Annotated in this window: 95 protein-coding genes, 1 tRNA gene, 1 pseudogene and 2 riboswitches (2 of these 99 cut by a window edge); of the genes and pseudogenes, 53 read left to right on the top strand and 44 right to left on the bottom strand. The window is 66.3% G+C overall.

Annotation, left to right across the window (positions count from 1 at the left end; translation table 11 throughout):
• The 10 genes from AC6CIE_RS20015 to AC6CIE_RS19970 all read right to left on the bottom strand — a co-directional run.
• Positions 1 to 1407: the 5' portion of a TonB-dependent siderophore receptor gene (locus tag AC6CIE_RS20015; RefSeq protein WP_498093546.1), read on the bottom strand. The gene continues 1047 nt to the left of window position 1, outside the view; 1407 of the gene's 2454 nt are visible here — the first part of the coding sequence; the start codon lies at positions 1405 to 1407; the stop codon falls past the left edge of the window.
• A gap of 92 nt (positions 1408 to 1499) precedes the next feature.
• Entirely contained in the window at positions 1500 to 2465 is a 966-nt protein-coding gene (locus AC6CIE_RS20010; protein ID WP_498093544.1) for a DUF4880 domain-containing protein, read from the bottom strand.
• Positions 2462 to 2974 (bottom strand): sigma-70 family RNA polymerase sigma factor, encoded by a 513-nt coding sequence (locus tag AC6CIE_RS20005; protein ID WP_498093542.1) that lies wholly within the window; start codon positions 2972 to 2974, stop codon positions 2462 to 2464. Before AC6CIE_RS20005 ends, AC6CIE_RS20010 begins: the two co-directional genes overlap by 4 nt.
• A gap of 76 nt (positions 2975 to 3050) precedes the next feature.
• Positions 3051 to 4463, bottom strand: a complete 1413-nt coding sequence (locus tag AC6CIE_RS20000; RefSeq protein WP_498093540.1) for an aminotransferase-like domain-containing protein — start codon at positions 4461 to 4463, stop codon at positions 3051 to 3053.
• A 27-nt stretch (positions 4464 to 4490) separates the two neighbouring features.
• The gene (locus tag AC6CIE_RS19995) at positions 4491 to 4628 is read right to left on the bottom strand and encodes a DUF2474 family protein (RefSeq protein WP_498093538.1); all 138 of its coding nucleotides are present in this window, start codon (positions 4626 to 4628) and stop codon (positions 4491 to 4493) included.
• The gene (gene cydB, locus AC6CIE_RS19990; RefSeq protein ID WP_498093536.1) at positions 4628 to 5635 is read right to left on the bottom strand and encodes a cytochrome d ubiquinol oxidase subunit II; all 1008 of its coding nucleotides are present in this window, start codon (positions 5633 to 5635) and stop codon (positions 4628 to 4630) included. Before cydB ends, AC6CIE_RS19995 begins: the two co-directional genes overlap by 1 nt.
• A 4-nt stretch (positions 5636 to 5639) precedes the next feature.
• Positions 5640 to 7076 (bottom strand): cytochrome ubiquinol oxidase subunit I, encoded by a 1437-nt coding sequence (locus AC6CIE_RS19985; RefSeq protein WP_498093534.1) that lies wholly within the window; start codon positions 7074 to 7076, stop codon positions 5640 to 5642.
• 140 nt (positions 7077 to 7216) lie between these two features.
• A complete protein-coding gene (locus AC6CIE_RS19980; RefSeq protein ID WP_498093532.1) occupies positions 7217 to 8104 on the bottom strand; it encodes an EamA family transporter in 888 nt (295 codons plus the stop codon).
• Positions 8105 to 8153: 49 nt separating this feature from the next.
• Positions 8154 to 8900, bottom strand: a complete 747-nt coding sequence (gene phbB, locus AC6CIE_RS19975) for an acetoacetyl-CoA reductase (RefSeq protein WP_175122470.1) — start codon at positions 8898 to 8900, stop codon at positions 8154 to 8156.
• Positions 8890 to 9351 (bottom strand): hypothetical protein, encoded by a 462-nt coding sequence (locus tag AC6CIE_RS19970; RefSeq protein ID WP_370632988.1) that lies wholly within the window; start codon positions 9349 to 9351, stop codon positions 8890 to 8892. Before AC6CIE_RS19970 ends, phbB begins: the two co-directional genes overlap by 11 nt.
• 253 nt (positions 9352 to 9604) lie before the next feature.
• Between AC6CIE_RS19970 and AC6CIE_RS19965 the strand changes: the two genes are divergently transcribed.
• Positions 9605 to 11209: an EAL domain-containing protein gene (locus tag AC6CIE_RS19965; RefSeq protein ID WP_498093529.1), complete on the top strand. Its 1605-nt coding sequence runs from the start codon at positions 9605 to 9607 to the stop codon at positions 11207 to 11209.
• Here the strand turns inward: AC6CIE_RS19965 and kch are convergent.
• Together kch and AC6CIE_RS19955 are read right to left on the bottom strand one after the other, a co-directional pair.
• A complete protein-coding gene (kch, locus tag AC6CIE_RS19960) occupies positions 11186 to 12397 on the bottom strand; it encodes a voltage-gated potassium channel protein (protein WP_175137823.1) in 1212 nt (403 codons plus the stop codon). The genes AC6CIE_RS19965 and kch overlap by 24 nt on opposite strands.
• Before the next feature lie 391 nt (positions 12398 to 12788).
• A complete protein-coding gene (locus AC6CIE_RS19955) occupies positions 12789 to 13604 on the bottom strand; it encodes a response regulator transcription factor (RefSeq protein ID WP_498093527.1) in 816 nt (271 codons plus the stop codon).
• Here AC6CIE_RS19955 and AC6CIE_RS19950 point away from each other — a divergent pair.
• On the top strand, positions 13594 to 13995 hold the full coding sequence (locus tag AC6CIE_RS19950; protein WP_498093525.1) for a hypothetical protein: 402 nt from the start codon (positions 13594 to 13596) through the stop codon (positions 13993 to 13995). The genes AC6CIE_RS19955 and AC6CIE_RS19950 overlap by 11 nt on opposite strands.
• 175 nt (positions 13996 to 14170) lie before the next feature.
• Positions 14171 to 14569, top strand: coding sequence for a helix-turn-helix domain-containing protein (locus AC6CIE_RS19945; RefSeq protein ID WP_175137991.1), 399 nt, complete (start codon positions 14171 to 14173; stop codon positions 14567 to 14569).
• On the opposite strand, the gene AC6CIE_RS19940 is transcribed toward AC6CIE_RS19945, so the two are convergent.
• Positions 14550 to 15701, bottom strand: coding sequence for an acyltransferase family protein (locus tag AC6CIE_RS19940; RefSeq protein ID WP_481145255.1), 1152 nt, complete (start codon positions 15699 to 15701; stop codon positions 14550 to 14552). The two genes, AC6CIE_RS19945 and AC6CIE_RS19940, sit on opposite strands and share 20 nt — an antisense overlap.
• Positions 15702 to 16007: 306 nt before the next feature.
• On the opposite strand from AC6CIE_RS19940, the gene AC6CIE_RS19935 reads away from it, so the two are divergent.
• The 3 genes from AC6CIE_RS19935 to AC6CIE_RS19925 all read left to right on the top strand — a co-directional run bounded on the left by AC6CIE_RS19935 (position 16008) and on the right by AC6CIE_RS19925 (position 18233).
• Positions 16008 to 16538 carry an META domain-containing protein gene (locus tag AC6CIE_RS19935; RefSeq protein WP_175122478.1) on the top strand — a complete coding sequence of 177 codons (531 nt, stop codon included), beginning with the start codon at positions 16008 to 16010 and terminating at the stop codon, positions 16536 to 16538.
• 33 nt (positions 16539 to 16571) lie between these two features.
• Positions 16572 to 17369, top strand: coding sequence for a DUF4377 domain-containing protein (locus AC6CIE_RS19930; RefSeq protein ID WP_424919008.1), 798 nt, complete (start codon positions 16572 to 16574; stop codon positions 17367 to 17369).
• Positions 17370 to 17495: 126 nt separating this feature from the next.
• Positions 17496 to 18233 (top strand): sulfurtransferase, encoded by a 738-nt coding sequence (locus AC6CIE_RS19925; protein ID WP_367353176.1) that lies wholly within the window; start codon positions 17496 to 17498, stop codon positions 18231 to 18233.
• A gap of 67 nt (positions 18234 to 18300) precedes the next feature.
• Here AC6CIE_RS19925 and metG read toward each other — a convergent pair.
• Positions 18301 to 20400 (bottom strand): annotated as a pseudogene (metG, locus tag AC6CIE_RS19920) (methionine--tRNA ligase); the annotation flags it as partial.
• Positions 20401 to 20628: 228 nt separating this feature from the next.
• Positions 20629 to 20904, bottom strand: a complete 276-nt coding sequence (locus AC6CIE_RS19915; RefSeq protein ID WP_056325207.1) for a hypothetical protein — start codon at positions 20902 to 20904, stop codon at positions 20629 to 20631.
• A gap of 102 nt (positions 20905 to 21006) precedes the next feature.
• On the opposite strand from AC6CIE_RS19915, the gene apbC reads away from it, so the two are divergent.
• The 4 genes from apbC (at position 21007) to dcd (ending at position 28528) form a co-directional block, all read left to right on the top strand.
• Positions 21007 to 22095, top strand: a complete 1089-nt coding sequence (gene apbC / locus AC6CIE_RS19910) for an iron-sulfur cluster carrier protein ApbC (RefSeq protein ID WP_175122482.1) — start codon at positions 21007 to 21009, stop codon at positions 22093 to 22095.
• 3 nt (positions 22096 to 22098) lie between these two features.
• Positions 22099 to 23994: an autotransporter assembly complex protein TamA gene (locus AC6CIE_RS19905; RefSeq protein ID WP_370647767.1), complete on the top strand. Its 1896-nt coding sequence runs from the start codon at positions 22099 to 22101 to the stop codon at positions 23992 to 23994.
• Positions 23991 to 27854, top strand: coding sequence for a translocation/assembly module TamB domain-containing protein (locus AC6CIE_RS19900; protein WP_498093522.1), 3864 nt, complete (start codon positions 23991 to 23993; stop codon positions 27852 to 27854). Before AC6CIE_RS19905 ends, AC6CIE_RS19900 begins: the two co-directional genes overlap by 4 nt.
• A 110-nt stretch (positions 27855 to 27964) precedes the next feature.
• The gene (dcd, locus tag AC6CIE_RS19895; protein WP_008166733.1) at positions 27965 to 28528 is read left to right on the top strand and encodes a dCTP deaminase; all 564 of its coding nucleotides are present in this window, start codon (positions 27965 to 27967) and stop codon (positions 28526 to 28528) included.
• Positions 28529 to 28532: 4 nt separating this feature from the next.
• Here dcd and AC6CIE_RS19890 read toward each other — a convergent pair whose 3' ends face one another.
• Entirely contained in the window at positions 28533 to 29417 is an 885-nt protein-coding gene (locus tag AC6CIE_RS19890; protein WP_498093521.1) for a GNAT family N-acetyltransferase, read from the bottom strand.
• A 105-nt stretch (positions 29418 to 29522) separates the two neighbouring features.
• Here AC6CIE_RS19890 and AC6CIE_RS19885 point away from each other — a divergent pair, with 105 nt between their 5' ends.
• A complete protein-coding gene (locus AC6CIE_RS19885) occupies positions 29523 to 30764 on the top strand; it encodes a GGDEF domain-containing protein (RefSeq protein ID WP_175184670.1) in 1242 nt (413 codons plus the stop codon).
• Between the two features lie 9 nt (positions 30765 to 30773).
• Here the strand turns inward: AC6CIE_RS19885 and AC6CIE_RS19880 are convergent, their stop codons facing one another.
• Complete coding sequence (locus AC6CIE_RS19880) at positions 30774 to 31292, bottom strand: GNAT family N-acetyltransferase (protein WP_175122487.1); 519 nt, start codon at positions 31290 to 31292, stop codon at positions 30774 to 30776.
• 107 nt (positions 31293 to 31399) lie between these two features.
• On the opposite strand from AC6CIE_RS19880, the gene AC6CIE_RS19875 reads away from it, so the two are divergent.
• From AC6CIE_RS19875 to gcvP, 8 genes are all read left to right on the top strand, one after another.
• Positions 31400 to 31852, top strand: coding sequence for a hypothetical protein (locus tag AC6CIE_RS19875; RefSeq protein WP_175122488.1), 453 nt, complete (start codon positions 31400 to 31402; stop codon positions 31850 to 31852).
• Positions 31853 to 32028: 176 nt separating this feature from the next.
• Positions 32029 to 34290, top strand: coding sequence for an arginine/lysine/ornithine decarboxylase (locus AC6CIE_RS19870; protein WP_062839975.1), 2262 nt, complete (start codon positions 32029 to 32031; stop codon positions 34288 to 34290).
• 23 nt (positions 34291 to 34313) lie between these two features.
• A complete protein-coding gene (locus AC6CIE_RS19865) occupies positions 34314 to 35516 on the top strand; it encodes a BaiN/RdsA family NAD(P)/FAD-dependent oxidoreductase (protein WP_498093520.1) in 1203 nt (400 codons plus the stop codon).
• 193 nt (positions 35517 to 35709) lie between these two features.
• Positions 35710 to 36324, top strand: a complete 615-nt coding sequence (locus tag AC6CIE_RS19860) for a superoxide dismutase (protein WP_175122490.1) — start codon at positions 35710 to 35712, stop codon at positions 36322 to 36324.
• A gap of 30 nt (positions 36325 to 36354) precedes the next feature.
• Positions 36355 to 37248, top strand: coding sequence for a ZIP family metal transporter (locus AC6CIE_RS19855; protein ID WP_498093518.1), 894 nt, complete (start codon positions 36355 to 36357; stop codon positions 37246 to 37248).
• 65 nt (positions 37249 to 37313) lie between these two features.
• Positions 37314 to 37415, top strand: a riboswitch (glycine riboswitch).
• A 45-nt stretch (positions 37416 to 37460) separates the two neighbouring features.
• Positions 37461 to 37583: riboswitch (glycine riboswitch) on the top strand.
• Positions 37584 to 37669: 86 nt separating this feature from the next.
• Positions 37670 to 38770, top strand: coding sequence for a glycine cleavage system aminomethyltransferase GcvT (gene gcvT / locus AC6CIE_RS19850; protein WP_498093516.1), 1101 nt, complete (start codon positions 37670 to 37672; stop codon positions 38768 to 38770).
• 98 nt (positions 38771 to 38868) lie between these two features.
• Entirely contained in the window at positions 38869 to 39246 is a 378-nt protein-coding gene (gene gcvH / locus AC6CIE_RS19845; protein ID WP_056559057.1) for a glycine cleavage system protein GcvH, read from the top strand.
• A gap of 93 nt (positions 39247 to 39339) precedes the next feature.
• Positions 39340 to 42213 (top strand): aminomethyl-transferring glycine dehydrogenase, encoded by a 2874-nt coding sequence (gene gcvP, locus AC6CIE_RS19840; protein ID WP_498093515.1) that lies wholly within the window; start codon positions 39340 to 39342, stop codon positions 42211 to 42213.
• Between the two features lie 136 nt (positions 42214 to 42349).
• On the opposite strand, the gene AC6CIE_RS19835 is transcribed toward gcvP, so the two are convergent.
• The 10 genes from AC6CIE_RS19835 to aptA form a co-directional block, all read right to left on the bottom strand.
• Complete coding sequence (locus AC6CIE_RS19835; protein ID WP_175122493.1) at positions 42350 to 44305, bottom strand: DUF945 family protein; 1956 nt, start codon at positions 44303 to 44305, stop codon at positions 42350 to 42352.
• Between the two features lie 229 nt (positions 44306 to 44534).
• Entirely contained in the window at positions 44535 to 46010 is a 1476-nt protein-coding gene (locus tag AC6CIE_RS19830) for a M81 family metallopeptidase (RefSeq protein ID WP_498093513.1), read from the bottom strand.
• Positions 46011 to 46039: 29 nt separating this feature from the next.
• The gene (locus AC6CIE_RS19825) at positions 46040 to 47449 is read right to left on the bottom strand and encodes an amidase (RefSeq protein WP_498093511.1); all 1410 of its coding nucleotides are present in this window, start codon (positions 47447 to 47449) and stop codon (positions 46040 to 46042) included.
• 27 nt (positions 47450 to 47476) lie between these two features.
• On the bottom strand, positions 47477 to 49174 hold the full coding sequence (locus tag AC6CIE_RS19820) for an ABC transporter ATP-binding protein (RefSeq protein ID WP_175122496.1): 1698 nt from the start codon (positions 49172 to 49174) through the stop codon (positions 47477 to 47479).
• 5 nt (positions 49175 to 49179) lie between these two features.
• Positions 49180 to 50085 carry an ABC transporter permease gene (locus AC6CIE_RS19815; RefSeq protein ID WP_175137806.1) on the bottom strand — a complete coding sequence of 302 codons (906 nt, stop codon included), beginning with the start codon at positions 50083 to 50085 and terminating at the stop codon, positions 49180 to 49182.
• A gap of 10 nt (positions 50086 to 50095) precedes the next feature.
• Entirely contained in the window at positions 50096 to 51037 is a 942-nt protein-coding gene (locus AC6CIE_RS19810; RefSeq protein ID WP_343738402.1) for an ABC transporter permease, read from the bottom strand.
• A 66-nt stretch (positions 51038 to 51103) separates the two neighbouring features.
• Positions 51104 to 52669, bottom strand: coding sequence for an ABC transporter substrate-binding protein (locus AC6CIE_RS19805; RefSeq protein ID WP_175122499.1), 1566 nt, complete (start codon positions 52667 to 52669; stop codon positions 51104 to 51106).
• A gap of 79 nt (positions 52670 to 52748) precedes the next feature.
• Positions 52749 to 54260 (bottom strand): M81 family metallopeptidase, encoded by a 1512-nt coding sequence (locus AC6CIE_RS19800; RefSeq protein WP_498093507.1) that lies wholly within the window; start codon positions 54258 to 54260, stop codon positions 52749 to 52751.
• Positions 54261 to 54470: 210 nt separating this feature from the next.
• Positions 54471 to 55964: a CoA-acylating methylmalonate-semialdehyde dehydrogenase gene (locus AC6CIE_RS19795; protein ID WP_367353168.1), complete on the bottom strand. Its 1494-nt coding sequence runs from the start codon at positions 55962 to 55964 to the stop codon at positions 54471 to 54473.
• A 105-nt stretch (positions 55965 to 56069) separates the two neighbouring features.
• Positions 56070 to 57395, bottom strand: coding sequence for an omega-aminotransferase AptA (gene aptA, locus AC6CIE_RS19790; protein WP_056325267.1), 1326 nt, complete (start codon positions 57393 to 57395; stop codon positions 56070 to 56072).
• A gap of 158 nt (positions 57396 to 57553) precedes the next feature.
• On the opposite strand from aptA, the gene AC6CIE_RS19785 reads away from it, so the two are divergent.
• Complete coding sequence (locus tag AC6CIE_RS19785) at positions 57554 to 58972, top strand: aminotransferase-like domain-containing protein (RefSeq protein WP_498093504.1); 1419 nt, start codon at positions 57554 to 57556, stop codon at positions 58970 to 58972.
• Positions 58973 to 59070: 98 nt separating this feature from the next.
• On the opposite strand, the gene AC6CIE_RS19780 is transcribed toward AC6CIE_RS19785, so the two are convergent.
• From AC6CIE_RS19780 to AC6CIE_RS19765, 4 genes are all read right to left on the bottom strand, one after another.
• Entirely contained in the window at positions 59071 to 59556 is a 486-nt protein-coding gene (locus AC6CIE_RS19780) for a dihydrofolate reductase (RefSeq protein WP_175122504.1), read from the bottom strand.
• Between the two features lie 73 nt (positions 59557 to 59629).
• Positions 59630 to 61693 carry a putative bifunctional diguanylate cyclase/phosphodiesterase gene (locus AC6CIE_RS19775; RefSeq protein WP_175122505.1) on the bottom strand — a complete coding sequence of 688 codons (2064 nt, stop codon included), beginning with the start codon at positions 61691 to 61693 and terminating at the stop codon, positions 59630 to 59632.
• 407 nt (positions 61694 to 62100) lie between these two features.
• Positions 62101 to 63072 carry a thymidylate synthase gene (locus tag AC6CIE_RS19770; RefSeq protein ID WP_175122506.1) on the bottom strand — a complete coding sequence of 324 codons (972 nt, stop codon included), beginning with the start codon at positions 63070 to 63072 and terminating at the stop codon, positions 62101 to 62103.
• Positions 63073 to 63186: 114 nt separating this feature from the next.
• Positions 63187 to 63630, bottom strand: a complete 444-nt coding sequence (locus AC6CIE_RS19765; protein ID WP_175122507.1) for an OsmC family protein — start codon at positions 63628 to 63630, stop codon at positions 63187 to 63189.
• Positions 63631 to 63753: 123 nt separating this feature from the next.
• Here AC6CIE_RS19765 and coq7 point away from each other — a divergent pair, with 123 nt between their 5' ends.
• The 10 genes from coq7 to AC6CIE_RS19715 all read left to right on the top strand — a co-directional run bounded on the left by coq7 (position 63754) and on the right by AC6CIE_RS19715 (position 76594).
• Positions 63754 to 64431 carry a 2-polyprenyl-3-methyl-6-methoxy-1,4-benzoquinone monooxygenase gene (coq7, locus tag AC6CIE_RS19760; RefSeq protein WP_498093500.1) on the top strand — a complete coding sequence of 226 codons (678 nt, stop codon included), beginning with the start codon at positions 63754 to 63756 and terminating at the stop codon, positions 64429 to 64431.
• Between the two features lie 779 nt (positions 64432 to 65210).
• Positions 65211 to 66317 carry an MraY family glycosyltransferase gene (locus tag AC6CIE_RS19755; protein ID WP_175122509.1) on the top strand — a complete coding sequence of 369 codons (1107 nt, stop codon included), beginning with the start codon at positions 65211 to 65213 and terminating at the stop codon, positions 66315 to 66317.
• 93 nt (positions 66318 to 66410) lie between these two features.
• Positions 66411 to 67688: a Vi polysaccharide biosynthesis UDP-N-acetylglucosamine C-6 dehydrogenase TviB gene (gene tviB, locus AC6CIE_RS19750; protein ID WP_175122510.1), complete on the top strand. Its 1278-nt coding sequence runs from the start codon at positions 66411 to 66413 to the stop codon at positions 67686 to 67688.
• 12 nt (positions 67689 to 67700) lie between these two features.
• The gene (locus AC6CIE_RS19745) at positions 67701 to 68726 is read left to right on the top strand and encodes an SDR family oxidoreductase (RefSeq protein WP_175122511.1); all 1026 of its coding nucleotides are present in this window, start codon (positions 67701 to 67703) and stop codon (positions 68724 to 68726) included.
• Positions 68723 to 70072, top strand: a complete 1350-nt coding sequence (gene murJ, locus AC6CIE_RS19740; protein ID WP_498093497.1) for a murein biosynthesis integral membrane protein MurJ — start codon at positions 68723 to 68725, stop codon at positions 70070 to 70072. Before AC6CIE_RS19745 ends, murJ begins: the two co-directional genes overlap by 4 nt.
• Positions 70073 to 71215, top strand: a complete 1143-nt coding sequence (locus AC6CIE_RS19735; RefSeq protein WP_498093495.1) for a glycosyltransferase family 4 protein — start codon at positions 70073 to 70075, stop codon at positions 71213 to 71215. It begins immediately after the preceding gene.
• 44 nt (positions 71216 to 71259) lie between these two features.
• Entirely contained in the window at positions 71260 to 73191 is a 1932-nt protein-coding gene (asnB, locus tag AC6CIE_RS19730) for an asparagine synthase (glutamine-hydrolyzing) (RefSeq protein WP_498093493.1), read from the top strand.
• 3 nt (positions 73192 to 73194) lie between these two features.
• Positions 73195 to 74310 (top strand): glycosyltransferase family 4 protein, encoded by a 1116-nt coding sequence (locus AC6CIE_RS19725; protein WP_175137796.1) that lies wholly within the window; start codon positions 73195 to 73197, stop codon positions 74308 to 74310.
• A complete protein-coding gene (locus AC6CIE_RS19720) occupies positions 74307 to 75464 on the top strand; it encodes a glycosyltransferase family 4 protein (protein WP_498093491.1) in 1158 nt (385 codons plus the stop codon). Before AC6CIE_RS19725 ends, AC6CIE_RS19720 begins: the two co-directional genes overlap by 4 nt.
• Positions 75461 to 76594 carry a glycosyltransferase family 4 protein gene (locus tag AC6CIE_RS19715; RefSeq protein ID WP_452002137.1) on the top strand — a complete coding sequence of 378 codons (1134 nt, stop codon included), beginning with the start codon at positions 75461 to 75463 and terminating at the stop codon, positions 76592 to 76594. Before AC6CIE_RS19720 ends, AC6CIE_RS19715 begins: the two co-directional genes overlap by 4 nt.
• Here the strand turns inward: AC6CIE_RS19715 and pgi are convergent.
• The gene (gene pgi / locus AC6CIE_RS19710; protein ID WP_498093488.1) at positions 76584 to 78131 is read right to left on the bottom strand and encodes a glucose-6-phosphate isomerase; all 1548 of its coding nucleotides are present in this window, start codon (positions 78129 to 78131) and stop codon (positions 76584 to 76586) included. The genes AC6CIE_RS19715 and pgi overlap by 11 nt on opposite strands.
• 7 nt (positions 78132 to 78138) lie before the next feature.
• Positions 78139 to 79530, bottom strand: coding sequence for a phosphomannomutase/phosphoglucomutase (locus tag AC6CIE_RS19705; RefSeq protein ID WP_313369848.1), 1392 nt, complete (start codon positions 79528 to 79530; stop codon positions 78139 to 78141).
• 316 nt (positions 79531 to 79846) lie between these two features.
• Between AC6CIE_RS19705 and AC6CIE_RS19700 the strand changes: the two genes are divergently transcribed.
• The 5 genes from AC6CIE_RS19700 (at position 79847) to AC6CIE_RS19680 (ending at position 84914) form a co-directional block, all read left to right on the top strand.
• Positions 79847 to 80479 (top strand): BPTD_3102 family carboxylase-like protein, encoded by a 633-nt coding sequence (locus AC6CIE_RS19700; RefSeq protein WP_175122520.1) that lies wholly within the window; start codon positions 79847 to 79849, stop codon positions 80477 to 80479.
• Between the two features lie 121 nt (positions 80480 to 80600).
• Positions 80601 to 82016 carry an FAD-binding oxidoreductase gene (locus AC6CIE_RS19695; RefSeq protein ID WP_498093485.1) on the top strand — a complete coding sequence of 472 codons (1416 nt, stop codon included), beginning with the start codon at positions 80601 to 80603 and terminating at the stop codon, positions 82014 to 82016.
• Between the two features lie 20 nt (positions 82017 to 82036).
• Complete coding sequence (locus AC6CIE_RS19690) at positions 82037 to 82750, top strand: response regulator transcription factor (protein ID WP_498093483.1); 714 nt, start codon at positions 82037 to 82039, stop codon at positions 82748 to 82750.
• Positions 82747 to 84090, top strand: a complete 1344-nt coding sequence (locus tag AC6CIE_RS19685) for a sensor histidine kinase (protein ID WP_218342893.1) — start codon at positions 82747 to 82749, stop codon at positions 84088 to 84090. Before AC6CIE_RS19690 ends, AC6CIE_RS19685 begins: the two co-directional genes overlap by 4 nt.
• A 62-nt stretch (positions 84091 to 84152) precedes the next feature.
• Positions 84153 to 84914 (top strand): phosphatase PAP2 family protein, encoded by a 762-nt coding sequence (locus AC6CIE_RS19680; RefSeq protein WP_498093481.1) that lies wholly within the window; start codon positions 84153 to 84155, stop codon positions 84912 to 84914.
• On the opposite strand, the gene AC6CIE_RS19675 is transcribed toward AC6CIE_RS19680, so the two are convergent.
• The 5 genes from AC6CIE_RS19675 to AC6CIE_RS19655 form a co-directional block, all read right to left on the bottom strand.
• On the bottom strand, positions 84907 to 86190 hold the full coding sequence (locus AC6CIE_RS19675) for a TRAP transporter large permease (protein ID WP_175122524.1): 1284 nt from the start codon (positions 86188 to 86190) through the stop codon (positions 84907 to 84909). The two genes, AC6CIE_RS19680 and AC6CIE_RS19675, sit on opposite strands and share 8 nt — an antisense overlap.
• Positions 86181 to 86744, bottom strand: a complete 564-nt coding sequence (locus AC6CIE_RS19670; RefSeq protein WP_175122525.1) for a TRAP transporter small permease — start codon at positions 86742 to 86744, stop codon at positions 86181 to 86183. Before AC6CIE_RS19670 ends, AC6CIE_RS19675 begins: the two co-directional genes overlap by 10 nt.
• A 7-nt stretch (positions 86745 to 86751) precedes the next feature.
• Complete coding sequence (locus AC6CIE_RS19665; protein WP_175122526.1) at positions 86752 to 87729, bottom strand: TRAP transporter substrate-binding protein; 978 nt, start codon at positions 87727 to 87729, stop codon at positions 86752 to 86754.
• 111 nt (positions 87730 to 87840) lie between these two features.
• The gene (locus tag AC6CIE_RS19660) at positions 87841 to 88719 is read right to left on the bottom strand and encodes an SMP-30/gluconolactonase/LRE family protein (RefSeq protein WP_498093478.1); all 879 of its coding nucleotides are present in this window, start codon (positions 88717 to 88719) and stop codon (positions 87841 to 87843) included.
• Between the two features lie 8 nt (positions 88720 to 88727).
• Positions 88728 to 89546 (bottom strand): NAD-dependent epimerase/dehydratase family protein, encoded by an 819-nt coding sequence (locus AC6CIE_RS19655; protein WP_498093476.1) that lies wholly within the window; start codon positions 89544 to 89546, stop codon positions 88728 to 88730.
• Positions 89547 to 89696: 150 nt separating this feature from the next.
• Between AC6CIE_RS19655 and AC6CIE_RS19650 the strand changes: the two genes are divergently transcribed.
• The 3 genes from AC6CIE_RS19650 to yihG all read left to right on the top strand — a co-directional run bounded on the left by AC6CIE_RS19650 (position 89697) and on the right by yihG (position 93723).
• Positions 89697 to 90425 carry a FadR/GntR family transcriptional regulator gene (locus AC6CIE_RS19650; RefSeq protein ID WP_175122529.1) on the top strand — a complete coding sequence of 243 codons (729 nt, stop codon included), beginning with the start codon at positions 89697 to 89699 and terminating at the stop codon, positions 90423 to 90425.
• 204 nt (positions 90426 to 90629) lie between these two features.
• Positions 90630 to 92525, top strand: a complete 1896-nt coding sequence (locus AC6CIE_RS19645; RefSeq protein WP_218342896.1) for an LTA synthase family protein — start codon at positions 90630 to 90632, stop codon at positions 92523 to 92525.
• A 181-nt stretch (positions 92526 to 92706) separates the two neighbouring features.
• Complete coding sequence (yihG, locus tag AC6CIE_RS19640) at positions 92707 to 93723, top strand: 1-acylglycerol-3-phosphate O-acyltransferase, YihG family (RefSeq protein WP_498093474.1); 1017 nt, start codon at positions 92707 to 92709, stop codon at positions 93721 to 93723.
• Positions 93724 to 93781: 58 nt separating this feature from the next.
• Here yihG and fahA read toward each other — a convergent pair whose 3' ends face one another.
• Positions 93782 to 95101, bottom strand: a complete 1320-nt coding sequence (gene fahA, locus AC6CIE_RS19635) for a fumarylacetoacetase (protein ID WP_175184653.1) — start codon at positions 95099 to 95101, stop codon at positions 93782 to 93784.
• A gap of 137 nt (positions 95102 to 95238) precedes the next feature.
• Positions 95239 to 96537, bottom strand: coding sequence for a homogentisate 1,2-dioxygenase (hmgA, locus tag AC6CIE_RS19630; protein WP_239211614.1), 1299 nt, complete (start codon positions 96535 to 96537; stop codon positions 95239 to 95241).
• Between the two features lie 164 nt (positions 96538 to 96701).
• Here hmgA and AC6CIE_RS19625 point away from each other — a divergent pair, with 164 nt between their 5' ends.
• Positions 96702 to 97610, top strand: coding sequence for a LysR family transcriptional regulator (locus tag AC6CIE_RS19625; RefSeq protein WP_498093472.1), 909 nt, complete (start codon positions 96702 to 96704; stop codon positions 97608 to 97610).
• Positions 97611 to 97684: 74 nt separating this feature from the next.
• Here the strand turns inward: AC6CIE_RS19625 and AC6CIE_RS19620 are convergent, their stop codons facing one another.
• From AC6CIE_RS19620 to mutM, 4 genes are all read right to left on the bottom strand, one after another.
• Entirely contained in the window at positions 97685 to 97885 is a 201-nt protein-coding gene (locus AC6CIE_RS19620) for a DUF2783 domain-containing protein (protein WP_175122535.1), read from the bottom strand.
• 17 nt (positions 97886 to 97902) lie between these two features.
• A complete protein-coding gene (locus AC6CIE_RS19615) occupies positions 97903 to 99582 on the bottom strand; it encodes an FAD-dependent oxidoreductase (RefSeq protein ID WP_498093470.1) in 1680 nt (559 codons plus the stop codon).
• Between the two features lie 97 nt (positions 99583 to 99679).
• Positions 99680 to 100633: an MBL fold metallo-hydrolase gene (locus tag AC6CIE_RS19610; protein WP_056558918.1), complete on the bottom strand. Its 954-nt coding sequence runs from the start codon at positions 100631 to 100633 to the stop codon at positions 99680 to 99682.
• Positions 100634 to 100773: 140 nt separating this feature from the next.
• On the bottom strand, positions 100774 to 101601 hold the full coding sequence (mutM, locus tag AC6CIE_RS19605; protein WP_498093468.1) for a bifunctional DNA-formamidopyrimidine glycosylase/DNA-(apurinic or apyrimidinic site) lyase: 828 nt from the start codon (positions 101599 to 101601) through the stop codon (positions 100774 to 100776).
• On the opposite strand from mutM, the gene AC6CIE_RS19600 reads away from it, so the two are divergent.
• The 14 genes from AC6CIE_RS19600 to AC6CIE_RS19535 form a co-directional block, all read left to right on the top strand.
• Positions 101600 to 103486 (top strand): tetratricopeptide repeat protein, encoded by a 1887-nt coding sequence (locus AC6CIE_RS19600; RefSeq protein WP_175137523.1) that lies wholly within the window; start codon positions 101600 to 101602, stop codon positions 103484 to 103486. The two genes, mutM and AC6CIE_RS19600, sit on opposite strands and share 2 nt — an antisense overlap.
• Before the next feature lie 47 nt (positions 103487 to 103533).
• On the top strand, positions 103534 to 104085 hold the full coding sequence (gene lolB / locus AC6CIE_RS19595; protein ID WP_217467838.1) for a lipoprotein insertase outer membrane protein LolB: 552 nt from the start codon (positions 103534 to 103536) through the stop codon (positions 104083 to 104085).
• A gap of 219 nt (positions 104086 to 104304) precedes the next feature.
• Positions 104305 to 105903 carry a methyl-accepting chemotaxis protein gene (locus AC6CIE_RS19590; protein ID WP_175184647.1) on the top strand — a complete coding sequence of 533 codons (1599 nt, stop codon included), beginning with the start codon at positions 104305 to 104307 and terminating at the stop codon, positions 105901 to 105903.
• Positions 105904 to 105967: 64 nt separating this feature from the next.
• Positions 105968 to 106924, top strand: a complete 957-nt coding sequence (ispE, locus tag AC6CIE_RS19585; RefSeq protein WP_481146822.1) for a 4-(cytidine 5'-diphospho)-2-C-methyl-D-erythritol kinase — start codon at positions 105968 to 105970, stop codon at positions 106922 to 106924.
• 1 nt (position 106925) lies between these two features.
• Positions 106926 to 107002 (top strand) — tRNA-Gln (locus AC6CIE_RS19580).
• 180 nt (positions 107003 to 107182) lie between these two features.
• On the top strand, positions 107183 to 108133 hold the full coding sequence (locus tag AC6CIE_RS19575; protein ID WP_006227587.1) for a ribose-phosphate pyrophosphokinase: 951 nt from the start codon (positions 107183 to 107185) through the stop codon (positions 108131 to 108133).
• A 149-nt stretch (positions 108134 to 108282) separates the two neighbouring features.
• Positions 108283 to 108894, top strand: a complete 612-nt coding sequence (locus AC6CIE_RS19570; protein ID WP_175122543.1) for a 50S ribosomal protein L25/general stress protein Ctc — start codon at positions 108283 to 108285, stop codon at positions 108892 to 108894.
• 99 nt (positions 108895 to 108993) lie between these two features.
• Complete coding sequence (gene pth / locus AC6CIE_RS19565; RefSeq protein WP_175122544.1) at positions 108994 to 109590, top strand: aminoacyl-tRNA hydrolase; 597 nt, start codon at positions 108994 to 108996, stop codon at positions 109588 to 109590.
• The gene (locus AC6CIE_RS19560) at positions 109590 to 110360 is read left to right on the top strand and encodes a CPBP family glutamic-type intramembrane protease (RefSeq protein ID WP_498093465.1); all 771 of its coding nucleotides are present in this window, start codon (positions 109590 to 109592) and stop codon (positions 110358 to 110360) included. The genes pth and AC6CIE_RS19560 overlap by 1 nt, the downstream gene beginning before the upstream one ends.
• Positions 110361 to 110612: 252 nt before the next feature.
• Positions 110613 to 111704, top strand: coding sequence for a redox-regulated ATPase YchF (gene ychF / locus AC6CIE_RS19555; protein WP_498093463.1), 1092 nt, complete (start codon positions 110613 to 110615; stop codon positions 111702 to 111704).
• Between the two features lie 192 nt (positions 111705 to 111896).
• Complete coding sequence (locus tag AC6CIE_RS19550; RefSeq protein WP_498093461.1) at positions 111897 to 112628, top strand: tyrosine-type recombinase/integrase; 732 nt, start codon at positions 111897 to 111899, stop codon at positions 112626 to 112628.
• A gap of 146 nt (positions 112629 to 112774) precedes the next feature.
• The gene (locus AC6CIE_RS19545) at positions 112775 to 113110 is read left to right on the top strand and encodes a tyrosine-type recombinase/integrase (RefSeq protein WP_498093459.1); all 336 of its coding nucleotides are present in this window, start codon (positions 112775 to 112777) and stop codon (positions 113108 to 113110) included.
• Positions 113111 to 113448: 338 nt separating this feature from the next.
• The gene (locus AC6CIE_RS19540) at positions 113449 to 114510 is read left to right on the top strand and encodes a Fic family protein (RefSeq protein ID WP_498093457.1); all 1062 of its coding nucleotides are present in this window, start codon (positions 113449 to 113451) and stop codon (positions 114508 to 114510) included.
• A gap of 126 nt (positions 114511 to 114636) precedes the next feature.
• Positions 114637 to 115343 carry the 5' portion of a type I restriction endonuclease subunit R gene (locus AC6CIE_RS19535; RefSeq protein ID WP_498093455.1) on the top strand. The gene runs 2092 nt beyond the window's last position, so 707 of the gene's 2799 nt are visible here — the first part of the coding sequence; its start codon is at positions 114637 to 114639; its stop codon lies beyond the right edge, outside the window.

Raw genomic sequence — 115343 nt, 5'->3', positions numbered from 1 at the left:
GCCGAACAGGGTGTAGGGGCCGGACGCCTGGAAGTCGATGGTGTTCTCGCGTGAGTCGGTGTTGAAGCGCGCCGCGCCGCCCGTGTAGAAGCCGTGATCGATGCTGTGCGTGTCCACGTCGATCAGTGCGCTGCTCATGCCGGAGATTAGTTCGCGCGATCGGTAGTTGCGATGCGCCGCGGCCAGCTTGACGCGCCATCCGCCGTCGAACTGGTGATCGATGTCCGCGAAGACGCGGGTCGTGTCCTGGTCGCGCCACGCCCATTTGTCTGCGGGGTTGGTCGATCGCGAGAACCGGACCTGCGATCCGTCCGAGAAGAATGCCGGCAGATGGGTGTTGCTAGTGCCGTCGTTCTTGTTCTGCTGATAGTCCACGCCGATGGACGCCTTGGTGCGCGGCGTCAGGTCGGCTTCCAGGATGCCGTAACCGACATACTCCTTGCCGCTGGCGTAATCCATGTAGCTGCCGCGGGTCTCGGCGGCGCCGACCACGCGGCCGCGAAGCTTGCCGTTCTCTGTCAGCGGGCCGCCCAGGTCGACTTCGCTGCGGTAGCGGTCCCATGAACCGGCGCCCGCGCTCAGGCTGCCTTGAAATTCCTGCGTGGGCCGTTTGCGGATGAAATTGACGACGCCGGACGGGTAGCCTGCGCCGTTCACCAGGCCGGTCGCGCCTTTCAGGATTTCAATGCGGTCATAGATGACCGTATTGGTGATGCTGTAGTTGTCGCGGACGTTGCCGCCGTCGCTGGACAAGCTGGGCAGGCCGTCGAACTGGAAGTTCTGCAACTGAAAGCCGCGCGAGTAGAAGCTGTAGCCCTCCGAGTTGTCCTGGACCACGGTGATGCCGGGCGTCTGTTCCAGCGCGCCCGCGACGCTCACGATGCCCTGGTCATCCATCTGCTGGCGCGTGATGACGCTGACCGATTGCGGCGTTTCGCGCATCGTCAGGCGCATGCGCGTGGCCGACGAAGACTCCGGCATCGTGTACGAACCGGTGCCTTCGCTGGGCGGAATCACGCCGTTGGCGGTGACCACCACGGGTTCCAGCGCGGTCACCGCGCTGGCCGCCGGCAGCGGCCGCACGGACAGCACGCCGCTGCGGGTGACGACGAGTTCCAGCCCGGTGCCGGCCAGCGCCTGTCTTGCGGCCGCTTCGGCGTTCAGGACGCCGCGCACGGGCGCGGCCTGCTTGCCGGCCACCAATTCGGCGCCGGCGGAAATGGGTTTGCCGCTCTGCAGCGAGATGCGGCTAAGGGTATCGGCCAACGGCGCGGCGGGCAGGTCGTAGGTCTGGGTGGCCAGTTGCGCCGCAGCTGTCGTGTTCTGGGCGTGGACCGGCCGGGTCAGCACGCAGGCGGCGAGCGCGCAGGCGACGAGCGCGGCGCCGGGGGGCAGGGGAAATTTCATGTTGGCAGGGGAAGCAGTGAGTGGATTTCGGTTTCGTCACAAGTCATGACGGATGCCGATCTAAAAACCCCTCACTGCCAGCCGATTTTTTTTCAGGCGGCGTCCACCAGCGTCAGCCAGGGTCCGTAGCGATGCACGCGGATGGGCAGCGTGTCGCCCAACGCTTCCAGCGCCCGGCGCGGATCGTCCAGCGGAAACACGCCAAAGACGCGCAGCGCCGCCACCTCGGGAGAGACCCGGATCAGCCCGGCCTGATAGGCGCGCAACTGTTCCACCACTTCTTCCAGCCCCGTATCCCGCACGCTCAAGATCCCGCTGCGCCAACCGGCCTGCGCGGCGTCTTCGCGAGCCCACGCGCGGTCGCCGTCGAACGCCGCCGAGGCGCCTTGCGGCAGGTCCATCGCGTCGCCGCGCCGCGGCCGCAGCGTCAGGGTGTCTTGCAGGGCCCCCGCGACGGAGTAGCCGTCGAACTGGCTGATGCTCAGGCGGGCTGCGCCCGCCGAGGCCTCGCCATGCCGCGTGCGCACCACGAACGGCCGCGCATCGGCATGCGCGTCCGCATACAGCCCGCCCTGGCGCAGCACCACGGTGCGCTGCGCGTCGTCGTAATGCACATCGGCGGCCGACCGCGCGTTCAGCGTCAGCACGGACCCGTCGGTCAGCGCGTACGTGCGACGTTCGCCGGTGCGCGTGGAATAGGTGGCGGACAGGCCGGCCAGCGGCACGTAGCGGTCGGTGACCAGCGCGCCCACGCCGACACCCGCCATCAGCATGGCCAGCTTCAATACGCGCCGGCGGTTCAGGCCGCTGGCCTGCAACAGCGCGGTGCGGGCCGCGCGTGCCGGCCCCGGGGCGTCGCGCGTCGCGTCACGCAGCCGGGACAGGGGTTGCTGCATCAGGCCGTCGACTTCGGCCCAGGCGCGCGCGTTGTCGGGGTGGCTGGCAAGCCAGTGTTCAAAGCGCTGGCGGTCGCGGTCGGAGGCCTGGCCGGAGGTCAGCAGCACGATCCAGTCGACCGCGCGATCGGTCAGCGCGTCACCGGCGGACAGCGGCTTCATGACGCGTCCGCGGCGCGGCGCGCGGCCAGGCAGTGCAGGAAGGCGCGCCTCACGTGACGCTCGACCGTCGCCAGCGACAGCCCCAGCGTTTGCGCAATGGCGGGATGCGTCATGCCGTCCAGCCGGTTCAGCAGGAACGCGTGCTTGACCGGCACGGGCAGTCCGTCGAGGAGCGCATCGATCTCCTGCACGGCCTGTTTCAGCACCATCAGGGTTTCGGGCGAGGCGGCGACGGGTTCCTGCTCGTGCGCCAGCGCGTCCAGATAGCGCGCCTCGACGTCGCGCGCGCGCCACAGGTCGATGGTCAGGCGGCGGGCCAGCGTCAGCAGGTAGGCGCGGGGTTCGGCGATGGGCGTGGCCGACGGCGAGGTCAGCACGCGGCAGAACGTGTCCTGCGTCAGGTCGGCGGCGTCGGCGCGATTGTTGACGCGGCGGTTCAGCCAGCCCAGCAGCCAGTCGTGGTGTTCCGCGTAAAGCCGTTGAATGTTCTGGTACGCGGGGGAATCCATGGACGGGCGGCGGGGCGAATTTGTTAATAGGAATAACTCTTATTTATAACTTGGATCGCCGCGCAAGACAAACACGCTACCCGCCCGCCAGCAGCTTGCCCAAGGTCGCCATGCCTTGCTCCATGGCGTCATTCCAGGGATGGCCGTGGTTCAGGCGCAGAAAATTGCCGAATGCGCCCGTCGCCGAAAAGAGCGGGCCCGGTGCGATGCTGATGCCGTGATCCAACGCGGCGCGGTGCACCTTCAGCGTGTCGATGTGCGCGGGCAGCTCCACCCAGACGAAGTAGCCGCCGGCCGGCCGCGTGGCGCGCGTGCCTTTCGGAAAGTAGCGCGCCACGGCTTGCAGCAATTCGCCCTGCTGCAGCGCGAGCGCCTGCCGGAACTGACGCAGGTGGCGGTCGAACCCGCCTTTTTCCAGATAGGCCGCGATGGCAGCCTGCGTGGGGGCGGCCGTGGCAAGGCTGGTGGTCAGCTTGTTGCGCATGATCTGCCGGATGTAGCGCCCGCCCGCCACCCAGCCGACGCGATACCCCGGCGCCAGCGTCTTTGAAAACGACGCGCAGTGCATGACGATGCCATCGGTATCGAACGCCTTCGCCGGCCGCGGGCGGGTCTCGCCGAAATACAGTTCGCCGTACACGTCGTCTTCGATCAGCGCCACGTCGTGGCGTGTCAGCAGCTTGACCAGCGCCTCCTTCTTTTCGTCGGGCATCAGGCTGCCGAGCGGATTCTGGAACGTGGTCATCAGCCAGCACGCGCGCGGCCGGTGCCGCAGGATGGCGTCTTCAAGCGCCTCCAGATCGATGCCCACGCGTGGATGTGTCGCCACCTCGATCGCATGCAGGCCGTTGCGTTCCAGCGATTGCAGCGCGGCGTAGAACGTTGGGGATTCCACGATGACGGCGTCACCAGGCTGGGTCACCGCCGCCAGGCTCAGGTTCAATGCATCCAGCGCGCCGTTCGTGACGACGATCTCATCCACGGGCACGCTCAGGCCATCGGCCAGGTAGCGCAGCGCGATGGCGCGGCGCAGGGCCGCGTCGCCCGGACTCAAGTCATCGATGGAGCCCCACGGATCCAGTTTCTGCACTGTCGAGGCCATGTACCGCGCCAACCGTCCGTATGGCAGCAGCGACGGACTGGGAAAGGCCGAGCCGAAGGGCAGCATGTCGCGGCGCAGGGTGGCGTTCAGCACCCGCAGCACGTTATCGCTGACATCCACCGGATGGCGGTCCGCGCGGGCGCTGGACACGCTGTCCAGTTCGGGCAGTGCGGCGCGCGGCGCTCGCTGCACGTAATAGCCGGACCGGTCACGGGCACGGATGAGACCGCGCGCTTCCAGCAGGTAATAGGCCTTGAATACGGTAGACGGGCTGACGCCGCGGCTGGCGCTGGTCTGCCGCACCGACGGCAGACGGTCGCCAACCTGCAACAGGCCGGACAGGATCGAGGCGGTGATTTCTTCGGTCAGGCGTTCGTAGCGCTTCATGGGGGCGTCCGGATGCGTGGTGCGGTGTCAGGCCGACATGCCGATGGACCGCATGACCAGGCGCAGCACGCCGGCCGCCGCGCCCAGCGCCGCGACGCTGCAGGTCCAGATCATCGCCAGCCACATCAGGCGCGCGCGCCACGAGGAAGATTGCGCAGTGTTCATCAGTGGAACTCCTCGCCCGTGCGTACCTTGCCCCGGAAGACGTAGTACGACCAGGCGGTGTACATGAGGATAATCGGAATGATCGACAGGGCGCCGACCAGTGCGAAACCCTGGCTTTGCGGCGGGGCGGACGCCGCCCAGATGGACACGCCGGGCGGAATGATGGCGGGCCAGATGCTGATGCCCAGGCCGCTGTAGCCCAGAAAGACCAGCGCCAGCGACAGCACGAAGGGGCCCGCGGCCGGCGTGCCCTTGACGCGGCGGATCAGTTCGAAGCCCGCCGCGGCGACCAGCACCGGGACCGGAAAGAACCAGAACATGTTGGGCAGGCTGAACCAGCGCTGCGCGATGATCGGCTGCGCCAGCGGCGTCCACGCGCTCAGCACGGCGATCACGGCCAGCAGCGCCAGCGTCAGCGGCTGCGCCAGGCGGCACATGTGGCGGTGCAGCCGGCCTTCGGTCTTCATGATGAGCCACGTGCAGCCCAGCAGCGCGTAGGCCGCCACGAGCCCGACGCCAGCGAACATCGAGAACGGGCTGATCCAATCCCAGGGGCCACCGCTGTAGGCGCGCCCCACCATTGGAATGCCCTCGATGTAGGCGCCCAGCGTGACGCCCTGGAAGAACGTGGCGCATACCGAGCCCAGGACGAAGGCCTTGTCCCACAGCGGCCGGTGATGCGCATCCGCCTTGAAGCGGAATTCGAACGCCACGCCCCGAAAGATCAGTCCCAGCAGCATGAACACCAGCGGCAGATGCAGCGCGCTCAGGATGACCGAGTACGCCAGCGGAAACGCTGCCATGAGACCCGCGCCGCCCAGGACCAGCCAGGTTTCGTTGCCGTCCCAGACCGGGGCGACGGTATTGACCATCACGTCGCGCTCCGGGCCGTCCGTCACCAGCGGAAAGAGAATGCCGATGCCCAGGTCGAAGCCGTCCATGATGACGTACATCATTACGCCGAACAGAATGACGACGGCCCATATCAATGCAAGATCCACACCCATGGCGTCAGGCTCCGGAATGCTTCGGTTGCGCGGGCTCGGCGCCCGCCAGGGTTGAGGCGGCGGATAGCGGCCGCGAGGGTTGGCGCGGTTCGCCCGGCCCGCCTGACAGCGGCGCGTGGCCGGGCGCGGGGCTGGGACCCATGCGGATGAGGCGCAGCATGTACGAGACGCCTGCGCCGAACACCAGCAGGTACACCGCCACGAAAAGCGCCAGCGTCAGCGTCAGTTCGCCCAGGCCGTGCGGCGTGGCGGCGTCCGCCGTGCGCATGACGCCGTACACGATCCAGGGTTGCCGCCCGATCTCGGTGACGTACCAGCCGGCCAGCATGGCGACCAGTCCCGACGGCCCCATCCACAACGCGGCGCGGTGCAGCCAGCGCGACTCATACAGGCGGCTGCGCCAGCGCGCCCACTGCGCCCACACGGCCAGGGCGATCATCAGCAGGCCCAATCCGGCCATGATGCGGAAGGACCAGAAGACGACCGTGGCATTGGGGCGGTCCTCAGGGGGATAGGACTTCAGGCCAGGGAACTGGCCGTCCCAGCTATGCGTGAGGATCAGGCTGCCCAGCCGCGGGATGTTGACGGCGTAGCGCGTTTCCTCGCGCGCCATGTCCGGTATGCCGAACAGCGTCAGCGGCACGCCCGCGCCGGGCTCGTTCTCCCAATGGCCTTCGATGGCGGCGATCTTGGCGGGCTGATGCTTGAGCGTGTTCAGGCCATGAAAGTCGCCCACCACGGCCTGCAGCGGCGCAACGAGCAGCAGCATGCCCATCGCCATCGCGAACATCTTCTTCACGGCAGGGCTGCGGTCGCCGCGCAGCAGATGCCAGGCGCCGGAAGCCCCGACCATCAGCGCGGTGGCCAGGAACGCGGCGATGCCCATGTGCGCCAGGCGGTACGGGAAGGACGGATTGAAGATCACGGCGAACCAGTCGGTGGGCACGACACGTCCGTCCAGGATCTCGTATCCCGCGGGCGTCTGCATCCAGCTGTTGGACGCAAGGATCCAGGTCGCGGACACCAGCGTGCCCAGCGCCACCATCACCGTCGAAAAGAAGTGCAGCCCCGGCCCCACGCGCGACCAGCCGAACAGCATCACGCCCAGGAAGCCGGCTTCCAGGAAGAAGGCGGTCAGCACTTCGTAGGCCAGCAACGGGCCCGTGACGCTGCCCGCGAAGTCGGAGAAAAAGCTCCAGTTGGTGCCGAACTGGTAGGCCATGACCAGCCCCGACACGACGCCCATGCCAAAGTTGACGGCGAAGATCTTGGTCCAGAAGTGATAGAGGTCGCGGTAGACCGTCTTGCCCGTGCGCAGCCAGAATCCCTCGAGCACGGCCAGATAGCTGGCCAGTCCGATGGTGATGGCGGGAAAGACGATGTGAAACGAGATGGTGAAGCCGAACTGAATTCGTGCGAGCAATAGCGCGTCGCTGTCCATGGCGGTATTCCTGACATTCTCTGTCAGCGCGGACGGATCGCCACGAGGCGGAGGGCGCTGACGGGGTGTTTGAACTGCCTCGCCAAGTTAGGCTTTTGGCGGCGATCAGTACAGATTCAGAGAAAGCAAAAAAAAGCGGATCAGTTGCGTGGCGCTGCCCGCGGTGCAAGCGCCGGCGCGGCCAGACGCTGCGCACGCTGGCTCAACCAGACACTGCCCACCACAATCGCCATGCCCGCCAGTTGCAGCGCCGACAGCCGTTGGTCCAGGATTGCCCAGCCCAGGATCGTCGCGGAGAGCGGGCTGAGAAAGCCCAGCGACGACACGGCCGCGGGTTCCAGTCGCGCCACGCCGCGGAACCAGAGCACGTAGGTCAGCGCCGCGCCGATCAACCCCAGCCAGGCGATGCCCATGACATTGACCAGCGTGAAATGCGGCAGCGGCGCTTCGAGCAGCAGCGCGGCTGGCACGAGAAGAATGCCGCCCGCCGTCAACTGCCAGGATGTGAAAGTCAGCGCGGAGACAGGCGGTTGCCACCGGCGGCTCAGCACGGTGCCCAGCGCCATGGACGCCGCACTGCCCAATCCGGCCGCGATGCCGACCGGGTCCAACGCCGCTTTCGGCGTCAGCACCAGCAGCGCCACGCCAGCCAGGCCCGTCAATGCCGCCACCACGGACAGCCCGCGCACCGGAGCGCCCAGCAGCAACCGGGCCAGTGCGATCACGACCAATGGCTGGATCGCACCGAGCGTGGCCGCCACCCCGCCCGGCAGGCGGTAGGCGGCGACGAACAGCAACGCCCAGAACACCGAAAAATTCAGTGCCCCAAGGACGAACACGCGCAGCCACCAGATGCCGTGCGGCAGCGCACGGACCCACAACATCAGCAGGATGCCGGCGGGCAGGGCACGCAGCATGGCGACCGTCAGCGGATAGCCCGGTGGCAGCATCAGCGTGGTGACGACGTAGGTGCTGCCCCAGATCGTGGGGGCGAGCGCGGTCAGGAGGAGGTCGGTGTTGCGGGACATGAATCAAAGGGAAGCGGCCGGCCAGCGCGCGCAGCGCTGGCCGCCGCCTTCAATACATATGCTGCCCGCCGTTCATGGCCACGTTGCTGCCTGTCATGAACCCGGCCGCGTCGCTGCAGATGAACGCGATCAACGCGCCGATCTCATCGGGCTCGCCCAGCCGTCCCACGGGGATCTGCGGCAGGATCTTTTCCTGCATGACCTCCGGCGGCACGGCCTGCACCATGCGCGTGGCCAGATAACCGGGCGACACGGTGTTCACCGTCACGCCCTTGCGGGCGACTTCCAGCGCCAGCGATTTGGTGAAGCCGTGGATGCCCGCCTTGGAGGCCGCGTAGTTGGTCTGCCCGAATGCACCCTTGCTGCCGTTCACCGAAGAAATGTTCACGATGCGGCCCCAGCCCCGATCCGCCATCGGCCCGCAAAGCGGCTGCGTCATGTTGAACATCGAGTCCAGGTTGCTGTGCATGACCTCGGCCCAATTCTGCGCGCTCATTTTGCGCAGGCTGGCGTCGCGCGTGATGCCGGCGTTGTTGATCAGGATGTCGATCTGGCGCCCGTCTTCTTCCAGTTTGCGCGCCAGCGCCTGGCAGGCGTCGAAGTCCGCCACGTTCACCTTGTACATGGCGAAGGTGCGGCCTTTGGCGGCCTCTTCCTTGATCCATTCGCGCGTGGCGGTTTCGCTGGAATGGTAGGTGACGATGACGTCGTGGCCCGCATCGTGCAGCGCGACGGCGATGGCACGGCCCAGGCAGCCCGTCCCGCCCGTGATGAGGGCGGTTCGTTTAGCGGTCATGGCGGCCTCCCTGCTGGTGGGCGTCCTGCATGGCCGCGCAGGCGGCCGCCATCTGGTTGGTCATCGTGGACCACATCTGCGCAAAGGGCGAGTTGTCGGCGGCCGCGCTGTTGGCCTGCTTGAACCATTCGCACATCGCTTCGCCCACGCCGGCGGCCATGGTGGCCTGTTCCTGCAGCGCGGCGTGCGTGAGGGCCTGGCTGGCTTCCAGTTGCGCCTGCCAGCGCTTGCGCGCGAGTTCGCCCATGGCGGGCATGACATCCTGCCAGTTGGCGGTGGGGTTCAAGGGGGAGAGGGCGGAGAGGACCTGGCCGGAGCTGTCGCCGGCCAGACGCTGGCCCATTTCGAGCCAGCGCTGCTGGCTTTCCTGCGCAAGCTGGGCCAGACGCTGGCAGAAGGCGACGTTGGCGCCGGTCAGGCCGGCGGGCAGGGAGGCATTTGCTTTCTTCATCATCCGTCCTTGTAAATGGCGTGCTAAGGGGAAACGAATACACACGAGCCTCATGCCGTCGGCAGAGGGGCTTGCCCGTCAACGATAGCCCAGCGAGCGGCGGTACGGCCAGCGTTGCGGACGCAAACCTTGCGCAAGGCGCAAGCGCACACGCAGTTCTTGACGCAGCGCCGCACATGGTGTCCCATCGCAACGATGCAGCTGTACTAATGGCCCCCACTGCCGCGGAGACCCCTTGCCGACACCAGGCCTGATGGATCGTGTTCCCTCGTGGCGTTATCTGCCCGTGGCCTTGGCGCTGGTGCTGCCGGTGATCGCCTGCGTCGCCTGGACGTGGTGGCACGCGCAGAAGGAACAGCGCCTTGAAGCCGAGTCGGCCGCGCGCATCGTGCGGGTGCAGACGCAGCACGTCCTGACGCAGACGTGGACGCTGGCGGACCGGGTGGCGGCGCTGACGGCGCTGTCCTGCGACGAAGCGCTGCCCGACCTGCAACGCTGGGGCGCACTGAACCCGTATCTGCGGTCCCTGTTCCTGGTACGCGGCGATCGCATCTATTGTTCGTCGGCTGTTGGCAAGATCGACTACCCGGTCTCTGAGTTTCGCAAGTGGGTATCCGACCTGCCGCCCGACCGCTGGCGCTTTACCGTGACCGGCACGCCGCTGGCGCCCGAACGGCCGGCGATCCTGCTGGGCCGGCCCGGCGCCGAGGGCCGCAGCGGCGTCGTGGTGGTCGACGGACGGTACGTACAGGATCTGCTGGACGCCGTGGCAAGCCTGCGCGATTACCGCATCGAACTGCAGGTAGGCGAGGGCGGGGCGTTCATTCACAACGATTTCAAGGGTGCGGCGGGGGCGTCGCGCGAGCTGGTCCACCACGAGACCACGGGCCACGATGGGCCCACACCGCTGACCATTCGCGTCAATGCGCCGGCTGAAGCCGTCGTGCAGGCGTGGCAGCAATTGATGATGACCTACCTGCCTGCCGCCGCACTGCTCGGTTTCGGCCTGGCCGTGGTCGCATACCGCCAGCAGGCGAACCGCCGTTCCTTCAAAGAGCAGTTGCGCCGCGCGATCCGGGCGGATGAATTCAGGGTGCATTACCAACCCGTGTACGGTCATGCAACGGGCCAGTGCAGCGGCGTCGAGGCGCTGCTGCGCTGGGAGCGGCCCGGCGTGGGATCCGTGCGGCCGGACGTCTTCATTGCCGCGGCCGAGGCCGATGGCATGATCGCCCCGCTGACGCGCCATCTGTTTACGCTGATCGAACGCGACATGCGCAGCTGGGCCACGCCGCGGGGGTTTCACGTCGGAGTCAACATTGCCGCCGAGCATTTGTCATGCGCCGAGTTCACCACCGACGTCGAGCGCTTCGCCGCCAACATCGCCCATCGTGACCCGACCCTGGTATTGGAGATCACCGAACGCAGCCTGATCACCGATGACGGCCAGGCGCGGCGCAACATCGATGCGCTGCGTGAGCAGGGAGTGCGTGTTGCCATCGACGACTTCGGCACCGGCCACTGCTCGCTGTCGTATCTGCAGCGATTTCCGGTGGATTACCTGAAGATCGACAAGGGCTTCGTGCACGCCATCGAGCCCACCGGCGAAGACGCGCCGGTGCTGGACGTGATCATCACGCTTGCGCATCGTTTGGGCCTGGCGGTGTTGGCCGAAGGCGTTGAGACGGATCTGCAGTTCCGCTATCTCACCGGGCGCGGCGTCGCGTTCATCCAGGGCTACCTGTTTGCACGGCCCATGCCGTCGGATCAGTTCGTGGCGTGGTACGCCGGGCACGTGCCACCGAACGCACCGGTGGGCGAGCCGCAATCGCGTTCAAGTGGTCTTGGCGTTGGATGACGGCTTGGCAAAGAACAGGTCCGTGATGGCCTGGCTGTCCATGGGTTCGCCGTTGATCGCGCGCGTCAGCATTTCCGCGCCCAGGAGTTGCACCGAAAACACCAGATCGGGCTGCACCCGGCGGATCTTCTCCAGATGCTTGCTGGTGTTGACCAGCGCCACCGTCTTGGCGCCGTCCGCGCCGGTCGCTTCCTTTGCGGCCAGCACGATGAATGCGTTTTCCGCGTCGTCGTCGCGCAGCGCCAGCACATAACGCGCCCGCGCCACGCCGGCTACGTGCAGCACGTCCACGCTGGAGGGATCGCCTTCGATCAGGTCGGCGGCGGCGGGATAGTCGTGCGCCATGCCCGTTGGCACGATGACGGTGACTTCTTCGTTGCGGCTGCGCAGGCCCTGGTAGACGCTCAGCGCGAGGGGCGTCGCGCCGGCGATGATGATGTGGTTTTTTCTCATGGCCGAAGAAAACCTGCCTTTGACGAGCCGTTTCAGATTGCCGCCGATCACCGGTCCGGCGATCGCGCTGACGGAGGTGGCGAACACGGTAATGCCGAGGATGATAATCGACGCCGTGAACAGGCGCGCCGTGCCGCTATGCGGCACGATGTCGCCGTAGCCCACCGTGGACATCGAGACGATCGAGAAGTACAGCGCGGTGCCCGCGTCCAGAATCGGCGGGTTGAATTCGTTGCCCAGGTATAGCGTGCCGAACACCGCGTAGATCATCAGCGACAGCACGCTGACCAGCGCAAACAGCGACCCGGCCGTCACGCTGGCGCGGTCGAAGCGCCGCCAGTACGCCACCAGCGCAATCACCAGGACCAGCGTGTAGATGCCCAGCCCCGCGCGGCCCCCGTCGCCCAGGATGGCGAACGTGCCGATGCCGATCAGCAGCACCAGCGAGAACGCCCACGCGATGCGCGCCTTCAGGATCAAGCCCAGCGCAATCACCTGCAAACCGACGCCGAGCACCAGGCGTGGAATCTCCAGCAGACCGACCACGCGCATGATCTCGTGCCAGTTGTCCAGCGCGAGCCAGAACGAATACTCGCGGGCACGGACTTCGCGCAGCACCGGGTGCATGAACGCGTAGCCGTCCAGCGCCACCAGGATGGCAAGGCACCAGTTTGGCGGGAAAAACGCCAGTATCTTGCGGAGGCGATGGCGCAGGGATGGCTGGGGCAGGGGCATGGAGGGGAGGGGCTTGCTATATCAATCTGGTATGGAAGACTATCAACAAAGAATTACTGGAAACGCGTCCGAGGTCCTAAACTTTCCTCATCAGGCGGCTATCCGGAAGGAACACCGCCGATATGGCAGTAACGCCCCCCAGCAGCACGGGTGGACGCATTGCCAGGCATTGATCACGTTGCAGCCCGTGCAGGGACTAGAGACCCGGCGCAGGCCACGGTCGGACCGTGCGTGAGTAGTATGAGGCACGAATGTTGGAATCGCGTGATCCAGGTAGAAGGCATCGGTGCCGGCCGATGACTCCGGGTTCACGTGTTGTTTTAGCGCGGCGTCTTACCCTTCGGGGGCAGCGCCGCGTTTTTTTCGCCTGGCGGTCTTGCGCCGGGCGATTTCAGGCAGACGCGTTCGCGTCCGCTTCTTCGCTGCGCCAGGCTTGTTGCCCGTCCGTGCGCGCGGTTGGCGTTGACACCCGATAGTCCAGATCCAGCGTGATGTCGGCTGCAAACATGTAGCCCCATCCGTGGACCGCACGGATCGGCAGCGTCATCTGATTGGCCGCCGCCTTGCGGCGCAGGCGGCTGATCATCACATCCACGAAGCGGCGGCGCGTGATGCCGCTGTCGGCTTCGTCCGCGCCATCGGCCAGAAAGGCGTCGCGGCTGATCTTGCGGTCGGGCGACTTCACCAGCCGCGACAGAAAATCGCGTTCACCGGTCGTCAGGCCCAGCGTCCGGCCCTTGGGGCTGATGAGCGTCCATCCCTTGTTTGCCAGCCGCCAGCCTTCCTGGGCCGGTTCTTCTACGGCTTCCGTGCCCGCGCCCGGCTCCATGCCGTCCAGCCCGACCGCGCGTCGCACCAGCGCCTGCAGCACCGCCGCAAGCTCCAGGCCGGTCACGTCCGGCGGCAGGCAGGCGTCCGCGCCGCAGAGCAAGGTGCGGATACGGCTTTCGGAATCGGTGAATGGGGCGATGGCCACGATGCCCAGGCTGCGATCGATGGCGCGCAGCCGCACGGCGGCGTTGTGCACATCGGTAAGCGGGGCTTCCAGGACGACCAGCGGGCTGGGCCGGCGGGAAAATCGGTCGTAGACATCCACGAGATCGTGGCAGCGGCGGACGTTGAATCCCAGGTGGGAAAGGGACTCGACGAGTCTGGCATGCCTGGCGTCGTCATTGCCAAGAAAAATGACATCCAGCGTGTTGTTCATTGATGCTTCCAATGAGGCGCCGCGACGGGGCGCTGGCGCCTTGAAAAAGCCGGACGTCTGGCAGAGCCATGCCGTTTCCGGCCGTTGCGGCGCTTGTCGTTCCAGAGTCACGCCTGTGTTGCATTTAAACACGGGCGTGTTTTTTTGTGAAGATACGTTTCTATGGTTTCGGACGGTAACAGTCGTCCAGGGGGAAATAGCCCGGCATCCATTGAAACAGCGTTTGATCCCCGATTTGCATCAGAAAAATATTATGTATTACCGATACATTATTTTCTCTTTCGGCCGATTTCTGCCCATAAACTCATGCGGCTTTTTTTGCTCCGATTTTGCTGCAACGTCGCGCGACGGCAGCGGTGGGATGGGCGGGCAAGGCGCTGCAAGCCGATGAAAGATATGACTTTTAACGGGGCGGACTGCGGCGTGAAGCGATGGCGCGCGGCAGCATGCGCGCAAGGCCAGGGGGGCCAAGCGGCGATTTATGAATTAGCCCGGAAATTGGGGTCTAATCCCTTTATTTGGCCGCGGATTTGAAATGCTTTAATCCAAAAAAACCATACAAATTAATGTCTCAGGTTGATCGATTGGACACGTTTAGCCATCGTCTGCGCAACGCAAGAATGCTTCAGGGGTGGACTCAAAAAGACTTGGCGGTCGCAAGCAACCTGTCGCAAAGCGCTATTGGCAACTACGAAAGCGGACAGCGCCAGCAGCCGTCCAGCGAGGCGCTCATCAAGCTGACGCGCGCCCTGCGCGTCAACCCCCTGTGGCTGAGTACCGGCGAAGGGCCCATGCTCGACACGCCGTCCGGCCATGTTGCTGCGGGCAGATTGGGCGAAATCCCCGACCCGCCCGCCTGGCCCTTCGAAACCATCTCCTACGCGGCCTACGCGCGGCTTTCGCACCAGGAAAAACGGCAGATCGAGCTGGTGCTGGGCGCCTACATCAAGGCACGCGGCGAATAGTCCCCATCGGTTGCGCAGGAACCTGCGGGCGCGGCCGGACATCGGCGGGCGCGATGGCGCCGGTGCCGCGGGGATCGGTGCGCAGCCGGCTGCGCAGACGTTCCACGGGATCCGCAATCAGGTAGTTCAGCACCGCCGAGACCCCGATGCATCCCGTGATGGCCATGGCGGCGAACAGCATGGGTTGATGCTCCTGCACATCGTGCATCAGCCAGCTGAACGCCATGATGACCAGCATGTGGCAGATGTACAGGGGATAGCTGAGTTCACCGATGGCCTTGTCCAGCTTGTGGCGCGATTGGAACAGGAATGCCAGCGGTAGCAGCGCGGCAAACAGCAGGACCGCCAGGCCATCGCGCACGGTGGGATTGATGCCGATCGAGAAGTGCGCAACCGTATACAGGAACAGGACGCCGGTGCCGAGTTCGGGCAGTCGCTTCACGCGCTGCGTCCAGGCCTTCATGCGCGGCAGCAGCACCTGATGCGACAGCGAACCGATCAGGAACAGCGCCAGCTCCGTGGGGAAAAAGCGATAGGTCCAAGGATCCGAGCGGCCGACCCCCGTCCAGATCAGGATCGCGCGCAGAGCCAGCGAGGCGGCCAGCAGCGCCAGCAACCGGCGCGGCGAGCGCAGGATGAAGGGCGCAACCAGGTAGAAGCTCATTTCCACACCAAGCGTCCACGCTTGCGGCACCAGCAGACCCTTGTAGAGCGGCACGTCGCTGTTCGCAAAGCTGCCCGTGAAGGCCAGCGCCGAATCGCGGATGCCGAAGAACATCAGCCAGTCCTGGCCGAAGATGAAGAGGTTCGAGAGGAACAGGAAGACTTCGGCGCTGAAGGGCAGGGCTTCGTAGATGCGGAAGAACGAGCCGCCGCTGACGATGTGGGCCGTCAGGGTCAGGGCCGCCACCGCCAGATAGATCGGGAAAAGCCGCAGGAAACGATTGGCGTAGAACTTGCCGGTGGCGCCCTGATAATGGTCCGTCGCCGTCAGCACGTAGGAAATGAGGAAGCCGGAAATCACATAGAAGAGCTGCACGGCAAGCCTGCCGCCGACAAGCTGATCGGCGTAGCCGCCGCCCAGGTGGTCCAGCACCACTGACAATGCCAGTAAGGTTCTCAAGAAGCCCATCGCGCATCTCCCCGGTCGATATTGTTCTCAGCCCCGATGGGCCGGACACTGCGCATGCGGTTGTCGCGGGCTCCGCTCCTCTTTCCCTGTATTACTTTTTAGGCCGGAGTCATCAACTGTCATTGATTCTGCTCGCGGCCACCCACCCCCGCCATGCGGCATTCGATGCAGAACCGGCGATCATCGGAGCTAGAACCTCCGGCTCAAGCGTGCATCTTTTGGATACGGCTGACGGACGGAGAAAATCGCGTGATGACGCACGGGCCGGTTACATTACGACGATACGCATCAATTGGAGGCTTGCTCATGCCCAATTTCATGTCCACGCCCAGCAGAATGCTCTGCCTGGGACTGTTGACCGCGGCCCTGGCCGGATGCGCCGGCATGACCGGCGGCGCGCGTCCCGAAGGCGCCGCTGCGGCCAGCGCGGCCACCAGCAAGGATTCGCTGGCGCAGACAAGCTGGGAACTGGTCCGCTGGGCACAACCCGGTGGCCAGCTGCGCGACATCCCGCACGGGGACAACGGCGAGCCCATCCGCCTGACCTTTCTTGCGCAGGGCAAGCAATACCAGGTCAACGGATTCTCCGGCTGCAACCGTTACACGGGCACGTACAAGCTCGAGCGCAACAAGCTCGTCATCGACGCGCCCGCCACCACGCGCATGGCCTGCGTGCCGCCCGAGCGCGCAAAGCTGGAAGCCGACTACCTGCGCGCGCTGCGCGCCATCGACACGTTCACGCTGGACAGCGGCGGCGCGCCGCGCCACCTGACGTTCAATCTGCGCGGTGGCGACGTGCTGGAGTTCGAGCGCCGCCAGGATCCGCCGACCCCCTGATTCCCGCTTCGCTGAACGATCCGAGAGACCTGCATGCGCTCATTCCTTTTCCAGCGCCGCCTGGCGCCCGTCCTGCTGTGCGCGGGTCTCGTTGCCTGCTCGTCGCCGCCGATGCGCGCGGCCGATGGCCAGGATCCGCGTTTCCAGCCGGCCTCGGCTTCCGACATCCTGGTGCAGACGAACTGGGACCTGGCGCGCTGGACGCTGCCCGGCGGCGCACTGCGCCCCGTGCCGCATCCGTCGTCATCCACGCGCCCGATCACCGCTGCGTTCATCCACGACCAGGGCTCGCCCCGGATGATGGGATTCAGCGGATGCAATACCTACAACGCGCCGTACACCATCGCCAATGGCCAGTTGATTGTGCGCGCCGACCCGGTGTCGACCCGCATGGCCTGCGCGCCGCAGACGATGGCGCTCGAGCACGATTTCCTGGCGTCGCTCACCCGGATCACGGCCAGTTCCTTCGATAACGCCAACAATCCGCAACGGATGACGTGGAAGCTCAGCACCGGCGACACGCTGGACTTCGGGCGCCGCGCGGATCCCGTGGCGGGCGGCCAGCGCGGCCCCACCAAGCTGGTCTACGTCAACGCCGAGCGGGTGCCCTGCGACACGGCCGGTGGCCGCGGCATGTGCTATCAGGTGCGGGACAGCGCCTCGCAGCCCTGGCAGGCCTGGCCGGGCGAGATCACGGGGTTCAATTTCCAGCCCGGCGTGCACTACCGCCTGCGCGTGGTCGAGATCAATGACCCGAATGCCACCTTGGGAGCTGCCCCGCTGCGCTGGGTGCTGGACGCGGTGGTCGAGCAGCAGGTCGTCACCCGCTAGGCACGGCAGGCGGTCTGGGCGGTGCGCGGTCTGGGCACCGGCCGCCCAGCGGTACTCCCTTCTGCGGCGCAAACGGCCCAGCGATTATGATTACGGGCTTCGCCGCCTGTTTTCTATCGCTTTGCCATGACTTCCGTCGTCAATATCGCCGCTTACAAATTCGTTCCGCTGGATGACCTGCCTGCGTTGCGCGAGCGCCTGCTCGCCGAGGCCGGCGCCGCCGGGCTCAAGGGCACGATCCTGCTGGCCGGGGAAGGCATCAACCTGTTCCTCGCGGGGGCGGCCGGCGGCATCGACACCTTCTTGCTGGGCCTGCGCGCCGATGCGCGGTTCGCGGACCTGGAGGTCAAGTTCAGCCACAGCAACGACGTGCCGTTCCGCAAGCTGCTGGTCAAGATCAAGCGCGAGATCATCCGCATGAACCACCCTGCCATCCGGCCGGCAGCGGGCCGCGCGCCCGGCGTCGATGCGCACACGCTGGCGCGGTGGCTGGCGGCGGGCGTGGACGACAATGGCCGGCCCGTGGTCATGCTGGACACGCGCAACGCCTTCGAGGTGGACGAAGGCACGTTCAAGAACGCCATCGACTGGCGCATCGACCGCTTCACGCAGTTTCCCGCCGCGGTCGAGGCAAACCGGGCGCAACTCGAGGGCAAGACCGTCGTCAGCTTCTGCACGGGCGGCATCCGCTGCGAAAAGGCCGCCATCTTCATGAACGAGGCCGGCATCGAAAACGTCTACCAGCTCGACGGCGGCATTCTGAAATACTTCGAGGAAACGGGCGGCCCCGGCTACGAAGGCAAGTGCTTCGTGTTCGACGAGCGCATCTCGCTCGACCCGGCGCTGGCGCCCAGCAACGCCTGATCGGATTTCCCGCAGAAACAAAAAAGCGCCCGCATTTGCGGGCGCTTTGCATTGGCAGTGACGCGGATCAGCGCACGCGCATGCCGGGCTTGGCGCCGGGGAACGGCTCCAGCACGTAGATGCCGGCGTCGACGGCTTCATCCGCATGGCTGGCGGCCAGCACCATCCCTTCGGACACGCCGAACTTCATTTTGCGCGGCGCCAGGTTGGCGACCATGACGGTCAGCTTGCCGACCAGGTCTTCCGGCTTGTAGGCCGACTTGATGCCGGAAAACACGTTGCGGTGGCGGCCTTCGCCCACGTCCAGCGTCAGGCGCAGCAGCTTGGTCGAGCCTTCGACGTGCTCGCAATTGACGATCTGCGCGATACGCAGGTCGACGCGCGCGAAGTCGTCGATGGAGATGGTCTCGGCCAGCGGCTCGCCGCCGGGCACCACGACGGGCGCGGCGGGCGGCTCGAACAGGTCTTCCAGCATCTGCGGTTCGACGCGCTGCATCAGGTGCTTGAACGGCGCCACGCGCTGCGGCAGGACCGAGGCATCGGCCCAGATGAAGGGCGCCTGCGCGCCGAACAGTTCCAGGGCAACGCGTTCGGCCAGCTGGGGCAGCACCGGCGCCAGCATCACCGACAGCGCCTTGAAGCCGGCCAGCGAGCGCGAGCAGATGTCCTGCAGCGCGGCCTTCTGCGCGTCGTCGGCGCTGGCGATGCCCTTGGCCAGCACCCACGGCTGCGCGGTGTCGAACGCCTGGTTGATGCGGTCGGCGTAAGCCATGATCTCGCGGATGGCACGGTTGTACTCGCGGGCCTCGAACGCGGCGCGGATGGACTCGGCCTGTTCGGCGTATTCAGCGGACAACGCGCTGGTGTCGCCGGAATAACCCAGGACGCCGTCGAAATGCTTGGTGATGAAGCTGGCGGCGCGGCTGGCGATGTTGACGTACTTGCCGACCAGATCGCTGTTCACCCGGGCAATGAAGTCCTCGGGATTGAAGTCCACGTCTTCGACGCGCGCGTTCAGCTTGGCGGCGATGTAGTAGCGCATCCATTCGGCGTTCATGCCGAGTTCCAGGTAGCGCAACGGCGAAATGCCGGTGCCGCGGCTCTTGGACATCTTTTCGCCGCTGACGGTGATGAAGCCGTGCACGTTGACCGCGTCCGGCGTCTTGCGGCCGGCGAACTTCAGCATGGCGGGCCAGAACAGGGCGTGGAAGTACACGATGTCCTTGCCGATGAAGTGGACCTGTTCGGTGTCGCCGTTGGGATCGAGCAAGGCGTCGAAATCCATGCCCTTGACCGCGCAATAGGACTTGAGCGACGCCAGATACCCGACCGGCGCGTCCAGCCAGACGTAGAAATACTTGCCCGGCGCGTCCGGGATCTCGATGCCGAAATAGGGCGCATCGCGGGAAATGTCCCAGTCGCCCAGCTTGGCCTCGCCGTCTTCGCCGCCCAGCCATTCGCGCGTCTTGGCCAGCATTTCAGGTTGCAGGTGCTTGGCGCCTGCCTTGTTGGAACCCGTGGTCCACTGCTGCAGGAATTCCACGCAGCGCGGATCGGACAGCTTGAAGAAGAAGTGATCGGACGACTTCAGGACGGGCGTGGCGCCCGTCAGCGCGGAGTACGGATTGATGAGTTCGGTGGGCGCATACACCGCGCCGCAGACCTCGCAGGAATCGCCATACTGGTCCTTGGCGTGGCACTTGGGGCACTCGCCCTTGATGTAGCGGTCGGCCAGGAACATGCCCTTGACCGGATCGTAGAACTGCTCGATGGAGCGCGTTTCGATCAGGTCCTGCGCCTTGAGCGCGCGGTAGATGTCCTGCGACAGCGCGACGTTTTCCGCCGAATCGGTGGAATGCCAGTGGTCGAAACGGATGTGGAACCCGTTCAGGTATTGCGGACGCTCGGCCGCGTAGCGCGCAACCAGCGCCTGCGGCGTGATGCCTTCCTTTTCGGCCTTCAGCATGATCGGCGCGCCGTGCGCGTCGTCGGCGCCCACAAAGTGCACCGTGTGGCCCGCCATTCGCATCGAACGAACCCAGATATCGGCCTGGATGTACTCCATGATGTGGCCGATGTGGAAAGATCCGTTGGCGTAGGGCAGCGCAGTGGTGACAAAGAGGGTGCGAGACATGGTTGTCGACTGAGGTTGAGGGGAAAAGGGATTTGGCCGGCCATTTTAGGGCAAGCGCACGCGCCTGCCGCTGATGCGGCCCCGGATGTGGTTCCGGACAGGGTTCCGGAGATGGTCCCGGAAAGTACACAACCCGCCCATCGCAGTGATGCGAATCAGGCGGGTTGAGGGAAGCGGGGCCAGGCGATGAGCGCGATTTCAGCGCAGCACGCATTGGCCGGCTTGCGCGGAATCACGCGCAAGCCAGGTTGAAAACCGCCGTCAGCGGATTTCGCGGGCCTCGACGTCAATCACATCGCCACGCGGTTGCGTGGCGAACGGGGCAGTGGCGGACTGGAAGGGTCCAGGGCGGGCGCCTTGGCGCTGGCTCCAATAGGCGCGAACGCCGAAGGGCTTGCCGCGCACCTTGGCGACCACATAAAGGATCGCCACGGCGAATGCCGTGGAAAGCATGAACACCAGCGCCATCGCCATGCCGATCAAGGCCAGGGCGGCGAATAAGACGGCACGAAAGAAGCGGATAAGTGTGTTGGTCATGAATGGTCGGATGCAAAACGCAGCGAAAGGTTCCCGTGTATCCGCTATCCTTTAGGGGATGGCGGCCCGCAGACGCCGCGCTGCCTACGGAACCATAGTGACATGAGTATAACGATAGAAAACATCCGCGCCGCACTGCGCGCCGCGCAAGACCCGAATACCGGATTGGATTTGGGCGTTTCTGTAAAAGATCGTGACATTCAACTGGCCGGCGGCCGCGTCGCGTTGACGCTGGAGCTGGGCTATCCCGCCGACGCCGTCCGCGACCAGATCCGCGACATCGCCGTGCGTGCGTTGGCGCAAGCCGGCGCGCCCGATGCGCAAGTCACCGTCACCTGGAAGGTCGCCGCGCACGCGGTGCAGAAGGGCCTGAAGCCGCTGCCCAACGTGCGCAACATTATTGCGGTCGCTTCCGGTAAGGGCGGCGTGGGCAAGAGCACCACCGCCGTGAACCTGGCCCTGGCGCTGGCCGCCGAGGGCGCAACGGTCGGCGTGCTGGACGCCGACATCTACGGCCCCAGCGTGCCGACGATGCTGGGCATCTCCGGCCGTCCCGAAAGCCGGGACAACAAGAGCATGGAGCCGCTGACCGGCCACGGCCTGCAGGCCAACTCCATCGGTTTTCTGATCGACGCGGACTCGCCCGCCATCTGGCGCGGCCCGATGGTGACGCAGGCGCTGGAACAGTTGCTGCGCCAGACCAATTGGCGCGACCTGGATTACCTGATCGTCGACATGCCGCCCGGCACGGGCGACGTGGCCCTGACGCTGGCGCAGAAGGTGCCGGTCGTTGGCGCGGTCATTGTCACCACGCCGCAGGACGTGGCGCTGCTGGACGCGCGCAAAGGCCTGAAGATGTTCCAGAAGGTGGAGGTGCCGATTCTGGGCGTGGTCGAGAACATGGCCATCCACATCTGCTCGCAGTGCGGTCACGCCGAGCACATCTTCGGTGAAGGCGGCGGCCAGCGCATGGCCGAGCAATACCAGACGCCCTGGCTGGGCAGCCTCCCGCTGACGCTTGCCATTCGCGAACAGACCGACGCCGGCACGCCGACCGTCGTGTCGGACGCGGGCAGCGAAGCCGCGTCGCTGTACCGTGCGATCGCTCGAAAGCTGGCCGCGGGCGTTGCGGCGCTTCCGCGCGACATGGCCGGAAAGTTTCCCTCCATCGTCGTTCAACAACCGACCTGACGCATGCGGTGGGCTGCCCGCGCCTTATTGGCAGGACTTTGCATGATGGCGGGCGAGGCGTTGGCCAAGCGCCCGGAAGTCATTGTCGACCCCGGGGGCGTGCCCCCGGCCGCGCTGCAGGCGATCACCCAGGCGGTCGATGCGATCGCGCGTCTGGCCGAAGACCAGGACGGCGGTGAAATCAACCGCCTGCGCCGGCGCGCGCGCGACGCGACGCTGGCGGCGCTGGCCACGCAGGGGTATTTCTCGCCCAAGGTCACGCTCGAAGCCGGTACGGATATCGGCGGCGAAACCTGGGACATCGCGATCGTGCCGGGCAAGCGCACGACCGTCGAGTCCGTGAATCTGGAGTTCTCGGGCCGCATCACTCGCCCCGAGTACGCGCAGCGTGTGCAGAAGCTGCGCGACGACTGGAGCCTGAGGAAGGGGCAGCCGTTCATCAACAGCGACTGGAACCGCGCCAAGGCCACGCTGCTGGACGACGTGTCCACGCGCGACTTCCTACTGGCGCGCATGACGTCCTCGCGCGCCGACATTGACGCGGACAACGCGGCGGCGCATCTGCACGTCACCATCGACAGCGGGCCGCAGGTGCGCATGGGCGAGCTCAACACCCAGGGTCTGAAGCGCGTGCCGGAGACGCTGATCGACCGCTACGTGCGGTACAACGTGGGCGCCGCATTCGACCAGAACCGGCTGGACCAGTGGCAGCAGGACCTGCAATCGACCGCGTTTTTCCGCGGCGCGTTCGTCTCGCTGCAGGAGCCGCCCAGCCAGAACGATCAGCCCACCGATCCCATTTCCGACCGCGCCCGCGGGCCCGGATCCGAAGACGCCGCTGCCGCCGCGCCGGCGGGCGATCCCACGGTGTCGGGCGGCATGCCCCCGCCGCCGGCGCAGTTCGATTCCGACGGCGAGATCACGCTCCCGGTGCAGGTGCGCGTGGTCGAGGCGCCGCCCAAGCGGTTTTCCGCGTCGATCGGCGTGGACGACGAGGCCGGCGTACGGGTGGAATCGGTGTATCGCCAGAACGTCGTGTTCGGCCAACCGGTCACCATGGAAACGGGCTTTGGCGTGGACCGGCTGCGCCAGCGCGCTTTCATGGACATCCTCCTGCCGCCTTCCGAGCGCGGCTACCGCGATTCCGTCGGGATCCTGGCGGACCGTTCCGACATCCAGGGGCTGGAAGTGACCCGCTACGCGCTGGGCGCGACGCGCACGCAAGAGCGCAAGGGCGCAGGCGACAGCCGCGTCGAATATGAAACGCGCTACGGCGTGCTGCTGGCGCAAGACCACGTCAAGATCGACGGCGGCGACAGCTACACGCTGCCCACCATCACCACCACGGCCGAATGGCTGCGGCGCGATGTCGACAACAAATACGATCCGCGCGAGGGCAACCTGATTTCCGTGGGCGGCGGTGTCGGCGTGACGCTGGATACCGGCGAGCCCTACACGCGCCTGCGGCTGCGAGGCCAGAAATGGTGGCCGTTCGGCAAGTGGGACGTGCTGACGATCCGTGGCGAGGTCGGCCGCGTGTGGTCCAACGGCGACGTGCAGGTGCCGGACGACTTCGGTTTCCGGACGGGCGGTGCGCGGTCGATCCGCGGCTATCGCTATCAAAGCATCGGCGTGCACCGCGACAACGCTGTCGTCGGCGCGCCCACGCTGCTCGTGGGCAGCATCGAGTACGACCATTATTTTGACGAGCGCTGGGGCATGGGCGTGTTCGTGGACGCGGGCGATGCCGCCGAATCGTTCGGCGACATGAAGATGTCCGTAGGCTACGGCGTCGGCGCGCGCGTGCGCACGCCCGCCGGGCCGCTGTTCCTGGACGTGGCCTACGGCCAGCGCGAACGGGACCTGCGTCTGCATTTCTCGCTGGGGATCGCGTTTTGAAGTTCGTGCGTAAATTTCTGCGCCATGTGCTGGTGTGGTGGCTGCCCGGGCTTGCCATGCTGGTTGCGCTGACGGCTGGGTTCATCTTCTGGCTGGTGGCCTCGCAGAACGGCACGCGCCTGTTGCTGACGACCGCCGCGCAGCAACTCGAAGGCCAGGCGCTGGACGTGAACGGCTCGCTGCTGCACGGAGTGACCGTGGGGCGTCTGGAGCTGACGGCCGGCGGCACGCACGTCGACATCCACGACCTGGATTTGTCCGTGCGCTGGAGCGCGCTGGGCGACCGGCTCTTGCATGTGCGCAATCTGTCCGCCGGCTCGGTCCGCGTGGATATGGAATCCTCGCCCGAGACGCCGCCCGCCGAGGAAAGCAGCGAACCCTTCACGTTGCCCAAGCTGCCGGTGACCATCGCCGTGGACCGGCTGGCGCTGGGCGACTTCCAGTTCACCCAGGACGGCGAGCCGCTGCCCGTCACCTTGAATGACCTGAACGCGACCTTTGCCGCCAGCCAACAGGGCGCGCAATTGCGCATCGCCAGCCTGCGCGTTGGCCACGAGGTGGGCGAGGCCGATGTGACCGGCCAGGCCGATCTGCAGGCTCTTGCCGACCCCTGGCCCTTCGCGGCGCGCCTGGACGTGTCGGCGCGCGGCGCGGGTCCCGACTCTCCCCTGTGCCAGGCCGATCGGCTGAGCGGCGTGTTTGGTCCGGTGGCGGGGCAGGCGCCGGCCAAGGACAAGGCCGAAGAATCGGCCAAGGAGCCCGCTGCGGCCAAGAAATCGGCTGCGGCCAAGGCCCAGGCTCCGGCCAACCGCGCAGGCGCTCGCAAGGCCGAGGCCGCCGTCAAGGACACAAATGCCGCCAAGCCGGCGGAGACGGCCAAGGGCCGCACCGACGCCGCAGCAGCTACCAAGGGCAAGGCAGAGCCTGCCGCCACCGCGGCCGCGCCGATGGGGCCGCCCGTGCCCGCGTGCCTTGTCGTGCTGCACGCCGACGCCGCGGGATCGCTGGACGGCCTCCAGGCCAAGATCGACGGAACGGGATCCAATTTCGTGCTCGACGTGGTGGCCGATCTGGCGCCACGCACGGCGCTGGTGCTGCGCAGTGCCAGGGCGCGAGCGCAGTTGCCCGACAAGTCCACGCTGGCCGCGCAATTCGACCTGCAGGCGGGCGACGCGCCCGGCCGCGACCGCATCGTCGGCTCGCTGGACGCGCAGCGCCTGGACCTGGCGCCCTGGACAGGCAATGCCATTCCGCCTGCGTTGCTGACCGTTCATGCCGATGTGCAGGCCGACATTGAAAACCTGAGCGCGCTGCGCCATGCCGCCGTCAACCTGCGTTTTGAAGAGGGCAGCCGCTGGAACCGCCAGCCGCTGAGCGGGGATCTGAAGGCGCAGGTGGATGTGACTGGGACGGGGGGCGGTGCGGCGGCCGATGCTGCGGCAGCCGATGCTGCGGCAGGCGCCGCAGTGGCGCCTGCCGGGACGGCCGCGCGTGACCCGGCGGTGGACCCGCTGGCCGGCCTGCGCATCCACGGCCTGGACGTGGACCTGCGGCTGGGCCGCAATCGCGTCCGCGCGACGGGCGAACTGGGCGCATCCAGCGGCGCCATCACGCTAGATGCCCAGGCGCCGCAACTGGACGCCTTCTGGCCCGACATACCCGGCGGCGCCGACGTGAAGGCCCGCATCGACGGCACGGTGGCCGCGCACCGCGGCGAACTCACCGCCAGCTATACGCCGCCGCGGCCCCGGCCCGGCATCATCGGGCAATCCCGCGCGCAGGCCAATCTGACCTTTAACGGCGGCTGGGGCAGGGGCCCGGCAGGCCAGCCCGACGCGGCGCTGGTGGGCTGGCGCGGCACGTTTTCACGGCTGACCGCGGATACTGCCGGATTCGCCGTTTCCCTGGATCGCCCGGTCACGCTGTCCTTCCTGCCCGCTGCCGTGGCGCCGCAATGGCAGTGGCAGGTCGGCCAGACCGGCGTGAGCCTGACCCTGCCGGGCAAGGAGCGCCTGTCCGTGGCGCACCAGGGATCGCGCGGCGGCGGCAAGCGCTGGGAAACCGCCGGGCAGTCGGACAACCTGGTCATCACGGCCGGCGTGGCGCGCCAGGTGGTCGGCGCCTTCGATCCGGAAGCCGCGGCCAAGCTGGGCCGCAACGCCGGCCGCGTGAACGCGATGGTTCCCGATGGCCAGCGCCGCATCGCGCTCGACCTGCTGTGGGACTTGAAATTCGACGGACGCCTGGCCGGCCGGGCCCGCATCGCGCGCCGTGCGGGCGACCTGCTGATTCCGGGCGATCCCCCGGTGCCGCTGGGCGTGAAGGCGCTGGTCGTCGACGTGACCGCCACGCCCACCTCGGCCAACGCCAGCCGGCTGGACGCCCGCCTGGACCTGTCGACGGAAAAGATGGGGTCGATCAACGGCACCGGCACGGCGGTCCTGCTGGTGGACGCGCAGGGCGGGATGGCGCTGGATTCGCGCCAGCCGCTGCGGGCGCGCCTGAATGCGGACATCGCCGACCTGGCGTGGGTTGGCCTGTTCGTGGGCGACGCCATGGAAGTGGGCGGTACGCTCAAGGCCAATATCGACGTGCAGGGCACGCTTGCCGGCCAATGGGGCGCCACCGGCTCGATCCGGGGCGACAAGCTGCGGCTGGTGCGAATCGACGACGGCGTGCGGCTGATCGATGGCACGCTGTCCGCCCGCCTGGACGGCCAGCGGCTCATTCTGGACAGCCTGCGCTTTCCGGCGTCGCTGCGCGTGATGCCTGCCGAATGGCGCACCAAGGAATGGATCACGACGAACGCGGGCGCCAAGGGCGGTTACGCCGAAGCGAAGGGCGACTGGAACATCATGGACGGCGGCGGCGCGATCAAGCTGACGCTGTTCCGATTCCCGGCCCTGCAGCGATCGGACCGCTACGCCATGGTGTCCGGCACGGTCGAGGTGCGGGCGGCCATGCCGCGCCTGGAGATCGTGGGCAACCTTAGCGCCGACGCGGGCTGGTTCAGCCTGGAGATCCTTCAGGGCGTGCCGACGCTGGATGACGACGTGCGCGTGATCCGCGCGGGCGACGATCCCAACAAGGTCTCGACGCCGCTGCAGACCAGCATGGACCTGAAGTTCGACATGGGGCCGCGCTTCTACATCACGGGCATGGGGCTGGACGCCGGCCTGCTCGGTTCCATCCAGATCCGGCTGAACGAGGGCCGGCTGACAGGCTGGGGACAGTTGCGCACGCGCGGCGGCGGCATCGAGGCCTATGGCCAGCGGCTGCGCCTGAGCCGCGGAACCCTGACGTTCCAAGGCCGTCTGGACAACCCCATCCTGGACATCGAGGCGCTGCGCACGGGTGAACTGGTCGAGGCCGGCGTGCGCGTGGTGGGCACGGCCCAGCGTCCGCGCATCGACCTGGTGTCCTATCCGGAAGTCAGCGACGTCGAAAAGCTGTCGTGGCTGCTGCTGGGCCGCGGGCCGGACGAAAGCGGCGGCGACGCGGCCTTGCTGGTGTCGATCGGCACTGCGCTGCTGGGGGGCGGGCAGCCGTTCTACAAGCAGTTCGGCCTGGACGACGTGGCGGTGCGCACCGGCAACATGGGCAGTTCGGGCAGCATCCTGCCGGACCGTACGGTGGCCGGCAACGTGAACCGCGATATCGGCAGCGACCTGTCCACGCAGTTCCTGGTGGCCAGCAAGAACTTCGCCAATGGCATCACGCTGAGCGTCGAGCAGGCGCTGTCCGGCAGCGATACCGTTGGGCGCGCCAGCTACCGGCTGGCGCGGGGTCTGTCCCTGGATTTGAAGGGCGGCTCGGTCAACGGGATTTCGCTGGTGTACCGCACCCTTTTCGGCAATTGATCCGGCGCCCGGCTTGAGGCGGGACAAGTCTGTCCCGCCCGGCCGGAATCGGGTCCGGCGCGCTCGGGATAAAATGACGCCCATTCCAAATCCCTAGCACCACACCCACCATGAGCATCAAAAGCGACCGCTGGATCCGCCGCCAGGCCGAAGCCGGCATGATCGAACCTTTCGAACCGGGGCAGGTTCGTACGGCCAATGGCGGGCGCATCGTCAGCTACGGCACCAGCAGCTACGGCTACGACGTGCGCTGCGCCGACGAATTCAAGATCTTCACCAACATCAATTCGACCATCGTCGATCCCAAGAACTTCGACGAAGGCTCGTTCGTGGATTTCAAGGGCGACGTCTGCATCATCCCGCCGAATTCCTTCGCCCTGGCGCGCACGGTGGAATACTTCCGCATCCCGCGCAGCGTCCTGACGGTCTGCCTGGGCAAGAGCACGTACGCGCGCTGCGGCATCATCGTCAACGTGACCCCGCTTGAACCCGAATGGGAAGGCCACGTCACGCTGGAATTTTCCAACACCACGCCGCTGCCCGCCAAGATCTACGCCGGCGAAGGCTGCGCACAGATGCTGTTCCTGGAAAGCGACGAGGTCTGCGAAACCTCGTACCGCGATCGCGGCGGCAAATATCAAGGCCAGCGCGGCGTCACGCTGCCGCGCACCTGATCGTTCAGCTTGGCTGCGCCGGGCGCGAGTTATCGCTCGGGCAGTCACGCAGGTAGTCGATATCCCACTCGCCTTCGCCGGTCTGCACGAAGCCGTGCCGGCGATAGAAGCGGTTCGAATCGCTGCCGCGCAACGCGCTCAATGTCACCCCGACGCCGCGGCGGTCGGCGTCCTGCAAGATCCGGCGCAGCACCTGGCCGCCTACGCCTCGCCCCTGCGCAGAGGGATGCACGTACAGATGATCCAGCCGCAATCCGTCGCCGTCCGGCCGCAGGCAGTAGAACCCGATGCGTTTGCCGTCTTCTTCGATGTGCCAGGTGCACTCGGGGCGGAAGGTGCCGCGCAGCCGCTCCCGCGCCCGGTCCGGGTCAAAGCGGCCCAGCCGTTCCAGGCTGTCGCGCATGGCCTCGATCCGCAGCGCCAGCAGCGCTTCGAAGTCGGCCTCGGCTGCAGGCGTGAAGCGCAGCGACGCAGGCGCCAGTTCGTCATAGCCCCGGCCCAGAAACTGCAGGATGCAGATGCCGTGGCCATAAGGATCGGCCAGATGCGCAATGCGGCCCCAGTCATGCGTGATGGGCGGATCCTCCAGGCGCGCGCCCGCGGCGACCGCCCGGGCCACGGCCTGGTCCACGTCATCCACCACGACGTCCAGATGCACGGGCGTCCAATGCCGCGCGTAGTCGCGGCGCTGACGGACAGCGCCGCCGGTCGCCGGAACGCCGGCCGCCGTGCCCGCCGCCTTTTCGAGCAGATAGATGGGGGCGTCGGCGCCCAGCAGTTCGGCCCCCGTGGAACCCAGCCGCCGGTTCAGCGTCAAGCCGAAGGCAGACAGGTAGAAACCGATCGCGTGTTCGAGATCGGGAACATCGATATTGACCAGGATTCTCATGGGGACATTCTGCGCTAAAGAACCTTATGCCGCGTCCGTAAAAAGATTACATGTGTTTGCCGATTTGGCGACGTCATTTCTGCAAGCGTTAGCAAGGCCCAATCTGTGCGTTACCCCCATATTCCCTGGCTGCCCCTGTTGTTCTATCCCGCGTTGCCGGTGGCCGCAGCGGTCGGGCTGCTGTTCTGGCGGGATTGGCCGCCCGCGCTCAGCCTGATCGTGCCGTTCGTGCCATGGGTCATGGCGCTGATCGGATCGGCGATCTGCCTGATGTATCAACGCTCGCAGACCATGGCGCTAATGCTGTGCGTGCTGGCCGTCACGGCGGCCTGGCCCACGCTTGCCCGGGAAGCCCCGTGGGCCATGGGGCCGGTGCTGGCCTGGTGGTCGCTCGTCTACACCATCAATGCCCTGTGGTCCGAACGATCCAGCATGCTGATCGACGTGGCGCTGCGCATCGGCTTGATCGCCGCCGGCGTGGCCGTGATTGCGCTGGTGGGCAAGGACGGCGTGGGCGAAATCTTCAGCACCGTCGCGCTGCAGGGCATGCTGGCGCGCCTGGGCGTACCGGCCGAGGCGCTGATCGCGCTGCTGGGCACCGGCCTGACGTTGACGCTGCTGCTGTTGCGCTACGGGCGCCCGCAGCAGGCAGGGCAGTGGCTGGGCTTCGTGTGCATGGCCTGGGCGCTGCCGCGTGGCGCGGCGCATCCGCTCGAACTGGCGCTGATGTCCGCCGCGGCGTTGACGGCCCTGTGCATCTCGTTGGCGCACGAAGGCTTTCACATGGCGTTCCGCGACGAGCTCACTGGTTTGCCCGGCCGCCGCGCGCTGAACGAGCGGCTGCAACGCATGGGCCGCCTCTACACGCTGGCAATGGCCGACGTGGACCACTTCAAGGCCTTCAACGACACGCACGGCCACGATGTGGGCGATCAGGTGCTGCGCATGGTCGCCTCGCAGTTGCGGCGCGTGCCGGGTGGCGGCCAGGCCTACCGCTACGGCGGCGAGGAATTCACGCTGGTGTTTCCCGGCAAGACCGCTGCCGAGGCCATGCCGCACCTGGAGACGGTGCGGCGCGCCATCGAGGCCTACCAGATGCGCCTGCGCGACAAGCCGGCCCGGCCCAAGGCGGACCAGATCGGCCAGCGCCGCCGCGGCGGACGGGGAGGGCGCGGCGCCCGGCCCTTGCGCGTGACGGTCAGCATCGGGGTGGCGGAACGCAGCGATGCGCTGCGCGCCCCGGACGCCGTCATCAAGGCGGCCGACCAGGCGCTCTACAAGGCCAAGGACGGCGGTCGCAATCAGGTGTGTGCCTTCGGCGCGCGCCGCCGCGCGGGCGCTGCTTGAGGCCAGTGCCTACCGGTCGGCCAGCGGCATCGCCATCAGCGCTTCGTCGTACAGCTTGCCGTTGACGCACAGCGCCTCGCGCTCGTGGCCATACACGGTGAATCCCAGGCTGGCGTAAAGCGCGGACGCCGCGACGTTGTTGGCGGTGACGCTCAGCTGCACCTGCCGGATGCCGCGCATGGTGCGCGCATGGTCGATCGCCGCGTGCATCAGCATCCGGCCCAAGCCCCGGCCGCGCTCGGCGGGTGCGACGTACATGCTCCAGATGTGCGCCTTGTGCCGCACCTTCAGCTTGCGCTGGCGTCCCACGCCGACGATCCCGGCCAACGCCTCGCCCAGAAACACGCCAAACATCGCGCCATCGTTGGCCGGCGAAATCCATTCGCGGATGTCCGCCAATGTCAGCGTGTGTTCCTCTTCGTAACTCGATCCAAAGGACTCGGGCGTTTCGACCAGCGCATTCAAACGCAATTGCCGCAGGGGCGCGGCGTCGGCAGCGATCAGTCGTCGGACGACAGGCTCGTTCATGGCGGCTTTGAGAGTGTTGGGATTAGGTAACGTTTGAGGAGTATAGGGGGATGGGCTTGCCTATAATGGCCCCAACGCCGCTTGCGGTTTTCAACAAGGAGCCATTGATGTTCGGTTTCCTCAAGACAAACCAGGATGCGACGCGCCACGAAGTCCAGGAAGAATTCGTGGCCCGTGTCGCGGGTGCAGCGCAGGACTTCGTGGAGGCGGCCGGTTCAACCGGCGCCGTGCTGGACTACTCTCCGTCCAGCGTTCATGCGCTGGATGACGCACTGGAGGCCGCCCATCTGGGCACGCTGCCTCTGACCCCCATGCAAACCGTCGGTGCTGCCGCCTACCTTTACGAGGTTGGCCGCCGCGCGCATGGCGGGTTGTATGAGGTCTGCGACGACGAAGATCCCGTGGTCCTCGTCTGCGGAGAACCCGGCTCCGAAGTGTGCTTTGGCGCCATCGCCAAGGTCGAGCGGCGCATCCGTTACGGGGCCGCCGAGGCCATCCCAGCGTACTTTGAACGCTTCATGACAGCCCTGCAGACGGGCGAAGCGCAGACCATCCGGTAGGCTGATCTGGCGCTTCTGGGGATTTCCCTTAGGGCTGTAAGAAAAACAGCCCTACAATTCCGCAATTCCCGCCGGCCGGCGGGTGCTCGTGCCGTCTGTCATCAGACGGTTTTTTACTCGCAGTACATTCGCGCCGCGATACGCGTCCGATCCGCCATGCCCCCAGGAGCGCCTGCATGAAATTCCGCTTCCCCATCTTCATCATCGACGAGGACTACCGTTCCGAGAACGCGTCCGGTTTGGGTATCCGTGCCTTGTCCGCAGCAATCGAGGCCGAGGGCGTCGAGGTGATCGGGGTGACCAGTTACGGCGACCTGAGTTCGTTCGCGCAGCAGCAGAGCCGCGCCAGCGCCTTCATCCTGTCGATCGACGATGAAGAGTTCGACGTGGACTCGCCCGAGGACGTGGCCAGCGCAATCAAGAACCTGCGCGCCTTCATTGGCGAGCTGCGCTTTCGCAACGCGGACATTCCCATCTATCTGTACGGCGAAACGCGCACGTCGGAACACATTCCGAACGACATCCTTCGCGAGCTGCACGGCTTCATCCACATGTTCGAGGACACGCCGGAGTTCGTGGCGCGCCACATCATCCGCGAAGCCCGCAGCTACGTCGACAGCCTGCCGCCGCCGTTCTTCCGCGAGCTGGTGAAGTACGCGCAGGACGGTTCGTATTCGTGGCACTGCCCGGGGCACTCGGGCGGCGTGGCGTTCCTGAAGAGCCCGGTCGGCCAGATGTTCCACCAGTTCTTCGGTGAAAACATGCTGCGCGCCGACGTCTGCAACGCCGTGGACGAACTGGGCCAGCTGCTGGACCACACCGGCCCGGTCGCCGAATCCGAACTGAACGCCGCGCGCATCTTTCACGCGGACCATTGCTTCTTCGTGACCAACGGCACATCGACCTCGAACAAGGTCGTGTGGCACGCCAACGTGGCCGCGGGCGACGTTGTGGTGGTGGACCGCAACTGTCACAAGTCGATCCTGCACGCCATCACGATGACGGGCGCGATTCCGGTGTTCCTGCGCCCCACACGCAACCACCTGGGCATCATCGGCCCGATCCCGCTCGAAGAATTCCACCCGGACAACATCCGCAAGAAGATCGAAGCGAACCCCTTCGCGCGCGAAGCGGTGAACAAGAATCCGCGCATCCTGACGCTGACGCAGAGCACGTACGACGGCGTCATCTACAACGTCGAAATGATCAAGCAGCAGCTCGGCAGCTATGTCGACACGCTGCACTTTGACGAAGCCTGGCTGCCGCACGCATCGTTCCACGAGTTCTACCAGGACATGCACGCCATCGGCCAGGACCGCCCGCGCAGCCAGGACGCGATGGTGTTTGCCACGCACTCCACGCACAAGCTGCTGGCCGGCATTTCGCAGGCCTCGCAGATCATCGTGCAGGAATCCGAGACCCGCAAACTGGACCGCAACGTCTTCAACGAGGCGTACCTGATGCACACGTCCACGTCGCCGCAATACGCGATCATCGCGTCCTGCGACGTGGCCGCTGCCATGATGGAGCCCCCGGGCGGCACCGCGCTGGTCGAGGAAAGCATCCGCGAAGCCCTGGACTTCCGCCGCGCCATGCGCAAGGTGGAATCCGAGTTCGGCAAGAACGACTGGTGGTTCAAGGTCTGGGGCCCGAACCGTCTGGTGGCCGAAGGCATCGGCAACCGCGACGAATGGATCCTGGAAGCCAACGATCACTGGCACGGCTTCGGTGAAATGGCCGAAGGCTTCAACATGCTGGACCCGATCAAGGCCACGGTCATCACGCCGGGACTGGACATGTCGGGCAGCTTCGGCGAAACCGGCATTCCCGCGGCGCTGGTCTCCAAGTACCTGACCGAGCACGGCGTGGTGGTTGAAAAGACCGGCCTGTATTCGTTCTTCATCCTGTTCACCATCGGCATCACCAAGGGCCGCTGGAACACGCTGTTGACCGCCTTGCAGCAATTCAAGGACGACTACGACCGCAACCAGCCGCTGTGGCGCATCCTGCCGGAGTTCTGCCGCGACCATCGCCGCTACGAGCGCATGGGCCTGCGTGACCTCTGCCAGCAGATTCACGAGGCCTACCGCGAGCGCGACGTCGCCCGCCTGACGACCGAGATGTACCTGAGCGACATGGTGCCGGCGCTGAAGCCGTCGGACGCCTTTGCCCGCATGGCGCACCGCGAAGTCGAGCGCGTCGACATCGACAAGCTGGAAGGCCGCGTCACGGGCGTGCTGCTGACGCCGTACCCGCCGGGCATTCCGCTGCTGATCCCGGGCGAACGCTTCAACCGCACCATCGTGCAGTACCTGCAATTCGCGCGCGAGTTCAACGAACGCTTCCCCGGCTTCGAAACCTACATCCACGGCCTGGCCGACGAAGTGGGTCCGGACGGCGAAAAGCGTTACTACGTTGACTGCCTGATCGAAGAGTAAGCACGGGCGGGCCGGAAATCTTGATGTTCGATGTTGCAGTGCTTGGCGCGGGCGCCGCGGGCATGATGTGCGCGGCGGTCGCGGGTCAGCGCGGCCTGCGCGTGGTGCTGGTCGACCACGCGCAGCGCCTGGCCGAGAAGATCCGCATTTCGGGCGGCGGGCGCTGCAACTTCACGAACATCGGGGCCGGGCCCGCCAATTTTCTGTCTGAAAATCCCCATTTCTGCCGGTCGGCGTTGTCGGCCTACACGCCGCAGGACTTTCTGGCGCTCATGAAGCGCCACCGCATCGCCTGGCACGAGAAGCATCGCGGCCAGCTGTTCTGCGACGACTCCAGCGAAAACATCATCGACATGCTGCGCGCCGAGTGCGACGCGGGCAATGTGCAATGGCGCATGGGCTGTTCGGTGGCCGAGGTCGCGCATGGGGCCGAAGGTTTCGAGCTGCGCACCAGCCAGGGCGTCATCCTGGCCGCCAAGCTGGTCGTCGCGACCGGCGGCATGGCGATTCCGCAACTGGGCGCGACGGACTTCGGGCTGAAGATCGCCCGCCAGTTCGGCCTGAAGGTCGTCGAGCCGCGCCCCGCGCTGGTTCCGCTGACCTTCGACCCCGCGCAGTGGCAGCCGCTGTCCGAGCTGTCCGGCGTGGCGCTGGAAGTGAACCTGCGGACGGGGCAGGGCAAGGCGCGCGGCGAATTCCTTGAAGACCTGCTGTTTACGCACCGCGGTCTGTCGGGGCCGGCGATCCTGCAGATCTCCAGCTACTGGAAGCCGGGCGAGCCCATCGTGATCGACCTGGCGCCGGGGCGCGATCTGGCGCAGGAACTGCTGGCGTCCAAGTCCGGCAACCGCCAGCAGCTTCATACGGTGCTGGGCGGGCTATGGCCCAAGCGGCTGGCCGACCGCTGGCTGCAATTGGCCGAGCAGGGCGGCAAGCCGGGCCTGGCCGCGCTGCGCCTGGCCGACGCGCCGGACAAGACGCTGCGCGGGCTGGCGCAGGACATCCATCAGTGGACGCTCGTGCCCAGCGGCACGGCGGGCTACAAAAAGGCCGAAGTCATGCGAGGCGGCGTGGACACGCGCGGCCTGGACCAGAAGTCCATGCAGGCAAAGGCCGCGCCGGGCCTGTATTTCATCGGCGAGGCCGTCGACGTGACCGGCTGGCTCGGCGGCTACAACTTCCAGTGGGCGTGGGCCTCGGGCGTCGCCTGCGGCCAGGCGCTGTAGCTGCGGCCAGGCGCGCTGGTTAGGCACTGGCCGCTTTCACTCCAAATCCTGAAATTTCCCGAAGCAACCTGCGTGGCCGCCTTTCCGGCATTCCGGCATTCCGGCATTGTGATATCAAATAAAAATACATATCATTTATGTTTTGATCTTTATCAAAGCCGTCCCGCGAGGGACGGATCAGCCGGAGACTCGCATGGCCTACACCCTTCCGCCCCTGCCGTACGCCTATGACGCGCTGGAACCTCACATCGACGCAATGACGATGGAGATCCACTACACCAAGCATCACCAGACCTATGTCACCGGCCTGAACACCGCGCTCGAAGGCGCCGGCATCGCCACGGATGAACCCGTGGAAGCGCTGGTCGCGCGCATCAAGGAATTGCCGGAAGCCGTGCGCGGCGCGGTGCGCAACCACGGCGGCGGCCACGCCAATCACAGCCTGTTCTGGTCCGTCATGTCGCCGCAGGGCGGCGGCGAGCCGGATGGGGCGCTGGCTGCGGCCATCGACGCCGAGCTGGGCGGTCTGCCCGCCTTCAAGGAAGCCTTCACCAAGGCGGCGCTGACGCGCTTCGGCAGCGGTTGGGCCTGGCTGAGCGTGACGCCGGCCGGTAAGCTGGTGGTCGAGAGCAGCGCCAACCAGGACAGCCCGCTGATGGACGGCAATACGCCGATCCTGGGCCTGGACGTCTGGGAACACGCTTATTATCTGAAGTACCAGAACCGCCGGCCGGAATACATCGGCGCTTTCTACAACGTGGTGAACTGGCCCGAGGTCTCGCGCCGCTACGCTGCGGCAAAGGGCTAAGCGCATCTCCCCAAAGGAGCGCAGCCGCATATGAATACCTTCAGCCGTCATCGCGTGCGGCCGGCGGCCACCAGCATCAGCGTCTGGACGCTGGCCGTGATGGTGTCCTGCCTGGCCCTGTACCAGCTCTGGGTCTACCTGGACGTGCGGGCGCCGCACGTGGCCGACGCGCTGCTGGGCGGTCTTGTCGCGGCCGCCGCCACCGCGCTGGGTACTCTGCCCATTCTCTTTGCCCGCACCATTCCGCAGAAGGCGCAGGACAGCATGTTCGGCTTTGGGGCCGGCGTCATGCTGGCCGCCAGCGCGTTTTCCCTGGTCGCGCCGGGTATCGCCGCGGGTAAGGAATTGGGGTACGGCCCCTGGGGCGCCGGCCTGACGGTCGGCGCCGCCCTGCTGTTGGGGGCGGCCGTGCTGCTGCTGATGGACCGGATCCTGCCGCACGAGCATTTCATCAAGGGCAGGGAAGGGATGGAGGCGCACCGCCTGCGCCGCACCTGGCTGTTCGTGTTCGCGATCATGCTGCACAACCTGCCCGAGGGCCTGGCGATCGGCGTGGGTTATGCAGCGGGCGACCCCGTGCGCGGCACGGCGTTGGCCACCGGCATTGCAATCCAGGACATTCCCGAGGGGCTGGTCGTGGCGGTGGCCCTGCTGGCCGCCGGCTACAAGCGCACGTTTGCCGTGGCCTTGGGCATGCTGTCGGGGCTGATCGAACCCGTGGGCGCCGTGCTGGGCGCCGCCGTGGTCGGCTGGTCGGCGCCGCTCCTGCCGTGGGGCCTGGGTTTTGCCGCGGGCGCCATGCTGTTCGTCATCAGCCACGAGATCATCCCGGAATCGCACCGCAAGGGGCACGAGGTCTACGCCACCTGCGGCCTCATGATCGGTTTCGTGCTGATGATGCTGCTGGATACCGCGCTGGGATAGCGCCGGCGGGCGTGCAACAGGCCTAGGCTTACCCCGGGCTTTCGTTGTATGCTTTCGGCGCTGTCACGCATGCTGCGGGAGAGAGCGGCCGAAGGCGTCAAGCCCGGCCGCCGCCGAAGGCGCAATTCGCCCAGAATCGCTCAGGTAACCGATACCGCGCAGGCTTGCCCCGTCCCGCATTTGCCGCCATTGCCGGCTACGCAGACGTGGCAAAACAGCACTCTGGAGAGACCTGGCGCCGCGCCCTGAACAGGGACACTGCGAGCAGCCCAGGCGCCGAAGGTGCAAACCCGCCACGCGGGGCAACTCTCAGGCAAAAGGACAGAGGGGCGGAAGATTCAGCCGTTGCGCGGGCGCCGTCCGCCCGCAACCAGCGGCATTCCGTAACCCTGGCATCGCTGCCGTCCCGGAGTTCCCCCGCATGTCCGCATCCCTCAAACGCACCCCGCTCGCCGAAGAACACATCGCCGCCGGCGCCCGCATGGTCGATTTCGGCGGCTGGGACATGCCGCTGGCCTACGGTTCGCAGATCGAAGAGCACCATGCCGTGCGCCAGGACGCCGGCATGTTCGACGTCTCGCACATGCTCAACGTCGACGTGACGGGCCCGGATGCCTTCGCCTTCCTGCAGCGCCTTGTCGCCAACGACGTCGCCAAGCTGACGGTCCCGGGCAAGGCGCTCTACAGCTGCATGCTGAACCCGCAGGGCGGCGTCATCGACGACCTCATCATCTATTTCTTCGCTGCCGACGAATGGCGCGTGGTGGTCAACGCCGGCACGGCCGACAAGGACGTGGCCTGGATGCAGCGCGTCAAGCAGGCCGGCGCGTTCGACGTGACCATCGCCCCGCGCCGCGATCTGGCCATGGTGGCTGTGCAGGGCCCCAACGCCCGCGCCAAGGTCTGGGCCGCCCGCCCGGCCTGGCAAGCCGCCAGCGAACCGCTGACTCCCTTCGTCGCCGCCCGCGTGGGCGACGACACGCTGGTCGCCCGCACGGGCTACACCGGCGAAGACGGTTTCGAAATCGTCCTGCCCGCTGCTGAAGTCGTGCAACTGTGGCGCGACCTGATCGCCCAGGGCGTGCGTCCGGCAGGCCTGGGCGCGCGCGACACGCTGCGCCTGGAAGCCGGCATGAACCTGTACGGCCAGGATATGGACGAACTGACCCACCCCGGCGAAGCCGGCCTGACCTGGACCGTGTCCGGCAAGAACGCCGAGCGCCGCTTCATCGGCCGCGACGCGATCGAACAATTCGCCAAGCCCGCCACCTTCATCGGCCTGAAGCTGCAGGAACGCGGCGTCATGCGCGCGCACATGGCCGTGCGCACCGCGCAGGGCGTGGGCGAGCTGACCAGCGGCACCATGTCGCCCACGCTGGGCGTGTCGATCGGCTTTGCCCGCCTGCCGCAAGGCGTGGTCGCGGGCGACAAGGTCGAGGTCGACATCCGCGGCAAGTGGGTGCCCGCCGTGGCGTGCAAGCTGCCTTTCGTGCGTAACGGCAAAGCCGTCGAACACTCGTAAACTCGAACCTCGCGCGTGCACCGGCCCGGTCTGGGCAACGGCCGCCCGCGCGAGGCGCGCAACACCATTCATCTACCCGCATTCCCTCAGGAGTTCCCATGAGTCTGCCCACCGATCGCAAGTACACCGAGTCCCATGAATGGGTCAAAGCCGAGGGCGACGTGTTCGTCGTCGGCATCACCGACACCGCCCAGGAGCAACTGGGCGATCTGGTCTTCGTTGGCGACGTGAACGTCGGCGCCAAGCTGAGCGCGGGCGAAACCGCCGGCGTGGTCGAGTCGGTCAAGGCCGCCTCGGACATCTACGCGCCCGTGTCCGGCGAAATCGTTGCCTTCAACGAAGAGCTGGAAAGCAACCCCAACCTGATCAACGAATCGGCCTTCACCGCCTGGATCTTCAAGATCAAGCCGGACAACGCCGCCGACGCCGACAAGCTGCTGGACGCCGCCGGCTACGAAGCCGTCGCCAACGGCTGATGCCGCACGCGGGGGAGCGGCGGCGCCGCCTCCCTCGCCAGACGCAATACCGTCCGTTCGCAGGACGACACCCGCTACCCCCGAGATCCCCCCATGTCGCGCGCCCTAGACACCCATACCGACTTCATCCCCCGCCACATCGGCCCCTCCGACGCCGACCAGGCCGCCATGCTTGCCGTGATCGGCAGCGACAGCCTGGACGCCCTGATCGAAGAAGTCGTGCCCCCCAAGATCCGCAGCAAGGAGCCGCTGGCGCTGCCCGCGTCGCGCAGCGAAGCCGACGTGCTGGCCGAACTGAAGCAGGTCGCGGGCCGCAACAAGGTCTACCGCAGCTACATCGGCCAGGGGTACTACGGCACGCAGACGCCCAACGTGGTGTTGCGCAACATTCTTGAAAATCCCGCCTGGTACACGGCCTATACGCCTTACCAGCCCGAGATTTCGCAGGGCCGCCTGGAAGCCCTGCTGAACTACCAGACGATGGTCGCCGACCTGACCGGCCTGGACATCTCCAACGCCTCGCTGCTGGACGAAAGCACCGCCGCCGCTGAAGCGATGACGCTTGCGCGCCGCAGCGCCAAGTCCAAGAGCCCGGTGTTCTTCATCTCGCGCCACGTGCATCCGCAGACCATCGAAGTCGTGCGCACGCGCGCCGAAGGCCTGGACATCGAGATCCGCATCGGCGACGAAGCCGAAGGCCTGCCCGAGTGCTTTGGCGTGCTGCTGCAGTACCCGCACAGCACGGGTTCGGTGTCCGACTACCGCAAGCTGGCCGAAGCCGCCCACGCGCAAGGCGCCGTGGTTGCGTGCGCGACCGACCTGCTGGCGCTGGCCGTGCTGGCCGCGCCGGGCGAGTGGGGCGCCGACATCGCCGTCGGTTCGGCCCAGCGCTTTGGCGTGCCGTTCGGCTTTGGCGGCCCGCACGCCGGCTTCATGGCCTGCAAGGACGCATTCAAGCGCAACATGGCGGGCCGCCTGGTCGGCGTGTCCAAGGACGCGCAAGGCAATCCCGCGCTGCGCCTGGCGCTGCAGACGCGTGAACAGCACATCCGCCGCGAGAAGGCCACTTCCAACATCTGCACGGCGCAGGTGCTGCTGGCCGTGATGGCCGGCATGTACGCGGTGTGGCACGGCCCGGCCGGCATCCGCCGCATCGCCGAGCGCGTGCAGCGCGCCACCGCCATCCTGCGCGCCGAGCTGATCAAGCTGGACGTCAAGGTCGCCAACGACACGTTCTTCGACACGCTGCTGCTGGAAACCGGCGCCGCGACGCCCGCCATCCTGACGGCCGCCGACTGCGCGCACATCAACCTGCGCCGCGTCGACGGCGCCCGTCTGGCCATCTCGCTGGACGAGACCGTCACCGTGGCCGACCTGGAAGCACTGGTCAACGTCTTCGCCGCCGGTCTTGAGCGCGATGACGTCGAACTGGACATCGACGCGCTGGACGCCGCGGCCCCCGGCGGCATTCCCGCCTCGGTTGCTCGCGAAAGCGCGATCCTGAAGCACCCCATCTTCTCCAGCATCCAGTCCGAAACCGACATGCTGCGCTACCTGCGCAAGCTGGCCGACAAGGATCTGGCGCTGGACCGCACGATGATCCCGCTGGGTTCGTGCACCATGAAGCTGAACGCCACGGCCGAGATGATCCCCATCACCTGGCCCGAATTCGCGCTGATCCACCCGTTCGCGCCGGCCTCGCAAAGCCAGGGCTACGTCGAACTGATCGATCGTCTGTCCGCCGCGCTGTGCGAAATCACCGGCTACGACAACATCAGCCTGCAGCCCAACTCGGGCGCGCAGGGCGAATATGCGGGTCTGCTCGCCATTCGCGGCTATCACCAGGCTAACGGCCAGCACCAGCGCAACATCTGCCTGATCCCGTCGTCGGCGCACGGCACCAACCCCGCCTCGGCGCAGCTTGCCGGCATGGACGTAGTGGTCGTGGCGTCGGACGCCAACGGCAACGTGGACCTCGCGGACCTGCGCGCCAAGATCGAACAGGTCGGCGACAAGCTGGCCGCGCTGATGATCACGTACCCGTCGACGCACGGCGTGTTCGAAGAAGCCGTCACCGAAATCTGCGATCTGGTCCACCAGGCCGGCGGACAGGTGTACCTGGACGGCGCCAACATGAACGCCATGGTCGGCGTGGCCAAGCCCGGCAAGTTCGGCTCGGACGTGTCGCACCTGAACCTGCACAAGACGTTCTGCATCCCGCACGGCGGCGGCGGACCCGGCGTGGGTCCCGTGGCGGTGCGCTCGCACCTGGCGCCCTACCTGCCGGGCGTGGTGAACGAACAGGGCAAGCTGCCCGGCGACGCCAAGGTCGGCCCGGTCTCGGCCGCGCCGTTCGGCTCGGCGGGCATCCTGCCGATCCCGTTCGTGTACATCGCGCTGATGGGCGCCGACGGCCTGCGCCGCGCCACCGAAGTCGCCATCCTGAACGCCAACTACATCGCGACCCGCCTGCGCGGCCACTACGAGGTCCTGTACGCGGGCCGCAACGGCCGCGTGGCGCACGAGTGCATCCTGGACGTGCGCCCGCTCAAGGAAACCAGCGGCATCAGCGCCGAAGACATCGCCAAGCGCCTGATGGACTACGGCTTCCATGCGCCCACCATGAGCTTCCCGGTCGCGGGCACGCTGATGGTCGAGCCGACGGAATCCGAAGGCGTGGCCGAGCTGGACCGCTTCATCGACGCGATGATCGCCATCCGCGAAGAAATCGCCCAGGTCGAACGCGGCGAACGCGACCGCGACGACAACGTCCTGAAGAACGCGCCGCACACCGCGCAGATGCTGCTGGCCGAGGAATGGTTGCACGACTACCCGCGCCAGCAGGCCGCCTACCCGGTGGCGACGCTGCGCGACGGCAAATACTGGCCGCCGGTCGCCCGCGTGGACAACGCCTACGGCGATCGCAACCTGGTCTGCGCCTGCCTGCCGATCGAAGCGTACGCGTAACGCGCCACGCCCGCGTCCGGCCCGTGCCGGACGCATCGCCCGATCATCGCGATCAGCGCGTAAAAAAAGCCCCCGTCCTTTACAGGCGGGGGCTTTTGCTTGGGGCCAGGCCTTGGATCAAGGCCGGTCGTTCAGCTTATTTGGCGGGCGCCTTCGCCGCGGCGCCGAAGTCTTCGGCGATGCTGATGAACGTGTTGAGCAGGATCTGCAGGTTGTCCTTGCCCAGACCGCCTTCGGCGTTCATGTCCATCTGCAGCACGGCCTGGTTCTTTTCATCGAGGTAGGCGCGGCTCCAGCGGTATTCCTGGTTCCAGGCGTTGATGGCCTTGAGCGTCATCGGCTTCTTGGTGGCGTACGTGGCGGTCGCGACCAGATCCAGGCACTTTTCCGTGAAGTCGTTGCACAGGAACTCCAGGCGCAGGTCGGTGGCGCCGGTGGTGCCCGGGTTCAGGACCAGCACGGGGCCGTCGGTGCCGTCGCTGCGGGTCACGGTGTAGCCCATGTCGTCCAGCATGTTGGCAACGTCTTCCAGGTTGAAGTCCTGCATGACGCCGGCAACCGGTGCCGGAGCGACGGGTTCGGCGTCCGGGTCCATGCCGATGCCGGACAGCTCGTCGTCGTCGTCCAGGTCATTCATGCCGGTCGCGCCCAAGAGGCCGCTGAACAGTTCCTCGGCAGGAATCTTCTGGCCGTTCAGGTCGCCCATGCCGTCGGCAAAGGTGAACTTGCCGACGATGTTGTCGCCGTCGTTCTTGCCCACGTTCATCATTTCGGCCATGCCGGCCATCTGGCGGATGTTCTCGTCAGCGTCGGCCGCGGCCTTCTCGGCGGGCACGCCTTCGGTCTTGACGGCGTACTGCACCATCAGGTCCTTCACCATGGGCTTGGAGATCACCAGCGAGGCGTCGATCTTCTTGATCGCCTGCACTGCGATTTCCTGCGGGGTCAGGTCCTTGGCGTTGGCCGGATTGGCCAGGTCCAGCGTGAAGGTCAGCTTGCTTTCGCCCTTGGCCGTCTTCCAGCTCAGCGGATCGATGCTGAACGACGGATTGCCCGCCAGCAGCTTGCCGGCGTTGTCCAGCAGAACGTCGAACTGCTCGTCCTTCAGGCCTTCGTCGCTGGCGCCCAGCATGTATTGGCGCATGAGCTGGTTGTAGGTGTCCGAGAGTTGCTTGACGGCCTGGCCGTCCAGCCGGGCCAGCTTGATCACGGCCTGGCCATTGCCCAGCACCACGTCGTTCACGGTAAGGTCGCCCGTCTGGTAGGCGGCCTGCACGTTGATGGACTTGTCGTCTTCGGACAGCTTCACGCCGTAGCTGAAGTTGTCCAGCCCGACCTTCATGTCGTCGGTGGGACGCAGCACGTCCACGCGCTTGATCTTCAGGTCCGAATTGCCCATCGAGATGCCGAACTTGCCCATGCGGCTGTCGACGTCCATGGTCAGGCCGGCGATGGTCATCTTGACGGGGTCGTGGCTCTTGCTGCCGTCCACCGACAGCTTGTCCATCACGCCGTGCGCGGTGACGGCCTGCGTGGCGCGGTCGAAGGTGCCTTCCATCCGCATGCCGCTGAAGTCGAGCGCGTTGCCGTCATGCGTGACGACGATCGGCGCGATCGCGGCGGTGGACGTGGCGTTGCCGCTGTAGCTGACGATGGCGTCGCCCATCAGCGGGGAGATGTCCTTGGTCAGTTCGAAGACGGGCTTGATGTTGTCCGTCTTGGCGATCTCGGTGTGGATGAAAGCGAGCTTGGGCGCAATGGCGCCGCGCGACAGGGCGCTCTTGGGGAAGGGGCCGTGCTCGATGTTCGCGTCGAACTCGATCATGCCGGCGGGCAGGTCGTCCAGGCCCTTGTCGTTCTTGACGAGCGACACGCCATAACGCGCCTGCGTCGAGAACAGGCCGCGCTCGTACTTGAGCTGATCGATGCGCAGGCCAAACAGCGGCGTGATCTTGGCGAGCTTTTCGTTGGCCTGTGCCAGATGACGCTGCGCGTCTTCTTCGATGCGCTTGCCGGTGTACCACGTGGCCCCGACCCAGCTTCCCGCTCCCACTATGACCACGCCCAGGGTGATCGCTACGCTCTTTTTCATCGTTCTGCTTATATCGTTGATTGTCGAGTCATATCCGGCAGCGGCCTACGGCGCCACGCTCGTCCGCGCGAAGCGCGAGCGTCCTGGATACGCGTGTTCATCGGCCTGTCAGGCCCGCGGCGGAGTATACCGAGACGCGTGTCCCGCTGAACGCGCGCGCAGTTACCGAAGATTTCAAAATGAAAGCCGGCGCCCGAGGCGCCGGCTTTTGTCGACAAAACGCCTGGTCTCAGAGCGGATCAAGCGGATAGATCGGACGGCGCACGTGCTTGAACTCGACCTGGCTGTAGTCGGACGTCGTGACGCCCACGCCGGTGCATTCGATGATCTCGGTCGCCATGTCCGAGAAGCCCGCGCGCCAGTGGATGCGGCTTTTCAACACGACATACCGCTTTTGCAGCGGGTCGATGCCGGCCGACAGCAGGCAGTTGATGTCGAAGGGTTCCTGGTGGCGCGAGACGACCACGATTTCCACGCGGCCGGTGTCGATGACCACCGTCAGGCCGGTGTCGTTGCGCACGCCGCGGTACATCGGGCCACGGTTCAGGTAGACGCCGTCGAACACCAGCTTGACGCGGCCGGTGACTTCAAGCGGTTCGCTGGGCTGCTTGATGGCCGGCATGGGCAGCTTGCCGCCCAGCTTGATCGTGATGGTGTTGCCCACGCCCGCGGCGGCGGCTTCCGTGGCGGCCTGCGGGTCGCAGATGGCGTAGAAGACCACGTTGTCCAGTTCCTGGCGCAGCACTTCGGCCAGCACGGCCGTCGTATCCATCGTGCCGCCCGAGCCGGTGTTGTCGTAGTGGTCCAACAGCACGACCGGGCCTTGTTCGATGCCCTTGGCGCGCGTGATGGTCGGCGCCAGCGGTTCCGAATGGAACACCCAGTCGGCGCGGCCCTGCCACGCGCGGTCCAGCAATTCGTCGCGATGCTGTTCGGCGGCGGCCAGGTTGCCGTCCGTACAGACGACGGCGCTCAGGCCCGCTTCGCGAATGTCTGCATGGGGAAAGCCCACGAAGACGGACGCCGCCAGCACGCCGCTGGCTTCAAGTTCCTTGCACCGTTCCTGCAGCGGCTTGTTGGGCGCGGCGTGCGTGCCCTGGCACATGATGTGCGGCAGCATGGGCTTGTTGGCCCAGGTCATCACCGGCTTGATCTCGCCCTTGAGCGTGCGGACGATGACGTTCGCGGCGCGCACGCCCGCATCGCGGATATCCACGTGCGGATAGGTGTGAAAGCCGCTGATGACCGTGGCGTTGCGCACGATGTCGTCGTAGATGTTGGCGTGCATGTCCAGCGTCACGGCAACGGGCGTCTTGGGATCGATCTCGCGCAGGCGGCGCAGCAGGTCGCCCTCGGCGTCTTCCACGCCTTCGGCGACCATCGCGCCGTGCAGATCCAGCAGAATGGCGTCAAACCCGCCGCGCTTGACCTCGTCCAGGATCAGCGTGCACAGGCGTTCATGCGTCTGCGCGCTGGTGGGGCCGCTGGGCCAGGACTCGGCCGCGACCGGCAGCACGATCTCGGCGCCCTCCCGGCGGGCGACCTCGATGTAGCCGCCCAGGCCGCTGTCGGTGTTCTCGTAGGCCTTGATGGCGCGATCGCCAGCCAGGATCTCGGGACTGCCGCGAAAGAAACGTTCAAGCGGGGTGGGCACGGGCGAAAACGTGTTCGTCTCGTGCTTGATCATTGCCAAAAGCCAACGCATGGGAAGTTCCTGTGGGTTGCCGGGGAGGGTCAGTGTGCTGAGGGAGGCTGGGGCCAGGGGCGCTGGGCGGGACGCATCCGTTCCCAGGCGCGCGCCACGCGCAGCACGCCCAGATCGTCAAAGCGCGCGCCCGCGATCTGCAGGCCGATGGGCAGGCCAGCCTTGGTGTAGCCGCAATTGACCGAGGCCGCGGGCTGCTCGCTCATGTTGAAGGGCAGCGTGAACCCGATGTGGTGCATCGTCGTGGCGACCTCGTTCGTGGGCGAGGGCCATTCGGCGTTGTAGGCCACGACGGGCGCCACCGGCGACAGCACGTAGTCGTACGGCGCGCAGGCTGCGACGGTGCGCGCCCGCACGTTCAGCGTTTCGTAGTAGCTGCGGAAGACGTCTTCGCCGCTATGCCCGCCGCCGCTTTCGGCCCACGCGCGGATGAAGGGCAGGATCTTGGCGCGGCGCTCCTCGGACAGCGCGCCCAGGTCGATGGCCGAGCGGGTGCGCCAGAACTTGTCCACGCCTTCCAGCATGCCGGGCGTCATCCACGGCTGCATCGGCGTGACGATGGCGCCCGCGGCCTCGAAGGCACGCGCCGCGGCTTCGACGGCATCGCGCGTCTCGGGATCCAGCGGCAGCCCGCAGCCGGCGTCCAGCAACAGGCCGATGCGCAGGCCGCGCACGTCGTGTTCCAGATTCAGCCAGTCGATCTCCTGGAAGGGCAGGCTCATGTGATCGCGCGCGTCGGGCTGGGACAGCACGCCCATCATGAGCGCCGTATCGGTGATGGTGCGCGTCATGGGACCGGCGCAGCGGCCCATGAAGGGCGGATCGATGGGGATGCGGCCCAGGCTGGGCTTGAGCGTGGCGATGCCGCACCAGGCGGCCGGCAGGCGGACCGAGCCGCCGATGTCGGTGCCGATGTGCAGCGGGCCATAACCGGCTGCTGCGGCGGCGCCGGCGCCCGCGCTGGAGCCGCCGGGGTTTTTGGTCAGATCCCAGGGATTGCGCGTCAGTTCATGAAAGCTCGACAACCCGGACGACAGCATGCCGTAGTCGGGCATGGTGGTCTTGCCCAGCAGCACGGCGCCGGACTCGCGCATGCGCGCGGCGGGCGGGGCGTCGGCGGCCGCGGGCGTCAGGTCGGTGGCCGCGGTGCCCAGCGGCACGGGCACGCCGCGCGTGGCGATGTTTTCCTTGATGGTGGCGGGCACGCCATCCAGCGAGTACCCGCCGCAGGCCTGCGGTTCGCCTTTCATCCAGCGGGCCTCGGACGCGCGGGCCATCGCCAGCGCGCCTTCCGGATCCAGCGCGTAGGTGGCTTTCAGCCGGGGCTCCCAGCGCTCGATATGGTCCAGCACCGACCGCGTCGCCTCGACGGGCGACAGGGTCTTGCTGCGATACGCCTCAAGGAGTTCCTGGGCGGACATTTCATGCAGTTGCGGCATCTCGGTTCCAGTGGGTCGGAAAAGGCGTCAGACGGCCGGGGAGGCGGACGGCAACAAGCCGGGCGCAATGGGCCGGAAGTTGCGGAAGTCCCAATCCCGGCCGGGGGCGGCGTCGATCAGGGCCCGCGTGTATTGGTGGCGCGGTTCGGTCAGCACCGTTTCGGCAGAGCCGGTTTCGACCACCTGGCCGCGCTGCATCACCATGATGGTGTCGCAGATCTGCGCGGCCACGCGCAGGTCGTGGGTGATGAACAGCACGCCCACGCCCGTACGTTCGCGCACCTGTTCCAGCAGCTCCAGCACCTGCGCCTGCACGGACACGTCCAGCGCCGAGACGGCTTCGTCGGCCACCAGGATCTCCGGGTCCATGACCAGCGCGCGCGCGATGCAGATGCGCTGGCGCTGGCCGCCGGAGAACTGGTGCGGATAACGCCGCATGGCGTCGGGGCTCAGACCCACGACGCTGAGGGTTTCGCTGGCGCGCTTGAGCGCCTGTTCGCGGGCCACGCCAAAGTTCAGCAGCCCCTCGATGATGGATTCGCCCACCGTGCGGCGCGGATTCAGCGACCGGTACGGATCCTGGAAAACGATCTGAATGCGGCGGCGCACGGGACGCAGCGCCGAGCCGGACAGCGTGCTCAGGTCTTCGCCGCCCATCATCATGTGGCCGGCCGTGGGCTCGATGAGCCGCACGATGCAGCGCGCCACTGTCGATTTGCCCGACCCGGATTCGCCGACGATGCCCAGGATCTCGCCCTTGCGCAGCGTCAGGTTGACGTCCGTGGCGGCGATGACGTGCTGCGCCGCCTTGCGCGAAAACAGCGAGCCCTTGCCGCCATAGGTGCGGCCCAGCCCCTTGACGTGCAGCACCGGCGTGCCGGTGGGCGGTTCACGGCGCGACGGCACCAGGCTGGGCACCGACGAGACCAGCCGGCGCGTGTAGGACTGCTTGGGTTCGGCCAGGATCTCGTGGCGCGTGCCGCTTTCGATCAGGTCGCCGCGGTTCATGACGACGATGCGGTCCGCGATCTCGGCCACCACGCCGAAGTCGTGCGTGATGAACAGCACGGCCGTCTGGTGCTTGACCTGCAGTTCCTTGATCAGCGCCAGGATCTGCTTCTGCGTGGTGACGTCCAGCGCCGTGGTGGGCTCGTCGGCGATCAGCAGCTTGGGTTCCAGGATCAGCGCCATCGCGATGACGATGCGCTGACGCTGGCCGCCCGAGAGCTGGTGCGGATAGGCGTCGTAGATGCGTTCGATGTCGGGCAGGTGCACCGACTGGAACATGTCCAGCACCTTGGCGCGGCGCTCGGCCGCCGACATGTTCTTGCGGTGCAGGCGCAGCACCTCGTCGACCTGCTTGCCCACCGTGTGCACGGGATTCAGCGCGGTCATGGGCTCTTGAAAGACCATGGCCATGCGCGTGGCGCGCAGCTCGCGCAGGCGGCGCTGCGTGGCCGTGGCGACGTCTTCGCCCTCGACGCGGATCGAACCCGCGCTGATGTTCAGGATGCCCTGCGGCAGCAGGCCCATGACGGCCAGCGACGTGACGGACTTGCCCGAACCGGATTCGCCGACCACGCACACTGTTTCGCCGGCGTGCACGTCCAGACTGAGGTTGCGCACGACGCGGTTGCCCGCGCCGGCGACTTCGACCGACAGGTTGCGGATGGCCAGGATGGCGGACGAAGTGTCGCCCGCGGGGGGATTGGGGGAATAGTTCATCGGCATCAGATCCTGCGCACCATTTTCGGGTCCAGCGCGTCGCGCAAGGCGTCGCCCAGGATGTTCACGCTGAGCACGGTCAGCGACAGGAACAGTCCGGGGAACAGGATCAGGCCGGGCAGCATGCGGAAGTACATGCGGCCTTCGGACATGATGTTGCCCCAGGACGCGATTTCGGGCGGGATGCCCGCGCCCAGGAAGCTCAGGATGGCTTCGGTCAGCATGGCGGACGCGAAGACGTACGTGCCTTGCACCGTCAGCGGCGCGATGGTGCTGGGCACCATGTGCCGCCACAGCAGCAGCGGCAGCGGGGTGCCCAGCGCCAGGGCGGCCTCCACGTAGGGCTCTCCGCGCACGCTCAGGATCTGGCCGCGCACCAGCCGCACCACCCGCGGGATTTCCGGAATGGTGATGGCCACGAGCACGGTCGTGATGCTGGCGCCGGTGACCGACACCAGCGCGATCGCCAGCAGAATGCCGGGGATCGCCATGATGGCGTCCATCGTGCGCATGATGGGGCCGTCCAGCGACCGGAACCAGCCGGCGATGACGCCGATGACCAGCCCGAGGGCCACGCTGACCAAGGCAGCGCCCAGGCCCGCGATCAACGAGATGCGCGCGCCGTAGGCCACGCGCGACCAGACGTCGCGCCCGAACGCGTCGGTGCCCAGGAAATAGTCGGTGAAGGGCTGCTTCAGGCGCCCGCCCGGGTTGAGTTGGGTGGGATCGACCGTGCCCAGCAGCGGCGCAAAAATGGCGATGAAGACAATCGCCGCCAGCACCACCAGCGCCAGCATGACGGGCCAGCTCTTGAGTCCCTGGCGGATCTGCCGCCAGGCGGTGATGTGGGGCGTGCCGCCTCCGGGGAGGTCGGCCGCCGCCTGTGCGGCGGCGTCGGTTGGCGTTTGCATGCTCATGGCGTCAGTACCGGATACGCGGGTCGAACACCGTGTAGGCGCAATCGACAACCAGATTGATGAACACGTAGACGAACGCGAAGAAAAGCGTCAGGCCCTGGATGACCGGGTAGTCGCGCGCCAGCACGGCTTCCACCACCAGCCGGCCGAGGCCCGGGATGTTGAAGACCGATTCGGTGACGACGACGCCGCTGATCAAGAGCGCGATGCCCACGCCCACAACGGTGGCGATGGGCACGGCGGCATTGCGCAGCGCATGGCCGAGCAGCACGCCGGTTTCGCCCAGGCCCTTGGAGCGCGCGGTGCGAATGAAGTCCTCGCCCATGACCTCGATGACGCTGGTGCGCGTGATGCGCGCGATCAACGCCACATACACGGTGGACAGCGCGAGCGAGGGCAGGATGAGCCGGTGCAGGAACGGCCAGAATCCCTTCTCAAACGGCACGTAGCCTTGCACGTTGAACCACCCTAGCTTGATGGCGAAGGCCCAGATCAGCAGGTAGCCGGTGACGAACACCGGCACCGAGAACCCCAGCACCGAGAAACCCATGACGGCGCGGTCCAGCAGCTTGCCTTGCCGCCAGGCGGCCAGTACGCCCAGCGGAATGGCGACGAGCAGCGTGAAGACCAGCGTCAGCACCGCCAGGCTCATCGACGGCTCAAGGCGCTGCGCGATCAGCTTGGTGACCGGCACGCCGGACATGAGCGAGGTGCCCAGGTCGCCTTGCAGGAGCTTGCCGCCCCAGATGAAGAACTGTTTGACCACCGGCTGGTCCAGGCCCATCGTCTGCCGTATCTGGACGATACGTTCGGGCGTGGCGCCGTCGCCCGCCATGATGATGGCCGGATCCCCGGGGCTGAAACGCAATATCGCAAAGACCACCACCGCGACCATCACCAGAACCGGGATGGTCGCGAGGAGCCGGCGTGAGACAAATGCCAGCATGTATTTCCCCCTGTACCAATTAGGCCTGCGCGGACTGCTTGCTGCGGCGCGCAGGCCCCGAGCCCATCAAGGGGCCTTTTTGACGTTCCAGAACGCGAAGACCGGCGCGTGCACCAGGCCCGACAGCTTGGTCGAGTAGACGGTGGGCACGGACATCTGGCCCAGCGGCACGTACAGGCCTTCGTCGATGCCGATGCGCTGCACTTCCTCGGAGATCTTCTTCTGCTCGGCCGGATCCGAAGTCAACGCCATCTTGGTGCGCAGTTCTTCGATCTGGGGGAACTCGGGCCAGCCGAACCACGCGTTGTCGCCGTTTGCAGCCGCGGGGGCGGAGCGCACCGGGTCCATCACGTCGGTGGCGTACCAGTTGGTGTTGTGGACGTTCCAGCCGCCTTCGGCCGGCGCGGCCTTGGAGGCGCGGCGCGTGGCCACGCTTTGCCAGTCCATCGCCGCCAGGTTGACGTTGAAGCCCGCCTTGCGCAGCGCCGCGGCCATCACGACCGGTTGCGCGGACAGCGTGCCCACGTCGGTGGCGTGCATGACCAGGATGGGCGTGTTGTCGTAACCCGCTTCCTTGAGCAGCGCCTTGGCCTTTTCGATGTTCGACGGGACGACCATGTCCTTGCCGATATCGCTTTCCAGCGGCGTGCCGCAGCCCCACAGCGAGGCGCAGGTCTTCCAGTACTTGGGATTGCCGACCAGCGCCTTCATCACGTCTTCCTGGCCGATCGCGTACATGGCGGCCTGGCGGATCTTCTTGTTGTTGAAGGGCGGGTACTTGAAGTTGAAGCGGTACATCGTGAAGTAGCCGACCGGGCTGAGCGACTCTTCCTTCAGGTCCGGGTTGCCTTCGATCATCGGCAGCAGGTCGTACGGGAACTGCTCGACAAAGTCGATCTCGCCGCCGAGCAGCGCGTTGGCGGTGGTCAGCGCATCGGGCATCACGTCCCATTCGACCTTGTCGACGTGCACGACCTTGCCGCCAGCCAGGCCGCTGACGGGCTCCTTGCGCGGCACGTAATCGGCGTTCTTGACGTAGACGGTCTTCACGCCCGGCTTGAATTCCGCGACCTTGAACGGGCCCGAGCCCGTCATGTCGGTGATGGGCTTGCCGATGGCCTGTTCGGCGATGCGCTTGGGCATCATGAACGGCGCGGTGCCGGTGGGCTTGGACAGGGCGCGCAGCGCCAGGTCCGTGGGTTCCTTCATGACGATGCGAAAGCTCTTGTCGTCGATGACTTCGATCTTGTCGGTGAACTTGAGCAGCGTGCGTCCCATGCCGTCGCCGGCGGCCCAGCGCTTGATCGACGCCACGCAGTCCTCGGCGGTCACCGGCTGGCCGTCATGCCATTTCTGGCCGGGGCGCAGCGTCATGGTGTAGGTCTTGCCGTCGGGCGAGACTTCCCACTTCTCAAGCATCTGCGGCTGTACCTTGTTGTCGGCATCGGTGGCCAGCAAGGTGTCGTAGATCATGTAGCCGTGCCACGTCGTGATGTAGGCGGTGGTGGCGTGCGGATCGGTCAGGCGCAGCGGTGAGTGCATCACCGTCTTGATGACGGTCTCGGCATAGGCCCCATGTGCCATGGCGAGAGTGACGCCGGCGAGCGCGGCCGCTCGGACAAACTTGAGCATGTATTTCCCCTTGAAGCGTAGTGAGCGGCGCGTGGGCCGCTACGTCGTTGACGCGCCGCGTTCGAGCGGCGCGCGAGGGTCAGGCTGTCGCTGCGGACCGGCCGTCAAACACCGGCCCGCAAGGCGCCATTCTGATGCCGGGACGCAACCGTGTCCATGGTTGTTTTGCCGCATCCATCAGCATGGAGCCGGGCGCCGCGCAGACCAGAATCGTGTGCGCGATGGGCGTGAAATCGGCGCGAAAATGCGCCGAACTCTTGACCACCAGGATGGCGGCGCGCGTGGGCTCGACGCCGGCAAACCGGAACATCTCCTGGTCGGCCATCTGCACCCTGTTCGAGGCCAGGATGATGCGCACGCCGCCGATGCGCAGGCACGCGCTGGGACCCAGATCCATGTGAAAGCCGCGATAGAACGCACCATGCGTATCGAAGCGTCCTTCCGAAGTTTTCTCGACGATGAACTCGGTGTCCAGCGGTTCGTCGTGGGGAATACCCGAATGTCCACCCAGTGCAATGCGCACCGTGTTGCCTGCACCAGCGCGGTGGGCGGCCAGCGCGGCGGCGGGGTCCACAATCAGACCGATGGCCGTATCGCGCGCATCGTGGCGGATCAGCGCGCGCAGCACGCCGGTGGTGTCGGAACTGCCGCCCGCGCCGGGGTTGTCCTGCGCGTCGGCGATGACGACGGGTTTGGAGGCATCGCGCGCCAGCCGCAACGCTTCCTGCACGGCTTCGTCCGGCGTGTAGAGCTTGCCGCCGAAGTCCTGTTCGGCATTCATCACCGCGCGCGTCATCTCGTCGGCGGCGGCATCGGCCTCGGCTTGCGTCATGCCGTAGGCCCAGACCGTGGGCGCGCATTCGGGAAAGTCCGCGGCCGGGAACCCGGTCGCAAAGGAAACGCTGGCCGCGCCCCGCGCTTCAAGATCGCCCACCAACTGATACAGGCTGCGCGCCGGCTCGATGTCGGTGGACTGCCAGCACAGGGGAATCAAAAAGGGCAGGCTGCGCAGCGCCACGTAATGCCGCGGCATGCCGCCCAGCCGCTGCGCCAGCAGGCCGGCGGCGCGCTGCCCGGTCTCGGCCATGTCGATGTGGGGATAGGTGCGGTAGCAGACCAGCGCATCGGCATGGCGCACCATCGCGCGCGTCACGTTGGCGTGCAGGTCCAGACTGGCCACGATCGGCACGTTGGGGCCCACCAGTTCACGCACACGCTTCAGCAGCTCGCCTTCACCGTCATCAAGATGCTCGGTGACCATGGCGCCGTGCAGATCCAGATACACGCCATCCAGCGGCATCGCCTGCGACAGCCCTTGCAGAATCATTGCGCTGATACGCTCGAACGCATCACGGGTCACATGCCCCGAAGGACTCGCCGCCGCCCACGTCGTGGGAATCAACGCATGCTGCCCCATGGCCTCGATAAACCCCGCCACGGGGATATTGGCTCCCGCCACTGCCTCAAACATCGCGGGCCCGCTGACCAGTTTCGGCCACCCCCCACCCTTGTCCGCAAAATCCTCCCACGCCGCGCGCGACGGCGCGAACGTATTGGTCTCATGCTGAAAGCCGCCGATCCCGATGCGCATCAGGTTTCCCCTTGTCGTACAGATATTCGGAAGGCGCGGCGAAGCGCCGCGCAGTTCAGTGCTTCAAGCCACGCCCCTCAACCCCGAGGCAAGAACGACGCGCCCCAAACCGTGCACGCCCTCCCCAAGCGCGGTCGCGCGGATCCGGGCTCCGCCGGTCCGCTGCGACGCCCCCCTGGGGGGGAGGCGCTGCGCGCCTCGGGGGGGGGCTCACTTAGCCACGGGCATGGTGAATTCGGCGCCCTTGGCGATGCTGTCGGGCCAGCGTTGCATCACGCTCTTGTAGCGCGAGTAGAAACGGATGCCTTCCTCGCCGTACGCATGATGGTCGCCGAACAGCGAGCGCTTCCAGCCGCCGAACGAATGCCACGCCATGGGCACCGGGATCGGCACGTTGATGCCCACCATCCCGACCTTGATCTGGCGCGCAAACGCGCGCGCCACGCCGCCGTCGGACGTGAAGCACGCCACGCCGTTGCCGAACTCATGCGCGTTGATCAGTTCCACCGCGCTGGCGAAGTCCGGCACGCGCACGATGCACAGCACCGGTCCGAAAATCTCTTCGCGGTAGATGTTCATGGCGGGCTTGACGTTGTCGAACAGCGTGCCGCCCAGGAAGAAGCCCTTTTCGTTGCCCGGCACCTTCAGGTCGCGGCCGTCCACCACCAGGTCGGCGCCGCTGGCGATGCCGTCCTCGATGTAGCCCATCACCTTCTTGCGGTGCTGCGCGGTCACCAGCGGACCCATCTCGGCGTCCGACTGCATGCCGTCCTTGACGATCAGCGCCTTCACGCGCGGCGTGAGGCGTTCGACGACCTTGTCGGCCACGTCGCCCACCGCCACGGCCACCGAAATCGCCATGCAGCGCTCGCCCGCCGAACCGTAGGCCGCGCCCATCAGCGCGTCGGTCACCTGGTCCAGGTCCGCATCGGGCATGACCACCAGGTGGTTCTTCGCGCCGCCCAGCGCCTGCACGCGCTTGCCGCGCTTGGTGCCTTCGGCGTAGATGTATTCGGCAATCGGCGTGGAGCCGACGAAGGACAGCGCCTCTACGTCGGGATGCGAGATCAGCGCGTCCACCGCCTGCTTGTCGCCGTGGACCACGTTGAAGACGCCGGGGGGCAGGCCGGCTTCGGTGAGCAGTTCGGCCAGGCGCACGGACGCGGACGGATCGCGTTCCGACGGCTTGAGCACGAAGGTGTTGCCGCAGGCGATGGCGACCGGGAACATCCAGCACGGCACCATCATCGGGAAATTGAACGGCGTGATGCCGGCCACGACGCCCAGCGCCTGACGCATGCTCCAGTTGTCGATGCCGCCGCCGATCTGGTCGGAGTACTGACCCTTGAGCAGTTGCGGAATGCCGCAGGCGAACTCGACGATCTCGATGCCGCGCATCACTTCGCCCTTGGCGTCCGAGAACACCTTGCCGTGCTCGCGCGTGATCAGTTCGGCCAGTTCATCCTGGTGCTGGTCCAGCAGCGCCTTGAAGTTGAAGAGGATGCGGGCGCGCTTGAGCGCCGGGGTCTCGGACCAGGCCGGAAACGCCGCCTTGGCGGCGGCCACGGCCAGCGCCACGTCGTCATTGGACGCCAGCGGGATCGACGAGGAGATCTCGCCGGTGGCCGGGTTGAAGCCGTCGGCGTAGCGGCTGTTGCCGCCGTCGTAGGGTTGGCCGTTGATGAAATGGGGAATCTTCTTCATGGATGCAAGGCTCGGTGATTCGTCAAAAATGCGGCTGGGCGGCCTGGGCCGCCCATGTGCGGGTCTGTTGCGCCGCGCGCCATGCGGGCGTGCGGCGGGGGAGGATCAGGCTACCTCTTTCAGGATCTTGCCGATCTGCTCGAAGATCTGGCCGATCTGCGCCTCGTCGATGATGAGCGGCGGCGAGACGGCGATGATGTCGCCCGTGTAGCGCACCATCAGGCCGCTGTCGAAGCAGCGCTGGAAGACTTCGGCGGCGCGTGCGCCAGGGGCGCCCGCGCGCGGCGCCAGTTCAATGCCGGACACCAGGCCCAGGTTGCGCACGTCGATGACGTTGGGCGCGCCCTTCAGGCTGTGCGCAGCTTCCTGGAACGCGCCCGACAGCTTGCGGGCGCGGCCGAAGAGGTCCTCGCGGCGATAGATGTCCAGCGTCGCCAGGATGGCGGCGGCGGCCAGCGGGTGCGCCGAGTACGTGTAGCCGTGGAAGAACTCGATGCCGCCCGCGGGGCCGTTGACGATGGCGTCGTGCACTTCGCGCTTGACCGCGACGGCGCCGGCGGGAACGGCGGCGTTGCTCACGCCCTTGGCCATGGCGATGATGTCCGGCGTCACGCCGAAGAATTCGGAGGCCGTGGCGGCGCCCAGACGGCCGTACGCGGTGATGACCTCATCGAAGATCAGCAGGATGCCGTGCTTGGCGGTGATCTCGCGCAGCTTTTCCAGATAGCCCTTGGGCGGAATCAGCACGCCCGTGGAGCCGGCCATGGGCTCGACGATCACGGCGGCGATGGTCGAGGCGTCGTGCAGGGCGATGATGCGCTCAAGTTCTTCGGCCAGGTGCGCGCCCCACGCGGGCTGGCCCTTCGAATAGGCGTTCTGCTCAAGATTGTGGGTGTGGGGCAGGTGGTCCACGGCGGGCAGCAGCGCGCCGGAGAACGTCTTGCGGTTGGCCGAGATGCCGCCCACCGAGATGCCGCCAAAGCCCACGCCGTGATAGCCGCGCTCGCGGCCGATGAGGCGCGTGCGCTGGCCTTCGCCGCGCGCGCGGTGGTAGGCCAGGGCGATCTTCAGCGTGGTGTCGACTGATTCAGAGCCCGAGTTCGTGAAGAACACGCGGTCCAGTCCCTGCGGCATCAGGCCCGCGACGGCGGTGGCGGCCTCGAAGGCGAGCGGGTGGCCCAGCTGGAAGCCCGGGGCGTAGTCCATGACGCCGGCCTGGCGGGCGATGGCTTCGACGATCTCTTCGCGGCCGTGGCCGGCATTGACGCACCACAGACCCGCCGTGCCGTCCAGGATCTGGCGGCCGTCCGTGGACGTGTAGTACATGCCCTTGGCCTTGGCCAGCATGCGCGGTTGGGCCTTGAACTGCTTGTTGGCCGTAAAGGGCATCCAGAGATGGGACAGGTCGGGCAACTGGGCGGGGGCGTTCATGGTGACTCCAGAAGGGGGACAACCGCAGCCGCCGCGAAACGCGCGCGGGCAGCGGGATTCGGACGATTCTGGAACGTCCCGCAGGGAATGAAAATATACAATCCGCGCATTTGCCGCTAACTGTATAGTCGAGAGCGTTGCAACTGTACAGTTAGCCCGTGATCGACTTCCAACCCGTCCGCGGCCGCGGGGCCGCGCCCACCCTCGTCGAACAGCTCGTCGCGGCCATTCTGCGCGCCGTCGAGGCGCAGACCCTGCGTCCGGGTATGTCCCTACCCTCGGTCCGCGAGTTTGCGCGCCAGTACGGCGTCAGCACTTTCACCGTGGCCAGCGCCTACAGCCGGCTGGTGTCGCAGGGGTGGCTGGCGGCGCGTCCCGGCGCGGGCTACCGGGTGGCGTCGCCCGACGCACCCGCCCGCCGGGTCGAACCCCTGTCCTGGGAACCGCCGCGGCTGAACGCGGGCTGGCTGCTGTCGGACATCTTTGCCGACCACTCCATCCCCATCAAATCCGGTTGCGGCTGGCTGCCCGGCGAGTGGCTGAACGAAGAAGGGCTGCACCTGGCGCTGCGCCACATGGGGCGCGTGCCCGCGATGCGAATCGCCAACTACGGCCACCCGTACGGCTATGCGCCGTTGCGCGAGACCATCGCGGCCAGCCTGAGCGCGCAGGGCATGGAAGTCGAGGCGTCGCAGGTGCTGCTGACGCAGGGGGTGACCCACGGGCTGGACACGGTGATCCGCACGCTGCTGCGGCCGGGCGACACGGTGGTCGTCGAGCAGCCAGCCTACGCGAATCTGCTGCAGATGCTGCGCCTGGCCGGTCTGCGCGTGATCGCGGTGCCGCGCACGGTCGACGGCCTGGACTGCGACGCGCTGGAGCGCGTGGCCGCCCAGCACCGGCCACGGGCGCTTTTCATCAATACGGCGCTGCAGAATCCCTCGGGCGCCAGCATCACCATGGCGAATGCCTTCCGCATTCTGCAGGCGGCGGAGCGGCATGGGTTGTGGGTGGTGGAAGACGACATCTCGCGCGAACTGGCGCCGGGCGTGACGCCGATGCTGGCCGCGCTGGACGGCGCGCGCCGCGTCGTCTACCTGGGCGGCTATTCCAAGGTCATCAGCCCGTCGGTTCGGGTGGGCTACGTGGTGGCGCATCGCGATCTAGTGCGCGACATCGCGCGCACCAAGATGGCGGTGGGCTTGACGACGCCCGAGATCATGGAGCGCATCGTGCACCAGGTCATCCGCGAGGGGCGCTACCGCGCCCACATCGCGCGCACCCGCGAGCGGCTGGCCGAGGCGCACACCGAGGTCGCCGAGCAGATGCGCCAGCACGGATTCGAAGTGTATGGAAAGCCGCAGGGCGGCCTGTTCCTGTGGGCGAAGGTGGCCGGGCAGTGGCGCGAACGGGGCGCCAATGGCCTGGCGGAGCTGGCGCTCAAGGATGGCATCTGGCTGGCGCCCGGTTCTTACTTCGAAGCGGACGACGCCGACACGGCGTGGGTGCGCTTCAACGTGGCGTACTCGGCGGCGCCCGCGCTGTGGCGGTTCATGCGCAACGCGGGCGCGGCGTAGTTCGGCTCGATGCGTTCGGGGCGATGCGTCAGTGCCGATGCGTGCGGCCCGACGCATCAACGCCGATGCATCAACGCCGATGCGTCACGCCTGAATCCTCACGCGCGTTCGTACGTGACGAAATCGTAGTCGTAGCCGTTTTCGGCAGGCTGCTTCTCGCGCGCTGTTTCCTTCCACTGGAAAGACGGCAGCAGCGGAAAGAACGCGTCGCCGTCGACGTCGGCATGGACCTCGGTGGCCAGCACGCGCCGGGCCAGCGGCAGGGCCTGCGCATAGATCTGCGCGCCGCCGATCACGAAGGCTTCGTCGATGTCGCCGCAGGCGGCCACCGCGGCCTCCAGCGTGGGCGCCAGGATGGCGCCGGCGGCGCTGAAATCGGGATTGCGGCTGATGACGATGTTGCTGCGGCCGGGCAGGGGACGGCCCAGCGAGTCCCACGTCTTGCGGCCCATGATGATGGGGTGGCCCAGCGTGCTGCGCTTGAAATGCGCCAGATCGCCCGGCAGCTTCCAGGGCAGGGCGTTGTCGCGGCCGATGGCGCGGTTGGTGGAATAGGCGACGATCAGGGTAAGGCTGGCGGGCATGCGTGCTTGCAACGGTAAGGGTTGAGCCGGAACGACCCCGTAAGCGTAGCAAATTGCGGGGGCCGCCCGTCCGTCAGGTCGCCGCGTGTTCCAGGAACTCGGTGGCCGGCATGGGCTTGCCCAGCAGAAAGCCCTGCAGCGAGTCGCAGCCCAGTCCGGTCAGGAATTTCTGCTGCGCCGCGGTCTCGACACCTTCGGCCACGATGCGCAGGTTGAGCTGCTGCGCCAGCGCCACGATGGCCGAGACGATGGCCGCATCTTCGTTGTCGTTGTCCAGCTGGTTCACGAAGCCGCGGTCGATCTTCAGTTCGGTCGCCGGCAGCCGCTTGAGATAAAGCAGGCTGGAATAGCCGGTGCCGAAATCGTCGATAGAGATCGTGACGCCCAGATCGGACAGGCGCTTGAGCACCGTCAGGCTGGCTTCCGCGTCGCGCATGGCGGTCGATTCGGTCACTTCGATCGTCAGGCAGGCGGGCGGGACGCCATGCTTGGCCAATGCCGAGCGCACCGTCTCGACCAGGTTGGCATGTGAAAACTGCAGCGCCGAGATGTTGACGGCGATGGTCCAGTGGCCCTGGCCGACGTCGATCCATTCGCGCATCTGGCGGCAGGCTTCGTTGATGACCCATTCGCCGATCGACAGGATCAGACCCGTCTTTTCCGCCGTGGGAATGAACTGGTCCGGGCCGACCAGGCCGCGCGTCGGGTGGTTCCAGCGCAGTAGCGCCTCGGCGCCCATGATGGGGCCGGCCGGCGCTTCGTACTTGGGCTGGTAATGCAGGACGAACTGGCCGCGCTCCTGCGCCAGCCGCAGGTCGTGCAGCAGCTCGATCTGCTCGTGCGCGTCCGCGTTCATGGACGGTTCGAAGAAGCTGTAGCCCGTGCCGCCCAGCCGCTTGGCGTGGTACATCGCCGCGTCCGCATTGGTCAGCAGGGCGTGGGTGTCCTGGCCGTCGTTCGGATAGACCGCGATGCCCACGCTGGACGTCACCAGCACTTCGTGGCCGTAGACCGTGACGGGGCGTGCGATGGCATCGATCAGCCGGTCCGCGACGTTCGCGGCGTCAGTGGGTTCGATCACCTCGCTCAGCACGATGAACTCGTCGCCGCCCAGGCGCGCGACCGTGTCCTGCGTGCGCAAGGCCAGGCGGATGCGCTGCGCCAGATCGATCAGCAGCGCGTCGCCGGTGTGGTGTCCGTACGCGTCGTTGACCGCCTTGAAACCGTCCAGGTCAAAGAACAGCACCGCGAAATGGCCTCGGCGGCGGCTGGCGCTTTCGATGGCCTGCTCCATCCGGTCTTCCAGCAGGATGCGGTTGGGCAATTTGGTCAGCGTGTCGTGCAGCGCCAGTTGCACCAGCTCTTCGTTGGCTTCGGCCAGCGACGAGGCCAGCGCCGACGTGCGCGCCTCAAGCCGGTTGTCGAGCACGGCCACCACCAGCGCGATCGCCAGCACGCTCAGCGTGACCGCGGTCACGGCGATGGCCAGCCAGCCGGCAGAAATGCCTTCGTCGGCCGCCATGCAGATGCTGCCCGCCGGAAAACTCGCGGCTTCCATGCCCGTGTAGTGCATGCCCACGATCGCCAGGCCCATGACCCCGGCGGCCAAGGGGCGCGACAGCGCGACGCGCGGCGCGTCCTGACGCAGCCGGTAAGTGATCCACAGGGCTGCACCGGACGCGGCAATCGCGATCGCCACGGACAGCGCGAACCACGTCGGGTCGTAGTCGATGCCCGGCGACATGCGCATGGCGGCCATGCCGATGTAGTGCATCGCCGCGATACCGGAACCCATCAGCAGCGCGCCCGCGGCCAGCCGGCCCCACGGCAGTTCGTCCTTGCAGACCATCCACAGCGCGAAGGCCGAGCATCCGATGGCGATGGCCAGGGACAGCACGGTCAGGGGCAGGTCGTAGCCCATGGGGATGGGCAGGCTGAATGCCAGCATGCCCACGAAGTGCATCGACCAGATGCCGATGCCCATCGCGAACGCGCCGCCCGCCAGCCAGAACTTCGCGGCGGGCAGCCCGCTCGACGCCTTCACGCGGTTGGCCATGCCCAACGCCGTATACGACGCCAGGATGGCGACCCCTAAGGATACGAGGACGAGCGAAGGGTTATAAGTTCCAACGAGCATTTGTGGGGTCCTGTCCTAAGCGCATACAGCCGCGGCGCGGGGCACGATTTTCAATTCAATTGGTAGTCAACAGTTGCAGTCCGGTCGCAAGGAGAATCCTGCTCTCGTCGCTGGCTTTTCTCACACTCTATTTATAGGGATGGGGAATTGGGCGCGGCAACGCCAGCGGTCGGCGCGGTTCGGGCGCTCGGCATGGCGCGCCCGAAGGGCCGGTCGAAAGCAACGGGGCGCGCGGCATGCTGGACGCGCGTCCGTGGCTAAGGGATGGGTTATACCGAAATCGCGCTTCCAGAAGCTCACCAATCTTCACCTGCTGCGGGGCGTGCAAGGAATCGGACGCCGGACGGGCGTCCGGCGTGTTGCTGATATGACCTGAAAGGCGGTCGCCGGCGCTGCCGGCGCAAGGGTCAGACGGCCATCGCGGCCGTCAGGGGCGCGTGATGCGTGTAGCCCGACAACGAAAAGTCGCCGGGTTCGACCTTCTCGAGCCACTCGGGTTCGTAGCGGCCGGTCACGGCAAAATCGGGAATGCGGTCCGACAGCACGAGGCGGGGCGATTCATACGGCGTTCGCGTCAGTTGCTCGCGCAGCATCGGCAGGTGATTCTCATAGATATGCGCATCGCCGATGAAGTAGGTGAACCAACGCGGGGTGTAGCCGGTCAGGCGCCCGACCAGGTGCAGCAGCGCCGCGCCTTCGGTCAGGTTGAACGGCGTGCCCAGGCCCACGTCATTGGACCGGATGTACAGACACAGCGAGATCTCGCGCGTCGTTGCGTTGGGGAGGAACTGATAGAGCAGGTGGCAAGGCGGCAGCGCCATTTCCTCGATCTGCGCCCAGTTCCAGCCGTGGAACAGGATGCGCCGGTCGCCCGGGCGTTCGTGAATGGTGTCCAGACATTGCCGCAGCTGGTCGACCGCCTTGTACAGCAGCACCTTCGGCACGCCGCCTTCTTCAAGGTCGGCCACCTTGGCGTACCCGCGCGACAGCGCGTCTTCGATCTGCGCCGGGCGGCTGGCGTCCAGCATCTTGTAGGCCGGCCATTGGCGCCACTGCACGCCGTAGACCGGTCCCAGATCGTCAGGACCTTCGCGGTAGGGGTTGGCCAGCCACTGCGCGTTCTCGTTGGCGTTCTGGTCCCAGACCTTGCAGCCGAGTTCCCGGAATTCTGCCGCGCTGCGCGAGGCGCGCAGGAAACCCACCATTTCGCCTATGGCCGACTTGAACGCCAGCTTTTTGGTGGTGACGGCGGGAAAGCCCTGCTGCAGGTCAAAGCGCAGCGAGGCGCCCGGCATGCTGAGGGTGCGGATGCCGGTCCGGTTTTCCTGCCACGAGCCGGTGTCGAGGATGGATTGAACGAGGTCCAGGTATTGTTTCATGACGATCCTTGTGCCTGCGGTCCCGGGTCGGGAAGCAAGCGCGCCGCCGCGGACGTGCCGCGGCGGCGCCTATATATGGTGAATGCCGAATTACACCACGGCCGCGCGAGCGGCTCAGGCGGTGGCGGCAGCTTCCTGCGTGTCGACGATGTCGACGGAGAACGTCATTTCGGCGGTCTTTTCCAGCATGGCCGACGCCGAGCAGTATTTCTCGTGGGAAAGCTGCACGGCGCGTTCGACGGCCGCGCGCGGCAGATTGGCGCCGGTGACGGTGAACGCGAAGTGAATCTTCGTGAAGACCTTGGGGTCGGTGCCGGCGCGCTCGGCCTGCAGCTTGACGCTGCAGCCCGTGACCGCGTGGCGGCCGCGCTTGAGGATCAGCACCACGTCATAGGCCGTGCAGCCGCCCGTGCCGGCCAGCAGCATTTCCATGGGGCGGGGCGCCAGGTTGTGGCCGCCGCCGTCCACGGCGCCGTCCATCACGGCCACGTGGCCGCTGCCCGTGCTGGCGGTAAAGAGCATGCCGCTCGGGCCGCCCCAGTCGATCGTGCATTCCATTTCAGTGAGTCCTTGAGCTTGAGCGCAGTCAATGGCTGATGATACCCGTTGCGTACAATCCCGGGCAGGAGAACCCCACCCCGCATCAGGGGTGCAGGGCGTCCGCTTTGCCTAGGAGTTGCCATGTCCACCACGTTGTCCAAATCCGGCCCCGTTTCCCTGCGCCGCCGCCACGGTCCCCTGGATGCCCTGCTGGCCGAAACCGACCGTGCGCTGCGGGTGCTTTCGGGCAACGCCAGCGCCGGCCGCGCCTATCCCGCAACCGCCCAGGAATCGCCGCAAACCCTGTCCGTGCAAGAAAAACGCCACGCGGCGGGCCTTATGCGCGTCAACCACGTCGGCGAGGTCTGCGCCCAGGCGCTGTACCGCGGCCAGGCGTCGGTCTGCAAGGAACCCGGCCCGCGCGCGCTGCTGCTGAATGCCGCCACCGAAGAAGTCGACCATCTGGTGTGGTGCAACGAGCGCCTGAACGAATTGGGCAGCCGGCCCAGCCTGCTCAATCCGGTCTGGTACGCGGGCTCGTTCGCCCTGGGCGTCATGGCCAGCGTGGCCGGCGTGCCGCGCAATCTGGGCTTCATGGCCGAAACCGAAAAGCAGGTCGAAGCCCATCTCGACGAGCACCTGCGCACCTTGCCGGTGCAGGACGAACGCTCGCGCCAGATCGTGCAAAAGATGAAGGACGACGAGGCCCAGCACCGCTCCAGCGCAGAGCAGGCCGGGGGCGTGCCGCTCCCTGCGCCCGTGAAAATGGCCATGCGCGCCATGTCCAAGGTGATGACGACCACCGCCTATTGGATCTGACCGGCCACTTGAAACCGCATCTGGTAAAAATGTTGCAATGCGCAAATTTAGCCGCCTCGTGGTGCGTGAAGCACCATTTTGGTGCGGCGGCCAGGGTGGGAATACCCGCTATTGTTCAGGGTTAGTCCGAAAGGGGAAAACCCCTTCGGCAAAAACCCCGTTTTTGGTTAGGGCATTGCCTGGCGCGGGTTTCGAGAGGGGCGCCGCGAATTTTGCAGCAAAAAAGCAACGCGGCAAACGCCTCTGAAAATAGATCAAAAAAAATCTTGCAACGCACAAAAAACGTAGGTACTATTCAGTCATTGGATGTTGAAACGCAGACGGCGCGGTGAAAACCCCGGAAGCGCAGCGAGCTGAAGTCCCGCTCCCAGCATGCCACGGTTGTCTCCTCCACCCTCCTCCTTTGGTGGATTTAGCCCGAGATCTCACGATCTCGGGCTTTTTTTTGTCCCGAATCGTTGCGTCCCTATTTGTAAGCGATGTCGGCAAAAAACCGCGCAGCGCAACGCCGCGCGGGGCCTCGGGGCCTTCGCGTTTTCCCTTGCATATTTCGCGTGCCGAGAGGCGGAACGCTCTACAATCCCCCACATGAAACCAGCACTGCCAGGCGCTCGCGCGCCAGCGCGTTCCAGTCACATGCGCGGCGGACGGATAACCCGCCTGCGAGCGTTACGTTCTGTGCCTCGGAATTGCACTTCCTTATCCCTCCCATATATGGGCGTTACACCTGCCTCCGATAATGGCGGGCCTGTCTCGATAGACCAACCAGAGGTGATCCAGTGACCTGGCTGTATATATGCGTGGTCGCGTTCATGGTGGGGGGACTCATCGTGGCGTCCGAGCGCTGGCATGGCGCTTTCACCGGCGATAGCGACCTCAACAAGCCCCAAGCCAATCACTCCCGCGCGACGCCCCGCGTCGGCGGTCTGGCGGTGCTTGCCGGTACGCTGGCTGGCCTGCTGGTCCTCGGACCCAGCAACATGACCCTGACCTGGCTGTGGCCCGCGCTCTTCGTCGCGGCGTTGCCCGTTTTCGTGGCCGGCCTGCTTGAAGACATTACCAAGGACATCGGCGCCAGCAAGCGTTTGCTGGCTGCCTTTCTATCTGCAGCCATTGCGTGGTGGCTGCTGGGCGGCGTCAGCCGCGTCGGCATGGCGCCTGTGGATTACGTGCTGTCGTACTGGCCCGTGTCGCTGCTGTTCACCATGTTCGCGGTGGGTGGCTGTACCCATGCGCTGAATATCGTTGACGGCATGAACGGCCTGGCCGGGATGGTCGCCACGTTGATGGCGGTGTCGATCAGCCTCGTTGCCCTGCAGGTCGGCGATGTGCCGATCTTCCTGGTGGCCGCGGCGCTGGCGTCGGCGACCTTGGGCTTCCTGGTGTGGAACTTCCCGTTCGGACGCGTGTTCCTGGGCGATGGCGGCGCGTACTTCCTGGGATTCATGCTGGCCGAACTGGCCGTGCTGCTGGTCGTGCGCAACCCGTCCGTATCGCCGTTCTACGCCCTGGCGGTCCTGTTCTACCCCGTATTCGAAACCGGTTTCTCGATCTGGCGGCGCCGCTTCAAACGCGGCGTGCCAGTTGACCAGCCCGATGCGCTGCACCTGCACCAGCTCGTGTTCCGCCGGCTGGTCCGGGTGACCTTCAGCCGCGGCCGGCGCCACGCCGTCCCCGCGCTTTGCAATGCGCTGGCGTCCCCGTACATGTGGGTGCTGGCGCTGATCGGGCTGGTGCCGGCCACGATCTGGTGGGACAACGCCTGGGCCCTGAGCGCCAGCCTGGTTGTCTTTGCCAGCGTCTATATCTGGCTGTATGCACGCCTGGTCTCCTGGCGCCGCCCGGGCTGGCTGTTGTTGCCGTCCGTGCTGCGAACCACCGAATAGTTCGAGTGCCCCGGCGATCGCCGCCGGGGGCTCGGTATCCATCACCAGACCATCTTTAAAATGCCGTAAACGTTCTACGGTGAAGGGAGAGTTATGTTGCGAATCCAGGATGTGAAACTCGCTGTCGTCGGCCTTGGCTACGTCGGTCTGCCCCTGGCCGTTGAGTTCGGCAAGAAGCGCCCGGTCATCGGCTTCGACATCAACACGCGCCGTATCGACGCGCTGAAGGCGGGCCACGACCATACGCTGGAAGTCAGCGACGCCGAGCTGGCCGAGGCCAGCCAGTTGAGCTACACAGCCGAACGCGCCGAACTGGGCGAGGCCAACGTGTTCATCGTGACCGTGCCCACCCCCATCGACGAGTACAAGCAGCCGGACCTGACCCCGCTGGTCAAGGCCAGCGAAACGATCGGCGCGGTGCTCAAGCGCGGCGACATCGTCATCTATGAATCCACCGTCTACCCCGGCGCCACCGAAGAAGACTGCGTGCCCGTCCTGGAGCGCGTGTCTGGCCTGAAGTACAACGTCGACTTCTTCGCCGGCTACAGCCCCGAGCGCATCAACCCGGGCGACAAGGAACACCGCGTCAGCACGATCAAGAAGGTCACCTCCGGTTCCACCCCGGAAGTCGCCACCCTGGTCGACCAGCTCTACAAGGAAATCATCACCGCCGGCACGCACAAGGCGTCCAGCATCCGTGTGGCCGAAGCCGCCAAGGTGATCGAAAACACGCAGCGCGACGTGAACATCGCACTGATCAACGAACTGGCCCTGATCTTCAACAAGATGGGCATCGACACCGAAGCCGTGCTGCAGGCCGCCGGCACCAAGTGGAACTTCCTGCCGTTCCGTCCGGGCCTGGTCGGCGGCCACTGCATTGGCGTGGACCCCTACTACCTGACCCACAAGGCGCAATCCATCGGCTACCACCCCGAGATCATCCTGGCGGGCCGCCGCCTGAATGACTCCATGGGCAGCTACGTGGTGTCGCAGCTGGTCAAGTGCATGACCAAGCGCCGCATTCACGTGCAAGGCGCCCGCGTGCTGGTGATGGGTCTGGCGTTCAAGGAAAACTGCCCCGACCTGCGCAACACGCGCATCGTGGACATCGTTCGCGAACTGGGCGACTACAACGTCGACGTGGACATCTACGATCCGTGGGTCGACACCGAAGAAGCCATGCACGAGTACGGCCTGACCCCGGTGGCCAAGCCCGAGGAAGGCAAGTACGACGCCGTGATCCTGGCCGTGGCGCACAACCAGTTCAAGGACATGGGCGCCGAAGGCATCCGCAAGCTCGGCAAGCCGCAACACATCCTGTACGACCTGAAGTACGTGCTGTCGCCCGCTGAATCCGACCTGCGTCTGTAAAAGGATTTCGCCATGACCACACGATTCGAAACTGTCACCCAGGAACTGGCCGCCTCGCCGCGCAAGTGGCTGGTGACCGGCTGCGCCGGCTTCATCGGTTCGAACCTGCTGGAAACCCTGCTCAAGCTCGGCCAGTCCGTGACCGGCCTGGACAACTTCGCCACCGGTCACCAGCGCAACCTGGACGAAGTCCAGGCGTCCGTGTCGCCGGAGCAATGGTCGCGCTTCACCTTCATCGAAGGCGACATCCGTGACCTGGACGCCTGCCGCCGCGCGGCCGAAGGCGTGGACTATGTGCTGCACCAGGCCGCGCTGGGTTCGGTGCCGCGCTCGCTCAACGACCCCATCACGACCAACGACGTCAACATCGGCGGTTTCCTGAACATGCTGGTGGCGGCGCGCGACGCCAAGGTGAAGTCGTTCGTCTATGCGGCGTCCAGCTCCACCTACGGCGATCATCCCGCGCTGCCCAAGGTCGAGGAAAACATCGGCAAGCCGCTGTCGCCGTACGCCGTGACCAAGTACGTCAACGAACTGTACGCCGACGTCTTTGCGCGTTCGTATGGCTTCGAGACGGTGGGCCTGCGCTACTTCAACGTGTTCGGCAAGCGGCAGGATCCGGACGGCGCCTACGCCGCCGTGATCCCGAAGTGGACCGCCGCGATGATCCAGGGCAAGGACGTCACCATCAATGGCGACGGCGAGACCAGCCGCGACTTCTGCTTTGTGGAAAACGCGGTGCAGGCCAACATCCTGGGCGCGCTGGCCGCGCCCGAAGCCCGCAACCAGGTCTACAACGTGGCCGTCAGCGGCCGCAGCACGCTGAACCAGCTGTTCAGCTTCCTGGTGCAGGCCCTGGGCAACCAGGGCGTGGACTACGGCAAGCAGCCGGTTTACGGTGACTTCCGCGCGGGCGATGTGCGCCACTCGCAGGCCGACATCGGCAAGGCCAGCCGCCTGCTGGGCTACGCGCCCACGCACACGGTGCTGCAAGGCCTGGAAGTCGCCATGCCCTGGTACACGCAATTCCTGCGTTGAAAGCACTCGTCCGAAAACTCGGCAACATCCACCCGGATCATCAGCGCATCTTCAAGGGCGCGTTCCGGGTGGCGGTGTTTCTGCTGCTGGGCAAGGCCGCCGGCGCCATCAAGGAGATGGCGGTGGCGTACCGCTACGGCGTCAGCGACGCCGTCGACGCCTACCAGTTCACGATGACGATGGGCACTTGGCTGCCGGTCACGATCGTGGGCGTGCTGTCGGTGGTGCTGATCCCGGTGCTGGTGCGCCTGGCGCGCACCGGCGGGGCCGAGAAAGAACTCTTCATCCGCGAGCTTCAGGGCTGGGTCGCCGCCGCTGGCGTCGCCCTCGCTTTGCTGACGTGGTTTGCCTGGCCATATGTGGTGGATCGGCTGGGGCAGGGCCTGTCGGCGCAAGTGCGCGCCATGACGGGCGACCTGCTTATCGCCTTCGCACCCGTGTCGGCCTTGCTGCTGATCGCGGGCATCAGCGCGGCGCGGCTGCGCGCACAGGAACGTCACGTCAACACGCTGCTGGACAGCGTGCCTGCCGTCGCGACGCTGGCTTGGGTCGTGCTGGCCGTCAGTGCCGAGGGCGTCGGACCCTTGCTGTGGGGCACGCTGGTCGGCTACGCGATTCAGACTGTCTGGCTGGCCTGGCTGGCCGCGCGCGCCGATGGCGGTTTCTGGGGCGCGCCGCGCCTGTCGCTGAAGTCGCCGCACTGGCCCGAGCTGATGAGCGCGGCCGGCGTGATGCTGATCGGCCAGGTCGCCATGAGCTTCGTGGGCCCGCTGGACCAATATGCCGCCGCCAACCTGGGCGCCAATGCCAACGCCACGCTGGGCTACGCCAGCCGGCTGCTGTCGCTGCTGCTGGGGATCGGGGCGGTGTCGGTGGGTCGTGCCGCGCTGCCCGTGCTGGCCGACGTGCAGGCCCGCGGCGATACGGCGCGCGCGCGCAGCATGGCGCTCAAGTGGTCGCTGCTGATGGTGGTGGCGGGCGCCGCCGCCGTGGCGCTGGGCTGGGTGCTGGCGCCGTGGGGCGTGTCGGTGCTGTTCCAGCGCGGCGCGTTCACCGCGGAAAACACCGAAGCCGTCGCGCACGTGCTGCGCTGGGGGCTGCTGCAACTGCCGTTCTACTTCGGCGTGCTGATCCTGGTGCAACTGCTGGCCAGCCAGAACCGATATCGCATCATGGCCGCCATTGCGGTCGCCAATTTTGCGCTGAAGGCCGTGCTGAACACCGTGCTCGCGCCCCGCATGGGCGCGGCCGGCATCATGCTGGCCACCAGCCTCATGTATGTGCTGTCCTTCGCGTGCTACCTGGTGGTGGCGATGCGCAAGGCTGAACCCAAGGGGACCGATTGAATGTCCGTTGCCGACTCCGCTCGTCCGGCGCGCGTGTTGCTGTTCATCCATTCCCTGCATGGCGGGGGCGCTGAGCGCGTCGCCGCGGACCTCAGCGCCCATTGGGCCGCCGAAGGCAGCGAGGTCATGGTGGTCACGCAGGCCAGCGCCGACGGCGACGTCTATGCGCTGCATCCCAAGGTCCGGCGCGAAGTCCTGCACACGGCGGGCGAGGGCGGCGGGCTGCGCGGCATCCTCAGCAACCTGCAGCGCGTGCGCGCGCTGCGCCGCGTCGTCAAATCGTTCCGGCCCGACATCGTGCTGGGCATGATGACCACGGCGTCCGTGCTGTCCGTGCTGGCCTGCGCGGGACTGAACTGCCGCGTCATCGCCACGGAACACACCCATCCGCCGTCGCAGACCCTGTCGGGTTTCTGGCAGCGGCTGCGCCGGTTGACCTATCCGCGTGCCGCGCGCGTCGTCGCCTTGACCCGCGGCACCGCCGACTGGCTCGAACGGCATGTGCCGGGCTCGCGGCTCGCGGTCATTCCCAATCCCGTCCACTTTCCGTTGCCGCGCGCCGAGCCCATCCTGACGCCGGCGCCGCAAGACGGCCGCAAGCGTCTGCTGGCGGTCGGCCGGCTGCATGGCGACAAGGGTTTTGATCTGCTGATCCAGGCCTTTGCGCACCTGGCGCCGTCGCATCCCGGCTGGGACTTGGTTATTCTGGGCGAAGGCAGCGAACGCCAGGCGCTCGAAGCGCAGGTGCGCGAGGCCGGCCTGGCATCGCGCGTCTCGATGCCGGGACGCGCCGGCAATGTGGGCGACTGGTACGACAGCGCCGATCTTTATGTACTGACCTCGCGCTTCGAAGGATTGTCCAATACCCTGCTCGAATCCATGGCCAGCGGCCTGGCGGCCGTGTCGTTCGATTGCGATACCGGCCCGCGCGAGATCGTGCGCGAAGGCATCGACGGCGTGCTGGTGCGGCCCAATGGCGACGTGCCGGCGCTGTGCAAGGCGCTGGACGCGGTCATGGCCGATGACAAGGGCCGCGCGCGCATGGCGCGGGCGGCCACCGACGTGCGCGACCGATTCTCGGCCGTGCGCGTGCTGCAGAAATGGCAGGAACTTTTTGACGGCGTGCGGGCGTCGGGCCGCTAGGGCCCCGCGCGCGCCGTTGCCACGGTGAACACGAGAACAACATCATGTGTGGAATAGTCGGAATTTGGGGTCCCCTGGGGAACAAGGCGCAGGTGCTGGCCGATAGCTGCCGCCGCATCCGCCACCGCGGGCCGGACAGCAATGGATTCTGGGAAGACGCCGACGCGGGAATCGCGCTGGCGCACGTGCGCCTGGCGATCCTGGACCTGACCGAAGCGGGCCATCAGCCGATGACGTCCGCCTGCGGCCGCTACGTCATGGTGTTCAACGGCGAGGTCTACAACCACCTGGACATCCGCAAGCAGCTCGAGGAATCGGCGTTGGCGCCGGCGTGGCGCGGGCATTCGGACACCGAGACGCTCCTTGCCGGTTTTACCGCGCTGGGCATCGAGGCCACGCTGCAAGCCTCGGTCGGCATGTTCGCCATCGCGTTGTGGGACAAGGCCTCGCGCAAGCTCGTGCTGGCGCGCGACCGCATGGGCGAGAAGCCGCTGTACTACGGCTATTCCAATTCGGAGCTGGTGTTTGCGTCGGAACTCAAGGGCCTGATGCCGATTCCGGGCTTTGGGCGCAACCTGAACCGCAACGCGCTGGCGTCGTTCATGCGGCACAACTACATTCCCGCGCCGCAATCCATCTACGAAGGCATCGCCAAGCTGCCGCCCGGCACGTGGATCGAATTCTCGGCCGACGACGCGCGCAACCGCCGCATGCCGGAGCCACGGGTGTACTGGTCCGCGCGCGAGGCCGCGGATGCGGCGTCGAGCGCCCGGCTCTCGTTCGACTCTGATGCGCAAGCCACCGATGCGCTGGAAAAGGTGCTGTCCAAAGCCGTGGGCGGCCAGATGCTGTCCGACGTCAGCCTGGGCGCGTTCCTGTCCGGCGGCATCGATTCGTCGACCATCGTGGCGCTGATGCAGGCGCAAAGCTCGCAGCCGGTGCGTACGTTTGCCATCGGTTTTCACGAGAAGGGCTACGACGAGGCGCAGCACGCCAAGGCCGTGGCCACGCACCTGGGCACCGATCACACCGAACTCTACGTCACCGCGGACGATGCGCTGGCGGTCGTGCCCACGCTGGCCGACATGTACGACGAACCCTTTGCCGACTCGTCGCAGATCCCCACGTCGCTGGTCACGCGCATGGCGCGCCAGCACGTGACGGTGGCCTTGTCGGGCGACGGCGGCGACGAACTGTTCGGCGGCTATTCGCGCTACTTCCGCGTGGACAACTGGTGGCGCCAGTTCGAGCGCGTGCCCGGGCTGCTGCGCAAGCCGGCCGGCGCGATGCTCAGCGCGTCCACCCATCTGCCCGGCCGCGGCGCATGGCGCGGCAAGGTCGGCAAGCTGGGCGAACTGCTGCGCGCCGACACGCGCGGCGAGTTCTACCGCGGGTTCGTGTCGTACTGGTCGGACCCGGCCAGCGTCGTGAAGGGCGGCGTGGAACCCCAGTCGGTGTTCGAACGCGCCATGCAGGGATCGTTCTTCGAGTCGATGATGAAGCTGGACACGGTGACCTACCTGCCCGACGACATCCTGGTCAAGGTGGACCGCGCCGCAATGGCCGTCAGCCTGGAAACCCGCGTGCCGCTGATCGACCACCGTGTCTATGAATTCGCCTGGAGTCTGCCGCACCAGTACAAGGTGCGCGGCAACACCGGCAAGTGGCTGCTGCGGCAGGTACTGCATCGCCACGTGCCGCAGGCGCTGGTCGACCGCCCCAAGCGCGGCTTCGCCGTGCCGCTGGCCGCGTGGCTGCGCGGTCCGTTGCGCGAATGGGCCGATGCGCTGCTGGATCCGGCACGCCTGCGTCAGGAGGGCTGGTTCGAACCCGAACCCATCCTGCGCAAATGGCGTGAGCACACGTCGGGGCATCGCAATTGGGACAGCCATCTGTGGGGCGTGCTGATGATGCAGGCCTGGCTGGACCGCTACCGTGCGGGAATGGACCAAGGGGGACCGATTGAGGACCGTTGACGAATGAAAATACTGATGCTGGTCAGCTCCATGCACGCCGGCGGCGCGGAACGCGTCGCGGCGACCCTGGTCAACGCATGGTCAGAGCGCGGCGACACCGTCATCCTGACGCCCACCTACTCATCCAAGGGCACCTGCTTTTATCCCCTGTCGGACAAGGTCCAGCTGTCGTGGCTGGCCGATCTGGCCGGCACCCGGGTGTCGGGCGGGATGGCGGCCTTCAAGCGGCTGCTGGCCCTGCGCAAGCACATTCGCGATTCGCGGCCCGACGTGGTGGTGTCCTTCCTGACCAACGTCAACGTGGCCGCCATTCTGGCCACGCGCGGCCTGAACGTGCCGCTCATCGTCTGCGAGCGCACCAATCCGGTCGCTGAAACCACCACGGGAACCGTCTGGCGCAAGCTGCGCCGCGTGCTGTACCCGCGCGCCGACATGGTGACGGTGCAGGCGGAAGACACCGCCGGTCCGTTCGCGCGCCAGGTGCCCGGCATCCGGCGCCTGGCCGTCATCCCGAATCCGCTGCCCGCGCCGCTGCTGGATGCGCCGCTGGTGCAGCAGCGTCACGAGGCCGGCCCGCGCGAGCTGATCGCGATGGGGCGGCTGGTGCCCGACAAGCAGTTCAACCTTCTGATCGACATCTTTGCGCAGCTTGCGCCGGAATTTCCCGACTGGAACCTGCGCATCTGGGGCGAAGGCCCCGAGCGCGAGGCGCTGCAGCAGCAGGTGGCGCGTCTGCGCCTGCAGTCGCGCGTCAGTTTGCCGGGGCGCACCGAAGCGCCGTGGGAAGAACTGGCGCGCGGCCAGGCCTTTGTGCTCAGTTCGCTGGTCGAGGGCTTTCCCAATGTGTTGCTGGAAGCGATGTCGCTGGGCTTGCCCTGCGTGGCGTTCGATTGCCCCAGCGGTCCGCGCGAGATGACGCGAGACGGCCAGGATGCGCTGCTGGTGCCGGCCGGCGACCGGGTCGCGATGACCGATGCCCTGCATCGTCTGATGGGAGACGTGTCGCTGCGCGAGCAGTTGGGTGCGCGCGCCGCAGCCGCCGTGCGCCAGCGTTATGCGCTGTCCAGCGTGCTGACCGAATGGGATGAGCTGTTCGAAGCGGTGCGGGAGGGGCGATGAGCACCCGGCCGCTGCGCATTCTGCATGTCATTACGGGGCTGGGCCAGGGCGGCGCCGAATCGGTGCTGACGCGCCTGGCGACCTGGCCGCACGCGGACGTCGAGCACACGGTCGTGTCGCTGACCGATGAAGGTTTGTATGGCGAGCGCCTGCGCGCGGCGGGCGTTGCGGTGCATGCCCTGGGCATGAAGCGCGGCCGCGTCAGCCTGGGCGGCTTCCTGGCTCTGCGCCGCCTGATCGCCACGAACCGTCCCGATGCCGTTCAAACCTGGATGTATCACGCCGACCTGATTGGCGGCCTGGCCGCCCGCCTGGCAGGCGTTCGCGCCATTGCGTGGGGCATCCGCAATTCCGGCGCGCATCTTGAGCGCAGCAGCCGGTCGGCGCGGCTGGTGCTGCGCGCGTGCGCGATGCTGTCGGGCAGCGTACCGCGCGCGATCGTCTGCGCGGCGCAGAACGCGGCCGAGCGCCACGCCGAAAAAGGCTATCGCCGCGACCGCATGGTCGTGATCGCCAACGGCTATGACCTGTCGCGCTACGCGCCGGATCCGCAGGCGCGCTCGCGCGTTCGCGCCGCATGGGGACTGTCCGAAGACGCTCCCGTGATCGGCTGCGTGGCGCGGTGGGATCCGCTCAAGGACCACGCCAACCTGCTGCGCGCCGTGGCCGCGCTGGTGCGCGATGGACGCGACGCGGGGTTGCGCTGCGTGCTGATCGGCCGCGACATGACCGACGGCAACGCGCAGCTGGGCGCCTTGCTCGACAAGCTGGACCTGCGCGACCGCGTGGTGCTCAACGGTCCCAGCGACGACGTGCCCGCCGTCATGAACGGCCTGGATGTGCACGTGCTGTCGAGCTGCGCCGAAGGCTTTCCGAACGTGGTGGCCGAAGCCATGGCGTGCGGCGTGTATTGCGTGGTGACCGACGTGGGTGATGCCGCCTACATCGTCGGCGACACCGGCGTGGTGGTGCCGCCCGAGCAGGCCGAGGCCCTCGCCCGCGGCATCGAATCCGCGCTGGGCGATGTGGCCGCGCGCGGCCGCGAGCGCGCGGGCGAGGCTGGGCGCGCGCGCGTCCTGGAACACTTTGATCTTGCACGCATGGTGCAAAGCTACATCGCCGTCTGGCGCCGTATTTCTGGAGTCCAAGCATGAGCGCCGGACGCTGCCTGCTGTTTGTCGTCAACAATCCGGCGTTCTTCATGTCGCACCGCGTGCCGGTCGCCCTGGCCGCGCAGAAGGCAGGCTACGACGTCCACGTCGCGACGATGGACGGTCCGGCGGTGGCTGACATCCAGGCGCTGGGCATGACCCATCATGCGATTCCCATGACGCGCAGCGGCAAGCATCCGCTGCAGGAACTGGGCACGCTGCTGGCGCTGGTGCGCCTGTTCCGCCGGCTGCGTCCCGATGTAGTGCATCTGGTCACCATCAAGCCCGTGCTGTACGGCGGCATCGCCGCGCGGATTGCGCGGGTGCCCGGCATGGTGGCGGCGATCTCCGGATTGGGATTCGTGTTCCTGTCGAACTCGCTGAAGATGCGGCTGGTGCGCGCCGTGGTGGCGCGCCTGTACCGCGTTGCGCTGGGCCATCCGAACAGCCGCGTGATCTTCCAGAACGCCAACGACCGTGACCTGCTCAAGTCGCTGGGAGCCGTTCGCGAGGACCAGGTGGTCATCATCCGCGGCGCGGGCGTGGACCTCGACGCCTATCGGCCCACCCCGGAGCCGCCCGCGCCGCCCGTCGTCGTCACGATGGTGGCGCGCCTGCTGCGCGACAAGGGCGTGCAGGAGTTCGTGCAGGCGGCCAAACTGCTGCGTGAACGCGGCGTGCCGGTGACGATGCAACTGGTGGGCGGCCTGGACGCTGGCAATCCGACGTCCGCCACGCAGGCCGACGTCGATGCCTGGCAGCAGGAGGGCTGCGTGCAGGCGCTGGGCGAGCGTTCGGATGTGGCGGCGCTGTACGCGGCCGCGCACATCGCGGTGCTGCCGTCCTACCGCGAAGGCCTGCCGAAGTCATTGATCGAGGCCGCGGCCTGCGGCCGGGCGGTCGTGACGACCGACGTGCCGGGCTGCCGCGATGCCATCGAACCCAACGTGACCGGCCTTCTGGTGCCGGTGCGCGACGCGGCGGCGCTGGCTGACGCCATTGCGCGCCTTGCGCAAGACGCGGCGTTGCGTCAGGCGATGGGCACGGCGGGCAGGGCGCTGGCGGAGCGCGAGTTCGACATCAACCAGGTCGCTCGCATCCACGTCGCGCTGTACGACGCGCTCAGCGCCTGATCGCGTCGATCCAGAACCGCGTGGACGGATCCTGCTGGCTGGGTTGAGGCGCGTCCAGCTCGCGCATGATGTTCTTGGCCAATACCTTGCCGAACTCCACGCCCCACTGATCGAACGGGTTGATGCCCCAGATCACGCCCTGCGTGAAAACCTTGTGCTCGTACAGCGCCAGCAGCGCGCCAAGCGTGAAGGCTTCGAGGCGCGGCAGCACGATCAGCGACGACGGCCGGCCGCCCGGATGCACGCGGTGCTGCGCCAGCAGGCGCGCACGCGCCGGGTCGCGTTCCGTGGCGGAGGTTTCCGCCAGGGCTTCTTCAAAGGTCTTGCCGCGCAGGAGCGCCGAGCGCTGCGCCAGGCAATTGGCGACCAGCAGCTCGTGGTGCCGGGCATAGGCATGGTCGGGCTGCTCGCACAGGATGAAATCCACGGGCGCGCCCGTTGTGTCCTGATGCAGCCATTGGAAGAACGTGTGCTGGCAATCGGTGCCCGACATGCCCCACACCGCGGGGCCGGTCGGCACACCAGCGGGGCTGCCGTCGGCGGTCGCGACCTTGCCCAGCGATTCCATTTCAAGCTGCTGGGCCCACGGCACGATGTGATACAGCCGCGAATCGTATGGGGTGATGACCAGCGAGTCGTAGCCCAGCACGCTGCGGTTGGCCACGCCGGCCAGCGCCATCTGCACGGGGGCGTTCTCGGCCAGCGGCGCGGTGCGGAAATGGTCGTCCATGGCCGCGGCGCCCGCCAGCAGCTGGTCGAAGGTGTCGTTGCCGAGCGCCAGCGCGACCGGCAGGCCGATGGCGGACCACAGCGAATAACGACCGCCCACCCAGTCCCAGATCTGGAAGATGTGATCGGGCAGGATGCCCAGGTTGAGTGCCGCCTCGACGTTGCAGGTGATCGCGACGACCTGCTTGATGGGGTCGGCGACGCCGGCGTCGCGCAGCCAGTTCATCGCCACTTCGGCGTTGGCCAGCGGCTCGGTCGTGGTGAACGATTTGGACGCGACGATGACCAGCGTGTTGTGCGGATCCAGGCGGCTCATCGCATCGGCGACCGAGTGCGAATCCACGTTGGAGGCGAAGCGCACTTCGCGCCGCACGCCCTCGTGGCGCAGGGCACGGGTGACCAGGCGCGGCCCCCAGTCGCTGCCGCCAATCCCCAGATGCAGCACGCCGCTGTATCGGCCCGCCGCGTCGGCCGCCCGCACGAATTCGCGCATGCGTTCGCGCTCGGCCAGCACCGCCTTGGCCACCATGGCGGGCGGTTCGGCCGCGCGCAGGGCGGTGTGCCAGGCGGCGCGTCCTTCCGTCCAGTTGGCCTGGCCGCCGTCAAACAGCCGCGCGCGGCTGGCCTCGAAGTCCTGCTGCACCAGCAGCGCCTGCGAGGCCGCCAGCAGGTCGGGCGACTGCGCCTGGGCGCTCAGATCCAGGCGCAGCCCGGGCGCATTGATGAGGCGCAGCGTCTGGCCGTCCCGGGATGCCGTACGTGTTGCGGCGATGAACTGCTGCCACGCGGGGCTGTTGGCTAACGACATGAGCGGATCAGAAGGGCAGTGTGGCGTTCGGCGCCAGCTTGCCGAGTTCGCGGCGGAAGTCGGCCTGGATGCGCGCGAGCGCCGCTTCGCTTTGCGCCTCGAAACGCAGCACGACGACCGGCGTGGTGTTCGACGGCCGCGCCAGGCCAAAGCCATCGGCGTACTCGGCGCGCACGCCGTCGATCGTGATCACGCGCTTGGCGTCGGGGAACTGGCCTTGATCCTGCAACGCCTTGACCAGCGTGAACGGCTGGCCTTCTTCCATTTCGAGCTTCAGTTCCGGCGTGGAAACGTCCTGCGGCAGGGCTTCCAGCGGCTCGCAGGCGTCGGCAAAGCGCGACACGATCTCCAGCAGGCGGGCGCCGGTGTAGAGGCCATCGTCAAAGCCGTACCAGCGTTCCTTAAAGAAGATATGCCCGCTCATTTCGCCGGCCAGCGGTGCGCCGGTTTCGGCCAGCTTGGCCTTGACCAGCGAGTGGCCCGTCTTCCACATCAGCGCGTTGCCGCCGGCCGCTTCGACCGACAGGCCGACGTGGCGGCTGCACTTGACGTCATAGATGATGGTGGCGCCGGGATTGCGCTCGAGCACGTCGCGCGCAAAGAGGACGAGCTGGCGGTCGGGCCAGATGATCTGGCCGGACTTGGTGACCACGCCCAGGCGGTCGCCGTCGCCGTCAAAGGCCAGGCCAAGTTCGCAATCGGTCTCGGCCACGTGCTTGATGAGGTCCTGCAGGTTTTTGGGTTCAGCGGGGTCGGGATGGTGGTTGGGGAAGTTGCCATCCACCTCGCAGAACAGTTCGTCGACCTCGCAGCCCAGCGCGCGGAACAGCTGCGGCGCGACCGCGCCGGCCACGCCGTTGCCGCAATCGATGGCGATCTTCATGGGACGCGCCAGCTTGACGCCGGAGGCCACGCGGGCAATGTAGGTCTGCGCCAGGTCGAGCTGGCGGCGCGTGCCGGCCTCGGCCGCGGGCGCCGGGGCATCGCCATTCATGGTCTGCGCCAATTGCTGGACGTCGTCGCCGTACAGCGCGCGGCCGCCCATCATCATCTTGAAGCCGTTGTACTTGGGCGGGTTGTGGCTGCCGGTGATGGCAACGCCGGACCCGGTCTGCATGATGTTGGCCGCGAAGTACACGAGCGGGGTGGGAACCATGCCGACGTCCAGCGTATCCACGCCGCCTTCGAGCATGCCTTCCTGCAACGCGAGGGACAGCATTTCGCTGCTGAGGCGGCCATCGCGGCCAACCACGAGCGTCTGCACGCCTTGTTCGCGGGCGCGGGCGGCGAGCGCCACGCCGAGAGACCGGGCGAAGGCCGCGTCGATCAGGTCCGGCACCGTGCCGCGAATGTCATATGCCTTGAAAACAGAGGCCGGAAATTGTGTATTGTTGCCCACGACGGTTCCTTGTTGAGGGGGACAGCGCGGCGGCTGCCGGGTAATGGTAAACCCGCACATCCAAACCGCTATGGCAAGGGCCAAAGCTGGATTATCCCCCATCGGCGCGGGGGGCTTCATCCTTCGGGCGGAGTAGGGCATTTACCCGGTGCCGGCCTGCCCCGCCATGGTGCGGCGGATGGGGCGGCGCCGCCTGTTTCCGGTGCACGTCCGCAGGCAAAAAAGCCGCTTGCCGGGCGGCCGCGCATGGCACAAAAGTTGCTCGTCATCCGAAGGTGATACGCTTGCCGGGCAAGCAGAAAGACCAGGAGGGGCCATGGGCGCCAAAGTATCCACAGTCATGTCATCGGGCGGCGCCACAAGCAGGCGGGGACCACCCACGGACTTTGCCGGTCCGGCGGCCGGCCGCGAACGCAGGCTTGATATCCACGTCTTTGCCGCGGCAACGGGCGATCTGGCCGCTGGCCGCGCCTGGGAGCGCAGCGTCTGGCGCGATGCGCGCGTCCTCATCGCCGAATGCCCGGCGCCGCATCTGGCGGCATCGATCGAAAGCGCGCTGCGCACGGTTGCCGCCAGCGTGGCGCGCGACCGCGGCTGGCAGGCCGCAGGCACCGTGTCCTTCTCGCTCGACGACCGCAGCGGCGTCTTCCGCGTCATCGACGCGCAGGCGCGGGCCCGCACGCCGGACATGCCGGTTGCCGAACACGATCCCATCGCGCCGCACGTGCTGGAAGTGCGCATCGACGGTTGCGGCGATCGCCGCCTGCCATGCACCCACCTCATGGTCTGCGGCGCCACCCGTGGCGAAGTCCTGCGCCGCGCCTACCGCGCCTTGTCCGAATTGCCCGGCCCCGCCGGCGTGGACCGCGCCTTCCTGATGGAGCGCATCGCCTCCCGCGCCTTCTGCTCGGGCATGACGGGCACCCGGCTGGACCAGGCGGTCGGCTGACAGGTCCAACAGACACCCGCAGGGGGCTTCGGCGGGCGCCGCCCAGCCCCTACAATAGTCCGCACATCCGATGAACAGCGCCCGGCCCTCGGCGGCCGGGCCGACTCTCTGTGCGGCACCCATGACACTGCTGAGCGATCTCCAGGCCCTCTTGGGCGATTCCCACGTGCTGACCGGCGCGGACGCGGATTCCTATGTGCTGGATTGGCGCCGCCGCTATCGCGGCGCGGCCCTGGCGGTGATCCGCCCCGGTTCCACGGCGGACGTGGCCGCCGCGATCAAGCTGTGCGCGCAGCACGGCGTGCCCGTCGTGCCGCAAGGCGGCAATACCGGCCTGTGCGGCGGCGCCACGCCTGACGACACCGGCACCGCGGTCGTCCTGTCCACGGCCCGGCTCACCGCGGTGCGCGCGCTGGATACCGACAACGACACCATCACGGTCGAGGCCGGCTGCATCCTGCAGGCCGTGCAGGAGGCCGCAGCGGCAGCCAACCGGCTGTTCCCGCTGAGCCTGGCGGCCGAAGGCAGCTGCACCATCGGCGGCAATCTGGCCACCAACGCCGGCGGCACGCAGGTGCTGCGCTATGGCAACACGCGCGACCTCACGCTGGGCCTGGAGGTCGTGACCGCCGAAGGCGAGATCTGGGACGGCCTGCGCGGCCTGCGCAAGGACAACACCGGCTACGACCTGCGCGACCTGTACATCGGCAGCGAAGGCACCCTGGGCATCATCACGGCCGCCACCCTCAAGCTGTATCCGCGTCCCGTGGCGTCCTGCACGGCGCTGCTCACGCTGGACAGCATCGACAACGCCGTCGAGGTCCTGTCGCGCGCCCGTTCCGGATTTGGCGCCTCGCTGACCGGGTTCGAACTCATGAGCGGCGCCTGCCTGCAAGGCGTGGTGCGGCTGTTTCCGCAGCAGCGCCTGCCTTTTGAAGGCGAGTCGGCGGCTTCGCCGTGGTTCGCGCTGCTGGAACTGTCCGACAGCGAAAGCGAAACGCACGCCCGCGAGCGCTTCGAGGCCGTGCTGGGCGACGCCATCGAAGCCGGCCTGGTGAACGACGCAGCCATCGCTGCCAACGTGTCGCAAAGCAAGGCGCTGTGGCATCTGCGTGAAAGCATTCCGCTGGCTGAGGCCGAGCTGGGCAAGTCGGTCAAGCACGATGTCTCGATCCCCATCTCGTCGATCGCCGGGTTCGTGCACAAGACCAACGCCTTGCTGCAGGCGCGCTTTCCGGGCGTGCGCCACGTGATCTTCGGCCACCTGGGCGACGGCAACCTGCACTACAACGTGGCCCATGCACCCGGACAGACCGAAGCCGAGCTGCTGGCGCTGCAAGGCGAGATCTATGGCGTCGTGCATGACAGCGTGCACGCGCACAAGGGATCCATCAGCGCCGAGCATGGCGTGGGTCAGCTCAAACGTGACGAACTGCCGCGCTACAAGAACCCCGTCGAACTGGCGTTGATGCGCCGGATCAAGCGGGCGCTGGATCCTCAGTGTCTCATGAACCCCGGCAAGGTGCTGCAGGCATAACGCGGCCAGGATCGCAGACCATGAAAACCCCTCCCGCAGCGGGCGCGAACCACCGGGTGCTGATCGTCGAAGACGACCATGTCATCGCCGGCAATCTGTACAGTTTTCTGGAGGCGCGGGGCTTTCTGCCCGATGTGGCGTACAGCGGACCCGCGGCCCTTCAACGGTTGCAGGAACAGCGTTTTGACGCCGTGCTGCTGGACATCGGCCTGCCCGGCATGGACGGCAACGCCGTGCTGCACGACATGCGCACGGAACGGCGGCTGGCCGTGCCGGTGCTGATGCTGACCGCGCGCGACAGCCTCGAAGACAAGCTGGCGGGCTTTTCCCATGGCGCCGACGACTATCTCACCAAGCCGTTCGCGCTGCTGGAAGTGGAAGCGCGGCTGCTGGCGCTGATCCAGCGCGCCAAAGGGTCGACGGTCGATGCGGAGCGCACCTTCGGCCCGCTTCAGTTCGACGCGCGCAGCCGCGTCGTGTCGGTCAGCGGCGTGCCGGTCCGCCTGACCCGCAAGGCGGGCCTCATCATCGAGGTGCTGCTGCGCGACCCGGGCCGCGTGGTGACGCGTGAAGAACTGGAATCGGTCCTGTGGGGCAACGAACCGCCCTCGTCCGATGCGCTGCGCAGCCAGGTCCATCTGCTGCGGCGCGCGCTGGCCGACGCGGGTTTTGACGGCATCGAGACCGTGCACGGCACCGGCTGGCGCCTGACGCTGCCCGCCGCCGCATCATGAGCCGCGCCGCCGCCGGCACGCTGACCCAGCGCGTGGTCTGGGCGCTGACGGGCACGGTCGCGCTGTTCGTCACGGCGCTTGCCCTCCTGGCCTACCTGACGTTCGACCAGATGGAAGACGATCTGGTCAACGACATCCTGAACACGGAGATGGACCGCCTGGTCCAGCATGCGCGCAGCAGCGACGAGTTCCTGCCGCGCCACGGCGCGCGCGAACTCGGCGGATCCATGCGCGCGTGGCTCAGCGTGGACGGCCAGCCGCCCGCCGGCATGCCGCCTGAACTGCTCTCGCTGGAAAACGGACTGCACCTGATCGAACCGGGCGCCTACACCTGGCACGTGATGGTGGCCGAGACGGGCCGGGGCACCGTGTACCTGCTGTACGACGCCACCGACAACGAAGAGCGGGTGCACGACTTCGGGCTGATCGTGCTGGGCGTGGGCGCCATCTGCGTCGTGCTCGCCTACGGGTTGGCGCGTCGTGTGGCGGGGGTGGCGGTCGGACCGTTGCTGGATCTGACGGACCGGCTGTCGACCTGGGCGCCGGGCTCGCCTGACATGGCCGTCACGCGCGACGACGAGGCCGGACGTCTCATCGAAGCCTTCAACCGGGTGCAGAACCAGGTGGACAGGTCCATCGCGCGTGAACGCGAGTTCGCCAGCAACCTTAGCCACGAGGTGCGCACGCCGCTGGCGGCGATCCGCTCGGACAGCGAGCTCATGCTCCTGACGCAGGCATTGACGCCGGATCAGCAGCAACGCCTGACACGCGTGGTGGACAACGTGGACGACGTCATCGTCAGCCTGGAAAGCGCGCGAGCAATGGCGCGCGACGAACTGCGCGCGCCGGAACCGGTGGATATCGCCGAATGCATGGAAGATGCGTGGCGGGGCCATGCCGCCCAGGCCAGTCTGGCCGACCTGCGCTTTGACAATCAATTGCCCGCCGGCCAGGTGCTGACGCTGGACCGCTACGCCTTGCTGACCGTGCTGCGCAACCTCGTGCGCAACGCCATCGAACACGCCGCTCCGGCCACGCTGACCGTGGCGCTGGACGCGGAGGGCGGACTGGCGTTGCGCGACAACGGCAAGGGCATTGCTGCCAGCGATCTGCCTTTCCTGTTCCGCCGCTATTTCAGCGGCCGCCTGCGCGATTCCGGCGTGGCGGGCGGCGACGAGACGGCGCGCGGGCTGGGCCTGGCGATCGCCAAGCGCGTCTGCGACATGCAGGGCTGGTCGCTCAGCGTCGAATCCTCGCAAGCAGAAGGCCCGGCGCGCGGCACGCGCTTCCTGCTGCGTTTCGAGCCCGACGAGCGGGGCGGCCCGACGGCGAAAATTTGACGAATTTTCGACTGGCGGGACCGTAAAGTGCGCTGGCCCGAAACGTCCGGATCTTCGTCTCCATGCCGTCCCCATTGCTGCAGTCCCCCCTGGCGCCGGCGCTGCACGCGCCGACAAGGACCCGTTATCTGCTGACCCACGTCGCGGGCGTGACGCTGTTGCTGGCCTGTATGGCCTGGTGGTCACAGGCGTCGGGACTGGACATGCGCATCGCGCGCGCGCTGTTCGATCCGCTGCTGGACGACTTTCCGCTGCATGGCAGCCGGTGGCTTGAAATGCTGGGCCACCGGATGGTGCTGGCGCTGCCGATCAGCGTGGGTCTGGCCGCGGCGGGCGTTGCGGCGGGCAGCTACCGCATCGCGGCGTGGCGGCGCTGGCGCGGGGTGGCCTATGCCGTCTCGATCACGTGCCTGACGGGGCAACTGCTCATTACGCAACTCAAGCATCACACCATGCTGCCGCGCCCCTACGATCTGGAAACGTTGGGCGGCTATACGCCTTATCCGGTGCACTGGTGGACCTGGGCAAGGGCGCGCGCCGGCGGCGCGTTGCCCAGCGGCCATGCCGGCGCCGGCTACGCCTTGCTGACCCTTTACTTCGCGGGGTGGGCGTTGGGCCGCCCGGCGTGGCGCTGGAGCGGACTGGCGATCGGCGTGGCGGCCGGCGTGGCGTTTTCGGCGGTGCGCATTCTGCAGGGCGCGCATTTTCTCAGCCAAACGCTCTGGTCCGCCGCCCTGATGTGGCTGCTGGCGGCGGTGTTCTTCTATCCGCTGATCGCGGGGCGGGCGTCCGGATACCCGCCCCGCCCCCACCGCGTCAGTTGAGCAGCACGCCCGGCAACCATAGCGAGAACGCCGGCACATAGGTCACCAGCGCCAGCGCGGCCAGCAGCGCGCCGTAGAACGGCCAGATGGTGCGCATGACCGTCCCCACGGATACCCCGCCGATGGCGCACCCCACAAACTGCGTGGTGCCCACCGGCGGCGTGTTCAGCCCCAGCGCGCAATTCAGCAACAGCACCATGCCGAACTGCACCGGCCCCATGCCGTACTGCATGCAGATCGGCAGGAAGATCGGCGTGCAGATCAGGATGGTGGCGGCCATGTCCAGGAACGTTCCCAGGACGAACAGGATGATGTTGACCATCAGGAAGATGGCCCACGGCTCCGTCGAGATGGACGCCATCAGCTGCCCGGTCTTTTCGGCCACGCCATAGAAGCTGATCAGGTAGCCGAACGTTGCCGAAATGCCGATCAGCAGCAGCACCACGCCCGTGGTCTTCACGGCCTTGCTGGCGGCGCGCACGAACTGGTCCCAGGTCAGCGAGCGGTAGACGAAGATCGTCAGCGCCAGGGCGTAAAGCACCGCCACCGCCGCGGATTCCGTCGCGGTGAAGACGCCGCTCAGGATGCCGGTGATGATCAGCACCACCACGAACAACCCCGGCGCCGCGGCGACCAGCGAGCGGAACACGATGTGCCAGCCCGGAAAGGTGCCTGCCGGATAGCCGCGGCTGCGCGCCACGAAATACGCAGCGGCCAGGTTGCACACGGTCAGGATCAGGGCGGGCACCACGCCTGCCGCGATCAGTGCCGCGATGGACACCTTGCCGCCCGCGGCCAGCGTGTAGATGATGATGTTGTGGCTGGTCGGCATCAGCGCGCCCACCAGCGCCGCGTGGGTCGTGACGTTCACCGCGTAGTCGGCGTGATAGCCCTCGCGCTTCATCATCGGGATCATCACGGACCCCATCGCCGACACGTCCGCCACGGGCGATCCCGACACGCCGCCGAACAGCGTGCAGGCCACCACGTTGGACATGCCCAGGCCGCCCCGCACATGGCCCACCAGCGATTTGGCGAAGTTCACGATGCGGTCGGCGATGCCGCCGTACAGCATCAGTTCACCGGTGAAGATGAAGAAGGGGATGGCCAGGAACGAAAACGCGTTCATGCCCGAGGTCATCTGCTGGAAGGCCACCGCGAGCGGCAGGTCCTCGTACATGATGGCCGTGATGGACGACAGCCCGATGGCAAAGGCCACCGGCACGCCGATCACGAGGAACCCCATGAAGGTGAAGGAAAGCAGTGTCAGCGCCATGCCGGGACCACCTTCTGGTTGCGCAGGATCGCGATGATGTGCTCGATGGAAAAGAGCGCGATCAAGGTGCCCGACAGGGTTGCAGGAACGTACTTCCAGGCGTTGGAGATGCCCAGGTTCGGAATCTTGTAGGCCGCGACGGACTCGGCCAGCACGCCGCAATTCCAGGCCATCAGCACGCCGAACAGCAGCACGAGCAGATGGATGAAGATGCGCAGCCGCCGCTGCCCGGCGGCGGGCAGGGCGTCCAGCAGCGACTCGAAGCCGATGTGTCCGGCGTCGCGCACGCCGACCGCGGCGCCCAGCATGGTGACGTACAGCACCAGCAAAAGGGCCAGGCTTTCCGCCCAGGTCGGCGTGCTGTTCAGGACGTGGCGGCCGAAGATCTGCAACGAGACAGCGACGATCAGGCAGATCAGCCCGAAGACGCTGGTCCACATGCAGATTCGCGCCAGCCGGGCGCAGGCGCGGGAGTAGGCATCCAGCGGGGCAGCCAGGGCTTCTTCCCGGCCCCCCGCGGCGACATCTGGTTCATTCGTGGGTGTGGCCAACATGATGTCCTCACTGCACGGCCTGGATCTTGGCGACCAGATCCTTCATTTCAGGGGTGGTGACAAAGCGTTCGTACACCGGCTTCATCGCACCCTGGAACGAGGGTTTATCGACCTGCGAGATCTGCGAACCGGCCTTCTCGACCACGGCGCGCGACTTCTGCTCGCGTTCGTCCCACAGCTTGCGCATGTACGGCACCGATTCGCGCGCGGCCTCGCGCAGGATCTTCTGGTCATCCGGCGGCAGCTTGTCCCACTGGCGCTTGGAGAAGATCAGGATCTCGGGCGTCATCGTGTGCTCGGTCAGCGAATAGAACTTCGCGACCTCGTAGTGATGCGCGCTCTCGTAGCTGGGAAAGTTGTTCTCGGCCGCATCCACCAGTCCGGTCTTGAGCGACGTGTAGACCTCCCCCATCGGCATCGGCGTGGCGTTGCCGCCCATTGCTTCCACCATCGCGACGGACAGGTCCGACTGCTGCACGCGGATTTTCAGGCCCTTGGCGTCGGCCAGCGTCTTGATCGGCTTCTTGGTCGTATACATGGAACGCGAACCGCTGTCGTACCACGCCAGACCGACGAAGCCCGCAGCCTCGCACGAGCGCAGGATCTGGTCGCCGATCTCGCTGTCCAGCACCTTGTGCAGATGCTCTTTGGAGCGGAACAGGAACGGCAGCGACGGCACGCGCGTGGTCTGGCAGATGTTGTGCATCGCCGCGCTGGAGACGCGGGACATGGCCAGCGCGCCCAGCTTCACCTGCTCGATCGAATCGTCTTCGTTGCCGAGCGCGCCGCCGGAAAACACCTTCACGGTGATGCGGCCGTTGGTCCGTTGCTTGACCAGTTCGCCGAAGTGGCGCACGGCCTGCACAGTGGGGTAATCGTCGGGATGGATGTCCGCGGAGCGCAGCTCGGCGGCGTGGGTGGCGGGAATCAGCGTCAGCAAGGCGGCCGCGGCCAGAACGGCGCGGCTCAGGTGAGGGTGCAGCATGTCTACCTCCGGATGGGGTACGGCGTTTCGTTGAGGGCCGTGATGGCCCCGAAGCTCTTTGATATGCACTGCCTGCTCGGGGTGGGCGCGCGCGAAGCCGCCCGTCGGGTGCTAACCGGCGCTGGCGGTTTCCTCCAGGCCCTGCACGCCGGGGTGCAGGGCGAATACCGCGCCATCCAGCGCGCCGGGAGCGGCATTCGCGGGACGGATCGACGTGACGAAAAGGGTGTCCATGCCGGCGCCGCCGAAGGCGCACATGGCGACCTTCGCGGCGGGCACGTCCAGGGTGCGGTCCAGGCGGCCGTCGGGGGTGTAGCGGTACACCTTGCCGGCGTCGTTGCCGCAGATCCAGTAGCAGCCCGCCGCGTCCACGGCGGCCCCGTCCGGGCGGCCGGCGGGCAGGGCGGGGATGAAGACGCGGCGGTGGGACGGCACGCCGGCATCGGTGTCGTAGTCAAACGCCCAGACGGTCGCGCGCGACGGGTGCGAATCGGACAGGTACATCGTCCGGCCATCGGGACTGAAAGCCAGGCCGTTCGGCACAATCAGATCGTCCAGCAACACGGAGGTGCCGCGCGCATCGTGGCGGTACAGTGCGCCGGCGGGCCAGGCGAGGCCCATGTCCATCACCATGGTGCCGGCCAGGAACCGGCCCTGCCGGTCGCAGCGGCCATCGTTGAACCGCATGCCGGGCGCGTTGTGAGCCACGGCGGCAAGTTGCCGGGGCAGGCAGGCCTCGCCCTCGCGCAGGGCGTCGCAGGCATAGAGGCCGTCTTCCATGGCCAGCAGCCAGCCGTCGCCGCGCATCGCCATGCTGCCCGCCATCTGCGGCAACGCCCAGTGCGCGAATGCGCCGGTCTCGGGAGTCCAGCGCCACAGCGTCTTGCCGGGGATGTCGGTCCAGTAGAACGCCTTGTCCGCGCGCCGCCAGATAGGGCTTTCTCCGACGCCGCACAACAAGGTTCCAAGACGTTCGGCGGTGATGGACATGAAAGGCTTCAGGCGTTCGGGAAGGGGAAGGGGCCGGCCTTGACGAAGGCGCCGCCCTGATAACGCGCCGCGGGATCGTCCGCGGCCAGCGGGGGCTGCGCCTCGACCTGCGCGCGGAACCGCTCTGAGGAATCCTTGGGCGCAAAGCCCAGCACGGCCGCGCCGCTGTTGTCCCACCAGCTGTCGCGGTTGGCCGACGCGCCATACACGATGAGGTGGCCGACTTCGGGGGTGAAAAGGGATCGGATGACCAGATCGGTCAGGTCGTCATGGCTGAGCCAGGTGACCAGCATGCGCCGGTCCTTGGGTTCGGGAAACGATGAACCGATGCGCAGGCAGACGGTCTGGATGCCGTATCGGTCGAAGTAGAAGCGCGACAGGTTTTCGCCGTAGGCCTTGCTCAGGCCGTAATAGCCGTCGGGTCGCAGCGGCACGTCGGCGTCCAGGGTCTGTCCCTGTTCATAAAAGCCGATGACGTGGTTGGAGCTGGCAAACACCACGCGCCGCACGCCGTGCAGGCGGGCCGCCTCGTAGACGTTGTACACGCCCTGGATATTGGCCGGCAGGATTTCTTCGAAGGGGCGCTCGACCGACACGCCGCCCAGATGCACGATGGCGTCGGTGCCGCGCACCAGTTCCGACACGGCGGATGCGTCGGCCAGATTGCATTGCACGACCTCTTCGCCGTCTTGTGCGGGGGTCATCGCCACCACGTCCGAGACGCGCAGGATGTCCGCATGAGCTTTCAATCGGGGACGCAGTACCAGGCCCAGGTTGCCGGCGGCGCCGGTCAATAACAAGCGATGACACCGAAGGGACTCAGGCATGTTGTTGACAGCTCGGCTCATGACGCAACGCTCTGTGAATGGCGCGGTGGAGTGGACTTGTCTGGTACGTTATCGTACAACTGTCGCAAAGTATAATGAACGCCATTTTTCAGCGTCAAGCGCTGCGCAACCGCTTCCGGATAATCCCTGATGAACGCTCCCGCCGATACCCCTGTTTTGCCGCAGCGTCGTCCCCGCAACCTGGCGCAAGGCCTGGTTGAAAACATTTCCGAACGCATCCGCAGCGGTGAAATCCGCCCGGGCGACAAGCTCCCCACCGAATCCGCCATCATGCGTCAGTTCGGCGTAAGCCGCACCGTTGTGCGCGAGGCGCTGTCGCGTCTGCAGGCCTCGGGTCTGGTCGAAACGCATCACGGCGTGGGCACCTATGCGCTTGAGCCTAGCGGCGGCGGCGACTTCCGCGTCGACCCGGCCGACATCGCCACCGTGCGCGACGTGCTGGTGCTGCTGGAACTGCGCATCTGCCTGGAAAGCGAGGCCGCCGGGCTCGCCGCCATCCGCCGTAGCGACGAACAATTGCAGGCGATGCGTCGCGCGCTGGATGCCTTCAAACAGGCGCTGGATGCGGGCGGTGACACCATCACGCCGGACTTTCAATTCCATCTGCTGGTGGCCCAATCCACCGACAACCGTTACTTCGCGGACCTCATGGCGCACCTGGGGTCGGCCATCATTCCCCGCACCCGCATCAACTCCGCCAAGTTCGCCCTCGAAGACCGCGCCGCTTATCTGGCGCGCGTGAATCTCGAACACGAAGACATCTACAGCGCGATCACGCGCCAGGACCCCGAAGCCGCTCGCGCCGCCATGCGCACGCACCTGAGCAACAGCCGCGAACGCCTGCGGCGCGCGCAATAGCCATCGTATTGAAGGCGATTGGGTCACGTGTGATGTCGTACAACGTTTGAACCGCCTCGCGCCGCCGTCGATAAGCCCGAAACCGCGTTACTCTTGGCGCGGTTATTTTTTTGGTTCTCGAAACGGCATGGTTCTGCGCGGCACATCAGGCAATATGCATTCTTCGTTGGGACAGGCATGTCCCGTTGCTCGGAGGGTCGCGGCATGCGTCGCCTGACACTTCGGTTCATCATCGCCATCCTGGTGCTGCTGACACTGTCGCGGCTGGGATTGGCCTTCTGGATGTGGGACCGCGTCGAAGCGGCCGGGGGCCTCGGGCCACTCCTCTTTGGCGGACTGCGCATCGACGTGTGCCTGCTGTCGATGGTGATCGCGCTGCCGGCGGTGTTTTCGCCGTGGTTCGGCCACCGTCCGCTTGCCGCGCGCATTACCGCGTGGTGGTTCCGCGTGTGGTGGATGCTGTACGTGCTGCTGGAAGTGTCCACCCCGCAATTCATCGCGGAATACGACACCCGTCCCAATCGCCTCTACTTCATCTACCTGCTCAATCCGAAGGAAGTGGGCTCCATGCTGTGGCAGGGCTACAAGGGCGTGCTGCTGGCCGCCTTCGTGGTGCTGGTCCTGGCGGCCTGGCTTGCGGTCAAGCTGTTCCCGACGCGCACGCGCGATCCGTTCATGGGATGGTGGAAGCGGCCTGTCGCATCCTTTGTGATCCTGGCGCTGGTGTTCCTGGGCGCGCGCGGCACGCTCGAGCATCGCCCCATCAATCCCGCCAAGGTGGCCTTCAGCTCGGACGCCATGGTGAACGCGTTGGCGCTCAATTCGCTGTACAGCGTGTTCGACGCGGCCTATCGCATGCGCGACGAACGCTCGTCGGCCGCGATGTATCCCAAGATGGCCGTGGATGAGATGAACGCCATCGTGCGCGAGAAGGCCGGCATGACCGGTGCGCCAATAGATCCGACGCTGCCCAGCCTGCATGAGCAGAAGGCAACCGTGCGGCGCGACAAGCCGCTGAACGTGGTGATCATCCTGCAGGAAAGCCTGGGGGCGCAGTACGTCGGCAGCCTGGGTGGCCGCGACCTCACGCCGAACATCGACCGGCTGGGCAAGGAAGGCTGGATGTTCCACCGCGCCTACGCCACCGGCACGCGCTCGGTGCGCGGTATCGAAGCCGTCACCGCGGGCTTTTTGCCCAGCGTGGCCGATGCCGTGGTCAAGCTGCCGCGCTCGCAGACGGGCTTTTTCACACTGGCGCAGTTGCTGGGCAAGCACGGCTATCACTCGCGCTTCGTGTATGGCGGCGAGTCCCACTTCGACAACATGCGCGCCTTCTTCCTGGGCAACGGCTTTGACGAGATCGTGGACCGGCCCAAGTTCGTCGACCCCGTGTTCGAGGGATCGTGGGGCGCCTCGGATGAAGACATGTTCAATCAGGTCGACCGCCTGCTGCGCGCGGATGGCGACAAGCCGGTGTTCACGCTGGCGTTCTCGGTGACCAACCATTCGCCGTGGGAATATCCGCCCGGGCGCATCCAGCCCGTGGGCGATCCGGCCACGGTGGACAACACGGTGCGCTATGCGGACTGGGCGCTGGGCCAGTTCTTCGACAAGGCGCGCAAGGCGCCGTATTGGGACAACACGGTCTTCCTGGTCATCGCCGACCACGACTCGCGCGTGTACGGCTCCATTCCTGTGCCGGTGCGGCACTTCCAGATCCCCGCGCTGATCCTGGGCGCGGGCATCGCGCCGCGGCAGGACGATCGGCTGGTCAGCCAGATCGACATGGCGCCCACGCTGCTGTCCTTGATCGGCCTGGATAATGTGAACCCCATGCTGGGCGCCGATCTGACGCAGCGCGATCCGAACCGGGCGATGATGCAATACGCGGACAACTTCGGCTATCTGAAAGGCGATCAACTGCTGGTGCTGGAGCCTTCCAAGGCGCCGCGCCAGTTCCGTTACGAGGCCGCGCCAGTGGGACAGGACGAGACGTATGCGCCGGTCGAGCCGGCGGATCCCGCGCTGACGCAGGAGGCGTTGGCGCACGCGTTGTGGGCAAGCTGGGCGTATCGCGAAGAGAAGTACCGGCTGCCGTGACGCATATGACGACCAAGGCGGCCACCCCGGCCGCCTGCCTTGATCCTGCTCAATCCGCATTCCGCGGGCCAATAGCACACTGGCGCCCATGACAACGCCCAACACGTCCTCGGGAGCCTCCCGCCCCGCATCTCCGGCGCTTTCCAGTGTCCAACACGCCGCGCAGCGCCAGCGTCCCCGTATGGCGATCCCCGTGCCGCGTGGCCGTTTTGCCTGGATCACCGGGGTCATCAGCTCGGTCTGGCTGGCCGCCAACACGCTGTTCTGGTGCCTGCTGCTGTTTCCGGTCTCGCTGCTGAAGCTGGCGCTGCCTTTTGCCGCAGTCAGGCGCCGCATCGATCCCATTCTGAATAGCATCGCCACCGCGTGGGTGGCGTGCAATTCCAGCTGGTTCGTACGCATCCAGCCGCAGGCCTGGGACATCCAGGGCAACAAGGACCTGCGCTATGCCGACTGGTATCTGGTCAACTGCAACCATCAGTCGTGGGTCGACATCTTCGTGCTGCAGTACTCGCTGAACCGGCGCATTCCGCTGCTCAAGTTCTTCCTCAAACAGCAGCTCATCTACGTGCCGGTCATCGGCCTGGCGTGGTGGGCGCTGGACTTTCCCTTCATGAAACGGCACGGCAAGGCGGCCCTGCGCAAGAACCCCGACCTGGGGCGCCAGGATCAGGAGGCCGCGCGGCGCGCCTGCGCCAAGTTTTCGCTGGTGCCCACCAGCGTGATGCTGTTTGCCGAAGGCACGCGTTTCAGCCAAGCCAAGCGCGCGGCGCAGAACTCGCCTTACCGCCATCTGCTCAAGCCCAAGGCGGGCGGTCTGGCGGTGTCGTTGAATGCGATGGGGGCGCAGTTCCGGTCGATGATCGACGTCACCATCGCCTATCCGGATGGCGCGCCGAGCTTCTGGGATTTCGCCTGCGGACGCGCAGGACAAGTGCTGGTGCGCATGCGGCAATTGCCGGTGCCGCCGGCATTCTGCGAAGCCGATTACTCGCGCGACAAGGCGTTTCGCACCACGTTCCACCAGTGGCTTGGGCAGCAATGGCAGGCCAAGGACGACGAGATCGAGGCGCTCGTTGCGCGCCCGGGGGCGCCGGGTGCGGGGGCGTCAGATGCGGGATCGCCCGCCGCGGGATCGCCCGCCGCCGGATCGCCGTCCGCCGGATCGCCGGCCGTCACAAACCCGCCCGTCAACTAAATAAAAAAGCCACGCAGCGGTCGCGCCGCTGCGTGGCTTTGTCCATGCCGCCTGAGCGTCAGACGCGCGCGGGCAGCACCACGCCCGAGCACTCGCCGAAGCCAATGCGCGGATAGCCCGCCTTCACGCATTCGGCGCGGATGATGATCTGGTCGCCATCCTGCAGGAAGGTGCGCTTCTCGCCCCACGGCAGTTCGATCGGCGCCTTGCCGCCATTGCTCAGTTCCAGCAGCGACCCCGCTTCCGAAGGCTGCGGGCCGGACAGCGTGCCGGTGCCCAGCATGTCGCCCGGCTGCAGGTTGCAGCCATTGACCGTGTGATGCGTGATGAGCTGCGCGACGTTCCAGTAGGCGTCGCGGAAATTGCTGCTGGACAGCTTCACCGGCGGCTTGCTGTCGGCGCGCGATTGTTCGGTGGTCATCAGCACCTGCATTTGGACGTCATACGCGCCCTTGGCCCGATTGGCGTCGGAGGCCAGGTAAGGCATCGGCTGCGGCTCGCCCGCGCCGCGGGTCCATTGCGTGCGGAACGGCTCCAGCGCTTCCATCGTGACGATCCACGGCGAGATCGTGGACGCGAAGTTCTTGGACAGGAAGGGGCCGAGCGGCTGGTATTCCCAGGCCTGGATGTCGCGCGCCGACCAATCGTTCAGGATGCACAGGCCGAACACGTGCGAATCCGCGTCGGCCAGCGTGATGCGTTCGCCCTGCGCGTTGCCGGTGCCCACGAAAATGCCCAGCTCCAGTTCATAGTCCAGACGCGCGCAGGGGCCGAATTGCGGCGCTTCGCCTTCGTTGGCGGGACGCGTCTGGCCGACCGGGCGCGGGAATTTCTGGTCCACGCCAATGCTGGAGGCGCGGCCGTGATAGCCGATCGGCACCCACTTGTAATTGGGCAGCAGGGGGTTGTCGGGACGGAACTGCTTGCCCACGGCGGTGGCGTGGTGCACCGAGATATAGAAGTCGGTGTAGTCGCCGATGCGGGCGGGCGTGGTGTATTCGGCGTCAGCCTGCGCGACCAGCAGCGGTTCCACCGTGGCGCGCAGGGCGGCGCCTTCGCGCAGCGCGCGCGACAGGGCCAGGCGCAGCGCGCTCCAGTGCGATTGGCCCAGGGCCATCAGCGCATTCAGGCTATCGGTGGCGCAGGCGGCCAGGGCATCCGCGGCCAGGCCTTCGAACGGCTGCTTGCCGGCCAGCGCGGCCAGGTCCAGGATCTGGTCGCCGATGGCCACGCCGGGGCGGAAGGATTCCTGCGAGCCCTTGCGGCGGAATGCGCCGTAGGGCAGGTTCTGCACGGGGAAATCCGACGTGTCCGAATTGGCGCTGGCGACCCAGCTCTTCAAGGACGGGTCGTGGGTTTCGTTGATCGTGGTGGTCATGGCTGCGTGTCTCGGTCAGTGTGGTTATGGGGGGCTGGCCGGGCGCTCGAGCGGTTCGTGCGCCGGATGAATCAAACGCCAAACGGCGATGCGCTGTTCGCGCATCGCCGCCGGCAACAAAGGTTGACGCGGTCGCGTCACGCCTTGTTGGGATCGAAGTGCTTTGCGATGCCCTGCCAGCACCGGTAGTAATCGCCCTGCAATTCTACCGACGCCAGCGCCTGCTCCGTCGGGCGGATCACGCGGCGGGTCTCGAACATGAACGCCATCGTGTCGCGGATGTAATGCGCCTTGCTGGTGTCCGCGTGCGACGCCTTTTCAAACGTTTCGGCGTCGGGGCCGTGGCCGCTCATGCAGTTGTGCAGGCTGGCGCCGCCGGGCGCGAACCCGTCGGCCTTGGCGTCGTACACGCCCTGGATCAGGCCCATGAATTCGCTGGCGATGTTGCGATGGAACCAGGGCGGACGGAACGTGTTCTCCATGGCCAGGACGCGAGGCGGGAAGATGGCGAAGTCCATGTTGGCCGTGCCCGGGGTGTCCGACGGCGCCGTCAGCACCGTGAAGATCGAGGGATCGGGGTGATCGAAGCTGATCGAACCGATGGTGTTGAAGTGGCGCAGGTCGTACTTGTAGGGGGCGTGCGTGCCATGCCAGGCCACCACGTTCAGCGGCGAATGGTCGATCGCGGCACGCCAGAAGCCGCCTGTGAACTTGGCGATCAGTTCAAAGTCGCCGTCCACGTCTTCGTACCAGGCCACGGGCGTCTTGAAGTCGCGCGCGTTGGCCAGACAGTTCGAGCCGATGGGACCCAGTTCCGGCAGGCGCAGCGCCGCGCCGAAGTTCTCGAGCATGTAGCCGCGCGCCGTGCCGTCCAGCAGTTCCACGCGGAATCGCACGCCGCGGGGAATGACGGCGATCTCCAGCGGTTCCAGGTCGATAAGACCCAGTTCGGTGGCCAGGCGCAGGCGCCCCTCTTGCGGCACCAGCAGCAGTTCGCCGTCGGCGTTGTAGAAGAAGCGGCCTTGCATCGAGCGGTTGGCGGCATACAGATGGATGCCCACGCCGCCCTGTTCGTCGGGGCCGCCATTGCCGCCCCACGTCTTCACGCCTTCCAGGAAGTCCGTGGGGGCATCGGGAATCGGCATCGGGCTCCAGCGCAGCTGGTTCGGCGTGACCGGGCCGTGGCCGAAGGTGCTCAGCCAGCCGGCGGCGCCGCCGAACGCTTCAAAGGGCTTGTGCTGCGCGCCCGGACGGATGCGGTACAGCCACGAGCGGCGGTTTTCCGCGCGCGGCGCCGTGAATGCGGTGCCGGACAGCTGCTCGGCGTACAGGCCGTAAGGACATTGCTGCGGTGAATTGCGGCCGGCGGGCAGGGCGCCGGGCAAGGCCTCGGTTGCGCATTCGTTGCCGAAACCGGACTGATATTGCAGTTCCATGGAATCCTCCTGGGTGGCGGGCGCGGTGCTTGGCCGCGCAGCTTGGTGTGGTGGCGGGACGGGCGCCGCCCGAGCCGATGTGCCATTGTCGGAAAAAATCCCTGTTGCGGCTACGGGAATGCAAAAATAGCGACTATAAATTTCGTGAATAGTAGGGGGCGCCGATGGCCGAACTGCGCGATGTCGATCTGAACCTGTTGCTGCTGTTTCAACACCTGCTGGAAGACCGCAACCTGTCAGCGGTGGCGCGGCGCATGGACCTGTCGCAACCCGCGGTGAGCAATGCGCTGCGGCGCCTGCGCGTGGCATTCGGCGATGAACTCTTCGTGCGCACCGCGCAGGGCATGCTGCCGACGCCGCGCGCCCAGCGCCTGGCCGGACCCGTCAGTGAAGCGCTGGGGTTGCTTTCGCAGGCCTTGCAGGACCAGGACGAGTTCGATGCGACGACCAGCACCCGGCGCTTTCGCGTGGCCATGACCGACGTCGGCGAAATCCACTTCATGCCGCGCCTCATGGAAGTCTGCGTGCAGAAGGCGCCGCACGTGCGCATCGACTCGGTGCGGGTGCTGGGGCCGGATCTGCCGCGCGAGATGGAGTCGGGCAGGGTGGACCTGGCAATCGGCGCGTTCGATGAAATGGGAGCCGGCACGCTGCAGCGGATGCTGTTTCGCCAGGGCTACGCCACGCTCTTCCGCCAGGCGCATCCCACCGCGCATGCGGGCATGGGGATCAAGGCGTTTCGCGCAGAGCGTCATCTGATCGTGTCGCGCGCGGCGCCTTATGGGCAGGTGAATCAGTCGATGGAGCGGGCCGGGGTGGACCTGGCCGAGCATTTCAGCGTGCCGCATTTTTCCGCGGTGCCCTATATCGTCAGCGCGACGGATCTGCTGGCAACCGTGCCGGAGAAGCTGGCGGCCAGCGCCGCCGCGCCGTTCGGCCTGCGCTTCATGACCCCGCCGCTGAAAGTGCCCGCGCTGCAGACCAACATGTACTGGCAGCGCAGGGTGGATCGCGACGGCGGCAATCAGTGGCTGCGCGCGTTGATCGTCAACACCTTCGCGGCGGGATCATGAAGGTCCGCGCGGGGCGTTGACGCCGACGCGGACCCGCGCCGCTTGGATCGGACGCCTTGTCTTGAATTGCCGCCTTAAACCGCCTGCGTCACGGACGCGCGCGCATGTTGCAACGCTTCCTTCAGCAGCGGCAGGTCGCCCAGGTGGTTCGCCAGAAGCAGGATCAGCGCCGCATTCAGCTCCTGGCTCTGCTCGTTCGTCAGGTCGCGATGGGCGTCGATCAGCGCTTCATAGAAGTCGTCCGGCGCGCTCAGGTTGGTTTCGGTGATAAGCATGGTGACAACCTCGGGAATCACGCGCGGCCCGTCGCGCGCTGAACGGCGGCGGCAACGGCGTCGGGATTGAAAACGCGCCAGCGCGCGGCGATGTGCTGGTCGGGGCGGATCAGGTAGGCGGTGCCGTCCTGCGCGTCGTAGCGCTTGGCCAGGCAGCCTTCGCTGTCGCGCACCACGGGCACGTCCGCGGCCACGGCGGACAGGTCGCACTGCATATCGGCCACCAGCACGGCTTTGACGGGCACCGGCGCCATCCGCAGCGCCTGCAACGCCATCAGCGTGTCGCGGCCGGGCAGCGCGCCAGCGCAGAACACCGCCAGCACGAACTGGCCATCCAGTTGCGACAGCCACCAGCCCGCTTCGCCCTGAACCTGCAACGGCGCATCCAGCGCCACCGCGCCCGGCATCATGCGGCCGGTGAAGGCGTCGGCATCCGGCGTGTTCAGGGGCGATCCGGCGTAGGTGGCCGGCAGCGAAAGCCGCCCACTGTTCACGAGCGATCGCGCAAACGGGTGGTCTTTCGCCAGATTCAGCACCGCATTGCGGAAGCTGCGGCTGATGTCGCTCTTGGGCGTAATGAAGTCGGTGGCGCGCGACGAGTTCAGGATGTTCTCGTCGGCCGCGAATTCACGCTCGGCGCTGTAGCTGTCGATCAGCGTATCGGGCGCCAGGCCGGCCACGACAAGCTTGAGCTTCCACGCCAGGTTCTCGGCATCCTGCACGCCGCTGTTGGCGCCGCGCGCACCGAACGGCGACACGCGATGCGCGGAGTCGCCCGCGAACACGATGCGGCCGTGGCGGAACTTGTCCATGCGTTCGCACGCAAACGTGTAGACGCTGACCCATTCCAGTTCGAATTGCGCGTCCGGACCCAGCAGCGCCCGGATGCGCGGCAGCACGTTCTCGGGCTTGACCGCTTCAACGGGGTCGGCGTTCCAGCCGAGCTGGAAATCGATGCGCCAGACGTTGTCGGGCTGCCGGTGCAGCAGCACGGATTGATTCGGGTGAAAAGGCGGATCGAACCAGAACCAGCGTTCGGACGGAAAATCCGCGGTCATCTTGACGTCGGCGATCAGGAAGCGGTCGCGGAAGATGCGGCCGTGGCTTTCCTGGCCGATCAGCTTGCGCACCGGCGATCGTGCGCCGTCACAGGCGATCAGCCAATCGGCATGCAGCGTGTACGGGCCTTCGGGCGTTTCGACGGTCAGCGTCACGCCGTCATTGCCCTGCATGACGCCGGCGACCTTGTTCTTCCAGCGCAGCTCGATGTTGGGCTGCTGGCGGGCCTGCTCGTATAGATAGCCTTCGGCGTAGTACTGCTGCAGATTGATGAATGCCGGCCGGCGGTGACCGGGTTCGGGCAGCAGGTCGAAGCGCCAGACTTCCTGTTCGCGGAAGAAAATCTTGCCCACGTTCCACGACACGCCCTTGTCGATCATGCGCTGGCCAACGCCCAGGCGATCCCAGATTTCGAGCGTGCGCTTGGAAAAGCAGATGGCGCGCGACCCTGTGGACAAGCGGTAGTCGTCGTCCAGCACCACCACGCGCACGCCCTGGCGCGCCAGGTCCAGCGCCGTGGTCAGGCCGACGGGGCCGGCGCCCACCACCACGACCTGATGGCGCGCCGGGTCGGCCGCCGTCTGGTCCGCGTGCTTTTCATAGGCGAACTCCATCGCCTGAAAGTCGATGTCTCCCACGGTTGTCTCCTGTGTGGGTCATTTTTTTATTTATGCGGACACGCTGCGCCGCAAGGGTCGCGCGTGTCCGGTTCGTGCTTGTCTGGTCAGGGGTAGGTCAGCCTTCCAGCTGGGCCCACATCTCCAGGTCGCGCTTGTCCGTCCAGATGCGCGGATGCGTGTGGCCCGACGCCTCGTCAAAGGCGCGCGACACGTCAAACGGCATGCAGTGGTCGAAGATGACCCAATCGCTGTAGCGCGGCTTCATGAAGTCGTAGACCTCGCGGTAGATCGTCTTCAGGTCCTTGCCCTCGGCAACGCCGCGATTCACGGCGCCGTACAGGTCCGTCAGGAAGGCGCGCGTGCCGGCCAGGCCCTGGCGCACTTCGGTGGCGTTCTTGAGAGCCGGGCCACGGCCGGGCACCATCTTTTCGGCTTCAAAGCCCGACAGTGCGTCCAGCGTGGTGGGCCAGTCGCGGAAGTAGGCGTCGCCGCAGTAGGGCGTGGACTGGTACTCGACCAGGTCGCCCGCGAACAGGATCTTCTGCTCGGGCAGCCAGGCGATGGTGTCGCCCTTGGTGTGGCCGCGGCCGACCTGCAGCAGCTTGACTTCCAGGTTGCCCAGGTTGACCGTCATTTCGCCCTTGAACGTCATCGTCGGCCAGACGAGACCCGGCGGAATCGATTCGGCGTTGCGGAACAGGCGGGGGAAACGGCCGATTTCGCTGGCCTTGTCCTGTTCGCCGCGTTCGGCGATCAGGTCGTAGGTGTCGCGGCTGGCCAGGATTTCCTGGGCGTTGTAGGCCGACGCGCCGAACACGCGCACGGCGTGGTAGTGCGACAGCAGGATGTACTTGATGGGCTTGTCCGTGACTTCGCGGATGCGGCGGATCACGTCCTGGGCCATGACGGGGGTGGCCTGGGTATCGATCACCATGACGGCCTCGTCGCCGATGATCACACCCGTGTTGGGGTCGCCTTCGGCGGTGTAGGCATAGGCGTTGTCGGACAGCTTTTCGAACGAGACGACCTTGTCGTCCATGTCCGCGTGCGAGGCGAATTGCTTGCTCATGGAGGCTCCTTCCACTTTTATAGGAATAGGGTGTGTGGAAGGAAATATAGTCCCGCGTTAGTTTTCGTGCAATACGTTTGCTATAAACGAATTCCCGAGTTGTAACGGCGATTTCCCCAGGCGCGGTGGACCGGTCCGGGTCAATTCCGCTGGCATTTTGGGCAGTAGTAAGTGGCCCGCTGCCCCTGGACGAAACGGCGGATGGGGGAGGCGCAGACACGGCAGGGCAGGCCTTCGCGTTCGTACACGGCCGCGTGGATCTCGAAATAGGCCCCCGGCTCGCCGCTGGCGCCCACGTAGTCGCGCAGCGTGCTGCCGCCGGACGTCAGCGCGTCGGCCAGCGTGGCGCGCACCATGTCTGCCAGCCGCTCGCAGCGGGCCAGCGACAGCTTGTTTGCGGGCGTCTTGGGATTGATCCGGGCGCGGAACAGGCTTTCGGACGCATAGATATTGCCCACGCCGACCACCGCCATACCGGCCAGCAGCACCTGCTTGATGGCGGCGGAATGGTTCTGGAAATGCCGGTGCAGCCAGGCCCCGTCGAACCGCGGATCGAAGGGTTCGATGCCCAGCTTGGCCAGCAACGGGTGCGCCTCGATGGGCCCCGCTTCGGCGTCATGCCACAGCACCGCGCCGAAGCGCCGCGGATCGTGCAGGCGCAGGACCGCGCCGTCGAAGATCCATTCGACATGATCGTGCTTGCGCAGGAATTCACCGGGCGCCACGCTGCGCAGCGAGCCCGACATGCCCAGATGCACGATCTGGGTGCCATGTTCGAAGCGCAGGAGCAGGTACTTGCCGCGCCGTGCGCATTCCAGCACCGTGCGTCCGCCGATCAGGGACGGCAGCTCCGGCGGGATGGGCCAACGCATGCGGGGTTCGTGAACGACCAGTCGCGAGAGCGTCTGGCCGGTGATGATGGCGTCGATTCCTCGGCGCGTGGTTTCGACTTCAGGCAGTTCCGGCATGAGCCAGTGTAAGATCATCAATTGCGTGTACGAAGATTGTGCCATCAACCGGACGGGCCGCGTGAAGTCGTCTTTTAAACAAATGAATATCGGGATCGCCGCGTTGGGGCTTGCGCTGGCAGCAATCATGGCCCCGCCGGCCCAGGCCGCCGACGGCCGGACGCGTGACGCGACGGGCCCCCGGATGGCCCCCCAAAGCCGCCAGCCTGAAACCGAAGTCATCCGCCTGCGCCCAGGTCAACTGCCTTATGTGTCGCTGACCGGCGATATCTTCTACCGCGTACTGGCTTCCGAAATCGCCGCCCAGCGGGGCATGTACGGCACCGCCGCCACCACCATGGTCGGTCTGGCCCGTGACACCGGCGATCCCCGTCTTGCCCGCCGCGGCCTAGAATTCCAGCTTGCCGGCGGCAACCTGCCCGGCGCGCTGGACGCGGCCCGCGTCTGGGCCCGCCTGGCTCCCAACGACGTCGAAGCCAGCTCCACCGAGCTGGCGCTGGCGGCCGCCAATGGCCAGACCAAGGGCTTGGCCCAGGCCCTGCGCAAACGCATCGATTCCTCGCGCGACAAGCCCGCCGCCATCGGCCAGGCGCTTGCCGTGCTCAGCCGCCTGAACGACCGGCGCCTGGCGCTGCGTATCCTGGACGAATCCCTGAGCGACAGCGTGCGCAAGCTGCCCGCGGCCCATCTGGCGCTGGCCGACGTGGCCTCCGCCGCCGGCGACTACGAGCGTGCCGCGCAGGAATCCCGCGCCGCGCTGGCCGCCGATCCCAAATCCGAAGGCGCCGCCCAGCGCGTGCTGGAGTACGGTTCCAAGGTCGACCCCAAGCGCGCGCAGACTGAAGCCCGCACTTTCATCAACCGCAATCCGGGCGCCCGCAAGGTGCGCCTGATGCTGGCCGGCCAACTGGCCGACAGCGGCGACTACGACGCCGCGCTGGCCGAACTGCAAGCCATGTCGCGCCGGTCGCCTGAAGACTTCGACCTGCTCTTCATGCAGGCGCAACTGGCTTACAAGTCCGGGCAGCTTCCGCAGGCCAAGACTTTGCTGCAGCAGTATCTGGACGTCCAGAACCAGCGCCAGCGGGCCACGGTCCCGGGCGCCACCGACGCCGGCGCCGCCGCCGCCGATGCCCACGTGCTGCTGGCGCGCATCGCCGAAGACCAGGGCCATTACGACGAAGCCATCGCCGAACTCGGCCGCATCGACGACCCCACGCTGCGCTATTCCGTGCGCATGCGCCAGGCTGCGCTGCGCGCAAAGAGCGGCCGCGTGGATGACGCGCTGGCCATGATCGACTCGGCCGGCCCGCAGGACGAAGAAGAACGCGCCCTGGGCGCGCTGACCAAGGCGCAGATCCTGCGCGACGCCGACCGCATCGGCCAGGCGGTCACCGCCCTGGAAGCCGCCGACCAGGCGCTGCCGGACACGGTCGAAATCAAGTACGAACTGGCGATGCTGTACGAACGCCAGAACCGCCTGGCTGACCTGGAGCGCATGCTGCGTCAGGTCATCGCGCTGGATCCGGACCACGCCCATGCGTACAACGCGCTGGGCTACACGCTGGCGGACCACAATCAGCGCCTGCCCGAGGCCCTGGACCTGATCACGCAGGCGCTGGAGTTGTCGCCCAACGATCCGTTCATTCTCGACAGCATGGGCTGGGTCAAATTCCGCATGGGCGACACCACCGCCGCCGCGGATTATCTGCGCCGCGCCTACAGCGTGCGTCCCGAAGCCGACATCGCCGCGCATCTGGCCGAGGTGCTTTGGGCGCAAGGCAAGCGCGATCAGGCCATGGACCTGCTGCGCGCAGCCCTGCAGAAAGATCCCAAGAACAAGACGGTTCAGGACGTCGTGAAGCGTCTGGGGGTCAGCCTGTGACGGCAGTATTTGCAGGATTGCGCGGCGCCGCGGCCAGCGTGCGCTGGATGGCAATGGCGCTGTTGGCCTTCACCCTGGCGGCATGCACGTCCTTGCCCAAGCCGATCGAAGGCGCCAGCGCCGATGCGTTTTCTCGCATCGGGCGCTTTGCCATTACCGTCAACGAAGAAAGCGGCAAGCAAAACGCGGTGCAGGGCGGTTTTTCCTGGTCCGACGATGGCCGCCGTTATGTGCTGGACCTGACCAACCCGCTGGGCTCGACCGAAGCGCGTGTGGAAGGCACCCCCGGCGCCGCCAGCCTCACCAAGGCAGACGGCACCCGCCTGGTCGCCGACAACCCGGATGCGCTTGCCGAAGACGCGCTGGGCAGCAGCATGCCGGTGTCCGGATTGCGCGACTGGCTGCGCGGCAAGGTGCCCGCAGACCCCGAGGCCACCGACGTCACCCGTGACGAACTGGGCCGCCCCGTGGCATTCGAACAGGGCGGCTGGCGCGCCAAGCTTTCCCGCTACGACGAGAAAGGCCCGCAACTGCTGGTGCTGGAGCGCCAGGAACCCGGACGCCGCATCCTCGTTCGGCTGGTCGTCAACCAGTCGTGAGCGCGCGCGGCGTCAGGCGCCGCGCTGGGCGATTCGGGTAAACCCTTATCACATCGCCTTGATTCCAATCAAGCGAATAACCGCCGCAAATCCGGGCGTGTTACCGCTTGAAATATATTGACTTCACTGAATAATTCTCCCTGCCCGCGCCCGGTTCGTGCGCGGCGCAGCAATTCGGGGTCGACGCTCGTCTGCCGCCACCCTTTTGGAGAATGGCCAATGTTCAGGAACACACGCATCGCGACGGTGCTATTGGGAATCATCGCGATATTTTTCACCTTCCAGTTGGTGATCGGCGGCATGGGCTTCGTTGCCCTGCGGCAGACCAACCACGATGTCGAGCAGCTTTATCGCCTGTCGGCGCAACAGGTCAATGCGGTCAATTCCGCGTCGCTGTCGCTCGTTGCGGCCCGCACGGACCTGAGCCGCTACGCCACGCGCGTCGCGCAGGGCAATACCGACGACAAGAGCTCGCTCCAGGCCGCGCGCCAGCGCATCGTGTCGGCCGATCGCGCCTTCCAAGGGTTCTCCGGCAGCCTGTCCGCCGAGGAAAAGGCCGAGTCCGCCGGCATCATCGATGCCTACACCAAGCTCAGCACCAACCTGCAGAACGTGGGCCGCGTCCTCGAAGCCGGCGACATGGACGCCTACTTCAAGCAGGGTACGCAGGCCGTGCAGGAGCGTCTCGTAAGCGAGCGCGACGCCTTCGTGCTGCGTGCCGAGAGCACCGGGCAGACGGTCATGGATGAAATCTCCATGTTCCACACGCTGTTCAGTTCGCTGCTGGCCGGCATTCTGGCGCTGGGCCTGTTGATGGCCGTCGGCGCGCATGTGTTGATCCGCCGCATGATCGTGCGTCCGCTGCTGGAAGCGGGCGAAGTCTTCCGTCGCATCGCCGAAGGCGACCTGACGCGCCGCGTGGCGGATATGGGCAAGAACGAAATCGGCGCGCTGATCGGCGCCCTCAAGGCCATGCAGGACAGCCTGGTGCGCACCGTGTCGGCCGTGCGCCGCGGCGTTGACGAGATCAACGTCGGTGCGCGCGAGATTTCTTCGGGCAACACCGATCTGTCCAGCCGAACCGAAGAGCAGGCTGCGTCGCTCGAAGAAACCGCGGCCAGCATGGAAGAGCTGGCCACCACCGTGAAGCAGAACGCCGACACCGCACGCGAGGCCAATCGCATGGTGGCTGCGTCGCAGGCGGTTGCACAGCGCGGCGGCGAGGCCGTGTCCAGCGTGGTCGAAACCATGCATGCGATTTCGGGCAGCTCGTCGCGCATCGCCGACATCGTGGGCGTGATTGACGGCATTGCTTTCCAGACCAATATCCTGGCGCTCAACGCCGCGGTGGAAGCCGCGCGCGCCGGCGAGCAGGGCAAGGGTTTTGCGGTCGTGGCCAGCGAAGTGCGCACGCTGGCACAGCGCAGCGCCGCCGCCGCCAAGGAAATCAAGCAGCTCATCGAAGACTCTGCGCAGAAGGTCGGCGTGGGTTCGGAGCAGGTTGAAAATGCCGGCGCCACGATGCGCGAGATCGTCGAATCCGTGCAGCGCGTGACCAGCCTGATGGCCGAAATCTCGGCCGCTTCGGAGGAGCAGGCCACCGGCATCGACCAGGTCAACCGCGCGGTGTCGCAGATGGATAGCGTGACGCAGCAGAACGCGGCCTTGGTCGAAGAAGCCGCCGCTGCTGCTGGCGCCCTGGAAGAACAGGCGCGCCAACTGGCCGGCGCCGTGTCGGTGTTCAAGCTGCCGGACGGACAGGTCATCGACGCGCCTGCTGCACGCCTTGGCGGCAGCGTGACGCCGCAGTTGGCGTAAAGGCGCCACGGTGCGCCGGCCCGTCTCGCTAGAATGACGGATTGATCCGCACCGGTTGTCTTTCGTGACCCTCTACGACGTTCCCGCTCCCGCCAAGCTGAATCTCTTCCTGCACGTTGTGGGCCGCCGCGACGACGGTTATCACCTGCTGCAGACGGTGTTCCGCTTCATCGACCTGTGCGACACGCTGCACTTCGATGTGCGGTCCGATGGCGTCATCAGCCGCGCCACCGATCTGCCGGGTGTCCCCGAAGACCAGGACCTCACCGTGCGCGCCGCGCGCGCCCTGCAGAAGGCCACGGGCACGCGCCAGGGCGCGCAGATCAGCCTTGAAAAGCGCATTCCGCAAGGCGGGGGCTTAGGCGGCGGTTCCAGCGATGCGGCATCGGTGCTTATCGCCTTGAACAAGCTGTGGAACACGGGACTGTCGCGTCAGGAACTCATGGCGCTGGCGTTGCCGCTGGGCGCGGACGTGCCCGTCTTCGTCTTTGGGCAGTCGGCATTTGCGCAAGGCATCGGCGAAGATCTCACCGCCGTGACGCTGCCCGAGCGTGCCTATCTGGTGGCGCAACCCGATGCCAGCGTGCCGACTGTTGGAATATTTTCGGCACCCGATTTGACAAGGGATTCTTCTTACATCACAATAGCGGACTTTCTTGCTTCGCAAACATTTTTGCCAAGCGGATCCCTAGGGAAACACCCCGGCGGTGAACACCTAAACGGATGCGCGCTTTACGGAAAAAATGATTTGGAGCCGGTGGTCTACCGTCTTTATCCTGAAGTGCTTGGGGCATCGCGGTGGCTTGCTGAGCGGGGTCTCCCTGTTCGCATGTCGGGATCAGGCGCGTGTTTATTCGCCGAATTTTCCGAAACATCGCAGGCCGTTTTGGCAGAACAAGAAATTACCGCTATAATGCGCGGCGCTGATAAAACATTCAGCCAAACGCATCCACGGTTTCGGTTAGTGCAGGCTTGTACTGGGTTAGCTGAACATCCGTTGCGGAATTGGATTGCAAGATAGTTGGGGAGTCGCCAAGCTGGTTAAGGCACCGGATTTTGATTCCGGCATGCGAAGGTTCGAATCCTTCCTCCCCAGCCAACCGAATACATAAAAAAGCTGTTGAACACGCCTGTAAGACACTGGCCCGGGTTCAGCAGCTTTTTTATTTTCCGGATTCGCTGGTGCAAGTTGAACGTGCTTGTCCAAGTCACCCCGGGTATCACCCCGCATCATTCGCATCAATCGTTAGTGTCTCAAACGACCATCGCATCATCCATCATGGCAAACGATAGCTTCATGATTTTCACGGGCACCGCCAACACTCGGCTGGCCGTGGACGTAGTCAACCACCTCGACATGTCCCTGGGAAAGATGACCGTCGGTCGTTTTTCGGACGGCGAGGTGATGGTCGAGATCAACGAGAACGTGCGGGGTAAAGACGTCTTCGTCCTGCAGCCCACCTGTGCGCCTACGAACGACAACCTGATGGAAATCATGGTGATGGTCGATGCCCTGCGCCGCGCGTCGGCCGGCCGCATCACCGCCGCGATTCCCTATTTTGGCTATGCCCGCCAGGACCGCCGCCCGCGTTCGGCGCGCGTGGCCATCTCGGCCAAGGTCGTGGCCAACATGCTGCAGGTGGCTGGCGTCGACCGTGTCCTGACCATGGACCTGCACGCTGACCAGATCCAGGGTTTCTTCGACATTCCCGTGGACAACATCTACGCCGGTCCGATCCTGCTGGGCGACATCTGGCGCCGCAATTTCTCGAACCTGGTCGTGGTGTCCCCGGACATCGGCGGCGTGGTTCGTGCCCGCGCGCTGGCCAAGCAGCTTGAAGCCGACCTGGCCATCATCGACAAGCGCCGTCCGCGCGCCAACGTGTCGGAAGTGATGAACATCATCGGTGAAGTCGATGGCCGCACCTGCATCATCATGGACGACATGGTCGACACCGCTGGCACGCTGTGCAAGGCGGCCCAGGCCCTGAAAGACCGCGGCGCCGGCGCCGTTTACGCCTATTGCACGCACCCCGTGCTGTCGGGCGGCGCCATCGACCGCATCGAAGCGTCGGAACTCGACGAACTCGTCGTCACCGACACTATCCCGCTGTCCGAGCAAGGCCAGGCCAGCGGCAAGATCCGCCAGCTGTCGTGCGCCGCGCTGCTGGGCGAGACCATCCTGCGTATTTCCAACGCCGAATCGGTCAGCTCGCTGTTCGTCGATTGACGCGTAGGCGTTGATCGGGCCACAGCCCACATTTGCAGTTCTTTGCGCCTCGCTGGTCGCGGCAAGGCGCAAACAAGCACGGCGCGCCCTTTGCGCGCCGTGAATTCAACCGGTGAAGTCTCTTCACCTTTATCGTTTCGGAGTTATCCATGAAATTTACTGCCACTGCGCGTAGCGTCCAGGGTTCGAGTGCGAGCCGCCGCCTGCGCCGCGCGGGCCGCGTTCCCGCCATTGTTTATGGTGGTACGGCTGCCCCCCTGAACATCGAACTCGACCACAACGAGATCTACCACGCGCTGCGCAAGGAAGAATTCCACGCATCGATCCTGCAAATGCAGCTCGAAGGCGCCAAGGATGAGCAAGTTCTGCTGCGTTCGGTTCAATGGCACGCCTACAAGCCGCAAGTCCTGCACGTGGACTTCCAGCGCGTTGACGCCAACCAGGCCCTGCGTACCAAGGTGCCGCTGCACTTCGTGAACGCTGAAATCTCGCCGGCTGTGAAGCTGAGCGGCGCCATCATCAGCCACGTGACGACCGAACTGGAAATCACCTGCCTGCCGTCGGCTCTGCCCCAGTTCATCGAAGTGAACCTGGCTGACGTCCTGGCCGGCGGTTCGATCCACCTGGCCGACATCAAGCTGCCCATGGGCGTGACGTACGTCCCCCACGGCGGTGAAGACAACCCCCTGCTGGCCGCTGCGGTCACCAAGGGTGGCGCTGCCGCCGCCGACGACGCCGAAGAAGCTGCTCCGGCTGCCTAAGTCCTGCAGGAAAGCCTTTGCGGCTTTCCCGCGGCTTACGCCCGAAACCCTGCGTGTGCATTTGCATGCGCAGGGTTTTTTGGTTTAAACACCCCCATCATGTCTACTCCCATACGCCTCATCGTGGGACTGGGTAATCCAGGTCCCGACTACGAAACCACCCGGCACAACGCCGGCTTCTGGCTGGCCGACCATCTGGCGGACGATCTGCGCACTTCTTTTGCGCTCGAGAAATCCTTTTTCGGCATGGTGGCCAAATCGCGCCTGGGCGCGGACAACGTCCTGCTGCTCAAGCCCAACACCTACATGAACCGTTCCGGCCAGGCGGTCGGCGCGCTGGCGCGCTTCTACAAGCTGACGCCCGAAGAAGTGCTGGTGCTGCACGACGAACTGGACCTCATGCCCGGTCAGGTCAAGCTCAAGCAGGGCGGCGGCCACGCCGGCCACAACGGCCTGAAGGACATCCAGGCTGCGCTCGGCAGCCCCAACTTCTGGCGCCTGCGCATCGGCATCGGCCATCCGCGCACGCTGGGCCTGGCGCAACAGGTCGCCGACTTCGTCCTGCACCCGCCGCGCCGCGAAGAGCAAAAGGAAATCGAAGCCGTCATCGACCGCTGCCGCGCCGTCGTGCCGTCCATGCTGGCCGGTGACTTCGCACTCGCCACCCGCCAGCTGCATAGCGGCAACGAGTCCTGATGACAAAACGCCAGCCCAACGGGAAGATGCGTTTTCGCAGCGAGATCGCCGACTTCTGGCGCTTCATCCGCCATCCGCATCCGCTGTCGCGCCTGCCGAACCGGGCAGGCGGCAGCGGGCTGGTCGCCGACTGGTGGCCGGGCATCGGACCGGGACGCCTGTTGGCCTGGGCCGCCGTGCTGTGGGTCATCAATCTTTTTGCGCTGGGGCCCGTGGCCGTCGTCGCGGCCGGACTGGGCGGCGTCTCGCATCGCCTGGATCCCCACAACATTCCGTGGCTGACCGCGGTGCTGTGGGCCCCGCTGGTCGAAGAGATGCTGTTCCGCTACGGCCTGCGCCGGCCGCGCCAGGCACTGTGGCTGATACCCGCGCTGGTGCCCGTCGTGCTGTGGGGGCCAAAGCTCTGGACCGGGCTGCTGCTGGCTGCGTTCATTCTGCTGGCGGTGTGGGGGCTGCGCGCGCGCCCTGAACCGCTGAAAGGCTGGGACACGAACTGGCGCAGGTATTACCTGCAGCACTTTGGCGTCGTGTTTCATCTGATCGCGCTGACGTTTGCGGCGGTTCACCTCACCAACTTCGTCTACAACAAGACCCCGTACTGGCTGCTGCCGCTGCTGGTGCTGCCGCAATGGCTGACCGGGCTGGTGCTGGGGTGGATGCGCGTGCGGCGGGGCATCGGAGCGGCGATCCTGCTGCATTCGGTGTTCAATGCCGGGCCGATCTTGATGATCTGGCTGGTCATGCGCTACGCGCCGACGGCGGCCGGTTAAGTTTCGCTGCCGGGGCGCTCGACGCCCGACGCCCGGCGCTCGGCGCCCGGCGCTCGACGCCCGGTCCGAACGGAGGCGGGCTGGGTTGGTCTGATGATGGCAATTCGCGGGCGCCGTTCTTAGGATCGCAGCGGGATCGCATCGAGGTCACTACGGGGCCGCATCCCCCCCCCCCGCCCACACGGCGTCGTTTCCCCCCGCCGGGGTAAACTACGCCGTTAACGCTCAATACCGTACTTACACAGGATTCCCATGGCTCTGCAATGCGGCATCGTCGGCCTGCCCAACGTTGGCAAATCGACACTCTTCAACGCTTTGACCCGCGCCGGCATCGCCGCCGAGAACTATCCGTTCTGCACCATCGAGCCCAACGTCGGCGTCGTCGAAGTGCCGGATCCGCGCCTGCAGAAGCTGGCTGAAATCGTCAAGCCCGAACGCATCCTGTCCGCCACCGTCGAATTCGTCGACATCGCGGGCCTGGTCGCCGGCGCGAGCAAGGGCGAAGGCCTGGGCAACCAGTTCCTCTCGCACATCCGCGAAACCGACGCCATCGTCAACGTCGTGCGCTGCTTCGAAGATCCCAACGTGATCCACGTGGCCGGCAAGGTCGACCCGATCGCCGACATCGAAGTCATCGAAACCGAACTGGCCCTGGCCGACCTGCAGACCGCCGAAAAGGCCCTGCAACGCCACCAGAAGACCGCGCGCTCGGGCGACAAGGAATCGCAACGCATCGTCGCCGTGCTGGAAAAGTGCATCGCCCAGCTCAACGAAGCCAAGCCCATCCGCGCGCTGGACCTGACCACCGAAGAAAAGGCCGACATCGCCCAGCTCTGCTTAATCACCGCCAAGCGCGCGATGTACGTGGGCAACGTCGCCGACGACGGCTTCACCAACAACCCGCTGCTGGACCGCCTGACCGAATTCGCCGCCGCCCGCAACGCGCCCGTCGTGGCCATCTGCGCCGCCATCGAATCCGAAATCGTCGACCTCGATGACGCCGACCGCGAAGCCTTCCTGAAGGACATGGGCATGGAAGAACCGGGCCTGAACCGCCTGATCCGCGCCGCCTTCAAGCTGCTGGGCCTGCAAACCTACTTCACCGCCGGCGTGAAGGAAGTCCGCGCCTGGACCGTGGCCATCGGCGCCACCGCGCCCCAAGCCGCCGGAGTCATCCACACCGACTTCGAACGCGGCTTCATCCGCGCGCAGACCATCTCGTACGAGGACTACATCACGTACAAGGGCGAGCAGGGCGCGAAGGAAGCGGGCAAGATGCGCGCGGAAGGCAAGGAATACATCGTGCAGGATGGCGATGTGATGAATTTCTTGTTTAACGTCTGACGATTTTTGCTGGATCTCGGTGGCGCTCAGTAGCGCTTGGTGGACGGGTTGGCCCAATTGAAATCAACGGGTTGCGTAAACAATACGGTCTACTGAGCGTTCCTATTGTTCATCGAGGTCCGGAAAATTCGGGGGTAGCTTTGGGGTGCTCGTGTTCAACCGTGGGGGTACATCTCCCCGCAGAGGAGTCCAATGATGCCCGATAATCTACTCACCGACCTCAAGGTCAGGTCGGCCAAATCGACTGATCGAGATTGGAAACTATCAGACGGCGGGGGCTTGTTCCTGCTGGTCAAGCCCACCGGCGGTAAGCTCTGGCGGTGGAAATACCGCCTGCAAGGCAAAGAGAACCTCTTTGCGATTGGCGGCTTTCCCCAAGTAAGCCTTGCTGAGGCGCGAGCGGCCCGAGAGAAGGCGCGCGTGTTGGTCAAGCAAGGCGTTCATCCTGCGCATGAGCGGCAGCAGGTCAAGCAGCGCAACCTGGAGGCGCTGGAGGAACGCAAGCACGCGAAGGAGGGCTCGTTCGCCAAGGTGGCGCAGGCGTACCTGGCCCAGATCAAGCCAGTCTTTGCGCTCAGTTCCTACCGCACGAAAGAATCCCGCATCAGGAAGTACCTGTCGCCCAAGTTCGACAGGATGCCGATGTGCGATATCGGCGTGAAGCAGATTCGCTCGTTACTGGAGGAGTGCAAGGCCCACGGTGCGTGGGCGGCCATTCACGTCAAAGGCGATCTTTCGGCCATCTTCGAATTCGCGGTGGTGCGGGGTCTGGTCGAGGCAAATCCAATTTCCAGCTTGCGCGGGCTGCTGCGCGTGCCGTTCAGCGAGAGCAAGGCGGCGATGACGCGAGAGCAAATCCAAAGTTCTATCAGGAGTTGCGCGGCTACCGGGGCTATCCGGAAACCTCGCTGTGTCTGCGGCTGATTGCGCTGACCGCCTGCCGTCCAGGGGAAGCGGCGGATGCCGAGTGGGAGGAGTTCGACTTTGAGGATGCCCTGTGGCGTCGGCCTGCGGCGAAGATGAAAGCGCGGCGCGACCATGTCAGCCCGTTGTCGGCGTAGGCCATTGCCGTGCTGAAGGATTTGCAGTGCATCACGGGTGGCGGGCGCTATCTGTTCCCACACCGAAGCGGAAAGGGCTTCACTACGCCCAATCGGCTCACCTACGCGATGCGCGACATGAATCTGGGCGGGGGTACGTCGCCGCATTGCTGGCGGGCGACCTTTTCGACCTGGGCCAACGAGAACGGGTACCGGCCTGATGCAATCGAGCGGCAGCTTGCCCACGTGGAAAGCAACAAGGTGCGTGCGACGTACAGCAAGGCGTTGCTGCTGGATCAGAGAAGGACGCTGTTGCAGGACTGGGCGGACTATCTGAGTGCGGCGGAGGGCAGCGGCAGAGCATAGGGGCGATTTGGCTGGGTGTTGCTGAGCGAATCGACAGGGGCGGCCTTTTCCTTCTCTGGATAGGCCTGTTGAGTGCCGTTCCCTTGCCGTTTTGCCTTTGCCAAGGCTGGGCGCTGGGAATGGGGTAAACAATTGAGTAAATGGGGTAATTGTGATTTGATTGCCCCTTTTAGATTCATGCCTTTCATTTCCTTCTTGCTCGGCGATGCCAGCCCCTCACGACCGGTCCAATGTTCAGGAAATGGGTGGTCAAACGCAATTAATGAGGCATTTTTCCAGACAATACCCCATTTAACAGCTATGATTACCCCGTTTAGACAGCCTTTGCTTACATTTCCATGCGCTCGCTCACACCCGAGTACCTTGCCGCGCTTCGTTTCGATGGCATCCAGGCGGCCACGCTGCGAACGTTAGGTGAGTACCAGGGTAAGCAGCAACTCTACGCCTCGCAGTCGTCCGAAGCCCTCAAGGGCCTGCGCCAGATCGCGGTGGTGGAGTCCACCGAGTCATCCAATCGGCTGGAAGGTGCTGTCGTAGCGCCCTCGCGGCTGAAGTCTCTGGTCATCCGCAACGCAACACCAAAAAGCCGCTCCGAAAAGGAGATCGCCGGCTACCGTGATGCCCTGCCGCTGATCCACGAGTCCGCTGCACACATGCCCTTCAGCGAAAGCGTGGTGCTGCAACTGCACACCCTGCTGTACCGCTATATGCCTCAGGCGGGCGGGCGCTGGAAGGCTACCAACAACGACATCATCGAACGCCATCCTGACGGCACGTCGCGTTTGCGCTTCCAGCCAGTTGCTGCGCACCTCACGCCCATGGCCATGACCGATCTGACCGGGCGCTACGCCACCGCGCTGGATCAGCACCTGGCCGACCCGCTGGTGCTTGTGCCACTGGCGATGCTCGACTTCCTGTGCATCAATCCTTTCCCGGACGGCAACGGTCGCATGTCCCGCTTGTTGACCCTGCTGCTGCTCTACCACTTCGATTACGCAGTGGGTCGCTACATCAGTCTGGAACGCATCTTCGAGGACACCAAGGAAGGCTATTTCGAGACGCTGGAAGCCAGTTCTCAGGGCTGGCACCAGGGGCAGCACGACGTAAAGCCCTGGCTCGATTACTTCTGGGGTGCCTTGCTACGGGCCTACCGTGAGTTCGAGGAGCGTGTCGGCACCATTGAGCGTGGCCGTGGCAGCAAGGGCGACCGGGTGCGGACGGAAGTTCTGGGGCGCACCCTGCCGTTCGCGATTTCCGAGATTGAAGAGACCTGCCCGGGCGTGAGCCGGGACATGGTACGGCTGGTATTGCGAGCGATGAAGTCAGAGGGACTGATCGAATCGACCGGCAAGGGGCGCGGAGCAAAGTGGCTCCGCATCAATCAAGGCGGTGAGAAATGAAGACTAGAAAAAGTATTTTCAGCATCGACATCCGCGACGATCACACTTGCGGCAACGTGCCCGCGTTCCAGAACGAGGAAATGGCAGCAGGTAGCCAACGCTTCCGCATCGCCAGGGAGGCTAGGCATGTCTAAATCCGAGGCACAGACACGAGCCGACTTGATTGACCAGCAACTCGCGTTATCAGGCTGGAACGTCAAAGACCCCACCCAGGTTGTCGAGGAATTCGACATCCTCACTGCCTTGCCAGTGGGCGTGGCCGAGCCGCGCACGCCCTACGAGGGCCACCAGTTCAGCGACTACGTCCTGCTCGGCAAGGACCGCAAACCCCTGGCAGTGATCGAGGCCAAGAAGACCAGCCGCGATGCTGCCATTGGCCGCGAGCAGGCCAAGCAATATTGCTACAACATCCAGACTCAGCTGGGTGGTGAGCTGCCATTCTGCTTCTACACCAACGGCCACGAGCTCCATTTCTGGGATCTGGAGAACGCGCCGCCGCGCAAGGTGGTTGGTTTTCCCACCCGCGACGATCTCGAACGCTTCGCCTACATCCGTCGCAATCGCAAGCCGCTGACGCAGGAATTCATCAACACTTCGATTGCCGGACGTGATTACCAGATTCGCGCGATACGCTCGGTGCTCGAAGGCATCGAAAAGAAGAAGCGCGATTTCCTGCTGGTGATGGCCACCGGCACCGGCAAGACCCGTACCTGCATCGCCATGGTCGATGCCTTGATGCGGGCTGGCCATGCAGAAAAAGTGCTGTTCCTCGTCGACCGTATAGCGTTGCGTGAACAGGCACTGGCCGCCTTCAAGGAGCACATGCCCAACGA

This window comes from Achromobacter sp. GQ309 (assembly GCF_059759315.1).
The sequence above is the reverse complement of the archived record's forward strand: the minus strand, read 5'-3'. Positions and strand labels throughout refer to the sequence as shown.

Coding starts and splice junctions, on each gene's coding strand:
- AC6CIE_RS20010 (WP_498093544.1), bottom strand. CDS start 2,465: ATGAAGCCGCTGTCCGCCGGTGACGCGCTGACCGATCGCGCGGTCGAC.
- AC6CIE_RS20005 (WP_498093542.1), bottom strand. CDS start 2,974: ATGGATTCCCCCGCGTACCAGAACATTCAACGGCTTTACGCGGAACAC.
- AC6CIE_RS20000 (WP_498093540.1), bottom strand. CDS start 4,463: ATGAAGCGCTACGAACGCCTGACCGAAGAAATCACCGCCTCGATCCTG.
- AC6CIE_RS19995 (WP_498093538.1), bottom strand. CDS start 4,628: ATGAACACTGCGCAATCTTCCTCGTGGCGCGCGCGCCTGATGTGGCTG.
- cydB (WP_498093536.1), bottom strand. CDS start 5,635: ATGGGTGTGGATCTTGCATTGATATGGGCCGTCGTCATTCTGTTCGGC.
- AC6CIE_RS19985 (WP_498093534.1), bottom strand. CDS start 7,076: ATGGACAGCGACGCGCTATTGCTCGCACGAATTCAGTTCGGCTTCACC.
- AC6CIE_RS19980 (WP_498093532.1), bottom strand. CDS start 8,104: ATGTCCCGCAACACCGACCTCCTCCTGACCGCGCTCGCCCCCACGATC.
- phbB (WP_175122470.1), bottom strand. CDS start 8,900: ATGACCGCTAAACGAACCGCCCTCATCACGGGCGGGACGGGCTGCCTG.
- AC6CIE_RS19970 (WP_370632988.1), bottom strand. CDS start 9,351: ATGAAGAAAGCAAATGCCTCCCTGCCCGCCGGCCTGACCGGCGCCAAC.
- AC6CIE_RS19965 (WP_498093529.1), top strand. CDS start 9,605: ATGGATCGTGTTCCCTCGTGGCGTTATCTGCCCGTGGCCTTGGCGCTG.
- kch (WP_175137823.1), bottom strand. CDS start 12,397: ATGCCCCTGCCCCAGCCATCCCTGCGCCATCGCCTCCGCAAGATACTG.
- AC6CIE_RS19955 (WP_498093527.1), bottom strand. CDS start 13,604: ATGAACAACACGCTGGATGTCATTTTTCTTGGCAATGACGACGCCAGG.
- AC6CIE_RS19945 (WP_175137991.1), top strand. CDS start 14,171: ATGTCTCAGGTTGATCGATTGGACACGTTTAGCCATCGTCTGCGCAAC.
- AC6CIE_RS19940 (WP_481145255.1), bottom strand. CDS start 15,701: ATGGGCTTCTTGAGAACCTTACTGGCATTGTCAGTGGTGCTGGACCAC.
- AC6CIE_RS19935 (WP_175122478.1), top strand. CDS start 16,008: ATGCCCAATTTCATGTCCACGCCCAGCAGAATGCTCTGCCTGGGACTG.
- AC6CIE_RS19930 (WP_424919008.1), top strand. CDS start 16,572: ATGCGCTCATTCCTTTTCCAGCGCCGCCTGGCGCCCGTCCTGCTGTGC.
- AC6CIE_RS19925 (WP_367353176.1), top strand. CDS start 17,496: ATGACTTCCGTCGTCAATATCGCCGCTTACAAATTCGTTCCGCTGGAT.
- AC6CIE_RS19915 (WP_056325207.1), bottom strand. CDS start 20,904: ATGACCAACACACTTATCCGCTTCTTTCGTGCCGTCTTATTCGCCGCC.
- apbC (WP_175122482.1), top strand. CDS start 21,007: ATGAGTATAACGATAGAAAACATCCGCGCCGCACTGCGCGCCGCGCAA.
- AC6CIE_RS19905 (WP_370647767.1), top strand. CDS start 22,099: ATGCGGTGGGCTGCCCGCGCCTTATTGGCAGGACTTTGCATGATGGCG.
- dcd (WP_008166733.1), top strand. CDS start 27,965: ATGAGCATCAAAAGCGACCGCTGGATCCGCCGCCAGGCCGAAGCCGGC.
- AC6CIE_RS19890 (WP_498093521.1), bottom strand. CDS start 29,417: ATGAGAATCCTGGTCAATATCGATGTTCCCGATCTCGAACACGCGATC.
- AC6CIE_RS19880 (WP_175122487.1), bottom strand. CDS start 31,292: ATGAACGAGCCTGTCGTCCGACGACTGATCGCTGCCGACGCCGCGCCC.
- AC6CIE_RS19875 (WP_175122488.1), top strand. CDS start 31,400: ATGTTCGGTTTCCTCAAGACAAACCAGGATGCGACGCGCCACGAAGTC.
- AC6CIE_RS19870 (WP_062839975.1), top strand. CDS start 32,029: ATGAAATTCCGCTTCCCCATCTTCATCATCGACGAGGACTACCGTTCC.
- AC6CIE_RS19865 (WP_498093520.1), top strand. CDS start 34,314: ATGTTCGATGTTGCAGTGCTTGGCGCGGGCGCCGCGGGCATGATGTGC.
- AC6CIE_RS19860 (WP_175122490.1), top strand. CDS start 35,710: ATGGCCTACACCCTTCCGCCCCTGCCGTACGCCTATGACGCGCTGGAA.
- AC6CIE_RS19855 (WP_498093518.1), top strand. CDS start 36,355: ATGAATACCTTCAGCCGTCATCGCGTGCGGCCGGCGGCCACCAGCATC.
- gcvT (WP_498093516.1), top strand. CDS start 37,670: ATGTCCGCATCCCTCAAACGCACCCCGCTCGCCGAAGAACACATCGCC.
- gcvH (WP_056559057.1), top strand. CDS start 38,869: ATGAGTCTGCCCACCGATCGCAAGTACACCGAGTCCCATGAATGGGTC.
- gcvP (WP_498093515.1), top strand. CDS start 39,340: ATGTCGCGCGCCCTAGACACCCATACCGACTTCATCCCCCGCCACATC.
- AC6CIE_RS19835 (WP_175122493.1), bottom strand. CDS start 44,305: ATGAAAAAGAGCGTAGCGATCACCCTGGGCGTGGTCATAGTGGGAGCG.
- AC6CIE_RS19830 (WP_498093513.1), bottom strand. CDS start 46,010: ATGCGTTGGCTTTTGGCAATGATCAAGCACGAGACGAACACGTTTTCG.
- AC6CIE_RS19825 (WP_498093511.1), bottom strand. CDS start 47,449: ATGCCGCAACTGCATGAAATGTCCGCCCAGGAACTCCTTGAGGCGTAT.
- AC6CIE_RS19820 (WP_175122496.1), bottom strand. CDS start 49,174: ATGAACTATTCCCCCAATCCCCCCGCGGGCGACACTTCGTCCGCCATC.
- AC6CIE_RS19815 (WP_175137806.1), bottom strand. CDS start 50,085: ATGCAAACGCCAACCGACGCCGCCGCACAGGCGGCGGCCGACCTCCCC.
- AC6CIE_RS19810 (WP_343738402.1), bottom strand. CDS start 51,037: ATGCTGGCATTTGTCTCACGCCGGCTCCTCGCGACCATCCCGGTTCTG.
- AC6CIE_RS19805 (WP_175122499.1), bottom strand. CDS start 52,669: ATGCTCAAGTTTGTCCGAGCGGCCGCGCTCGCCGGCGTCACTCTCGCC.
- AC6CIE_RS19800 (WP_498093507.1), bottom strand. CDS start 54,260: ATGCGCATCGGGATCGGCGGCTTTCAGCATGAGACCAATACGTTCGCG.
- AC6CIE_RS19795 (WP_367353168.1), bottom strand. CDS start 55,964: ATGAAGAAGATTCCCCATTTCATCAACGGCCAACCCTACGACGGCGGC.
- aptA (WP_056325267.1), bottom strand. CDS start 57,395: ATGAACGCCCCCGCCCAGTTGCCCGACCTGTCCCATCTCTGGATGCCC.
- AC6CIE_RS19780 (WP_175122504.1), bottom strand. CDS start 59,556: ATGCCCGCCAGCCTTACCCTGATCGTCGCCTATTCCACCAACCGCGCC.
- AC6CIE_RS19775 (WP_175122505.1), bottom strand. CDS start 61,693: ATGCTCGTTGGAACTTATAACCCTTCGCTCGTCCTCGTATCCTTAGGG.
- AC6CIE_RS19770 (WP_175122506.1), bottom strand. CDS start 63,072: ATGAAACAATACCTGGACCTCGTTCAATCCATCCTCGACACCGGCTCG.
- AC6CIE_RS19765 (WP_175122507.1), bottom strand. CDS start 63,630: ATGGAATGCACGATCGACTGGGGCGGCCCGAGCGGCATGCTCTTTACC.
- coq7 (WP_498093500.1), top strand. CDS start 63,754: ATGTCCACCACGTTGTCCAAATCCGGCCCCGTTTCCCTGCGCCGCCGC.
- tviB (WP_175122510.1), top strand. CDS start 66,411: ATGTTGCGAATCCAGGATGTGAAACTCGCTGTCGTCGGCCTTGGCTAC.
- AC6CIE_RS19745 (WP_175122511.1), top strand. CDS start 67,701: ATGACCACACGATTCGAAACTGTCACCCAGGAACTGGCCGCCTCGCCG.
- AC6CIE_RS19735 (WP_498093495.1), top strand. CDS start 70,073: ATGTCCGTTGCCGACTCCGCTCGTCCGGCGCGCGTGTTGCTGTTCATC.
- asnB (WP_498093493.1), top strand. CDS start 71,260: ATGTGTGGAATAGTCGGAATTTGGGGTCCCCTGGGGAACAAGGCGCAG.
- AC6CIE_RS19725 (WP_175137796.1), top strand. CDS start 73,195: ATGAAAATACTGATGCTGGTCAGCTCCATGCACGCCGGCGGCGCGGAA.
- AC6CIE_RS19720 (WP_498093491.1), top strand. CDS start 74,307: ATGAGCACCCGGCCGCTGCGCATTCTGCATGTCATTACGGGGCTGGGC.
- AC6CIE_RS19715 (WP_452002137.1), top strand. CDS start 75,461: ATGAGCGCCGGACGCTGCCTGCTGTTTGTCGTCAACAATCCGGCGTTC.
- pgi (WP_498093488.1), bottom strand. CDS start 78,131: ATGTCGTTAGCCAACAGCCCCGCGTGGCAGCAGTTCATCGCCGCAACA.
- AC6CIE_RS19700 (WP_175122520.1), top strand. CDS start 79,847: ATGGGCGCCAAAGTATCCACAGTCATGTCATCGGGCGGCGCCACAAGC.
- AC6CIE_RS19695 (WP_498093485.1), top strand. CDS start 80,601: ATGACACTGCTGAGCGATCTCCAGGCCCTCTTGGGCGATTCCCACGTG.
- AC6CIE_RS19690 (WP_498093483.1), top strand. CDS start 82,037: ATGAAAACCCCTCCCGCAGCGGGCGCGAACCACCGGGTGCTGATCGTC.
- AC6CIE_RS19685 (WP_218342893.1), top strand. CDS start 82,747: ATGAGCCGCGCCGCCGCCGGCACGCTGACCCAGCGCGTGGTCTGGGCG.
- AC6CIE_RS19680 (WP_498093481.1), top strand. CDS start 84,153: ATGCCGTCCCCATTGCTGCAGTCCCCCCTGGCGCCGGCGCTGCACGCG.
- AC6CIE_RS19675 (WP_175122524.1), bottom strand. CDS start 86,190: ATGGCGCTGACACTGCTTTCCTTCACCTTCATGGGGTTCCTCGTGATC.
- AC6CIE_RS19670 (WP_175122525.1), bottom strand. CDS start 86,744: ATGTTGGCCACACCCACGAATGAACCAGATGTCGCCGCGGGGGGCCGG.
- AC6CIE_RS19665 (WP_175122526.1), bottom strand. CDS start 87,729: ATGCTGCACCCTCACCTGAGCCGCGCCGTTCTGGCCGCGGCCGCCTTG.
- AC6CIE_RS19660 (WP_498093478.1), bottom strand. CDS start 88,719: ATGTCCATCACCGCCGAACGTCTTGGAACCTTGTTGTGCGGCGTCGGA.
- AC6CIE_RS19655 (WP_498093476.1), bottom strand. CDS start 89,546: ATGCCTGAGTCCCTTCGGTGTCATCGCTTGTTATTGACCGGCGCCGCC.
- AC6CIE_RS19650 (WP_175122529.1), top strand. CDS start 89,697: ATGAACGCTCCCGCCGATACCCCTGTTTTGCCGCAGCGTCGTCCCCGC.
- AC6CIE_RS19645 (WP_218342896.1), top strand. CDS start 90,630: ATGCGTCGCCTGACACTTCGGTTCATCATCGCCATCCTGGTGCTGCTG.
- yihG (WP_498093474.1), top strand. CDS start 92,707: ATGGCGATCCCCGTGCCGCGTGGCCGTTTTGCCTGGATCACCGGGGTC.
- fahA (WP_175184653.1), bottom strand. CDS start 95,101: ATGACCACCACGATCAACGAAACCCACGACCCGTCCTTGAAGAGCTGG.
- hmgA (WP_239211614.1), bottom strand. CDS start 96,537: ATGGAACTGCAATATCAGTCCGGTTTCGGCAACGAATGCGCAACCGAG.
- AC6CIE_RS19625 (WP_498093472.1), top strand. CDS start 96,702: ATGGCCGAACTGCGCGATGTCGATCTGAACCTGTTGCTGCTGTTTCAA.
- AC6CIE_RS19620 (WP_175122535.1), bottom strand. CDS start 97,885: ATGCTTATCACCGAAACCAACCTGAGCGCGCCGGACGACTTCTATGAA.
- AC6CIE_RS19610 (WP_056558918.1), bottom strand. CDS start 100,633: ATGAGCAAGCAATTCGCCTCGCACGCGGACATGGACGACAAGGTCGTC.
- AC6CIE_RS19600 (WP_175137523.1), top strand. CDS start 101,600: ATGAGCCAGTGTAAGATCATCAATTGCGTGTACGAAGATTGTGCCATC.
- mutM (WP_498093468.1), bottom strand. CDS start 101,601: ATGCCGGAACTGCCTGAAGTCGAAACCACGCGCCGAGGAATCGACGCC.
- lolB (WP_217467838.1), top strand. CDS start 103,534: ATGGCAATGGCGCTGTTGGCCTTCACCCTGGCGGCATGCACGTCCTTG.
- AC6CIE_RS19590 (WP_175184647.1), top strand. CDS start 104,305: ATGTTCAGGAACACACGCATCGCGACGGTGCTATTGGGAATCATCGCG.
- AC6CIE_RS19575 (WP_006227587.1), top strand. CDS start 107,183: ATGGCAAACGATAGCTTCATGATTTTCACGGGCACCGCCAACACTCGG.
- AC6CIE_RS19570 (WP_175122543.1), top strand. CDS start 108,283: ATGAAATTTACTGCCACTGCGCGTAGCGTCCAGGGTTCGAGTGCGAGC.
- pth (WP_175122544.1), top strand. CDS start 108,994: ATGTCTACTCCCATACGCCTCATCGTGGGACTGGGTAATCCAGGTCCC.
- AC6CIE_RS19560 (WP_498093465.1), top strand. CDS start 109,590: ATGACAAAACGCCAGCCCAACGGGAAGATGCGTTTTCGCAGCGAGATC.
- ychF (WP_498093463.1), top strand. CDS start 110,613: ATGGCTCTGCAATGCGGCATCGTCGGCCTGCCCAACGTTGGCAAATCG.
- AC6CIE_RS19550 (WP_498093461.1), top strand. CDS start 111,897: ATGATGCCCGATAATCTACTCACCGACCTCAAGGTCAGGTCGGCCAAA.
- AC6CIE_RS19540 (WP_498093457.1), top strand. CDS start 113,449: ATGCGCTCGCTCACACCCGAGTACCTTGCCGCGCTTCGTTTCGATGGC.